Origin of the sequence: Microbacterium sediminis (genome assembly GCF_004564075.1) — a bacterium.
In the GTDB taxonomy this organism is placed as follows: domain Bacteria; phylum Actinomycetota; class Actinomycetes; order Actinomycetales; family Microbacteriaceae; genus Microbacterium; species Microbacterium sediminis.
The window spans coordinates 2,264,623-2,375,052 of the sequence record NZ_CP038256.1; the positions used below are offsets into that span (position 1 = coordinate 2,264,623).

A 110,430-nucleotide genomic window follows, 5' to 3' on the forward strand; every position below is an offset into this window, starting at 1 on the left:
TCGCGACGAACGCCCCGGCGCTCGGCGTGGAGCCGCTGCTCGATGCGTGGGGCGTGCGCGCACGGATCGACGCGCTGCACTACGACACCGGCAAGCCCGCCGGCCTGACCCCGATCATCCGCGACGCCCTCGCGCTCGGCCCGGTGTTGTCCGTCGGCGACATCGTCGAGAACGACCTCGCCCCCGCCGCGGCGCTCGGCGCCGACACCGCGCTCGTGGGCGCCACGGCGGCCGAATCGGCGGCGGCGGTCACGATGCGCGCGGCGACGCTCGCGGAGCTCGCTCCCCAGATCCTCGCGTGGGCCCACCGGGCCGACGCGCTGACCCCCGTGCTGCCCGGCACGGGCCACCCCCTCGAAAGGTGAACCCTCCCATGCGCAAGACCCTGATCGCGTCGGGTGCCGTCGCGATGCTCGCCCTCGGACTCGCCGGCTGCGCGTCCTCCGACGACGCGGCCGATGCCGCCGGCGCCACCGAGTGGCCCGAGTCGATCACCCTCTCGCTCGTCCCCTCGGTCGAGGGCGAGGACCTGGCCGAAGCGCTCGGCCCGCTCACCGACTACCTCTCGGAGGGCCTCGGCATCGAGGTCGAGGGCGTCGTCGCCACCAACTACGCCGCCACGGTCGAGGCGCTCGGCGCCGACCAGGCCCAGGTCGTCATCACCGACGCCGGCTCGCTCTACAACGCGATCGAGCAGTACGACGCCAAGCTGATCGCGCGCGACGTGCGCTTCGGCGCCACCTCGTACGCCGCGGTCGCCTACACGAACAACCCCGACAAGTACTGCGACGACGAGCCGGTCATGGCCACCTACGACGCCAGCGGCATCGAGCTGTCGTACTGCAACGGCCTGGAGGAGGCCGGCGCATCGGCCACGGGCCAGGGCCCGAAGGGCGTCGAGGCGTTCGAGAAGCTCGCGGGCGCGAAGGTCGCGCTGCAGGCCGCCACCTCGCCGGCCGGCTACCAGTACCCCGTCGTGGCCATGCGCGACGCCGGCATCGACACCGACGCCGACATCGAGCAGATCCCGGTCGAGGGCAACAACAACGCCGTGCTGGCCGTCGCCAACGGCGACGCCGAGGTCGGCTTCGGCTACTGGGACGCCCGCACCACGGTGACCTCGGAGGTCCCCGACATCGCCGAGAAGGCCGTGGCCTTCGCCTACACCGAGATGATCCCCAACGGCGGCGTCGCGGTCGCGAACTCGCTGCCCGCCGACCTCGTCGAGGAGCTGGCGACGCTGCTCGACGAGTACGCCGACTCGTCGGAGGAGGCCGCCACGGTCATGTTCGACCTCGTGGGCCTGAGCGACTGGACCACCGACACGGCCGAGGACGAGATCACCCGCTACGGCGAGATCCTCGCGCAGTTCCAGGGCTGACCCCCTCCGGGAGACGCAGCGCATGACATCCGGCGCGCACACCGCGGAGGCCGGGCTCGTCCCGGCCTCCGCCTCCTGGCCGATCCGCCTCGAGCGGGTCTCGGTCACGTACCCCAACGGCACGGCCGCCCTGCGCGACGTGTCGCTCACGATCGCCCCGGGCGAGATGGTCTCGATCGTCGGGCTGTCCGGATCGGGCAAGTCGACGCTGATCCGCACGATCAACGGCCTGGTGCCCGTCACCGGCGGCACCGTCGAGGTCGGCCCCTACACGGTCTCGGGCCTCGCCGGCCGGCGCCTGCGCGAGCTGCGCGGTCACGTCGGCATGATCTTCCAGGGCTTCAACCTCGCCGAGCGCGTCGACGTGTACCGCAACACGCTCGTCGGCCGGTTCGCCCGCGCCGGCGCGCTCCGCTCGCTGCTGGGCATCCCCACGCCGGAGGACCGCGAGATCGCCCTGCGCGCGCTCGATGCCGTCGGCATGCTCGACAAGGTGTGGACGCGCGCCGGATCGCTCTCGGGCGGCCAGAAGCAGCGCGTGGCGATCGCCCGCGCGCTGTCGCAGGAGCCGCAGGTGATGCTCGCCGACGAGCCCGTCGCGAGTCTCGATCCGCCCACCGCGCACGCCGTGATGGCCGAGCTGGAGCGCATCGGCGTGGAGCGGGGGCTCACCGTGCTGGTGAACCTGCACCTCATGGACCTCGCCCGCGACTACACCACCCGCATGATCGGCCTGCGCGCCGGCGAGCTCGTGTACGACGGCCCCGCCGCCGACGCCACCGACGCGGACTTCGAGCAGATCTACGGGCGCCGCATCCAGCCGCAGGACCGCCTCGGGGCGACGTCGTGACGATCGCCGTGCCGCCGCGGCCCCGGACGTGGCCGCGCACGCTGCTCGTCGTCGCGGGGTTCGCGGCGTTCACCGTACTCACCTGCCTGCCCGCGATCGGCGGCGTCGAGATCGACCTCGCCGCGATCGCGAAGAACTGGCGCAACGGCGCCAACAAGATGCTGCAGCTGCTGCAGCCCGACCTCGGCTTCCTGCCCCGCACCGTCCAGCCGATGCTCGAGACGCTGCAGATGGCGGTCGTGGGAGCCGCCGCCGCGGCGATCGTCTCGGTGCCGCTCACGCTCTGGGCCGCGCGGCCGACCAACCCGAACGGCATCGCGCGCGGGATCGTGCGGGCGGCGATCAACATCGTCCGCTCGGTGCCCGACCTCGTCTACGCCACCATCCTCGTCGCGCTCGTCGGCGTGGGCGCCCTGCCGGGCCTGCTCACGCTGTTCCTGTTCGATCTCGGCATCGTCGTCAAGCTCGTCTCCGAGGCGATCGACTCCGCCGATCACCCCTACCTCGAGGCCGGCCACGCCGCCGGGGCGCGGCAGGGTCAGCTCAACCGCGCGCTCGCGCTGCCGCAGAGCCTGCCGCTGTTCGCCAATCAGTGGCTGTACGCGCTCGAGCTCAACGTGCGCATCTCGGCCATCCTCGGCATCGTCGGCGCGGGCGGCATCGGCCGGCTGCTCGACGAGCGATTCGGCTTCTACGCCTACGACGACGTCTCGGTGATCATCCTCGAGATCCTCGTCGTAGTGATCCTCATCGAGCTCGTCTCGAACCAGCTCCGCCGGAGGCTCACATGACCGCCACGCTGACGCCGGCCCCGCCGGTGCTCGACCTGCCCCGACCGCCCTCGCGCCGCCGCGAGACGATCGCCGCGATCGTGGCCGGCGCCGTCATCCTCGTCTCGGCCGCCACGCTCGACGCCGGGTGGGCCCGCCTGCTGGACCTCCCGCGCGCCTCGTGGGAGTACGCGGTGCTGATGTTCCAGAACCCGGACTGGTCGAAGCTGTGGCGCGCGCTGTTCGAGATGTGGCGGTCGATCTCGATGGCCTGGCTCGGCGCGCTGCTGTGCGTGGTGCTGTCGGTGCCGCTGGGCATGTTCGCCGCCCACGGCGTCGGCCCCGCCTGGCTGCGGCACGGACTGCGTGCGGTGTTCGCCGTGATCCGCGCGGTGCCCGAGGTGATCATCGCGCTCATCCTGCTCACCGTCACGGGCCTGACGCCGTTCACGGGCGCGCTGGCGCTCGGCATCGCCGGTATCGGCACGCAGGGCAAGTGGGTGTACGAGACGATCGAGTCCCTGCACGACGGCGCGGCGGAGGCGGTGCGAGCCTCGGGGGGAGGGCGCATCGCCGTCGCGCGCTGGGCGCTGTGGCCGGCGGCGCTGCCGTCGCTGATGTCGTTCGCGCTGTACCGCTTCGAGATCAACATCCGCACCTCGGCGGTGCTGGGTCTCGTCGGCGCGGGCGGCATCGGCTCGATGCTGTCGAACTACACCAACTACCGTGAGTGGAGCACGGTGGGCATGCTGCTCATCGTGGTGGTCATCGCGACGATGCTGATCGACGCGGCCTCCGGCGCGCTGCGCCGACGGATCATGGAAGGAGCGAGGGCACGTGGCGTGGACCGGATCCGCTGACGCTCCCCTGACCGCGCGCATCACCGCGCTCGCGCCGTCGCTGCACCCCGGCGAGCGCCGGGTGGCCGAGGCGATCGCGAACGACCTGAGCACGGCCGTGGAGCGCACGGCGCAGGAGGCGGCCGAGGCGATCGGCGTGGGCCGCGCGACCGTCGTGCGCACGGCGCAGGCGCTGGGCTACGAGGGCTACCCGCAGCTGCGCGTCGCCGCCGCCCGCGACCTGGCGCTGCGCACCACCGACGCGTCGCTGCTGGCCGACGGCACAATCCTCGGCTCGCTGCGGGCCTCCTCGGAGCGCTTCGCGTCGCGCCTCGGTCACACGCTGTCGGGCCTGACCGAGGAGGGCCTGCAGGCCTTTGTCGGCGCGCTCGACGAGGCCGCGCGGGTGCTCGTCATCGCCAACGGGCTGTCCTCTCCCCTGGGCCTCGACCTGGCCCTGCGGCTCAACGCGGCGGGCCGGCCGGCCGAGCACCTCTCCGACGCGCTCGCGCAGCGCATCGCCGCCCGCCAGCTGGGCGCCGACGCGGTGTGCCTGGTCGTCTCGGGATCGGGCGCCAACGAGACCACGCTCGCGGCGATGACGTCGGCGCAGGCGAGCGGGTGCCGCGTGCTCGCGATCACCTCGTTCGCGCAGTCGGCCGTGACCGACCTGGCCGACACCGCCCTCATCGTGCCGGCCGTCAACGACACCTTCCAGGACGAGCTGCTGCACACCTCGCGCGCGGCGCTCATGCTCGTCACCGAGGCGCTCGTCGACGCCCTGCTCACCCGCCGCGGCGACCGGGGCCGCGACGCCCGGGCCTCCGTGCTCGAGGTGCTGGGCTCCTCGATCCGGGAGTCCTGAGGCGCCGGAGGCTCACTCCTCCTCGTCGCCGCCGGGGCGGACCGGGGCGTCGTCGCGGATGTCGACGCGGGTGACGCCGTCGCGCTCGGTCACCTCGATCCGCGGCGCCGCGTCGGACTCGACGGCGTCGGGTGCGGCCAGGAGCTGATCGCGGCGCTTCTCGTCGGGCGTCATGCCCGTCTCATCGGGCTCGTTCGGCTCTGTCGTGGTCATGTCGCCGACGCTACGGCGCGGCCGGGCGCCCCGTCATCCCCTTGACACGATGCCGTCGACCCACCGCGCCAGGCGGGCGTAGGCCTCCTGGCGCGCCTCGCGGCGCGAGAGGAACACGTCGTGCAGCGCCCCGTCGATCCGCTCGATCGTCACCGACGGCCCGAGACGGAGCGCGGCGCGGGCGATCTCGTCGACCACGAGCACGGTGTCCACTCGGGTGAGCGCCTCCGACCAGCGCGTGGGCGGCATGCTGCGCGCCGAGAGCAGCACGCAGATCGGCGCCGGGATGCCCAGACCCTTGGCCACCGTGGCATGCCCCACGAGGATCGCGTCGAGCCAGCCGTTCTGCACGGGCGGCGACACGTCCGGCCGCCACCGCGCGTTGGGGCTCAGCGGATCGTCGGGATCGGCGACCTCCCGCTGCGCGCGCGAGTAGAAGCCGAGGTCGACCTGCGGGATGGCGTTGCGGGGCCGGAAGCGCGCGCCGAGGTCGATCGCGGCCGCGAGGGCCGCCCGGCCCGCCGCGCCGAGCTGGAACTCCAGCCACGGCGCGTTCAGCACGAGCGCCGCGGCGGCGCGGGGATGGCGGGCCGCCCACAGGCTCAGGATGAGCCCGCCCGTGGAGTGCCCGAAGAGCACGAGCCGCCGCCCGCGCCGATCCCCCATCGCCTCGAGCGCCGCCGCGATGTCCTCGTCGTAGGTGGCGAGATCGGTGATGAAGCCGGGCGTCTGCCCCGCCCGGAGGCTGCGCCCGTACTTGCGCAGGTCCAGCGCGTAGAACCGCGCCCCGCGATCCGTCCAGAACCGCGCGATGCCGGGCTGGAAGAAGTAGTCCGACCAGCCGTGCACGTAGAGCACGTCGACGTCGCGCAGCGCGCGATCGCGGAACAGGCCGCGCGGCAGGTGCCGCACGAGCGTCGCGACGACCTCGCCCTCGTCGTCGGCCCCGAGCGGAAGGGTGAGCTGCTCGAATCCCCGGCCGAGGATGTCCGGCGCCCACTCCCCGCTCATGCCGCCAGCCTACGGGCGGCGTCCCTCCCCGGCCGCCATGCGCTCGCGCACCTCGCGGCGCAGCACCTTGCCCACGAGCGATCGGGGCAGCTCGTCCATCTGCACGATCCGGCGGGGCACCTTGTAGTCGGCCAGGTGCGTACGGGCGTAGTCGCGCAGCGCCCCGGCGTCGAACGTGCGGCCCTCACGCAGCTGCACGGCGGCCGCGACCTGCTCGCTGCCGTCGGGTCGGCGCAGCCCCACCACGGCGGCGGCGTCCACGTCGGGATGCGCCTCGAGGGTTTCCTCCACCTCGTGCGGCGCGACGTTGTAGCCGCCGGTGATGATGAGCTCCTTGATCCGATCGACCACCGTGACGAACCCGTCCTCGGCGACCGTGACGATGTCGCCGGTGCGCACCCAGCCGCCCGGGAGCAGGGATTCCGCGGTCGCTTCGGGCCGCCGCCAGTAGCCGGCGAACACCTGCGGGCCGCGCAGGAGCAGCTCGCCGCGCTCCCCGGCCGGCACATCGACCGAGGGATCGTCGGGCGAGGTCACGCGGATGTCGGTGCCGGGGAAGGGCACGCCGACCGTCCCGGGCCGCCGGGTCGGCCCCATCGGATTGCCCAGCGCCACGGGCGACGTCTCGGTCATGCCGTACCCCTCCACGAGCAGGCCGCCCGTGGCCTCCTCCCACCGCCGCACGGTGGCCAGCGGCAGGCTCATGGCGCCGGAGATCGCGAAGCGGATCGTCGACAGGTCGATCACGCCCTGCCCCGCCGCCCGCGCGAGGGCGTCGTAGATCGGCGGCACGGCGGGCAGGAACGTCGGCGGGTCCTTCTTGGCGGCATCGGCGACGAGCCCCGCGTCGAAGGTGGGGAACAGCACGAGCGTGGCACCCATGCTCATCGCGAACGTGAGGCACAACGTGAGCCCGTAGGCGTGGAACAGGGGCAGCACGCCGTAGAACGTCTCGCGCCCCTCGCGCAGACCGGGCACCCACGCGCGGCCCTGCATCGCGTTGGCCCGGAGGTTGCGGTGCGTCAGGATCACGCCCTTGGGATCGCCCGTGGTGCCGCTGGTGTACTGCAGCAGCGCCACGTCGTCCACGGCCGGGCGCGGGTGGCGCCGCGGCAACGGGCGGGCGCCGAGCAGCCGGCGCCACGGGATCAGCCCGCGCGCCGCGGGGCGGCCGGTGAGCTTCGCGCGCGACTCGCGGGCCCTCTTGATCGGCAGGCGCAGGGCGAGGCGCGTCCGGAACGGCATCTCGTCCGTCAGATCCACCGCCACGATGTGCGTCGGGCGCGCGTCGCTGGGGAGCCCGGCCACCGCATCGGCGGTCTTGTCCCACACGATTGCGACGTCGGCCTCGTGGTCCTCGAACTGGTGGCGCAGCTCCCGCGGCGTGTAGAGCGGGTTGTGCTCGACGACGATGGCGCCCAGGCTCAGTACCGCATAGAAGGCGATGACGTGCTGCGGGCAGTTGGGCAGCACGAGGGCCACGCGGTCGCCCTTGCGCACGCCGAGCCGGCGCAGCCCGCCGGCGGCCCGCGCGATCCGCTCGCCCAGCTCGCGGTAGTCGATCGTCGCGCCGAAGAACACCAGCGCCGGCTTGCGGCGGCACGTCCGCACGCTCCGCTCCATCATGTCGACGAGCGACTCGGTCACCTCGCCGATGTCGGCGGGCACGCCCGGCGCGTACTGGGCCGTCCACGGCCTCGTCTCCCACGGGTTCGATGCGCTCACGGCGCCTCCTTCCCGGGCCCTCGGCCCTCGTCGCGGCGTCGGCGCGCGTGCGTCCATGCTCGCACCGGCGCCTCGCCGTCTCCTGGACGTGGCCAGACTCGGCGGCGCCGCACCCGCACGTCAACCCCTTGCGGGACGAGCGAGGAGTCGTCAGCCGATCACTTCACGGCGCCCGCGGTGAGGCCTCCCACGATGTACTTCTGCAGGAAGAGGAACAGCGCCACCACCGGCAGCGCCGACATGACGGCGCCCGCCGAGAACGCGCTCCAGTCGGCGTACCGCGGGTTGGAGACGAGCTTGGTCAGGCCCACCGCGAGCGTCTGCTGCTCCGTGTCGATCAGGACCACCGAGGCGACGACGAACTCGTTCACGGTCGAGATGAACGACAGCAGCGCCACCACGGCCAGGATCGGCGCGACCAGGCGCAGGATGATCGTGAAGAACACCCGCGCGTGCCCGGCGCCGTCGATCCGCGCCGCCTCGTCGATCGACTGCGGCACGGTGTTGAAGAAGCCGTACATGAGGTAGGTGTTCACGCCGAGCGCGCCGCCCAGGTAGACGAGGATGAGGCCGATGCGGCTGTTGAGGCCGAGCGCCGGGAACCAGTCGCCGATCGTGCTCAGCAGCAGGAAGATCGCCACGACCGCCAGCAGCTGCGGGAACATCTGCACCACGACGATCGTGATGAGCCCGAAGCGCCGCCCCGTGAACCGCATCCGCGAGAACGCGTAGGCGGCGAGCGCGCCGAGGAACACGGTGGCCAGCGCCGTGATGCCGGCGATGATGAGCGTATTGGCGAACCAGGCGGGGAACGGCACCTTCGGGTCGGTGAGGATGCGCACGTAGCTGTCGATGCCGATCCGCGAGAACAGGGCGTTCGACCCGGTGAGCGTGCCGTTGGGGTTGAGCGAGCTCGACAGCACGAACACGATCGGCAGCAGCGAGAACGCCACCACGACGACGCCGACGACGTGACGCCATCCGGTGTCGGCGAACCAGCGCCCGAACGAGCGGCGCCTCACGGGTGTCTCCACGATCGCGCTCATCAGTTCAGCTCCTCGAGCGACTTGGTGCGGCGGAACGCGATGACCGAGATGACCGCCACGACGATGAAGATGATGATCGAGTAGGCGCTGGCCAGACCGTAGTCGCGGGTCTGGCCGGTGAAGGCCACCTTGTAGACCATCGAGATGAGGATGTCGGTGTAGCCCACCGGGATCGGGGCGGCCGAGTCGCGCGGACCGCCGTCGGTGAGCATGTAGACGACGTTGAAGTTGTTGAAGTTGAACGCGAACGAGGCGATCAGCAGCGGCGCCACGCTCACGAGCAGCAGCGGCAGCTTGATCAACCGGAACACCGCCCAGGGTTTCGCTCCGTCGACCGTCGCGGCCTCCTGCAGCTCGTCGGGGATGGACTGCAGCGCCCCCGTGCACACGAGGAACATGTAGGGGAAGCCGAGCCACAGGTTCACGATGAGGATCGACACCTTCGCCATGACCGGATCCGTCAGCCACGGGATCGACGCCCCGCCGAAGATCACCTGGTTCAGGAACCCGAAGCTCTCGTTCATCATGCCCGCCCACACCAGCGCCGACAGGAACGACGGGATCGCGTAGGGCAAGATCATCAGCACGCGGTAGACCTGGCGCCCGCGCATGCGCGCGTGGTTGAAGGCGATCGCCAGGAACAGGCCGAGGAAGAATGTCGAGGCGACCGAGATCAGCGCGAACGCGAAGGTCCACAGCGTCACGTAGACGAGCGGCCCCGCCAGCCGCTGATCGGTCACCGCCCGGACGAAGTTGTCGAAGCCGACGGTGATCTGCCACCCCGGCATCAGCTGGGTGCCGTCGTCGGCGGTGAACGCGCCCACGCCGGTGTCGCGGTAGACGGTGCCCGATTCCGTGTCGGTGAGGGTGCCGGCGGCCTCGTCGTAGGCCAGCGACGACGTGTAGCGGTAGCCGCTGGATCCGTCGGGCGTGCGGATCGCGCCGTCGTTCGGATCGTCGGAGTACGGCACCGCGAGGTCGGTCACCTCGCCCTGCCGCTGCAGCACCTCGGCGAACTGCAGGCTCGTCCAGCCCGGCGCGGCCACGGCCCGGTCGCCCTCGAACTCCGCATCGTCGACGGGCTGCAACGGCTGCTCGGCCGTGCCCACGAGCGCCTCGCCGTCGGGGGTGGTGACGAGCAGGCCGAGCGCTCCGCCCTGCTCCACCACGGTGATCGGATAGGTGGGCGAATCGGGCACCCGCTCGAGCGCCGACGCCATGAGCGAGGCCACGGCCTGCTCCTTGGTGCCGTTGTGGCCGGTGCCGTAGTTCGTGAAGGCGACGTAGCCCGTGTAGACGAGCACGAACACCTGGAACAGCACGAGGAAGATGACGCCCGGCGTGAGGTACTTGGCCGGCAGGGCCCGCCGCGAGAAGTACACCCAGTTCACGAAGCCCGCCACGGCCACGACCACGCCGATCACGACCCACTGCTCGAATCCGATGAGCACGAGGACGGCGTACACGGCGATCGCGTCGACGATGCCGAGCAGCAGGAGCTTGAGGATGATCGCCCGCGTGCCGCCGCTGGCGCGCTCCGCGATGTTGTCGGCCTGCCGTCGGCGCCGCGCGCGGCGCGGATCGGCGACGGGCGCCGCGGTCTGGGTGTCGGTCATGACCCTCCGTCTGGTCGTGTCGCGGGCGGGCGTCTTCTCGCGCGCCCGCGCGGTGGCGTGCTGGGGCCGCTCGCGTGGCGAGCGGGGCCGGCCGGGGCGGGGAGCGCCGCTCACCCACCCCGGCCGGTCGTCCGGGCGGCCGTCAGCCGATCGCGGCCTGCACGTCGGAGACGAGCTTCTGCCACGTGGCGGCGGGGTCGGCGCCGTTGATGATCTCGGCCTCCGCGATGCCCCAGTACTGCCACACGGCGCCCATCGCCGGGATCGCCGGCATCGGCACGGCCTCGGCGCCGACCTCGGCGAAGCCGCCGATGATCGGGTCGGACGAGGCGCTCTCGGCCGCCGCCGACAGGGCGGGCAGGATGTTGCCGGCCTCGAACAGCGCCATCTGCGCGTCCTCGGTGCCGAGGTAGTTGACGAGGAAGTCGTTGGCGGCGACCTTGTTGTCCGACTCCGACGAGAGGAAGAAGCCCTTCACGCCGGCGAACGGCGAGGCCGGCTGATCCGTGGGGCTCGGGACGGTGTCGATCTCGACGTCGATGCCCGCATCGATCGCCGCGCCCACGTTCCACGGTCCGGTGAGCCAGAAGGCGGCCGTGCCGTCGAGGAAGGCCTGCTTGGCGATGTCGCCGTCGACGTCGGTGTTGAACACGCCCGTGCCGTTCTTGCCCTGACCGGCCAGCCAGGTGGCGAACTGCTCGCCGCCGGCGCTGCCGAGCTGGAGGTCGGTCGGGTCGTAGCCCTGCTCGTTGGTGCCGAACACCGGCGCCCCGAACGCGGTCTGGAACGGGTAGAGGTGGTACGGGTTGCCCTCGGCGCCCTGCTCGACGACGAACGGCTGGTCGAGCCCGGCCGCCTTGCCCTTGGCGATCATGTCGTCGAAGCTCGTGGCGGCCTCGGGGACGAGCTCCGCGTTGCGCAACACGGCGATGTTCTCGACCGCGTACGGGAGCATGTAGACGGTGCCCTCGTAGGTCGACGCCTCGAGCGCGACCGGGAGGAAGTCATCGGCGGCATCGCCGAGCTCCAGCGGGGCGACCACGCCGTTGGTGGCGAGCTCGCCGAGCCAGTCGTGCGCGCCCATCGTGATGTCGGGGCCCTCGCCCGTGGGCACCTGCTGGATGAAGTCGTCCTTGATGTCGGCGTTGTCCTTGCCGACGAGCTCGACCTCGACGCCGGTCTGCTCGGTGTAGGCGTCGGCCGCCGCCTGCAGGGCGTCGACGCGCTCGGCGTCGACCCAGACCGTCAGGGTCGAGGCCGGTTCCCCGCCGCCGTCGGCGGGCGCGTCACCCGACGGTCCGCTCGAGCAGCCCGCGAGACCGAGAGTCGCCGCGACCGCGAACACCGCGATGACGCGGCCCTTGCTGTTCACCTTCATTGGTGTGCCCTTCTGGTTCGAGCCGGCGACGTCGCCGGATTCTGCAAGCGGTTACAGGGTGACACGCGGCAGGGCGATCCGCAAACGACTCTGTGGGCGATATCCAGGTCGATATGGATCCGTGATGCGGCGGACGGTGGGCATCGTGCATGCAAGCGCTTCCAGAAGTCGCGCGTCTCGCCTAGAGTGCACGCATGACTTCCGAATGGTGGCGCACCGCCGTGATCTACCAGATCTACCCCCGCTCCTTCGCCGACGCGAACGGCGACGGCATCGGCGATCTGCCCGGTGTCACCGGTCGGCTCGACGCGCTGGCCGAGCTCGGCGTCGACGCGATCTGGCTCTCGCCGTTCATGACGTCGCCGCAGAAGGACGCCGGCTACGACGTGGCCGACTACTGCGACGTCGACCCGCTGTTCGGCACGCTGGCCGACTTCGACGAGATGCTCGCCGCGGCGCACGACCGCGGGATCCGGGTGATCGTCGACCTCGTGCCCAACCACTCCTCCGACCAGCACCCGTGGTTCCAGGAGGCCCTCGCGGCGGCTCCGGGCAGCGCCGAGCGGGCGCGCTACATGTTCCGCGACGGCAAGGGCGAGCGCGGCCAGCTGCCGCCGAACAACTGGCAGTCGGTGTTCGGCGGCCCCGCGTGGACGCGCGTGACCGAGGCCGACGGCACGCCGGGCCAGTGGTATCTGCACCTGTTCGACTCGTCGCAGCCCGACTTCGACTGGGCCAACCCCGAGGTGCAGGAGGAGTTCCGCCGCATCCTGCGCTTCTGGCTCGACCGCGGCGTCGACGGCTTCCGTGTGGACGTGGCGCACGGCCTCGTCAAGCACGACGAGCTGCCCGACTACATGCCCCCGGAGGACTCCGACTCGATGGGCGGCGCGGAGCCCGTCCCGTACTGGGGGCAGGAGGGCGTGCACGAGATCTACCGCGACTGGCACCGCATCCTCGCCGAGTACGACGGCGATCGCGCGCTGTGCGCCGAGGCCTGGCTGCCCACGGCCGAGGAGACCGCCAAGTGGGTGCGGCCGGACGAGATGCACCAGGCGTTCAACTTCCCGTACCTCTCGGCGCCGTGGGACGCGAGCGAGCTGCGCGGCGTGATCGATCAGTCCTTCGCCGCGTTCGGCGGCGTGGGTGCCCCGACCACGTGGGTGCTGTCGAACCACGACGTCGTGCGTCACGCGACGCGCCTCGCGCTCGGCGCGGACACGCCGCAGGGGCACGGCGTCGGCCCCGACTCGCCCGGCAAGCCGGAGTACGGGTTCGGCCTGCGCCGCGGCCGCGCGGCCACGACGATCATGCTCGCGCTGCCCGGCTCGGCCTACCTGTACCAGGGCGAGGAACTCGGCCTGCCCGAGGCGACCGAGATCCCCGACGAGGCCCGCCAGGACCCGACGTGGTTCCGCACCGGCGGCGAGCGGTACGGCCGCGACGGCTGCCGCGTGCCGATCCCGTGGGAGGCCGCCGGTCCCGCCTACGGCTTCAGCGAGAGCGGTCGGTCGTGGCTGCCGCAGCCGCCCGAGTGGGCGCAGCTGGCGCGCGACGTGGAGGCCTCCGACCCGACGTCGACGCTCAACCTGTACCGCGAGCTGCTGCGCCAGCGCCGCGAGCAGGGCCTCGCGACGGGCCAGTTCGACTGGGTCGAGGGCGCGCCCGACGACACCGTGTGGTTCCGGGTCGCGGGCGTCGAGGTGATCGCCAACCTCGGCTCCGAGCCGGTGCCGCTGCCGGAGGGCACGCGCGTGCTCGTGGCGAGCTCGCCCGTGGCCGACGCGGTGCCGACCGACACCGCCGTCTGGCTCGTCCGGCCGTGATGCCGGCCGGCACCGGCGGCGCGTCGTGAGCATCGCGGAGGTCGCGCGACTGGCCGGCGTCTCGACGGCGACCGTGTCGCGCGCCCTCTCAGGCCGCGGGCACGTCTCGGCCGCCGCGCGGGAGCGCGTGGTGGCCGCGGCGCGCGAGCTCGGCTACGTCGTGTCGCAGGCGGCGTCGAGCCTCGCGAGCGGCCGCACGCGCAACGTCGGCATCGTGCTGCCGTTCCTCGGCCGCTGGTACTTCTCCTCGGTGCTGGAGGGGGCCCAGCGGCGCCTCATGCACGTGGGCTACGACGTGACGCTCTACAACCTCGCGGGGCAGGACGGCGAGCGCGCGATCGTGTTCGAGGACTTCCTGCTGCGCCAGCGCGTCGACGCCGTGATCGCCGTCGCCCTCGAGCTCACCGAGGCCGAGCGGACGAGCCTGCAGGCGATCGGCAAGCCGATCGTCGGGGTGGGCGGTCCGATCGAGGGCGTGCGCACGCTCATGATCGACGACGTGGCCGTCGCGCGCCTGGCGACCGAGCACCTCATCGGGCTCGATCACCACCGCATCGGGCTGATCGGGGGCGACCAGGCGTCCGACGCCGACTTCCACATGCCCGCCAAGCGCCTGCGGGGGTGGCAGGCGGCGATGCGCGAGGCCGGGATCGAGCCGGACCCGCGGCTCATGGCACAGGCGGACTTCACGCTGCAGGGCGGCTACGCCGCGGCCAAGCAGCTCTTCGGCGCCCCGCGCGCCGAGCGGCCGACGGCGGTGTTCGCCGCCTCGGACGAGATGGCGTTCGGCGCGATCCTCGCCGCGCGCGACCTGGGCCTGAGCGTCCCCGACGACATCTCGATCGTGGGGATCGACGATCACGACATGGCGGAGTTCTTCGGGCTCACCACGGTGGCGCAGTTCCCGCGGGAGCAGGGCGCGCGGGCCGTGGACGTGCTCATGGCGCAGCTGCAGCCCGGTGGCGACACCGCCGAGGACACCCCGCTGCCGTTCGAGCTGCGCGTGCGCCGCTCGACCGCCCGGCCGCGCGGCTAGGGCGTGTCTCCCATATGGAGAGTGAGGCTCGCGGCAGTCTGGTCGGGTGAGGTCGACGGGTTCGCGGTATCGGGTATTCACGGATGAGCAGTGGGAGCGGATCGAGCCGTTGCTGCCGTCGAACGAGGGGCGTCGCGGTCACCCGTTCGGCGACAACCGTCGGGTCGTGGAGGGCATCGCGTACCGGTTTCGCACGGGGATCCCGTGGCGTGATCTGCCTCGCGATGAGTTCGGGCCGTGGCAGACGGTGTGGAAGCGGCACCGCCGTTATGCGGGGGACGGCACCTGGGACCGTGTGCTGACGCGGATTCTCGCGGAGGCGGACGCGGCGGGGAAGATCGACTGGGCGGTGTCGGTGGACGCGACGATCGCGCGTGCGCATCAGCACGCGACGAACACCACCCGCCCGGAGCAGGACACAGGGGGCGGGATCGAATCACAAGAATCTGCCCTGGCACGAGATTGAGCCGCCCGGTCACGGCATCGGCCGCTCCCGCGGCGGGCTGACGACGAAGATCCATCAGGCCGTCGACGGGCACGGCCGACCGTTGGCGATGATCGTCACCGGCGGGCAGCGTAACGACGGCGCCATGCTCGCCGAGGTGCTCGCTCAGATCCACGTCCCCCGGCACGGGAGAGGCAGGCCGCGCACCCGGCCCGAGGCGGTGATCGCGGACCGCGCCTACGCGACCGGCGTGATCCGCACCGAACTGCGCCGCCGCGGGATCAAGGCCGTCATCCCCGACAAGCGCGACCAGGCCGCCGCCCGGAAACGGCGCGGCAGCAAGGGTGGCAGGCCACCCGGGCTCGACGCCGCCGCCTACAAGGGCCGCAACGTCGTCGAGCGGTTCTTCGCCCTCGCCAAGCAGTGGCGCGGCATCGCGACGCGCTACGACAAGCTCGCGATCACCTACCGTGCCGGCGTCACCCTCTGCGCGATCCTCACCTGGCAACGCCTATTGGGAGACACGCCCTAGGCGGCGGCCGCGCCGGCTCCCAGGCGGGAACTGCTAGGGTCGAGGAAGCGCCCGATTCTGTGGCGCCTCGTCGTGCCTTCATCGAGCGCCTCTCGCGCTCAGCGACTGCCGCGGCGAACGGACCGGCTTCCGCCGCGTTCGCCATCCCTCCGCCGCCAGCTCGCGCCGCCCGACCCGGACGTCCGCCCCGCTGTGCCGTGCGGATGATCCGAAAGAGAATCCATGACCTCTGCGACCACGCAGACCCCCACCTTCGCCGACCTCGGCGTTCCCGCCTCGCTCGTCGACGTCCTCGTCGCCGAGGGGCGCCCCACCCCGTTCCCGATCCAGGAGGCCACCCTCCCCTCGACGCTCGCGGGCCGCGACGTGCTCGGCCGCGGCAAGACCGGCTCGGGCAAGACCCTCGCCTTCGCGATCCCGCTCGTCGCGCGCCTGGCCGCCCTCGGCGCCGAGCGCCGCGCCGGCGCGCCCACCGGCCTCGTCCTGGCGCCCACCCGTGAGCTCGCCACGCAGATCACCCGCGTGATCGAGCCGCTCGCGGCCGCGTCCGGCATGAAGGTCACCACGATCTTCGGCGGCGTCTCCCAGCGCCCGCAGGAGACCGCCCTGCGCGCCGGCGTCGACATCGTCGTGGCGTGCCCCGGCCGCCTCGAGGACCTCATCGGCCAGAAGATCGTGCGCCTCGATCGCGTCGCCATCACGGTGCTCGACGAGGCCGATCACATGGCCGACCTCGGCTTCCTGCCGGGCGTGACGCGCCTGCTCTCGCAGACGCCGGCCGGCGGGCAGCGCCTGTTCTTCTCGGCGACGCTCGACAACGGCATCGACAAGCTGGTCAAGCGCTTCCTCAACGACCCGGTGCACCACTCGATCGATCCCGCCGAGTCGCCCGTCGCGGCCATGACGCACCACGTGTTCGAGATCGACGCCGACGCGAAGAACGACCTCGTGTTCGCCCTCGCCTCGGGCGCCGCCCGCCGCCTGCTCTTCACGCGCACCAAGCACCAGGCCAAGAAGCTCGCCCGCCAGCTGACCGCCAAGGGCATCCCGGCCGTCGACCTGCACGGCAACCTGTCGCAGAACGCGCGCGACCGCAACCTGGCCGACTTCGCCTCGGGCGCCGTCAAGGTCCTCGTCGCCACCGACGTCGCCGCCCGCGGCGTGCACGTCGACGGCATCGAGCTCGTCGTCCACGTCGATCCGCCCGCCGAGCACAAGGCGTACCTGCACCGTTCGGGCCGCACCGCCCGCGCCGGCTCGTCGGGCGACGTCGTCACGATCATGCTGCCCGCGCAGCGCCGCGACACGAAGGACCTCCTGCGCCGCGCCGCGATCGCGGTGACGCCCCAGGTCGTCACCGCGTCGCACCCCGCGGTCGTCGCGCTGATCGGCGAGGTCGCGCCGCGCGTGGCCCCGGGCCCCGGCCTGCCGGGCGCCGGCAACCCGCCGGCACCGGGCGCCACGGGCGGCGGCCAGTCGCAGGGCGCCAACGCCCGCCGCAAGCGCGCCGTGCGCGAGGGCGTCGCCGAGGCGCCGCGCGAGGGCTCGGGCCGTTCCGGCGGCTCGCGCCGCCGCGGCGGCCAGGGCGGTCAGGGCCGCGCGGGCCAGGCGGCCACGGGGCAGCGCCGCACCGGGCAGTCCCAGGGTGGCCGCTCCGGCCAGCGCTCGGGCGGCTCGTCGGCCGTGTACAGCACGTCGTCCGGATCGTCCGCGCCCCGCACCCCGCGCCGCGCCCAGGGCTGATCCCCCGCACACGAACGGCCCCTCCCTTTCCGGGAGGGGCCGTTCGGCGTTTCGGGGTGCGGCGGATTGCGGCCGCTTCGGCTCCCGGTGAAACAGCATCCTCACGCCGAAACAGCATGTGCGCGCCGAAACAGCAGACGTTGCACGCTGTCTCGGCGCAAACATGCAGTCTCGCGGCCAAGGGGCGCCGACCCCGGCGTCAGATCACTCGCCGCGCGAGATCCGCACCATCTCGTCGCGCGGGACGACCTTGATGCGCGCGCGTCCGTGCGGGGCGCCGAGGGAGACCTCGTGCTCGTCGAGACGGTGCCAGCCCTCGAGATCGGTCCACGACACGCCACGCTCCGCGAGCAGCGCGGGGATGGCCTCCTCGGACGGGTCCTCCGGCTGCCACCAGGAGCCCTGGTCGTTGACGAGGTGCTGGATGGTCTCCATCGCGTCGGACTTGGTGTGGCCGATGAGGCCGACCGGGCCGCGCTTGATCCAGCCCGTGGCGTACATGCCGGGGATGCGCTCGTTGGAGTCGGCGGCGAGCACCTGGCCCTCGTGGTTCGGGATCACGCCGTGGCGCTCGTCGAACGGGACGCCCGGCAGCGGCGATCCGAAGTAGCCGACCGCGCGGTACAGCTGGCCCATCGGGACCTCGCGCATCTCGCCGGTGCCGACGACGCCGCCGGATCCGTCGGGGCGCGTGCGCTCGTACACGAGGGCGGCCACGCGGCCAGCCTCGTCGGTGCGCACCTCGACCGGGCGGGCCCAGAAGTGCAGGTGCAGGCGGCGCGACGCCGATCCGCCGGCGTTGTTGGCCGACGGGCGCTGGCGCCACGACTGCAGCACGCGGTCGATCACCTTGACCTGTTTGTTGGACTCGATCGCCGCGAGCGAGGCCTCGTCGTAGTCGAAGTCCTCGTCGTAGACGACCATGTCGACGTTGCGCAGCTCACCGAGCTCGCGCAGCTCGAGCGGCGTGAACTTCACCTGGGCGGGGCCGCGGCGGCCGAACACGTGCACGTCGGTGACGGGCGAGGCCTCGAGGATCTCGTAGACGTTCTGCGGCACCTCGGTCGGCAGCAGGTCCTCGGCGTGCTTGGCGAGCATGCGGCTGATGTCGAGGGCGACGTTGCCGTTGCCGATCACGCCGACCGACGCCGCGGTCAGCGGCCAGGTGCGCGGCACGTCGGGGTGGCCGTCGAACCACGACACGAAGTCGGCGGCGCCGAACGAGCCCTCGGCGTCGATGCCGGGGATGTCCAGCGACGCGTCGCGGACGGCGCCCGTGGCGAAGATCACGGCGTGGTAGTGCCGCTTGAGGTCGTCGATCGTGATGTCGTCGCCGAAGCGGACGTTGCCGAAGATGCGGATGTCGCCGCGATCGAGCACCTCGCGCAGCGCATTGATGACGCCCTTGATGCGGGGATGATCCGGCGCGACGCCGTAGCGCACGAGCCCGTACGGGGCCGGCAGGTGCTCGAAGAGGTCGATGGAGACGTCGAACTTCCGCTCCGTCTTGAGCAGGATGTCGGCGGCATAGATGCCCGCGGGCCCCGCGCCGACGATGGCCAGCCTGAGCTTGGTCATTGGTGTCCCTTCATGCATGAAGCCCCAGTCTCCCGCGCGCGCCTGAGCGGATGCCCGGGCGGCCGGTCAGCTCGAGCGTTCGACGAGCGATTCGGCGAACCGGCTGAGCGCCTCGCGCACGCCGCCGCGCGGCAGCACGTCGAGCCCGGCGACCGCGTCGCGCGTCCACTCCAGCGCGAGGTCGCGGGTGCGGGCGGTGGCCTCGTGGTCGCGCAGGGCGGTGATCTCGTCGTCGAGGATCGATGGGTCGGCGCCCTCGCGGATGCGGGCGACGCCCGCGTCGATGCGGCCCTTCAGCGCGGGATCGAGCTCGTCGAGCAGCAGGTACGGCATGGTCGGCACGCCGGCCCGCAGGTCGGTTCCGGGCACCTTGCCGGTCTCCCCGGCGTCGGCCGACAGATCGATCACGTCGTCCATGAGCTGGAACGAGACGCCCACCTTCTCTCCGAACTGGCGCAGCGGCTCGTGGAAGCGGGCGTCGGCGCCGGAGAACAGCGCGCCGGCGTGCGCGGCGGCGGCGATGAGCGACCCGGTCTTGTCGGCGAGCACCTGGATGTAGAACGCGACCGGATCGTCGCCCGGCTGCGCGCCGATCGTCTCGTGCATCTGGCCCAGCACGAGGCGCTCGAAGGTCTCGGCCTGCATCTCGACCGCGCGCGTGCCGAGCGTGGCCATCATCACACTCGCGCGCGAGAAGAGCAGGTCGCCCGTGAGGATCGCGATGCTGTTGCCCCACACCTCGTGGGCGCTCGCGACGCCGCGGCGGCGATCCGCGCCGTCCATGACGTCGTCGTGGTAGAGCGATCCCAGGTGGGTCAGCTCGAGCGCCTTGGCGGCGGTGATCACGCCGTCGGTCGCACCCTCGCCCAGCTGCGCCGACAGCAGCGCCAGCATCGGGCGCACGCGCTTGCCGCCGGCCTCGTACAGGTAGCGGGAGGTGGCATCGACGAGCGCGTCGGTGGAGTGCAGCTCGTCCGACAGCTCCGTCTCGACCCGCTCGAGCCCGTCCTCGATGCGGGACACGAGTCGGCGGGCGGCGGGCGTCGCGAAAACGCGGTCGCTCAGACCGAAACGACTCGCGATGGGGCTCACCCTGCCAGCCTACAAGTCGCGCGAGCGCTCGATGACGCTCAGGCGGACGGCTTCGTGCCGCGGTGCAGGGCCACGATGCCGAACGTCAGGTTGCGGTAGGCGACGTCCGTCCACCCCGCCTCGCGGATCCACGCGGCGAGGGTGGGCTGATCCGGCCAGGCCTGGATCGACTCGTTGAGGTAGTCGTAGGCCTCGCCGTTGCTGCCCACCAGCCGGGCCACGCGCGGCAGCACCTGGTCGTTGTAGAACCGGTACAGGCCGCGGAAGACGGGGTTCGGCGGCGTCGAGAACTCGTTGATCACGAGGCGCCCGCCGGGCTTCGTCACGCGCAGCAGCTCGCCGATCGCCACGCGCGGAAGGTTCACGTTGCGCAGCCCGTACGACATCGTCACCGCGTCGAACTCGCCGTCGGCGAACGGCAGGTCCATGGCGTCGGCCTGCACGAACTCGAGGTTGCGGATGTCGCCGAAGTGCCGCTTGCCCTCGGCGAGCATGCCGGGCGAGAAGTCCGCCGCGACCACCTGGGCGCCGGTGCGCGTGAGCGACGCCGACGACTTGGCCGTGCCGGCCGCGAGATCGAGGATCCGCTCCCCCGGCTTCGGCGCGACGGCGCGGGTGGTGGCCTCGCGCCAGAGGGCATCGAGGCCGAAGGTCATCGCCATGTTGGTGAGGTCGTAGCGCGCGGCGACCTGATCGAACATGCGGCTGACGCGGCTCGGGTCCTTGCCGAGATCGGCGCGGTTGGGCTCGGTGCTCACCCGATCGAGTCTAGGCGGGCCGGCTGGGCGAGTCCGGGGTCCCACCGGGCGCTCGGGCGGCGCGGCGTAATCTTGCAGGGTGTCCGAACCGATCTCGCTGCCGCGGCTCGTTGCGACGACCCGGGAGATCGACCCGACCGACGATCCGCTCCTGTTCGCGTCGAGCGCCGATCCGATCGCCTGGCTGCGGCGCGGCGACGGGCTGATCGGCGCCGGCCCGGAGCTGCTGCGCCTCGACGTGGGCGAGGACGGCCGCCTCGACGCGCTGGCCGACATGTGGCGCGCGATCGCGCAGGCGACCGACGTCGACGACCCGATCGGCCTGCCCGGCACGGGCCTGGTGGGCTTCGGGGCGTTCGCCTTCGACGAGACCTCGACGCACCCCAGCACGCTGATCGTCCCCACGACCGTGATCGGCCGCCGCGGCGGGCGCGCCTGGGTCACGACGATCGGGCGCGCCGAGGGCACCGTCCCCGCACCGCAGCCGCACGATTACGGCGCGTACTGGTCGGCCACGCTCGGTCCCGGCGCGATGGACCCCGAGGCGCACGGTGCCGCCGTCCGCGCCGCGCTCGAGGCGATCCGCTCGGGCGAGCTGAGCAAGGTCGTCGTGGCCCGCGACATCGCGGGCACGATCCCGGCCGGCGCGGACCTGCGCCGGCTCGTGCGGGCGCTCGCCTCCGGCTACCCCGACACCTGGGTGTATGCCGTCGACGGCATCATCGGCGCGAGCCCCGAGACGCTGGTCACGGTGTCGGGCGGCACGGTCACGGCGCGCGTGCTGGCCGGCACCCGCCCGCGCGGCGCCGACGCCGACGAGGACGCCGCGATCACCGCCGAACTCGCGGCCAGCGAGAAGGACAACGCCGAGCACGACTACGCCGTGCAGAGCGTGCTGCGCTCGCTGCACCCGCACACCTCGGCGCTGGCCGCGGCCGAGCAGCCCTTCATGCTGCGCCTGCCGAACCTCTGGCACCTCGCCACCGATGTGGAGGGCACGCTCGAGAACGGATCGACCGCGCTCGACATGGTGCGGGCGCTGCACCCGACCGCCGCCGTCGCGGGCACGCCGACCGACGCGGCCGTCGCGGCGATCCGCCGGATCGAGCCGTTCGATCGCGGTCGCTACGCGGGACCGGTGGGCTGGATCGACGGCAACGGCGACGGCGAGTGGGCGATCGCCCTGCGCTGCGCCCAGTTCGGCCCGGTCGAGGGCGACACGCGCACCGTGGTCGCGCACGCCGGCGGCGGGATCGTCGAGGGCAGCGTCGCCGAGGCCGAGCTCCTCGAGACCCGCGTCAAGTTCCGCCCCATCGTCGACGCCCTGGCCTGACCGGCGTTCCTCGGTCTCGACTCGCTCCGCTCGCTCGACCCGTCTCCGCTCGCTTCGCTCGGTCGACGAGCCCGGCGGGTTCGGCGCAACAGCGCAGATCTGCGATTCCGCGCAGCCGATCCCCCGCCGCAATGCGCTGCAACGCAGATCTGCGCCGCAACGGCCGGGGCCCGATCCGCTCGCTTCGCTCGGTCGACGAGCCCGGCGGGTTCGGCGCAACAGCGCGGATCTGCGGTTCCGCGCAGCCGATCGCCCGCGCAATGCGCCGCAACGCAGATCTGCGCCGCAACGGCCGGTCTTCGCCTCGGCCGCCACACCGACGGGCTCGTCGACCGGAGCGCGAAGCGCGGAGCGGAGACGGGTCGAGCGCAGTGGCGCAGCCGCGGAGTCGAGACCCCGAACCGACGCGGCGGCCTGAGGTGGTCGCTTCATCTTCGTTCGCTTCGCTCTCTCCGTTCAGCAACCGGAAGGTGCATCCCCATCGGTTGCTGAACGGAGGCGCGAAGCGCCAAAGCTGAAGCGACCAGACGAAGCCGGCCGCGGGCGCCGCGGTCTCCGCTCGGTCGACGAGCCCGGCGGGTATCTGCACAACAGCGCAGATCTGCGATTCCGCGCACCCGATCCCCGCCGCAGTGCGCCGCAACGCAGATCTGCGCCGCAATGGCCAGGCCCCGGGGACGAGGCCGACCCAGCGTCAGAGCATCGCGCCCGCGGCCTCGATCCAGCGCTCGGGCTCGGTGAGCGCGGCCTCGGCGGAGCCCGCGAGGTCGGTGAGCGAGACGACGCGGGCGAACGCGGACATGTCGGCACCGGGCGCGATCCGGCCGGCCACGAGCGCCACCGGCACGCCGGCCTCCGCGGCGAGCGCCGCCACGACGCCGGGGGCCTTGCCCACCGCCGACTGCCCGTCAAACGCGCCCTCCCCCGTGACCACGAGGTCGGCACCGGCGATCGCCTCGCGCAGGCCCGTGAGCTCGGCGATGCGCGCCGCGCCCGGCACGAGCTCGGCGCCCCACGCGAGCAGCCCGTAGCCGGCGCCACCCGCGGCGCCCGCGCCCGGGGCCTCGGGATCGGCGTGGCGGGCGGCCGTCTCGGCGAGCGTCGCGCCCGGCAGGCGCCGCAGCGCGTCGACGAGTCGACCCAGCGCCGCGTCGGCGCGGGCGACGTCGTCGATCCCCTTCTGCGGTCCGAACACCGCCGCGGCCCCGGCAGACCCGAGCAGCGGGCTCGTCACATCGGTGAGCACCTGCACGCCGCCCTCCGGCAGTCCGCGCAGCCGCGACAGGTCGGCGATCGCGAGCTCCTCGAGCCCCGCCGCGCCCGGGGCGATCGAGACCTCGAACGCGTCGGTGAAGCGCGCGCCCAGGGCGGTGAGCAGCCCGGTGCCGCCGTCGGTCGACGCGCTCGAGCCGATGGCGAGCACGAGCCGCGAGACGCCGTGCGCGAGGGCCGCCGCGATGGCCTGGCCGAAGCCGAGCGTCGAGGCGTCCCACGGCCGGCGCTCGTCGCCGAGCAGCTCGATCCCCGAGGTCGACGCGAGCTCCACGACTCCCGTGCCCTGCGGCGCGTCGTCGGTCGGCGGCAGCCACAGCCATGCGGCATCCACGGGCAGCCCCCGCGGGCCGGTCACGCGCACGGGGGTGTGCCGGGCGCCCGGAACGGCGGCGGCGATCGCGCCCAGCGTCCCCTCCCCGCCGTCGGCCATGGGGCGCAGCACGGGATCCACCGCGCCGCTGCCGGCGGCGAGCGCGCGGGCGACGTCGGCCGCCGCACACGATCCCTTGAAGCTGTCGGGCGCGAAGACGATGCGGCGAGAGGTCATCCGTCCATTCTCGCCCGTGGCACCTCAGCCCTCGGACGTCATGGTCGCGCGCAGCCGTCGCTTCTCCGCCGCCACGTCGAACTCGGCGGCGGGCCAGCGCGGCCCGATCTCCTCCAGCGTCTCGAGCAGCAGCTCCTGCACCGCCAGCCGCGCGAACCACTTGCGGTTGGCCGGCACGACGAACCAGGGCGCCTCGTCGGTCGACGTGCGCTCGATCGCCGTCTGGTACGCCTCCTGGTACGCGCGCCAGTGCACGCGCTCGTCGACGTCGCCGGGGTTGTACTTCCAGTGCTTGTCGGGGCGCTCGAGCCGCTCCATGAGCCGCTCGCCCTGCTCCTCGTACGAGATGTGCAGCATCACCTTGACCACGCGGGTGCCGGCGTCGAGCAGACGCTTCTCGAACTCGACGATCGCGCCGTAGCGCCGCTCGATCTCCTCCGCCGGAGCCAGGCCGTGGACGCGGCCGATGAGCACGTCCTCGTAGTGCGAGCGGTCGAAGACGCCGATCATGCCGCGGCTGGGCACGCGCTTCTCGATGCGCCACAGGAAGTCGTGCGCGCGCTCCTCGTCGGTGGGGGCCTTGAAGGCGGCCAGCTGCACGCCCTGCGGATCGACGCCGCCCACGACGTGCCGCACGATGCCGCCCTTGCCGGCCGAGTCCATCGCCTGCAGCACGAGCAGCACCGAGTCGGTGGCGTCGCCGCCGCGGCTCGCCGCGAACAGGCGCTCCTGGTACTCGCCGAGCTGCGCGAGCCCCGCGGCCAGGTCGGCGACCGCGTCGGCCTTCTTGCCCGCGTACCCCGGCGTCGACTCGGGATCGAGCTCCGCCAGCCGGAACCCCTCGCCCGCGCGCAGCGCCTCGCGGGCGTCGGTGGTCCACTTCGCCTGGCTCTTCGCGATCATGGGGCCCATCCTGCCGGATGTGGCGCGCGCCGTCAGCGCTCGAGCGGGACCTCGATGATGCGCGGGGTCGTGACGGGCGCCAGGAGCGCCTGATCGAGCTCGGCGCGCGTGGTGACGCGGCGGTGCTCCCACCCGTAGGCCGCAGCGAGGGCGGCGAGATCGGCCTGCTGCGGCGTGTACTGCACGCGCGTCATCGCGTCGGGCGAGGCGGTGGCGGCCACCTCGAGGCCGTCGAAGATCGTCCCGCCGCCGTCGTTGCCGACGATCACCTGGATCCGCGGCGGGGTCTCGCCGTCCGGCAGGAGAAGCGCGCCGACGTCGTGCAGGAAGGCGAGGTCGCCGAGGAGCACGCGCGTGACGCCCTCGGCGCCGTCCGCCTGGCTGGCGAGAGCGATGCCGAGCGCGGTGGCGATCGTGCCGTCGATGCCCGCGAGCCCGCGGTTCGCGTGCACACGGACCTTCTTGCCGCCGAGCAGCTCGTCCGCCACGCGGACGAGCCGGCTCGATCCGAACATCAGCCGATCGTGCGGCCAGGTCGCCGCCCAGACGGCGGCGACGAGCTGCGCGCGGTCCACCGGCACGCGGACGGCGTCGAGCTCCGCGCGCACGGCCGCGAGCCGACGCTTCGGCTCGGTGGAGCGCAGCCCCTCCAGGTCGGGTGCCGCGGGCTCCAGATCGACGAGATGCGCTCGCGAGAAGCGCATCCACGCGCCCAGCCACTCGCGGTCGATCTCGCCGTCGGCCACATCGAGCGCGTCGACGTGATCCGTCCGCCCGTTCAGGTTCAGATCCTCCCCCGCCCCGCGCACCGCGATCACCTCGAGGTCGCGCCGCGAGAGGAGCCGCGCCACCTGGCGCGACAGCGTCGGGTGCCCGAGCACGAGCGCGCGCTCGATGCGCCCGCCCAGCTGCGGGCTGTCCAGCGCCGCGCGGTAGCCGTGCACGACGCCCCGGCCGAACCGCGAGCCGCTGACGATCTCGGCGATCAGCGGCCATCCTCCGCGGTGCGCGAGATCCTCGGCGGCGGGGCCGGCGCCCTCGCCCGCCACGACGACGGTACGGGGCCCGCGCTCGACGACATGCGGGATCGGGGCGTCGAGGGGCTCGGGCGCGCCCGGCTCCCGCACGGCGCGGAACCACTCCGGAAGCGGGCCGGCGAGCGGCTCGCGGTACGGCAGGTTCAGGTGGACGGGCCCCCGACGCCGCGACGGATCGATGTCGCGCAGCCAGTCGTGCTCCTCCCGCAGCCCGTCCTGCCAGGCGGAGGCGAAGCGGGGAGCGGGACCGATCGCCGTCGCGACGGCATGACGGGCGAGGAGGGGCATCCGCTGCCGATCCGGGATGCTTCCCTCGTCGCCGGGCGCGGGCGGCTCGGCGAAGAAGCGCACGAAGTCCCCGAAGAACTCCGTCTGGCGGGTCGCCTGATTCGCCCCGACGCCGCGCAGCTCGGGCGGACGATCCGCCGTGAGGAGGATCATCGGGACCGCGCCGTGGTGCGCCTCGAGGACGGCGGGCATCAGGTTGGCGACCGCCGTTCCCGAGGTGCAGATCACGGCGGCGGGCATCCCCGTCTCGCGACCGATCCCCACGGCGGTGAAGCCGGCCACCCGCTCGTCGATCCGCACGTGGAGGCGCACTCGGCCCTGCCGCTCCAGCTCCGCCGCCGCGAGGGCCAGCGCCTGGGAGCGCGAGCCGGGACTCACGACGACGTGACGCACCCCCGCGTCCACGAGGCCCTCGAGCAGCGCGCAGGCCGCGGTGATCGCGGTGTCGGCCGGATCGGGCAGCCACTCCGGCTCGTCGCGACAGCTCATCCGCGCGTGCCGCGGCCGCCGTCGGGGCGCTCGTCCCCCTCGGTGCCGTCCGGACCGTCGGGCGTGGTGCCGTCGTCGGGGGCGGGGGCCGGCCCGCCGGCGCCGAGCTCCTCGTCGAGCTTGGCGAGCTCCTCCTCCAGCTGGCGGATGCGCTCGTCCTGGTCGGCCACCGAGTCGAGGCTGCCGAGGAAGGCCGGATCGTCGTCCGGCGCGACCGGTCGCGCCTGCGAGCGCCGCGCCCGCCCGATGAGGAACCAGAGCAGGCCGCCGATGACGGGAACGCACGTGATGACGATCCACCAGCGCTTCGACACGCCGCGGTGACGCGTGGCGGGCTGCACGGCGCAGTCGATGATGCTGAACACCGTGAACACGACCGCGGCGATCACGAAGAGGACGATGAACCGGGCCATTCGCCCAGCCTAATCCGCGCCGCTGGACCGCGGCTGACGTCCAGGATCCGGTCCTTACGCTGGAGGCGTGAAGTTCGTCGTCTACGCCCTGCTGCGCCTGGCCTTCTTCCTCGTGCCGTTCGGGCTCATGATGCTGCTGCCGGTGTTCCAGCAGCTGTGGTGGCTGGCGGCGATCTTCGCGGCGATGATCGGCCTCAGCCTGTCGATCCTGCTGCTGCGCAAGCCGCTCGCCGAGGTGTCGTCCGACCTGTACGCCGCTCGCCAGGCCAAGCGCTCGGCGACCGCCCGCGAGCGGGAGGACGCGCTCGAGGACGAGGCGAACGAGGCCGCGATCCGCGACCAGCGCGAGGGCTGATCCCGGCGTTCAGCCGACGAAAGCCCAGAACAGGAACGCGCCGTACGCCAGCGATCCGAACGACGTCAGCGCCAGCGCGGTGATGAGCTCGCGCGGCGTGCGGTAGGTCCAGACGATGAGGATCGCCGGGCCGAGCAGGAGTACGACGAAGAACGTCAGCCAGGCGATCGGGTAGAAGATCGCCAGCCACGCGGCGATCGCCAGCGCCAGCACGATGAGGATCGTGTAGAGGATCTGGGTGCCGCGGCGGCCGATCAGCACGGTCAGCGTCCGCTTGCCCGCCGTGCGGTCCTGGTCGATGTCGCGCAGGTTGTTCACGAGCAGCACGCCGCACGCGAGGAAGCCGGCCGCGACGGCGCCCGCCCACGCCTCCTGCGGCAGCAGCAGCGCCTGCACCCACGTGGTGCCGAGCGTGGCGACGAGGCCGAAGAACACGAAGACGAACACCTCGCCGAGGGCGTTGTATCCGTAGGGGCGCTTGCCGCCCGTGTAGAACCAGGCGGCGACGATACACACCGCGCCCACGGCGATCATCCACCACTGCTGGGTGCGGATCACGATCGCCAGTCCCGCGATCGCCGCGAGGCCGAAGAACGTCAGCGCGACGAGCAACACGGTGCGCGGCTTCACGCGGCGGCTGGCCGTGAGCCGGGCGGGGCCGACGCGGTGATCGTCGGTGCCGCGCACGCCGTCGCTGTAGTCGTTGGCGAAGTTGACGCCGATCTGCAGCAGCACGGCCACGGCCAGGCACGCCAGCGCGATCACCCAGTGGAAGAGGTGGTTCGGGTCGCCGAGGATCGCGGCGCCCGTGCCGATGAGCACGGGCGTGACCGCGAGGGGCAGGGTCCGCAGGCGCGCGGCGCCGATCCAGTCGCCGAGCGTCACCGGCTTCGGCGGCGGCGCGACGGCGCTCCCCCGCTTGGCCGGGTTCCCGCTGACTCCACGCGTCTTCGTCTTCGCCACGAAGGGATTCTACGTTCCGGTTCCTTGACGCACGGGCCGCGGCCCCGGGAGGATCGCCGGGGAAGGAGGACGAGATGTCCTTTCAGGCATACCTCGACAACATCGAGGAGAAGACCGGCGTGACGCCGCGCGCGTTCGTCGCCCTCGCCGCGGAGAAGGGCTTCGGCCCCGGCACGAAGGCGACGCCGATCGTCGAGTGGCTCGCCGCCGACTACGGACTCGGCCGCGGCCACGCCATGGCACTCGTCCACGTGATCACCAAGGGCGACAAGATCTCGGACGCGCATGTGGGCACCGGCACCGCGCACAGCGACCCGAAGAACCGGCTGTGGCTCGACGGGAAGGCGACCAAGCCGGAGGGCTGGTGACCGCTACCCGCGCGTGACGAGCGCGGTGATCGCCCGGCGATCGGGCTTGCCGCTCGCCAGCCGCGGGACGGTCGCGAGCGGAACGATCCGGTCGGGGCGGGCCGGCTTGCCGAGCTCCGCCTCGACCGCGGCGCGCGCGGCGGCCAGCAGCGCCGCGTCGGCGGAGCCGGCGAGCGCGATCACGGGCGTCTGCCCCCACCGCTCGTGCGGTGCGCCGACCACGACGGCCACCTCGAGGCCCGGCACCGACTGGACGACGCGCTCGACGCGGTCGAGCGAGACGTTCACGCCGCCCGAGATGATCACGTTGTCGATCCGCCCGGTCACCGCGACGACGCCGTCGGTCACGGTGCCGGCGTCGCCGGTACGGTACCAGCGCACGCCGGCGGGGTCGGTCACGAAGGTCTGCGCGGTGCGATCCGGGTCGCCCAGGTACCCGTCGGCGAGGTTCGGTCCGGCGATGCGCAGTTCCCCGCCGGCCGCCTCGACGCGCACGCCGTCGAGCGGCACGCCGTCGTACACGCAGCCCCCGCTCGTCTCGGTCGAGCCGTAGGTGCGCACGATCCGCACACCCAGTTCGGCCGCCCGCTCCCGCACCGGCACCGGAAGCGCCTGTCCGCCGATGAGGATCGTCTCGAACGAGCGCAGCGCCCGCAGCACGTCGGGGTCGTCGGCCGCATCGAGCAGGGTCTGCAGCTGCGCGGGCACGAGCGAGGTGTAAGTCGGCACGCGCTCGCCGCCGGCCATCGAGTGCATGCCGCTGACCGCATGCGCGAAGGCGCGCGGCGTGAAGCGGCCCGCGAGGATCGCCGGGTCGCGGCCCGCCACGAGCGCCCGCACCATCACCTGCACGCCCGCCACGTACCCGCCGCTCAGCGACAGCAGCCAGTGCCCCTCGCCGATCCGGGCCGCGGTCGCCAGCGCCGACGAGGTGAGCGCCGAGCGCGACAGCACGACCGACTTCGGCACGCCGGTGGACCCCGAGGTCGTCAGGACGACCGCCGTGCCGGCCGGGACCTCGTCCGGGAGCGCCGGCGCCTCGCCCAGCGCGATCGCGGGACCGGCGCCGAGCACCGCCCCGCGCAGCGCCCGCAGCACGTCGCGCGGGTCGTCGGACGCCAGCGGCTCGAGCCTCATCCGCGTCCCCCTGCGGCGCGGCGCGAGGGCAATGCGCCCAGCCGCGGGCGATCCGCACGGATCCGCCCTCGGCTCGCGCGATCTGCCTCGGTTCGGAACATGGCGCGGATCAGTAGTGGTACGGGAAGGCCGACCAGTCGGGATCGCGCTTCTCGAGGAAGGCGTCGCGGCCCTCGACGGCCTCGTCGGTGCCGTAGGCCAGGCGGGTGGTCTCGCCGGCGAACAGCTGCAGGCCCACCATGCCGTCGTCGGCGGCGTTGAAGGCGTACTTCAGCATGCGGATCGCGGTGGGCGACTTCCCGAGGATCGTCCGGGCCATCGCGATGGCCTCGCGCTCCAGCTCCGCGTGCGGGACGACGCGGTTCACGGCGCCCATCTCGTACGCCCGCTGCGCGGAGTACTCCTCGGCGAGGAAGAACACCTCGCGGGCCAGCTTCTGCCCGATCTGCTTGGCGTAGTAGGCCGACCCGTAGCCGGCGTCGAACGATCCCACGTCCGCATCGGTCTGCTTGAAGCGACCGTGCTCGGCGGAGGCGATCGTCAGGTCGCACACGGCGTGTAGCGAGTGCCCGCCGCCGGCGGCCCATCCCGGCACCACGCAGATGACGACCTTGGGCATGAACCGGATGAGCCGCTGCACCTCGAGGATGTGCAGCCGGCCCGCCCGGGCGGGATCGGTGACCGCGGTCTCGTCGTCGCTGTACTTGTAGCCGTCGCGGCCGCGGATGCGTTGGTCGCCGCCCGAGCAGAACGCCCAGCCGCCGTCCTTCGGGCTGGGCCCGTTGCCGGTGAGCAGCACGACACCGATCCGGGGATCCGTGCGGGCGATCTCGAGCGCTCGGTACAGCTCGTCGACCGTGCCCGGGCGGAACGCGTTGCGCACCTCGGGGCGGTCGAACGCGATGCGCGCGATGCGGCCGTCCTTCGACACGTGCGCCGTGATGTCGCGGTACGCTTCGGCGCCCGGGGCCAGGTCCCAGACGTCCGGATCGAACAGGTCGGAGACGAAGGTGTCGGTCACCCCACCAGCCTACGCGCGGGTCAGTTCTTGCTGTCGCGCCAGTCGAGCCAGCGCTGCACGAGGTCGACGTCGATGTTGTCGCCCGAGATCCCGATCGTGAACAGGCGCGCGCCGGCCGCGTACGACGCGTCGGCGTCGGCGGTGTCCACGCGGCCGATCTCGCTCGAGACGACGATGCCGGAAACGTCGCGGCCCTCCTTCTCGCCCCAGCTCTCGAGCACGCCCAGCAGGCGGGTGAGCTCGGGCGCCGGCACGAAGCTGTGCCAGATGTCGGCGTGACGGGCGACGAGCCGCAGCGTCTTCTGCTCGCCCTTGCCGCCGATCAGCACCGGGATCTTGCGGGTGGGCGCGGGATTGAGCTTGGCCCAGCGCGCCTCGATGCGCGGCAGCGCGGCGGCGAGGTCGTCCAGGCGCGATCCGACGGTGCCGAACTCGTAGCCGTACTCGTCGTAGTCGCGCTGGAACCAGCCCGATCCCGTGCCGAAGATGAACCGGCCCACGCCGCCCTTGGCCGAGATGTGGTCGATCGTGCGGGCCATGTCGGCCTGCAGGTCGGGGTTGCGGTACGAGTTGCAGTTCACGAGGGCGCCGAACTCGACCCGCTCGGTGAGCTCGGCCCACGAGGCCAGTTCGGTCCACGACTCGTAGTGGGTGCCCTCGGGGTCGCCCGAGAGCGGGTAGAAGTGATCCCAGTTGAAGAGCACGTCCACACCCATGTCCTCGAAGCGGCGGACCGCGTCGCGGATCACCTGGTACGAGGCCTGGTGCTGGGGCTGGAGCTGGACGCCGATGCGGACGGGAGTATCGAGAAGAGGCATGGCGTCAGATTACCGACGACCGGGGCCGGGTCGGCCGTTGGGGAGGAGAACGGCGCCTTCGGAGGATCGAATCGACCGATCCGTCCTCCGAAGGCGCCATCGTCCGCCGCTGTGGATCAGCGCAGCGAGCGCGTACGGCGGTACGCGTCCCACGCGGCGTAGAGGCCCAGGAGCGCGATGCCGACGCCCAGCGCCACCTGGATCACCTGCACCGTGCCGGGGTCGGCGGCGCGGAACACGAGCGCGAACCACTCGGGGTTCAGCAGCCCGCCGGTCACGGCGAGCACGACGGCGGCCGCCGTGACCGCAAGGGCCAGGAGCGCCGCGGCGATGCCCATCCACGTGGCCCACTCGCCCCGGCGGTAGGCCAGGAGGGTGAGCACCGCGGTGACGAGCGTCGCGGTCAGCGCGAGGCCGAAGCCCCACGGCCACAGCCCCGGGTGCAGGAACGGCAGCGGATCGCCGCCCGTCTCGCGCAGGATCACGAAGCCGATGAGCTGGTCCCAGGCGATGACGATCGCGAACACCGCGACCGCGACGAACGCGAGCACGACCTCGCTGAAGCGGGTGCGACCCTCCGAGGTGAGCGGAAGGCGGTCCGGCGTCCACTCCCCGAGGCCCCGCGCCGGGCCCCCGAAGCGCTCCACGAGGGCGAACGCGAGCGTCACCCAGAAGCACACGTGCACGCCGACGGAGAGGGCGGTGGCGATCGCCCCGCCGACCGCGCCGCCGACGTTCCCGCTCACGACGGGGCCGATCATCCCCGCGAACGCGCCGATCGGCACCGTGATCCACAGCAGCAGCACGAGCAGCCGCTTCCAGTCAGAGTAGAAGGCGGGCCCGATCAGCTGCAGCTGCCGCCCGGCGTAGCCGGCCGCGAGCCGGGCGGGGTCGCCCAGCTCGGTGAGGACGGCGCGCTCGGCCTCGGCGGGGTCCTCGCCGTTGGCGACGCGGTCGTCGATCTGGTCGCGGATCGACGCGCGCAGCTCGTCGGCGTAGTCGTCGCGCTGGTCGGGGGCGAGCGATCGCGTCGCCGCCTCGACGTAGCGGTTGGTGTAGTCGTCCTTGGTGATGGCGTCCATTGCCACGTCCTCTCTCGGTCAGTCGGCGAGCGTGTCGAAGGCCAGCGCGAGCTCGCGCCAGTCGGAAGTCAGGGTGTCGGCGAGGCGGTCCCCCGCCTCGGACGTGCGGTAGAACTTGCGCGGTCGCGCCTCGTCGGTGTTCCACTCGCTCGTGAGGTAGCCCTGCTTCTCCAGCCGGCGCAGCAGGGGGTACAGCGTGTTGGCGTCGGTGTCGAAGCCGCGGCCAGCCAGCTCCTCGAGCAGGCCGTACCCGTATCCGGGCGTGCGTAGCAGGCGCAGGCAGGCCAGCACGATCGTGCCGCGCCTCAGCTCCTGCCGGTGGGTCTCGAATCCCTCATCCATGTCCGCAACATTACTGTGTGTCACACACTATTGCAATAGCCCATAGTGATGTTGGCTGCGCGAGCTCGATCGATCCACCCGCTCGGCCTGCGCGGGAGGCCGTCGCCGCGGGAGGATGGGGGCATGGAGCTTCCCGAGCTGGACGAGGTGCTCGCGCGGATGCGGGTGGTGTCGCTGCCGATGGCCACGCGCTTCCGGGGCGTGGATCATCGCGAGGCGGCGCTGATGGAGGGCCCGGAGGGATGGGCGGAGTTCTCGCCCTTCCTCGAGTACGACGACGCGGAGGCCGCCACCTGGCTCGCCGCCGCGCTCGACTTCGCCTGGAGCCCCCAGCCCGCGCCCCTCCGCGCCGCGATCCCGGTCAACGCCACCGTTCCCGCCGTCGCGGCGGATCGCGTGGCCGGGATCCTCGCCCGCTTCGACGGCTGCCGCACCGCGAAGGTCAAGGTGGCCGAGCGGGGCCAGACCCTCGCCGACGACATCGCCCGGGTCCGTGCCGTGCGCGCCGTCATGGGGCCGGAGGGCCGGATCCGCGTCGACGCGAACGCGGGCTGGAACGTCGACGAGGCCGAGCACGCCGCCCACGCGCTGGCCGAGTTCGACATCGAGTACGTCGAGCAGCCGTGCGCCACGATCGACGAGCTCGCCGAGATCCGCGCCCGCCTGCGCGACTGGGACATCCCGATCGCCGCGGACGAGTCCGTGCGCAAGGCCGACGATCCGCTCGCCGTGGCGCGCGCGGGGGCGGCCGACATCGTCATCGTCAAGGCGCAGCCGCTCGGCGGCGTCCGGCGCGCGCTCGCGATCGTGGCCGAGGCGGGGCTGCCGGCGGTGGTCTCCAGCGCGCTCGACACGTCGATCGGCCTCGCCCAGGGCGCCGCCCTCGCCGCCGCCCTGCCCGCGCTGGACTACGACTGCGGCCTCGGCACCGCGGCCCTGCTGGCCGCCGACGTCACCGCCCGGCCGCTGCTGCCGGAGGGCGGGGCGATCCCCGTGGAGCGGGTGCCGGCCGACGCGGGCCTGCTCGAGGCCCATCGCGCCTCCCCCGAGCGCACGGCCTGGTGGCGCGAGCGCGTCACCCGCTGCCACGCGCTCCTCACCGGCGCCTGAGGCGCCGCCCCCGCGGGCGACGCACCGCCGACGCGGCGGCCGGCGCCGCCCCGGCGTCAGAGCTTGACGATCGGCGCGACCTTGATGAGCAGCTTCTTGGATCCGGCGGAGTCGAACCGCACGTGCGCGATGCGCTTGGCGCCCTCGCCCGTGACCGCATCGACGCGGCCCTCGCCGAAGTCGTCGTGACGGATGCGGTCGCCGGCGGCGAGCTCGAGGTCGCCGTTGTCGCGCATCTTGTTCGTGACGAGCCCGGGGAAGCGATCCATGGCCGTCGACTTGGGCTTGAGCCCCCCGCCGGCCGGCAGCGGCTTGGCGCCCCATCGGTCGGAGCCGCCGGGCCGGCGCGCGTTGAGCGCGCGCGACTGGGTGCCGCCGCGGCCGTTGACATCGCCGGGCGACTGGCGCCAGTCGATCAGCTCGGCGGGGATCTCCTGCAGGAACCGGCTGGGCATGGCGACCGAGACCTCGCCGAACTGCGCGCGCGTCATGGCGAGCGAGAGGTACAGGCGCTTGCGGGCGCGCGTGATGCCCACGTAGAACAGGCGGCGCTCCTCCTGCGGCCCGCCGGGCTCGCCCGCCGAGATCCGGTGCGGGATGAGGTCCTCCTCCACGCCGGTGAGGAACACGTGGTCGAACTCGAGCCCCTTGGCGGTGTGCAGCGTCATGAGCGACACCGATCCGGACGCGTCGTCGAGATCGTCGCTGTCGGCCACGAGCGCGACCTCGGTGAGGAAGTCGAGCAGGGTCCCCTCGGGGTTGTTGCGCGCGAACTCGCGCGTGACGGCCACGAGCTCGTCGAGGTTCTCGACGCGCGCCTCGTCCTGCGGATCGCGCGAGGCCCGCAGCGCGTCGTAGTAGCCCGACTTGTTCAGCAGCACCTGCAGGCCCTCGGTCACCGACGTCGGCGGCGCGGCCTCGCCCGAGGCCGGCAGCATGATCTCCGACGCCTCCCGCAGCACGGCGTCCAGGTGCGCGATCGCGGCCTGCAGCTTGGGCCCCAGCCCGAGCTCGGCCGAGTTGGCGAGCGCGTCGCGGAACGTGATGTCGTGATCGGCCGCGAACTGGGCGATGCCCGTCTCGGTGACGGCGCCGATCCCCCGCTTGGGCTTGTTGAGGATGCGCCGCACCGCCATCTCGTCGGCGGGGTTGGCCACCGCCACGAGGTAGGCCAGAGCGTCCTTGATCTCGGCCCGCTCGTAGAACTTGGTGCCGCCCATGATCTTGTAGGGCACGGCGGAGCGGATCAGGATCTCCTCGAGCGCACGCGACTGCGAGTTGGTCCGGTAGAAGACCGCCATGTCGCCGTAGGCGGCGCCCGCGCGATGCAGCGCCTCGATCTCGTCGGCCACGAACTGCGCCTCGTCGTGCTGCGAGTAGCCGGTGTACCCGACGACGCGCTCGCCCCGGCCGGCGTCGGTCCACAGGTTCTTGGCCTTGCGGTCGAAGTTGTTCGAGATCACCGCGTTGGCGGCGTCGAGGATGTTCTGCGTCGAGCGGTAATTCTGCTCCAGCAACACGACCTTGGCGCCGGGAAAATCGCGCTCGAACTCGCTGATGTTGCGGATGTCGGCGCCGCGGAAGGCGTAGATCGACTGATCCGAGTCGCCGACCACCGTGAGCGAGGCGGCCTCGCCCTCGTCCATCAGCGCGAGCATGCCGCCGCCGACGTCCTCGGAGGACTGGATCGGCCGGGTCAGCTCGTGGATGAGCGCGTACTGCGCGTGGTTGGTGTCCTGGTACTCGTCGACGAGGATGTGCCGGAACCGCTTGCGGTACACGTCGGCCACCTGCGGGAAGGCGCGGAAGAGGTAGACCGTCTGCGCGATCAGGTCGTCGAAGTCGAAGGCGTTGGCCTTGCGCAGCTGGCGCTCGTAGTCGCGGAAGATCTCGATGAACACGCGCTCGGCGGGATCGTCGTGGCTGGCCGTGCGGGCGTACGCGTCGGAGTCGGACAGCTCGTTCTTGAGCTTCGAGATCTTCGACTGGACGGCGGCGGGCGTCAGCCCCAGCGCGTCGGCCTCGTGCTCCTTGACGAGCCGCTTGATGAGGGCGCGCGAGTCGCCCGAGTCGTAGATCGTGAACGCCTTGGTGAAGCCGAACTGCTCGGCCTCGCGGCGCAGGATGCGCACGCAGGCCGAGTGGAACGTCGAGATCCACATGCCGCGGGCGCTGTCGCCCACGAGCTGCTCGACGCGCTCGCGCATCTCCTGCGCGGCCTTGTTCGTGAACGTGATCGCGAGGATCTGCGACGGCCATGCCTCGCGCGCGCGCAGCAGCGAGGCGATGCGGCGGGTCAGCACGCTCGTCTTGCCCGATCCGGCGCCCGCGACGATGAGCAGGGCGGGCCCGCGGTATTCGACGGCCTCGCGCTGCTGCGGGTTCAGGCCGTCGAGAAGCGGATCGGCGGCGGGGCCGGAACCCTGGACGATGAGGGGCGAGGAGGCATCTGACATGTCCCCTCCAGTCTAGGTTCGGCCGCCGACACGGCAGCCGAGAGCCGGAAGCCGCCCTCGCCTCCGTCACCCGGTCCGACTAACGTTCTCCCATGCCCGGCTCCCATCTCACGCCGCTTCCGTTGACGGCCGCACGCCTGGCCGACGCCGTCTTCGACCGCATCGGCACCGCGATCGTCGACGGCACCCTCGCGGCGGGCGACCGCATCCGCGACGCGGAGATCGCCGACCAGCTCGGCGTCTCGCGCATGCCGGTCCGCGAGGCGCTGCAGCGGCTCGAACGGCTCGGCCTGGTCGAGATGGCCCCCAGCCGCTTCACGCGCGTGACCGAGGTGACCCCGGAGCTGGCGCGCGCGTCGTTCGAGCACTTCGGCTACCAGGTCAGCCTCGCCGCGCGCATGAGCGTGCCCCGCATGGACGAGGCCGCCCGTCGGAAGACCCTCGGGATGATCGACGAGCTCGTGACCCTCATCGACGATCCGGAGCCCTTCTACGAGGCGGCGGGGCGCTTCTTCCACCATCTGGCGGAGCACACGCGCAACCCGGTGTTCCTCACCGCGATCCGGGAGGGCTGGCTCGCCCTGCGCCGGAACCTGCGCGGCACCCACCCGATGTGGGGCACCGATGCCGAGATCGCGCAGCACTTCGCCGAGCTGCGCGAGGCCGTCCGGGCGGGCGACGGCGACGCCGCCGAGCGCACGATGCGGAGGCGACACTCCCTGGGTGAGTGACGTGTTGCATTCAGCCGCATGGGCCACGAGGATGACCCCGGGGGAAGGAACGTCATATGCCGGGAATCACGGGGCCGATCGAGCCCGCACCGCAGCGCCTCGGCGACACGGTGTACCAGCGCATCGGGCAGGCGATCATCGACCGCCGGCTGCCGCCGGGGGCGCGCATCCGAGACCTCGACATCGCCGCCGAGCTCGGGGTCTCGCGCATGCCGGTGCGCGAGGCGCTGCAGCGCCTGGAGCGCATCGGGCTGGTCGAGATGTCGGCCAGCCGCTTCACCCGGGTCACCGAGATCTCGGAGCGCGAGATCGAGGCCTCGCTCGAATACCTGGGCTACCAGGTCGGCATCGCGATGCGGATGGCGGCCGACCGCATGCCCGACGAGGAGCGGCGCCGCGCGATCGAGCTGACGCGCGCGGTCGTGGCGCGCTGCCGCGCCACGGAGCCCGCCGACTCCCTCGAGGTCGACGTCGAGCTCATCGTGCCGATCTACGAGGACCTGAACGAGCTCTACGCCTTCGCGGCGGCGGCGTGCGGGAACTCGGTGTTCCTGCGCTCGTATAACGAGGCGTGGTTCGGGCTGCGCCGGGCGCAGCGCGGCAAGCCGAACCTCATCCAGACCCCCGCCGCCATCGCGGACGCCTTCGAGCGGCTCGCCGAGGCGATCGCCGATCATGACGGGAAGGCCGCGGAGCGGATCATCCGCGCGATGTTCCTGCTCACCGAGGTCCGCACCGACCTGCTCTGAGCACCCGCGTCAGCGGAAGAACGCCACGCCCAGATCGGTGTGGTCGACGAAGACGCCGTCGACGCCGCTGCGCCGGATGATGTCCCACTCGCCCTCGTAGTCGCCCCGCGCCGCGGGCCCGCCCGCGCCCCGGAACTGCCCGATGAGGAAGCGGTTCTCGGGCCGGCAGGTCCACGTGTACACCTGCAGCCCGCGCTCGTGGGCGTCGGCGACGACGGGCGCCGGCCCCGTGGCGTGCCCGAGGCGGTCGGGGGCGAGGATCATGCGCTTGTCCACGCTGATGCCGTCGACGCGGCCGACGAGCCGATCGAGTCCGCGCGGGCGCGCCGTGGCGGCGTAGGTCGGGGCGTCGCCGCCCAGCGCCGCGACGAGATCGGCCGGGCGGCCCTTGGCCTCGAGCAGGTAGATGTAGCGCGCCGCCAGCCCCGCCTCGCGCAGCCGCGAGAGCACGGTCGACTCGAACGACTCGACGATCAGGGGCCACCGGCCGTCGTCCCAGCCCGTCTCGCGCAGGTCGCGCAGGATGAGCGGCACGAGGTCGAGCCCGATCGAGGCGAAGTAGGTGGCGTGCTTGATCTCGAGCACCACACCGATCTCGCGACCGTACTCGAGCGAGGCGTCGGCGACGAGGCGGAGCAGGTCGGTCAGGCGCAGGATCGGCTGGGCGCCGTCGAAGCTGGCGCTGCGGGGACGGATCTCGGGGATGCGCTCGCGGCACCGCAGCGTCGCCAGCTCGTCCCACGTGAAGTCCTCCGTGAACCAGCCGGTGAGCGTGACGCCGTCGACGACCTTGGAGGTGCGGCGATCGGCGAACTCGGGCCGGTCGGCGACGTCGGTCGTCCCCGAGATCTCGTTCTCGTGGCGCACGACGAGCACGCCGTCGCGCGAGGCGACGATGTCGGGCTCGACGGCATCGCACCCCATCTGGAACGCCAGCTCGTACGCCGAGGGCGAGTGCTCGGGGCGATAGCCGGAGGCGCCGCGGTGGGCGATGACGAGCGGGGGGCGTCGGGCCATGCCTCCACGGTAACGGCGGCGCACGGCGCGTCGGCCCCGCGCGCCGACCGGCCCGCGCGCCGACGGGGCAGAACTGCCCGTCGGGAAAACCCCCCAACCGGCCCCGCGGAGGCCCGAATGTCCTGGGAGAACGGCCGGTGCGGAGGGAACGTCGATAGTGTGGATGAAAGGCGCCGCGGCCGGCGCCGACCCAGACCTTGGAGTGTGACCGACATCATGGCCAGCCCCGGATTCAACAACCCCGTCTTCCAGGAGCCCCAGTCGCGCGGCGGCTACGGCACGTCGCTGCAGCCGCCCGTGCAGGGCGTCTCCGGTCAGCAGCCCCCCGCCGGTTTCGTGCAGGGCTCCCAGCTCGGCCACATGGGCGTCGACGCGGCGGCCCAGGCCCGCATGGAGGGCGCCTTCGCCGCCCCGCCCGCCGGATCGCTCGACACGGGCCGCATGACGGTCGAGGACACCGTCATCAAGACCCTCATGCTCTTCGGCGCGCTGCTCGTCTTCGCGGTGATCGGCTGGGTGTGGACCCTCGGCGGCACCGTGAGCCTCATGGAGGTGCAGCAGTACCCGAGCATGGTGCCGTGGCTCATCGGCGCGCTCGGCGGCTTCGTGCTGGGCCTCGTGAACTCGTTCAAGAAGGAGCCGAGCCCGGCGCTGATCTTCGCCTACGCGGCGTTCGAGGGCCTCTTCATCGGCTCGATCTCGGCGTTCTTCGAGTTCCAGTGGCAGGGCATCGTCGTGCAGGCCACGCTGGCGACCGTCTCGGTCATCGGCGTCACGCTCGCCCTCTTCGCCAGCGGCAAGATCCGCGCCTCGGCGAAGGCGACGAAGATCTTCATGATCGCGATGATCGGCTACCTGGTCTTCTCGCTGCTGAACCTCGTCCTCATGTGGACCGGCGTGAACGACGACCCGTGGGGCATGCGCTCGGCGACGATCATGGGCATCCCGCTGGGCCTGATCATCGGCGTGCTCGTCGTGATCATGGCCGCGTACTCGCTCGTGCTCGACTTCGACATGATCCAGCGCGGCGTGCGCAACGGCGCCCCCCGCAAGTACGGCTGGTCGGGTGCGTTCGGCATCATGGTCACCGTCGTGTGGCTCTACGTCGAGATCCTGCGCATCATCGCGATCCTCCGCGGCAACGACTGATCCCGTTCCGCGTCGCGAAGGCCGTCCCCTCGGGGGCGGCCTTCGTCGTCTGCGGGCGATCCGCCCAGGGCTGATCCGCCCCCGGCGGATTCGCGCCCGCGCGGGCGGCGCGCCCCGCACGCTGGGGGCATGGCAGAAGACACCAGGCTCCCCCAGTTCACCGCGGAGGCCCGCCGCGAGCTCTACCACCATCGCGTGCTCGTGCTGGACGGCCCGCTCGACGACGACAACGGCACGCTGCTGGCCACCCAGCTGCTCGCGCTGGCCGCCGAGGACCCGGCGAGCGACATCGCCCTGTGGATCCACTCGCCCGGCGGATCGGTGCCCTCGATGCTCGCCATCCGCGACATCATGCGGCTCGTGCCGTGCGACGTGTCGACCCTCGACCTCGGCATGGCCTACAGCGCCGGGCAGTTCCTGCTCTCGGCCGGCGCCCGGGGCAAGCGGCGCGCCCTCCCCCACGCCAAGGTGCTGCTGCACCAGGGCTCGTCGGGGATCGGCGGCACCGCCGTCGACGTGGAGGTGCAGGCCGACGACCTGCGCCAGATGCGCGACACCGTGCTCGGGCTGATCGCCGACGACACCGGCCAGCCCGTGGCGCGGGTCTTCGAGGACTCGCTGCACGACCACTGGTACTCGGCGCAGGAGGCGCTGGAGTACGGATTCATCGATGCGATCGTCACCGACTTCGACGAGATCATGCCGCGACGCCGCCGCCCCGTGGGGCTCGGCGCGAGCCCCGAGGAGCAGAAGTGAGCAGCTACACGATCCCCAACGTCATCACCCGCGACGCCCGCGGCGAGCGCATCATGGACGTGTACTCGCACCTGCTCAGCGAGCGCGTGGTCTACCTCGGCACCGCCATCGACGCCGGCGTCGCCAACGCGCTCATCGCGCAGCTGCTGCACCTCGAGGCCGACGCGCCCGATCGCGACATCCAGCTCTACATCAACTGCGAGGGCGGCGATCCCGCGGCGGCGCTGGGCATCTACGACACGATCCGCTACATCCGGCCCGACGTCGCCACGACGTGCGTGGGCCAGGCCGTGGGCGTCGGCGCGGTGCTGCTGGCGGCCGGGGCGCCGGGCAAGCGGGCGCTCCTGCCGCACGCCCGCGTCGTGCTGCATCAGCCGGCCGCGCAGAGCCGCGGCGCCGTGCCCGACCTCATCGTGCACGCCGACGAGCTCGTGCGCGTGCGCGGCGACCTGGAGCAGATCCTCGCCCGTCACACGGGGCGCGAGGCGGCGGTGCTGCGGCGCGACACCGATCACGACCGGGTCTTCACCGCGGCCGGCGCGGTGGAGTACGGGCTGGCCGACCGGGTGCTCGAGGCGCGCGAGTGAACGCGCGGGGGTGAGGGTGCGGGCGTGAGGCCGGCTCAGGCGGCGAGGGCGTACGCGGCGGGGCCGGCCGATCGCGCGGGCGCGGGCGCGGCGGCCGTCGCGCGGAGGTCCTCCGCGATGCCGCTGGTGAGCTCGAGCAGCGACGCGTCGAGGGCGCCCACGACCGCCGAGAGGATCTCGCTCGACGGCTCCTTGAGGCCGCGCTCGATCTCCGACAGGTACTGCACGGACACGCCGGCGCGCTCCGCCACGTCGGCGAGCGTCTCGCCTCGCTCGTGGCGGCGACGGCGCAGGTGCTCGCCGACGAGGTGCCGCCAGAGCGGATCGATCCGCCGCGCGCGGCGGAGGGCGGGATCGGGCAACGGGATGAGCTCGGCCATGACCACACGCTAGGCGCGGGGCCGCGGGATGCGCACCCCGTTCCGCTCACGGCAGAACGGATCAGCCGCGCGCGCCCAGGGCCGCCCGCACCGCGTCGCCGAAGGCGCGCAGCGACGGCTCGAACCCCTGCGCCTCGGCCGCGGCGTACGCCTGATCCCGCAGGCGGTCGCGGTCGGGTGCCGTCAGCACGCCCCGCAGCGCCTCGGCGAGGGCCGCGACGTCGCCGTCCGGCACGAGCACGCCCCCGCCGCCGGCGAGCATGTCGCGCGGACCGTAGGGGATGTCGTAGGCGACGACGGGCACGCCGTACGAGAGCGCCTCGACCACGACGAGGCCCTGGGCCTCGTTCACGCTCGTGAGCATCAGCGCCTTGGCCGCCTCCAGCGCCGGCAGCGGCTCGGGGTCGTAGCCGTGCCACGTCACCGCGTCGGCGATGCCCAGCCCGGCCGCGAGGGCCTCGAGCGCGGCACGCTCGGATCCGTCGCCGTGCACGTGCAGGTGCGCGTGGGGGACGTCCGCCCGCACGATCGCGAGGGCGCGGAGGGCGTGATCCACGCGCTTGCGCGGCGAGAGCGAGTTGAGCATCACCACGCGGCCGGGCACGCGCGGCCCGGCCACGCGGGTGACGGGCGGGGCCGGGTGCGGCGCCACGAACGATCGCGCCACGTCGGCCCCGAAGCGGCGCTCCACGTCGGCCCGCTGGGTCGCGGTCAGCCAGGTGACGGCGTCGTACCGATCGGCCGTGGCGAGCCAGCGCGTCCACGCCTCGGCCATCGGCGCGTCCCACGTGTGCGGCGCGAGGGTGTGGTTCGCGTGGGTCTCGTGAACGATCGGCAGCTCCGCCGGCAGCGGAAGGGGCGCATCGGCGACCAGCACCTCGCCGATCTGGCGCGCCTCGCACACGACCACCGGCTCGAGCGCCGTGGCCGCCGCGAGCTCACCGGCGACCCGCGCGATCCAGGTGCGGTACAGCGCGCCGAAGCCCGGCACCCAGCCGGCGGGCTCCCCGGAGGCGCCGTAGACGATGACGGGCGCCGCGCTGCGCATCCAGGCCGGGTCGCCCGTCACCACCGGCAGCGCCACGACGGGCGCGCCCGCGTCGTCGGCGACGACGTTGCACTCGTATCCGGACTCGGGCGCCGGCAGCGGCGAGGCCGCTTCGATCAGCCAGGAGCGGTCCGATCGCAGGTCGTCGTAGAGATTGCGGAAGGGCACGTCGAAGCCGCGGCGCGCCCACTCCGCGCGGGTGCGATCATTCTCGGACGTGGTGGCGACGTTGACCGTGAGCACCGCCGACTCCCCGCCCGCGCGCCGCAGGTCGCGGGCCCGCCGCATCACCGCCACGGCGAACCCCGCGTCCAGGCGCGGATCCACCCGGCTCGCGGCCAGCAGGTACACGGCGCGGGGAACGAGATCGGTCACCCGTCCATCGTCCCAGACGCGGCGAGACCGCCCAGCCGAACACGGAGGGCGGCCTCGAACCGACTCGGGGAGGTTTCACTCCCACTCGATGGTCCCCGGGGGCTTCGACGTGACGTCGAGCACCACGCGGTTGACCTCGCGGACCTCGTTGGTGATGCGGTTGGAGATCTTCGAGAGCACGTCGTAGGGCAGGCGCGTCCAGTCGGCCGTCATCGCGTCCTCGCTCGAGACGGGGCGCAGCACGATCGGGTGACCGTAGGTGCGGCCGTCGCCCTGCACGCCCACGCTGCGCACATCGGCCAGCAGCACGACGGGGCACTGCCAGATCTCGCCGTCGAGGCCCGCCTTCGTCAGCTCCTCGCGCGCGATCGCGTCGGCGTCGCGGAGGATCTCGAGGCGCTCGCGCGTGACCTCGCCGATGATGCGGATGCCGAGGCCCGGGCCGGGGAACGGCTGGCGGCCGACGATCGCCTCGGGGATGCCGAGCTCGCGGCCGATGGCGCGGACCTCGTCCTTGAACAGCGTGCGCAGCGGCTCGATGAGCTCGAAGTCGAGGTCGTCGGGGAGGCCGCCCACGTTGTGATGGCTCTTGATGTTGGCGGTGCCGGCCCCGCCGCCCGACTCCACGACGTCGGGGTACAGCGTGCCCTGCACGAGGAACTTGATCGGCTCGCCCTCGGCCTTGGCCTCGTCGACGAGCTCGCGCTGAACCTTCTCGAACGCGCGGATGAACTCGCGGCCGATGATCTTGCGCTTCTCCTCGGGGTCGGTCACGCCCGCGAGGTGGCCGAGGAACGTGTCGGCGGCGTCGACGGTGATCAGGCGCACGCCGGTCGACTCGACGTAGTCCTTCTCGACCTGCTCGCGCTCGCCCTGGCGCAGCAGGCCGTGGTCGACGAACACCGCCGTGAGCTGGTCGCCGACCGCGCGGTGCACGAGCGCGGTCGAGACCGCGGAGTCCACGCCGCCCGAGAGCGCCGAGATCACGCGCGCCGAGCCGACCTGCTCGCGGATGCGGGCGACCTGCTCCTCGATGACGTTGCCGCTGTTCCAGTCGGCGGGCAGGCCAGCGGCCTTGTGCAGGAAGTTCTCGATGATGCGCTGGCCGTAGTCGGAGTGCTTCACCTCGGGGTGCCACTGCACACCGTAGAAGCAGGCATCGGCGTTGCCGAACGCCGCCACGGGCGTGCCCGCCGTCGAGGCGAGCACCTGGTAGCCGTCGGGCGCCTTCACGACGGAGTCGCCGTGACTCATCCACACGTTCTGGTCGACCGGGGTGCCCTCCAGCAGCACGCCGCCGTCGCCGGCGACCGTCGCATCGGTGGCGCCGTACTCGCGGTTGCCGGTCTGCGCGACCTCGCCGCCGAGCGCCTGCGCCATCACCTGGAAGCCGTAGCAGATGCCGAGCGTCGGGATGCCGAGGTCGAAGATCGACGCGTCGAACTCCGGGGCGCCGTCGGCGTAGACCGACGACGGACCGCCCGAGAGGATCATCGCGACGGGGTTCTTCGCCTCGATCTCGGCCTTCGAGACCGAGTGGGGCACGAGCTCGCTGTACACGCCGGCCTCGCGCACGCGGCGCGCGATCAGCTGCGCGTACTGCGCGCCGAAGTCGACGACCAGGACCGGTCGCTGGGCGGTGTCGGCGCTCATCGGCCGGCCTCCTCGGGAGTTGCGGACGCGAGCGCGCCCTCGGTCGAGGCGGCGCGCTTGGCGGCCGCCTTGGCCTCGCGCTCGGCGAGGTAACGCTTCACGTCGCGGGCGACGATGCCCTCCATGACGAACGACAGGAACGGCACGATGCCGCCGCCGGCGAGCATCAGGAACCGGCCGAAGCCCCAGCGCATGAGGCTCCACAGGCGGAAGCACGCGAAGAGGTAGACGACGTAGAACCAGCCGTGCACGATGAGGATGCCCAGCGACAGGTTGACGCCGTCGCCGGTGGAGATCATCTCGCACGCCGTGGAGCCGGGCACGAACTGCGAGTACCACTGGCAGTCCTGCACGATCACGTCGGCGAACCACAGGAACCCGCCCGAGCCGCCGAGGAAGAGCTCCACGTGCAGCGGCGTGTACTTCAGCACCATCTCAGCGACGAGCAGCAGCAGCCCGACGCCGGTGATGATCGAGCAGATCTGGTAGAACCGGAGCGCGCCTCGGATCTTCGGGAACGAAGCGAGCTTGGGTTGCGCCATGCCCACCATTCTAGGCGGCGCGCGCCTGAGCCGACGCCGTGCGCGGGGTCAGGCCTCGTCGGGGTCGACGCCCGCGAGCTCCTCGAGCTCGCGCTCCCACGCGTCGCGCGCGAGGCGGTACCAGAGGTAGAAAGCGAAGCCCGCGAAGACCGCCCACTCGATCGCGTAGAAGATGTTGAGCCAGTTGATCGGGCTGCCGATCTCCGGCGCGGGCGACGAGATCTCGTCGAGGCCGGCGTCGGCGATCGCGCCGGTCGGGTCGAAGGCCGTGAGGTACGGGCGGTACACGTCGCCGGGCACCTCGCCCCACTGCCCCAGCAGCGCGGCGGGAGACATGCGCGTCATCTCGTACGGGTCATCGCCCCTCGGCACGGCGGGCCCCTCGTCGGAGATCACGCGGCCCGTGAGGGTGACGGCGGCGTCGGGGTCCGCGTCCGCCGCGAGCTCCGCGGCCGCGCGGTCGGCGGCCTCGCGCGTCGGCGCCCAGCCGACGGCCACCGCAAGCGAGGAGGCGTCCTCGAGCTGCAGGCGCCCGGTGACCCAGAACCCCTCCACGTCGTCGTTGAACCGCGACGACACGATCAGGAAGTCGTCGGGATCCCACGCCCCCGTGACCTCGACCTGCTGGCCGACGAGCGGCTCCTCGAGATACGCGCCGGGTGCCACGACCTCGTCGATCGGCAGCACCTCCTCGGTCGCGCCGGGCGCGGGCGGATCGGTGTCGATCGCGCTCGAGAGCTGCCACTGGCCGAGCCACGCGAACACGCCGGCCACGACGAGGCAGAGCGCAAGCATCGCGATCCACCGCGGTCGCAACATGACCTCGCGCAACGTCGGCGGGAAGTCCAGCGCTTCGCTCGAGGCAGCCTCGGGGGCGTCGGGGTCGGTCATCGGTGATCGTACGGCGCGACGACCACGTCGACGCGCTGGAACTCCTTGAGGTCGGAGTAGCCGGTGGTCGCCATGGACTTGCGCAGCGCGCCGATGAGGTTGGCCGTGCCATCGGCCACGGGTGCCGGGCCGTAGAGGATCTCCTCGAGCGCGGCGACGCGGTCGACCTTCACGCGGCGTCCGCGCGGGAGCTTGGGGTGGTGCGCCTCGGGGCCCCAGTGGAAGCCCTGGCCGGGCGCGTCGGTCGCGCGCGCGAGCGCGACGCCGAGCATCACCGCGTCGGCGCCCATCGCGAGCGCCTTGACGATGTCGCCGGAGGTGCCGACGCCGCCGTCGGCGATGACGTGCACGTAGCGTCCGCCCGACTCGTCGAGGTAGTCGCGTCGTGCGCCCGCGACGTCGGCGACGGCCGTGGCCATCGGCGCGTGGATGCCGAGCGTGGCGCGCGTGGTCGAGGCCGCTCCCCCGCCGAAGCCGACGAGCACGCCGGCCGCGCCCGTGCGCATGAGGTGCAGCGCGGCGGTGTACGTGCTCGCGCCGCCGACGATGACCGGCACGTCGAGGTCGTAGATGAACTTCTTGAGGTTCAGCGGCTCGGCCACGCTCGAGACGTGCTCGGCCGACACGGTGGTGCCGCGGATCACGAACAGGTCGACGCCGGCGGCGACGACCGTCTCGTACAGCTCCTGGGTGCGCTGCGGGGTGAGCGAGCCGGCGACGGTGACGCCCGCCGCGCGGATCTCCTCGAGGCGCTCGCGCACGAGCTCGGGCTTGATCGGCTCGGCGTACATCTGCTGCATGCGGCTCGTGGCCACCTGGTCGGGCAGCGACGCGATCTCGTCCAGCAGCGGCTGCGGGTCCTCGTACCGGGTCCACAGCCCCTCGAGGTCGAGCACGCCGAGGCCGCCGAGCTGGCCGAGCATGATCGCGGTGCGAGGGCTCACGACGGAGTCCATGGGGGCGCCGAGCACCGGGATGTCGAACTGGAAGGCGTCGATCGACCAGGCGGTCGAGACGTCCTCCGGATTGCGGGTGCGGCGCGACGGCACCACCGCGATGTCGTCGAACGCGTACGCGCGGCGCGCGCGCTTGGCGCGGCCCAGCTCGATCTCCATGCTCACCCGCCCAGCCTACCCGGCGCCCCTGTTGCCGCCCCGAGAATCACGCCGCCCGGTACCCCACGAACCACGTCGGCTCCAGGCGGTACATCCGGATGTCGTCGCCCCAGGTGGTCGGATCCGAGCCGTAGTGCGACGTCCAGTGCGCGATCGTCGGCTCGAACCAGCCGTCTCCGGGATGGAGCCGGACGGCGCGACCGTGGGCGAACAGCCCGAGCCGCTCGCCGTCGACGTGGGCGACGCTGATCGACGGACGCGCCGCGATGTGCCGCGCCTTGGCCGAGGCGCCGTCGGTGCCGAACGTCCACGTGCCGTGCAGGAAGTGGCCGTCGACGGCGCTCACGCGCGGCTCGCCGTGGGCGGTGACGGTGGCGAGCGAGAGCACCTTCATACCCTCGGTCGCCTCGACGATCTGTGCCGCCGACAAGCTGCGATCGCCCGAGATGATGTCGTTCAGGTGCGCGGTCGCCTTCGCGCGCGAGGCGTCGATGAGCCGCTGCAGCGCCTCGACCTGTTCGGGGGTCTCGTACATGGCGCTCACGCTACGGCGAGCCACCGACATCGGGTGCGGGCCCGTGCTCTCGACTCCGCTGCGCTCCGCTCGAGCCGTCTCCGCTCGCTGCGCTCGGTCGACGAGCCCGGGTGGTTCTGGCTCGTGATGAGCCGCAGGCACCACGGCTCGTCGACCGGAGGCGCGCAGCGCCGGAGCGGAGACGGGTCGAGCGCAGCCGCAAAGCGGCGGAGCCGAGACCAAGGCATTGAGCTCTCGACTCCGCTGCGCTCCGCTCGAGCCGTCTCCGCTCGCTTCGCTCGGTCGACGAGCCCGTAGTGATCACGGCTCGTCGACCGGAGGCGCGAAGCGCCGGAGCGGAGACGGGTCGAGCGCAGCGGCGCAGCCGCGGAGTCGAGACCAACGGCACAAGCCCCGCGCTCGACTCCGCTTCGCGCGTCGACCGGAGGCGCGGCCGCGGGTCAGCGCTTGTAGTTGGGGGCCTCGACGACGATCTGCACGTCGTGCGGGTGCGATTCCTTGAGGCCGGCGGGCGTGATGCGCACGAACTTGCCGCGCGCCTTGAGCTCGTCGATGGTGCGGGCGCCGACGTAGAACATCGACTGGCGCAGGCCGCCGACCAGCTGGTACGCGACCGCCTCGACGGGACCGCGGAAGGGCACCTGGCCCTCGATACCCTCGGGGATCAGCTTGTCGTCGCTGGGGACGTCGGCCTGGAAGTAGCGGTCCTTCGAGTACGAGGTCTTCTTGCCGCGGGTCTGCATGGCGCCGAGCGACCCCATGCCGCGGTACATCTTGAACTGCTTGCCGTTCTGGAAGACGAGCTCGCCCGGCGACTCCGAGGTGCCGGCCAGGAGCGATCCGAGCATCACCGTGTCGGCGCCCGCGACGAGGGCCTTGGCGATGTCGCCCGAGTACTGCAGGCCGCCGTCGGCGATCACCGGGACGCCGGCCGGACGCGCGGCGAGCGAGGCCTCGTACACGGCGGTGACCTGGGGCACGCCGACGCCCGCGACGACGCGCGTGGTGCAGATCGAGCCGGGGCCCACGCCGACCTTCACGGCGTCGACGCCCGCGTCGACGAGCGCCTGGGCGCCCTCGCGGGTGGCGACGTTGCCGCCGATGACGTCGATGTGCGCGAAGCTCGGGTCGGCCTTGAGCTTGCGGACGATGTCGATCACGCCCTGCGACTGGCCGTTGGCGGTGTCGACGACGATGACGTCGACACCCGCGTCGCGCAGCGCCTCGGCGCGCTGCCACGCGTCGCCGTAGAAGCCGATGCCGGCGCCGACGCGGAGGCGGCCCTGGTCGTCCTTGGTGGCGAGCGGGTACTTCTCGCTCTTGTCGAAGTCCTTGATCGTGATGAGGCCGGCGAGCGTGCCGTCGTCGTTCACGAGCGGCAGCTTCTCGACGCGGTGCTTGGCGAACAGCGCCACGACCTCCTCGGAGCTGATGCCCACGTGGCCGGTGACGAGGCCCTCGGTCGTCATGACGTCTTTGACGAGGGTCGTGGAGCGCTCGAAGTCCGACACGAAGCGCATGTCGCGGTTGGTCACGATGCCGACGAGCTTGTCGGCGTCGTCGATCACCGGCAGGCCCGAGACGCGGTACTTGGCGCAGAGCTCGTTGACCTCGGCGATCGTCGCGTCCGGCGTCGTCGTGATCGGGTCCGTGATCATGCCCGACTCGCTGCGCTTGACGCGGTCGACCGCGGCGGCCTGCTCCTCGATCGACATGTTGCGGTGCAGGATGCCGATGCCGCCCTGGCGCGCGAGGGCGATCGCCATGCGGGCCTCGGTCACGGTGTCCATCGCGGCCGAGACAAGCGGCACGTTGACCCGGATGCGCTTGGTGAGCTGCGACGACGTATCGGCCTCGCTCGGGATGACGTCGGTGTGCCCCGGCAGGAGCAGCACGTCGTCGTAGGTGAGTCCGACGAAGCCGAACGGGTCGTGATCGCTCATATCAGGTGCCTCCCGCGCATGTGCGGGATCCGGCCATCCCGCTGTACAGATTCTAAGGCTCGTGCCCGGGGACTTATTCCGTAACGGTTCGTCCCCGGTGGCGCGGCCGAAACACACAGGACACATTAAGGTTTTACGGTCAGTCACCGGCGTCCGACGATTCCCGAAGTCGGCTGCGCTGCCGGACCGGAGGATCCATGAACCACACGATCGCCCCCTCGCGACGATCCCGAGCCGGTGCCGTCATGGCGCTGGCCGGTGTTCTCATCGCGCTCCTCGCATGGCTGTTCGCGCCGACCCCCGCGCACGCCGCCGACGGAGACCCCTACACCGTGAGCGGCAACGTCCAGCTCGACGGCGAGCCGCTGGAGGGCGTCGCGCTGACGATCGACGGCCCCGGCGGTGAGCAGGAGGTCGAGACCGACGCCGACGGCCGATGGTCGGTGAAGGTGCCCGAGCGCGACGCCGAGTACACCGTCACCCTCGACGAGTCGACGCTGCCCGAGGGCATCGCGGTGATCGAGGACGCCGACGGCGACGGCGAGACGAACGTCACGACGTCGGAGATGGGCCAGGGCGGTCGCCTCACGGTGAACTTCTTCATCGGCGAGGGCGAGCGCAACGTGACGAGCTTCTTCGACCAGTTCGTGCAGCGTCTGTTCCTGGGCCTCAACTTCGGCCTCATGCTGGGCCTGGCCGCCGTGGGCCTCTCGCTCGTGTTCGGCACCACCGGCATCTCGAACTTCGCGCACGCCGAGATGGTCACCTTCGGCGCCGTCGCGGCGCTGCTGCTCGTCGGTCCCGCCAGCCTGGCACTGCCGGTGTGGGCGGGCATCCCGCTGGCGGTGATCCTCAGCGCGGTGCTGGGCTTCGTGCTCGATGCGATCATCTGGCGGCCGCTGCGTCGCCGCGGCGTCGGCGTGGTGCAGCTGATGATCCTCTCGATCGGCCTCTCGCTGGCGCTGCGGTACCTCTTCAACTACTTCATCGGCGGCGACACCCAGCAGCTGCCGCCGATGGTGCCCAACATCGCGATCCCGCTGTTCGGCGCCGTGACGACCTCGCTGAACGACCTCGTGTCGATGGCGATCTCGATCGTCGTGATCGTCGCCTTCGCCCTGTGGCTGACGCGGAGCCGGCTCGGCAAGGCCACCCGCGCGATCAGCGACAACCCCTCGCTCGCGGCGGCCTCCGGCATCGACGTGGACCACGTCGTGCGCATCGTGTGGATCATCTCCGGCGCGCTGGCCGGTCTCGCCGGCATCCTGTACGCCTACTACCGCCCCGGCATCCGCTGGGACATGGGCGCGCAGGTGCTGCTGCTCGTCTTCGCCGCCGTCACCCTCGGCGGACTGGGCACCGCCTACGGTGCCCTCATCGGCTCGATCGTGATCGGTCTGCTGACCGAGCTGTCGAGCCTCTGGATCCCGTCCGACCTGCGCTACGCGGGTGCGCTCGTGGTCCTCATCATCATCCTTCTGGTCCGGCCGCAGGGCATCCTGGGCCGACGCGAGCGAATCGGATAACGCGGCTCATGAACTGGTTGCAGATCTTCGACAACACCCTGTCGTCCATCCTGAGCCCCGCGACGATCGGCTACGCCCTCGCCGCCCTCGGGCTCGCCATGCACTTCGGCTACGGCGGCCTGCTCAACATGGGCGTCGCCGGCTTCATGGCCCTCGGTGCCTACGGCTACGCCATCTCGATCCTCACCTTCGGCTTCCCGTGGTGGCTCGCCGCGCTGGTGGGCCTGGCCGCCGCGGCGGTGTTCGCCCTCATCCTCGGCATCCCGACGCTGCGACTGCGCGGCGACTACCTCGCGATCGCCACGATCGCGGCCGCCGAGGTGCTGCGCCTGCTGTTCATGACGACGCAGTTCGAGGACGTGACGGGCTCGGCCGACGGCCTCGCCGGCTACCACGCCAGCTTCCGCGGCTCCAACCCGATCCCCGAGGGCACGTACGGCTTCGGGCCGTGGACGTACAACGAGACGGGCTGGTGGGTCCGCATCATGGGCCTGCTCACCCTCGCGTTCGCCGTGCTCGTGGTGTGGATGCTCACCCGCAGCCCGTGGGGCCGCGTCATGAAGGGCATCCGCGAGGACGAGGACGCGATCCGATCGCTCGGCAAGAACGTCTTCTCGTACAAGATGCAGTCGCTCGTCCTCGGCGGCGTCATCATGGCCGCCGGCGGCATCGTGTACGCGCTGCCCTCGTCGGTCGCCCCCGGCCTGTACGTGACGTCGCTGACGTTCTTCGTCTGGACCGCGCTGCTGCTCGGCGGCGCCGCGACGGTGTTCGGCCCGGTGCTCGGATCGCTCATCTTCTGGGTGATCCAGACGTTCCTCTCGAACGTGCTGCCCGCGCTGGTCGAGGCCGGCATCCTCCCCTTCATGAGCACGTCGCAGGCCGGCACCCTCCGGTTCATCCTCGTGGGCGTCGCGCTCATGCTGCTCGTGATCTTCATGCCGCAGGGCCTCCTGGGCGACAAGAAGGAGCTGACCTTTGTCCGCTGAGAACAGCCCCGCAGAGGGCGCGCCGATGACGGCCCCCGTGCCGCGGCCGAAGACCACCAACCTGCACATCGGCGAGATCGCGCCGGGCGTGCGCAAGACCGACCCGATCATCGTCGCCGACGGCGTCACGCGCACGTTCGGCGGCCTCAAGGCCGTCGACGTCGAACACCTCGAGATCCCGCGCGGCGCGATCACGGCCCTCATCGGCCCCAACGGCGCGGGCAAGACCACGCTGTTCAACCTCCTCACCGGCTTCGATCGCCCGAACACGGGATCGTGGTCGTTCGACGGCACCGATCTCGCGCGCGTGCCGGCGCACAAGGTCGCGCGGATGGGCCTGGTCCGCACGTTCCAGCTCACCAAGGCGCTGGGCCGCCTGAGCGTCATGGACAACATGAAGCTCGGCGCCACCGGCCAGGTGGGCGAGCGGTTCTGGCAGAGCCTGGTGCCCGCGCTGTGGCGCTCGCAGGACGAGGCGATCGAGAAGCGTGCCGAGGAGCTGCTGGTCAAGTTCAAGCTCGACGCGAAGAAGGACGATCTCGCCGCCGGCCTCTCGGGCGGCCAGAAGAAGCTGCTCGAGATGGCGCGCGCGCTCATGACCGATCCGGCCCTCGTCATGCTCGACGAGCCGATGGCGGGCGTGAACCCGGCGCTGACGCAGTCGCTGCTCGATCACATCCTCGATCTCAAGGACGAGGGCATGACCGTGCTGTTCGTCGAGCACGACATGCACATGGTCCGCCACATCGCCGACTGGGTGATCGTGATGGCCGAGGGCAAGGTCGTCGCCGAGGGCGCCCCCGACGAGGTCATGAAGAACCCCGCCGTCGTCGACGCCTACCTGGGCGCCCACCAGGAGGTCGACCTCGGCGTCGTCACCGGGCGCATCCCGGTGGTCGAGGCCGATCCGACCACCGACCCCGAGGCGTCCGCGCACGTCACCGCCGAGGACATCGAGGCCGAGGCCGAGCAGGAGGACCAGAAGTGACCGCAGAGCAGACCCCCGTCGTCTTCGTCGACGACGTGCACGCGGGCTACCTGCCCGGCGTGAACATCCTCAACGGCGCGACCCTCACCGCCTACCAGGGCGAGCTGATCGGCATCATCGGCCCCAACGGCGCCGGCAAGTCGACGCTGCTGAAGGCCATCTTCGGTCAGGTGAAGATCCGTGGCGGCAAGGTGTCGCTCGCGGGCGAGGACATCACCGGGCTCAAGGCCGACAAGCTCGTCGCCAAGGGCGTGGGCTTCATCCCGCAGACGAACAACGTGTTCCCCTCGCTCACGATCGAGGAGAACCTGCAGATGGGCGCGTACCAGAAGCCGAAGATGTTCGCCGAGCGGGTCGACTTCGTCATGAGCATCTTCCCCGACCTGGCCAAGGGCGCCGGCATCAAGAAGCGCGCCTCGGGCCTGTCGGGCGGCGAGCGGCAGATGGTCGCGATGGGCCGCGCGCTCATGATGGACCCGAAGGTGCTCCTGCTCGACGAGCCCTCGGCCGGACTGTCGCCCGTGCGCCAGGACGAGGCGTTCCTGCGCGTGAGCGAGATCAACAAGGCCGGGGTGACCTGCATCATGGTGGAGCAGAACGCCCGCCGCTGCCTGCAGATCTGCGACCGCGGCTACGTGCTCGACCAGGGCCGCGATGCCTACACCGGCACCGGCCGCGACCTGCTGCACGACCCGAAGGTCACCGAGCTCTACCTCGGCACGCTCGGCGCCTGATCCGACGCGAAAGGCCGGTCTCCCCGCGGGAGGCCGGCCTTTGTCGCGTTCGGGATGCCGCGAGACAGCTTCTTCGCGCCGAGACCCCGGCGTTTGCACACGCTGTCGGCGCGAAGATGCCGTCTCGGCGCGCGGATGCGGGTTCGCGCGCGAGGGGCGCGGATCAGCTCAGGCCGCTGTAGGCGTGCAGGCCGTCGAAGAACGTGTTGACGATCGTGAAGTTGAACAGCACGGCCGCGAAGCCGACGATCGACAGCCACGCCGACCGGGTGCCGCGCCAGCCGCGCGTCGCGCGGGCGTGGATGTAGCCGGCGTAGAGCACCCAGATGATGAAGGTCCAGACCTCCTTCACGTCGAAGCCCCAGTAGCGACCCCAGGCGTCCTGCGCCCAGATCGCCCCGGCGATCAGCGTGAAGGTCCAGAAGATGAAGCCGATGATCGCGAAGCGGTACGCGAGGCCCTCGAGCGCCTCCGACGACGGCAGCGTGCGCAGCATCGAGCGCTTGGTCGCGTGCTCCGCCGAGTCGATCGCCTTGCGCTCGCGCCGCGCCTGCATCAGCTGCAGCACGCTCAGGGCGAAGGCGAGGGCGAGGAACGCGGTGCCGAGCGAGGCGACGAAGACGTGGATGACCAGCCAGATCGACTTGAGCGGATCCATCAGCGGCACGATCTCGACGTAGAACGTCGTCGAGGCACCGAGCAGCACCACCACGAGCGCGGTCATGAACGTGCCGAGGAAGCGCAGGTCGCGCCAGAAGAGCACGCCCAGGTACACCGCCGTGATCAGCAGCGTGCCGGTCATGGCGAACTCCCACATGTTCGACCACGGCACGCGCTGGGCGGCGACACCGCGCAGCACCGTGCCGCCGAGGTGGAACAGGAAGGCCAGGGCCGTGAGCGAGGTGCCGATCCGCCCGAACACCCGGCGGGGCGCCGTCACCGTCGGGGCCTCCACCACGAGGGTCGAGCCGCCGGCCGAGGAGGCCACCGCGGCGTCCTTCCGCTCGATCGACGACTGCGATCGCTGGGCGAGATCCATCGCGTAGGCGATGAACGCGAGAGTGTAGATCGCGATGGCCGTCCAGATGAGGATGACGGAGATCGTGTCGAGCGCGGCGACATCGGGCATGCGCCCATCCTACGTTCGCGCCTTCCGTGCGAACCCTGGGACGGTGGATGGGTACTCCTGCCCACGCGGATCCGCAGCAGGAGTGGCGCCGCCGCCCTAATGTCGAGGCGAGAGCGGACCGATCGAGGGTCCGCCCCGAATCTCTGGGGGAACACCATGCGCATTCGTCGCGCTGCCGCCGCGGTCGCCATCGGCGCCGCCACCATCGCGCTCGCCTCGTGCGGGGCGCCGTCGTACGACGTCGAGGCGATCGACCTCGGCGAGCCGGGCGAGGTCACGGCCGCCGGCACCACGCTCGCGTTCGACGAGCCCGCCTGGATCGAGGCCGACGTGTACCGCGGCGAGCCCGGCGACGACCCGGTGACGGAGGTCGTGGGCTTCACCGTGCGCGACATCATCGAGCGCGAGCCGTCGGTGTGGGAGCAGTTCGGCAACTCCGAGGAGTTCGAGGGCGACGTGCCCTGGGCGATCATCGTCCAGCAGACCTTCACGGGCGAGCCGTTCGAGGCCGAGTCGTGGGTCGAGGGCGCCGACGTCGACACCGAGAGCGTGTGGCCGCTGCTGGAGAACGGCGACAGCGCCGAGCTGCTGTACATCGAGTTCCAGGACGACGACGCGATCCAGGAGGCCTGCGGCATCAGCTTCCCCTCCTACGACGCCGAGACGAACACCGCGATGCGCTGCCTGCTGGCCGCGGCTCCCGAGGGCCAGAAGGTGGTCGGCGCGCTCTACGACAGCACGAGCGCCGGGGGCCTGAGCGTGCCGACGCTGCCGGGCCAGGAGCCGGAGAACCCCTACCTGGAGCAGCCGCTCGTCTGGCAGTGATGCGGGCGCGGGCGCTCTCGACTCCGCTTCGCTGCGCTCGAGCCGTCTCCGCTCGCTTCGCTCGGTCGACGACCCCGGGTGGTCGCTGCTCGTCGACCGGGCACCCGGTCATCGGATCGATCGCGCGGGCGTCGCACCTTCGCACACGCGGTCGCCACACCCGCCCCACGGGACCACACCCGTCCCATCGGCAGAGGCGACTCGGCGCGCACTCCGACGCCCGCGCACCCGGTCGCTCCTCGTGATCGGAGAGCGCAGCCCCGCGGGCTCGTCGACCGGAGGCGCGCAGCGCCGGAGCGGAGACGGGCCGAGCGAGCGCAGCGAGTCGAGGCCGGCGGCCGTACCCGCCGACGCCTACCGCGGCAGGGCCGCGAGGTGCTTCTCTGCGAGCTGATCGACCGCCGCCCCGAGGGCGGGATCCTCGCCGCGCGCCAGGCCGGCGTACTCGAGCGTCACCGTGTCACCGATCGTGGTCGCCTTCACCCACACGCGGCGGCGCGGGATGAACAGCGCCGTCAGCAGCCCGAACAGGGCCAGCAGCGCGAACACGAGCACCCACACGGCCGAGGCGTCGTGATGGATCTGCAGCGAGGCGAAGCGCTTGACCGACTCGGTCGCGCCGAGGGCCGGATCGTGATCCGCGGGCGTCTCGTCGACGAACGTGATCGTGCCCCAGCCGTTGGGCAGCTCCTGCGACTCACCGGGCGCGAGCTCGATCGCCTCGGCCTCCGCCTCGCCCCCGGCGATCGGCTCCATGCCGGTCGGGTCGAGCGTGTAGACGTTGCGGGGCGTGCCGCCGTCGATGCCGAGGTCGCCCGCGTACACCTGCAGCGTGAGGTAGGGGTTGAGCAGGTCGGGGTACTGCGACGTGAGCGCGCCGGTGGTCAGCTCCGCGACCGTGGGATAGAAGAAGCCGACCATGCCGAGCTGCTCGGGCAGGCCGTCGGTGACCTTGACCACGCCCTGTGAGGTGAGGTTGTTGTCCTGCGGCAGGAACGCCACCGAGTCGTGGAAGACCACGTTGCCCTCGGCGTCGGTGACCTCGATCGTGGGGGCGTACCCGTTGCCGAGCAGGTAGATGCTGTCGCCGGCGATCCGGAGCGGGTTGTTCACGCGCACGGCGCCCGGCGTGGCCTCATCCTCGCCCGGATGGCGCACGAGCACGTTGGCGCTGAAGTCGCCGGCCTGCCCCTGGCCGTTGGTGCCGGGCGGCTGGTAGGTCACGTCGAACGACTCGAGCGTCATCGCGTAGGGCGTCAGCGCGTTCTCGCTCACCCAGCGGCCGCGGTTGATCGAGTTGTAGTCCAGCAGCGTGTTGACGAAGGTCGTGCCCTCCACGACCACGCGCTGACCGGTGTAGGCGAATCCGCCGCCCACGCCGACCGAGACGAGCACGCCCACGAGCGCGGCGTGGAACAGGAGGTTGCCCGTCTCGCGCAGGTAGCCGCGCTCGGCCGAGACCGAGCGCACGCCGCGACGCTCGTCGTCGAAGCGCTCGATGCGGTACCCGGCGGCCCTCAGCTGGCGTGCGGCGAGATCCACGGCCTCCCCCGCGTCGACGCCCTCGAGCGTCTCGGCGCGGTGGTCGGCCAGGCGCGACAGGCGCGCGGGCGTGCGCGGCGGCCGCGAGCGCAGCGCCTTCCAGTGATGCTTGGTGCGGGGCAGGATGCAGCCGATCAGGCTGACGAACAGCAGCAGGTAGATCGCCGAGAACCAGGCCGACGAGTACACGTCGAACAGCTGGATCGCGTCGAGGATCGGGAACAGGTCGGGGTTCTCCGCCTGCCACTGCACGACGCCGTTGGGGTCGGCGGACCGCTGCGGGAAGAGCGATCCGGGAACGGCGGCGATCGCCAGCAGGAGCAGCAGCACCAGCGCGGTGCGCATGCTCGTGAGCTGGCGCCACGCCCAGCGGACCCAGCCGACGAAGCCCAGCGCGGGCTGGGCGATGGCGGCGTCGCCGTCGACGTGGTCGGACGGACGCAGCGGATCGTTCTGCGTGTCAGATCGGGAGCTGGACACCCGAGATCACCCCCTGCAGGCGTGCCATGATCGTGGTCCACACGCCCGCGACCATGAGCACGCCGAGCGCGACGAGCATCACACCGCCGACGATGTTGACCACGCGGATGTGTCGGCGCAGGAACGCCAGCGAGCGCGTGGCCCAGCCGAAGCCGAGCGCGACGAGCAGGAACGGGATGCCCAGGCCGAGCGAGTAGGTCACGCCCAGCACCGCGGCGCGCCCCGCGTCGCCCGTCGTCCACGCGATCGACATGATGGCCGACAGCGTCGGGCCGATGCACGGCGCCCAGCCGAGGCCGAGGGCGATGCCCAGCAGCGGGGCGCCGAGCAGTCCGAGACCGCCGCGCACCTGCGGCTTGACGATCCGCTGCGCGAACCCGAACAGGCCGATGAAGACCAGGCCCATCGCGATGATCAGCACGCCGAGGATGCGGGTGATGAGGTCGCCCCACACCACGCTGAAGCGGGCCATCGCTCCCCCGGCGAGGCCGCCGAGCACGATGACGGCCACGAAGACGAGCGTGAAACCGGCGATGAACAGCAGCACGCCCCCGACGAGGCGGCCGCGGGGCGCACGGTCGGCGGGCGTGCGCGGCGAGACGGCACCGGCGACGAAGCCGAGGTAGCCGGGCACGAGCGGCAGCACGCACGGCGAGAGGAACGACACCAGCCCGGCCAGCAGCGCGATCGGCAGGGCGACCCACAGGGAGCCGTCGAAGACGAGGTTTCCGGGGTTCACGCGCGGGTCACGATTCCGCGAGCACGTCGCCGACGAGCGTCGACAGGATCGACGGGCTCTCCAGCTGGCCGATCACGAGCGCCGCGACCCGGCCCTCGCGGTCGAGCACGAGGGTCGTGGGCGTCGCCTGGATGGGCGTGGCGGCCGCGAAGGCGAGCTTCACGTCGCCGGAGTTGACGTCGATGATGCTCGGGTAGGTCACGCCGTTCTCGGCGGCGAAGGATCGGGCCGTGTCGGCCTGGTCGTAGGTGTTGACGCCGACGAACGAGACGTCCTCGTCCCGATACTCCTGCCAGACCGCTTCCAGGTCGGGGGCCTCGACGATGCACGGCCCGCACGAGGCGTACCAGAAGTTCACGACGACCACGTCGCCCGCGACATCGTCGCTCGACAGCTCGTCGCCGTTCTCGGTGACGCCCGCCCACGCGACGGGCTCGCCCCGCTGGTCGGCCGGGATCTCGTCGACGCGGAACTCGCTGGAGATGAAGCCCTTGTTCTCGCCGTTGAGGTAGTCCTCGGTGGCCTGATCCTGCGTGCATGCCGCGAGCGAGACGGCGGCGAGCAGCGTGGCCGCGGCGGCGGCGATCCGGCGGGGGCGTGGCACGCGTCCATCCTACGGACGCCGCTTCGAGCGGCCTGAGTGCCAGCCGAGCGCGATCAACCGGCTTCGGCTGGTCCCTTCATCTGCGCGGCTGCGCCGCTCCGTTCAGGAACCGACCCGGCTCGACCGGCCGGCCTATACCGCGCCGACGTCGACCGCGCCGTGGGTGGACGCGGGCTCGGCGTAGCCGACCTCGCGCCACACATCGCCCGCCCTCTCGAACGACGTCACGCTCGAGAGGGCGCAGCGGCGCGTGCGCGGATCGTGACGCAGCGGCAGGCCCGCGACCGAGAGGTGCGTGATCCAGATCGGCGCCTGGTGCGAGACGATCACGACGTCGTCGCTGCGCTCGTGCCACAGCTCGTCCATCGCCTCGCGCATGCGGGCGATGATCGACGCGTACGGCTCGCCCCAGCTGGGCAGCGACGGGCGGATGAGCAGGTGCCAGTTCCACGGCCGGAACACCGCCCGGCGCATCACCTTGCCCGCGAACGCGTTCCAGGGCTCGATCACGCGCTCGTCGGCCTGCGGCTCGAGGCCGAACAGCTCTGTGAACGGCTCGGCCGACTCGCGCGTGCGCTCCAGCGGGGAGCACACGAGCGTCGACACCGGGCGCTCGAGCGAGTGGACGTAGTGGGCGGCGGCCCGCGCCATGCGGCGGCCGTCCTCGCTCAGGCGGTAGCCCGGCATCCGCTCGTAGAGCACGCGCCCGGGGTTGTGCACCTCGCCGTGGCGCACGAGGTGGATCCGCGCAGCCGTCACGGTCTCAGTCTAGGAAGCGGGATCGACCCGGAACGTGCACCCGGTCGCCTCGGCGCTGATCGTCGCATCGATCGACGAGCGCGGCGATCCCGCGTACTTCCGCTCGATCTCCGCATCGATCGCCGCCTGCACCAGGTCGTCGGCCGGCACGGGCGTGAGGGTCACGGCCTCACGGGGCAGCGCGAGGGCGGCCTCGCGGTCGCTCTCCGCGACCGAGCCGTCGCCGCGCACGAACGCCACCGGGCGCCCCGCGACCACGTGCTTGTACCACCACGACCGGGTGCCGTAGGCGGAGCGCACGTAGGGCACCCCGTCGACGACCATCGACCAGATCGCGGTCGCCGCCGGCTCGCCGCTGCGCCGCGTCGTGACGATCGCCACGACCTGCTCCTCGTCCAGCACCTTCACGATGTCGTCATACGCCATACCGCGACGCTATCGCGGCTGCGGCCCAGCGGGGCCCGTTACCGTCGAGACATGACGCGTTTCCCCTGGCCCGCCGCCCTGGCGATCGACGCCGTGCTGGTGATCGCCTTCGCCGCCATCGGCATGGTGCAGCACCACGGCGGCTTCACCGCGGGCGGGCTGATCGGGACGGCCTGGCCGTTCCTGGCCGCCCTCGCGGTCGGGTGGCTCGTGGCGCTCGCGTGGCGCGCGCCCGCCCGGCCGCTGCGCACGGGGCTGCCGGTGTGGGCCGTGACGGTCGCGGGCGGGATGATCCTGCGCGCGGTGACCGGCGGCGGCACGGCCGTGGCGTTCGTCATCGTGGCCGCCGTGACGCTGCTGGTGTTCCTCGTCGGCTGGCGGCTGATCGCGGCGCTCGTGGCGCGCACCCGCCGCCGGGGCTGACCGCGGGGCTTCGCCCGCTGGTCTCGACTGCGCCGCTGCGCGGCTCCGCTCGGCCCGTCTCCGGTCGCTCCGCTCGGTCGACGGGCCCGAGTGGCTGCGGCTCGTCGACTGGAGCGAGGGGAGCGAGTCGAGACCTCCCCGCCACGACCTCGACCCCGGGTCAGCCGCCGGCGCGGAGGTCCACCTCGCCCGCCGCGACCCGCACATCGATCTGACGCGGGGCGCCGCTGTCCTCCTGCAGGTTGTTGAGGTGGAGCTCGCCGGCGCCGCTGTCGTCGCGCACCGCGTAGGGCACGTCGGGCAGCCGCAGGTCGAGCGATCCGGCGCTCACGCCGATGCCCACGCGCTCCGGCGCCTCGCCCGACAGCTGGCCCTGGAGGTGCCCCGCCGACAGGTCGATGTCGACCTCGCGCACGTCGGCGAGCTCGACGATGGCGTGACCGGCGCTGACGCTGCCGTCGAGGGTCTCGGCCGAGCCCTCGAGCTCGATCCCGCCGGCGCTCATCTCGAACGTCGTCGCACCGAACTCGCCCTCGGCGATCACCCGCCCGGCCGACAGATCGATGTCGAGATCGGCACCCTCGAGCGCGGCCGGCAGCGTAAGGGTGGCCGAGCGGTCGGCATCGTTCCAGAGCCAGTCGAATCCGAGATCGAACGGGTCGTCCGGGCTCGAGACCTCGATGCGGTCGCCGTCGCGCTCGAGCGTCCAGCCCGATTCGCCGGTCGAGACGAGCGTGACCTCGGAGCCGCTGAACTCGATGCGCAGATCGCCCGCCGAGACGTCGACGTCGATGCCCTGCACGCCCGAGACGCCGGAGACCGACTGGGCGACGGGATCGGGCGAGGTCGCCTGGCGCACGGTGCCGAACGCGGTGGCCAGGCCGCCGAGCACGAGGGCCCCGGCACCGAGCACGGCGATCGTGATCGACAGCGCCCGGGTGCCGGTGCGCGCGGTGTCGGTCTGCGGCGCGGGCGTCACCGTGGGCGTCGGCTGCGACACGGGAGGGGGTGTCAGCTGCGTGGTCATCGTTCCGTTCCTGTCTGTCCTCGTTCGGGCGCGGGGCCCACGGGACCGGGGGCGCCGGTCGCTTCGATGTGGGCCAGCACGGCCAGCACGCGGCGGTTGCCCTGCTCGTCCTGGTCGAGGTCGAGCTTCTGGAAGATCGAGGTGATGTGCTTCTCGACGGCGCCCGCGCTGATGAAGAGCAGGCGCGAGATCGCGGCGTTGTTGCGCCCCTCGGCGATGAGCGAGAGCACCTGGCGCTCGCGCTCGGTGAGGCGCTGCATCTTCTCGTCGCGGGCGCGGCGGGTCAGCAGCTGGGCGACGACCTCGGGGTCGAGGACGGTGGCGCCCTCGGCGATCCGATCCAGCGACTCGAGGAACTCGGCGACGTCGGTCACGCGGTCCTTGAGCAGGTAGCCGACGGCGCCGCCGGGCTGGGCGATGAGCTCGGACGCGTAGCGCTCCTCGACGTACTGCGAGAACACGAGCACCGCGAGCTTCGGGTCGCGCCGCCGCAGCTGGATCGCCGCGCGGATGCCCTCGTCGATGAAGGTGGGAGGCAGCCGCACGTCCAGGATGCACAGATCCGGTTCGGTGCGGTCGACCTCCTCCACCACGTCGCGGGCGTCGGGCAGGGCCGCGACCACCTCGTGGCCGGCGTCCTCGAGCAGACGCACGAGGCCCTCGCGCAGGAGGACGGAGTCCTCGACGATCAGGACGCGCATGGCACGCTCACCTCCAGGGACGTGGGGCCGCCCTGCGGGCTGTCGAGCCGCGCGGTGCCGCCGAGTGCGGTGATCCGGTTGCTGATGCCGTCGAGGCCGCCACCGGGGACGACGCGCGCGCCGCCGATGCCGTCGTCCTCGACGCGGGCCCACAGCACGCCCTCCTCGGGCCGCGAGCGCACGATCACCCGTGCGGTGGTGGCCCGGGAGTGCTTGGCCGCGTTGGTGAGGCTCTCGGCGATGGCGAAGTACACCGCCGCCTCCGCGTCGCGCCCGGCCCGGCCGTCCATGCGCACGTCGAGGTGCACGGGGATGTGCGAGCGGCCCGCCAGCGCCGACAGTGCCGCGTCGAGGCCGCGGTCGTCGAGCACCGACGCGTGGATGCCGCGGGCCAGCTGACGCAGCTCGGTGATGGCCGCCTTGGTCGAGGTGTGGGCCTCGGCGATGAGCTGCTTGGCCGACTCGGGATCGGTGTCGATCTTCTGCTGCGCCATGCCGAGCGTCATGCCCACCGACACGAGCCGCGGCTGAACGCCGTCGTGCAGGTCGCGCTCGATGCGGGTGCGCTCCAGCTCGCCGGCGCGGATGGCGCCCTGCCGCTGCGTGGCGGCATCGCGCGCCTGGGCGGTGAGCTGGGCCTCACGGATCGGCGCGATCAGCACGCGCGAGAGCACGCCGTGCAGCAGGGCCAGCCCGACGAGCGCGGCGAGCGCCAGCAGCGCCAGCAGGGTGCCCCAGACGGGGGCCCAGGTGACGTCGAAGAACCAGCGGCCGATCTCCACGGCGCCGTCGTCGACGTACAGCGGGGCGAACGCGCCGGTCGCGCCGCCGACGAGGATGCCGACGAGGAACCAGGCGATCCAGCCGAGGATCGTGGCGATGGCGAGGTGGGCGATCGTGCGCCACATGCCGCCGTCGATGAACTGCAGCCACACGGTGTGGAGGAAGCCGCCGAAGCCGCGACGCGGCGAGCGGCGCGGGGTGAGCATCGGCAGGCCGAAGCCGTAGAGGCCCTCCACGCGCGCCGTCTCGACGAAGGCCGCGCCGTAGAGCCCGTACACGAAGCCGAGCAGCAGCACGGCCCCGACGATGAGGACGAGCAGCCCGAGCCCGCCGGCGAGCAGCACCGAGAGGGCCGCGAAGACGGCGGCTCCGTAGAAGCCGAGGAACGCGAGGTGCGCGATGGCACCGAGGATCGCGAGCGGCGAGGCGAGGGAGCGGGGCGAGCGCGCGGGTGGCGCGGCCGCGGCCGGCGCGGACGCCGGCGGAGCTCCGGTGACGCCCGGTGCGGGCGTGGTGGTCGAGATCATGCCTCAAAGCTATGAGGCGCGAGGCGCCCGCACATCAGGGCGCACCGCCCGATCCCGCGGGGGAAATCCCCCGCGGGATCGCCTCACGTGTCCGGGGCCAGGTCGGCGTCGCTCGGCCCGCTCTCGACCCCTCCCGACAGCGCATACTCCTCCTCCGGCGAGAGCACGAGGCGATGGCGGTAGTAGATGCCGAAGCCGACGAGCAGGACCACGTAGACGATGATGATCGCGATGATCGACGGCAGATACGTCGGGTTGAAGAGGAACCCGATGAAGACCAGGAACGCGATCGCGGCCGCGACGATCGCTCCGGGCACACCCCACGGCGAGCGGTACGGGCGATCGGCATCCGGCAGCTTCCGCCGCAGGATGATGAACGACACCATCTGCAGGAAGTACGCGAGCACGGCGCCCCAGCAGGCGATGTTCAGCACCACGGCACCGCCGACACCCGCCGAGCCACCCGTCAGCTCGATGATCGCGAGCGCCGCGAAGCCGATGACGGCGCCGGCGATCAGCGCGACCCACGGGGTCTGGTTGCGGCCGGTGAGCGAGAGGAACCGCGGGTAGTACCCGGCACGCGAGAGCGAGTACATGTTCCGGCCGTAGGCGAACATGATGCCCTGCAGCGAGGCGAGGAGGCCGACGAGCGCGAAGAGCGCCAGCACGGCGGCGAGCTGATCGCCGACGATGGCGCGGAAACCGTCGAGCAGCGGCTCCCCCGCCACGCCCGTGGCCTCGGCGCCGAGCACGCCCGTGTTGAGGAACAGCACGAGCAGGCCGGTCACGATGAGCGTGAAGCGCGCCCAGAGGCCGGCGCGCGGGATGTCGCGCACGGGATTGTGCGACTCCTCGGCGGCGAGGGGCAGCTCCTCGATGCCGAGGAAGAACCACATCGCGAAGGGCAGGGCGAACAGGATCGGCAGCACGCCGTGCGGCAGGAACGCCGTCTGTCCCGGGTCGGGCACGATGTCCCACAGGCTCGCCCACTGGAAGGCGCCCGAGGCGAGCGCCATGGCCGAGAAGATCAGGATGACCGCGATCGAGATGATCGACACGACGATCGCGAACTTGAACGAGATGCTCGCGCCGGCCGCGTTGAGCGCCACGAACACCGCGTAGAGGATCGCCCACCACACGTACACCGGCAGCGAGAGTCCCAGCAGCGTGCTCGTGATCGAGTCGGCGTATCCGGCCGAGAAGTAGACGATCACCGCCGTGGTCGCGACGTACTCGATCGTCTCGGCCGCGCCGGTGACAAGACCGCCCCACGGTCCCATCGCGGAGCGCGCGAACGAGTAGGCGCCGCCCGTGTGCGGCATGGCGGCCGACATCTCCCCGATTGAGAAGATCAGGGCGTAGTACATGACGGTCAGGATCCCGAAGGCGATGAGCATCCCGCCGAAGCCGGCGAAGTCGATGCCGAAGTTCCAGCCGGAGAAGTCTCCGGAGATGACGGCGCCGACCGCGAGCCCCCACAGCCCGACGACACCGGCGGAGCGCCGCAATGTCCGTTTCGCGAAGTACTCCTGGCCTGCGGCGGTGTAGGTGGCACCGGACGCGGTCTTCACTGTGGGCTCGGGCATGGGTCCTCCGGAGGCGAGTTCGGGTGGTGCTCGTGACGTCGGGAAGGTGTGCGACGATTGTGGCGTTCAAAGGTCGACTTGTCTACCTTTGAATTCCCGATGTCCCCAGCGAAGCGAGGATCCATGCCCGGAAATCTCACGCTCGATGAGCTCGACGCCGCGATCCACGCCGGTGAGATCGACACGGTGATCATCGCGTTCCCCGACGCGCAGGGGCGCCTGATGGGCAAGCGCGTCTCCGCGCGACTGTGGCAGGACGAGGTGGCGCAGCACGGCGCCGAGGCCTGCAACTACCTGCTCAGCGTGGACGTCGACATGAACACGGTCGACGGCTACGCGATGTCGAGCTGGGAGACCGGCTACGGCGACATGATGCTCGCCCCCGACACCGACACCCTCCGGCGCATCCCCTGGATCCCGGGGACGGCGCTGGTCTTCGCCGAGCTGCAGTGGCAGGACGGCGAGCGCGTCGCGCAATCGCCGCGCGCGATCCTCGATCGGCAGCGCGAGCGGCTCGCCGAGCGCGGGCTGGTCGCGCTCGCCGGCACGGAGCTGGAGTTCATCGTGTTCGACGACTCGTACCGCGAGGCGTGGGCGAAGGGCTTCACCGGACTGCGGGCCTCGACCGACTACAACGTGGACTACAACCTCCTGGCCACCACGCGCCTCGAGCCACTGCTGCGCGACATCCGCCGCGGGATGGAGGGCGCGGGCCTGTACTGCGAGGGCGTCAAGGGCGAGTGCAACCTCGGCCAGCAGGAGATCGCGTTCCGCTACGCCGAGGTGCGGGAGACCTGCGACAACCACACGCTGTACAAGAACGGCGCCAAGGAGATCGCGGACGCCCACGGCAAGGCGCTCACGTTCATGGCGAAGTACGACCAGCGCGAGGGCAACAGCTGCCACGTCCATCTCTCGGTCCGCACGGAGGCGGGTGAGCCGGTGATGGCGGGCGACGGCCCGCACGGCTTCTCCCGGCTCATGGAGCACTGGATCGCGGGCATCCTGGCCACGATGCGGGAGTTCACCCTGCTGTACGCGCCCAACATCAACTCGTACAAGCGCTACGCGAAGGGCTCCTTCGCGCCCACCGGCATCGCCTGGGGGGTCGACAACCGCACGTGCGCGCTGCGGATCGTCGGACGGGGAGCATCGCTGCGCGTCGAGAACCGTGTGCCCGGCGGCGACGTCAACCCGTACCTCGCGTGCGCCGCGATCATCGCGGGCGGACTGCACGGCATCGAGCACGAGCTCGAGCTTCCCGACCCGCTGAGCGGCAACGCCTACGCCGCGGGCGTGGAGACGCTGCCGACCACGCTGCGCGAGGCCCGCGACCTGTTCGCCGGCTCGGAAGTCGCGCGCATGGCGTTCGGCAGCGATGTGGTGGATCACTACCTCAACCAGGCCCGCATCGAGCTCGACGCGTTCGATGCGGCCGTGACCGACTGGGAGCGAGTGCGTGGATTCGAACGCCTCTGACCGGATGCCGGTGATCGGCATCACGACCTACCGCGAGCGTGCGAAGCAGGGGGTGTGGGACGTGCGTGCCGCGTTCCTGCCCGAGCAGTACATGGATCGGGTGAGCGAGGCCGGCGGCGCGGTCGTCCTGCTCCCTCCGCAGCCGGACCCCGCCTCGGCCGCGGCGCGCGTCGTGCGCGGCCTCGACGGCCTGGTACTGACCGGCGGTCTCGACGTCCAGCCGGAGCTGTACGGCGCGCCGCGTCACGCCCTCACCGATCCCGCCCGCGCGGACCGCGACGACTGGGAGCTCGCGCTGCTGGCCGCCGCCCGGGAGGCGGGGATCCCCGTGCTCGGCATCTGCCGCGGGCTGCAGTTGATCAACGTGGCCTTCGGCGGGACGCTGGTCCAGCACCTGCCCGACCAGCCGGGCGGCGAGCGCTATCGGATCGGCGGGGGTGTGTTCGCGCAGCTCACGACGCAGGTCCTCGCCGGGACGCGTCTCGCGGCGATCCTCGGGCCGGGAGCCTTCGGCGTGCACGCCTACCACCACCAGGGTCTCGATCGCCTCGGCGAGGGCCTCGTGGCGAGCGCACGCATGGACGACGGGCTGGTGTACGCCGCCGAGGCGGCCGAGGGCTCCTGGCTCGTGGCGGTGCAGTGGCACCCCGAGGAGAACGCCGCCGACATCCGCCTGTTCGAGGCCCTGATCGCCCAGGCCGACGCCTTCGCGAAGGAGCACGCATGACGTTCACCGTGATCGATCCGACCACGGCGCTCCCGCTGGCCGAGGTCCCCCGCGCCACCCTCGACGAGGTCGACGCGGCGGTCGCGTCGGCGACCCGGGCACAGGCGGGCTGGGCGAGCCTCGCCCCCGTCGCGCGGGCGGACGCGCTCCGGGCCTTCGCCCGTGTCGTCGAGCAGCACGCCGAGGAGCTCGCGCAGCTCGAGGTGCGCAACTCGGGTCATCCGATCGGCTCCGCGAGGTGGGAGGCGGGCCACGTCGCCCAGGTGCTGAACTACTACGCCGGCGCGCCCGAGCGGCTGATGGGCCACCAGATCCCCGTGGCGGGCGGCATCGACATGACGTTCCACGAGCCGTACGGCGTGGTGGGCGTCATCGTGCCGTGGAACTTCCCCATGACGATCGCGTCGTGGGCGTTCGCGCCGGCGCTCGCGGCGGGCAACGCGGTGGTGCTGAAGCCGGCGGAGCTCACCCCGCTGACGGCGCTCCGCCTGGGCGAGCTCGCCCGCGAGGCCGGGCTTCCCGACGGCCTGTTCCAGGTGATCACGGGCTCCGGCTCGGTCGTCGGCCAGCGGTTCGTCACCCACCCCGGGGTCGGCAAGGTCGTGTTCACGGGGTCGACGGAGGTCGGAACGGAGGTGGCCGCCGGCTGCGCCCGCATGCTCAAGCCGGTCACCCTCGAGCTCGGCGGCAAGAGCGCCAACATCGTGTTCGGCGACGCGGACCTCGAGCGGGCCGCCGCATCCGCACCGGGCGCCGTCTTCGACAACGCCGGGCAGGACTGCTGCGCGCGCAGTCGCATCCTCGTGCAGCGCGGCGTGTACGACCGCTTCCTCGAGTTGCTGGAGCCGGCCGTCGCCGCCTGGCGCGTGGGCGATCCCTCGCACGAGAGCACGCAGATGGGTCCCCTCATCTCGGCGGCGCACCGCGACACCGTTGCGTCGTTCCTCGACGGCGCCGACGTCGCGTTCCGCGGCAGCGCCCCCGACGGCGACGGATTCTGGTTCGCACCGACGGTCGTCCTGGCCGATCCCGGTGACCGCATCGCGCGCGAGGAGATCTTCGGCCCCGTCGTCGCCGTGCTGCCGTTCGACGACGAGGCCGACGCCATCCGCCTCGCCAACGACACCATCTACGGTCTCGCGGGCTCGATCTGGACCGAGAACCTCGGCCGCGCCGCGCGGGTCAGCCGCGGCGTGAAGAGCGGCGTCCTGTCGGTCAACTCGCACTCGTCGGTGCGCTACGCGACCCCGTTCGGCGGCATGAAGGCATCCGGCCTCGGCCGCGAGCTCGGTCCTGATGCCGCCGAGCACTTCACCGAGACCAAGAACGTGTTCTTCGCGACCGAATGATCCCTGCACGAGACAACCCACACGGAGGAACCATGACCGTCGATCTCACTCAGCGCCTGCGGGACCGGGTCGCGATCATCACCGGCGGCGCGAGCGGCATCGGCCTGGCGACCGCTCGGCGCTTCGCCGCCGAGGGCGCCAAGGTCGTGATCGCCGACCTCGATCCCCGCACTGGCGAGGCCGCCGCCGCCGAGGTGAGTGGCGTGTTCCGCCCGGTCGACGTCGCGGACGAGGCGAAGGTCGACGCGCTGTTCGACGGCGTCGCGGACGAGTTCGGCCGCGTCGACATCGCCTTCAACAACGCCGGCATCAGCCCCGCAGACGACGACTCGATCGAGACCACGGAGCTTCCCGCCTGGGAGCGGGTGCAGGACGTCAATCTGAAGAGCGTCTACCTGTGCTCGCGCGCGGCGCTGCGGCACATGGTCCCGGCGGGCTCCGGCTCGATCATCAACACGGCGTCGTTCGTCGCGCTGCTGGGCTCGGCCACGTCCCAGATCAGCTACACCGCCTCGAAGGGCGGCGTGCTCGCGATGACGCGCGAACTCGGGGTGCAGTTCGCGCGTCAGGGCATCCGCGTCAACGCCCTGTGCCCCGGACCGGTGAACACCCCGCTGCTCCAGGAGCTGTTCGCCAAGGATCCCGAGCGGGCGCAGCGCCGGCTGGTGCATGTGCCGATGGGGCGGTTCGCCGAGCCGGAGGAGCTCGCCGCGGCGGTGGCGTTCCTCGCGAGCGACGACGCCTCGTTCATCACGGCGACGGCGTTCGTGGTGGACGGCGGCATCACGAACGCCTACGTCACCCCGCTCTGAGACGATGGACGGGATGGACGATCGTCGGCAGCCGGGCCTCGACACCGGCGTGCAGCGCACGGTCTTCCGTCCCGTCCGCGCGGGGCAGAAGCTCGAGGACACCGTGGCTCGCCTCGTGCAGGCCATCCGGTTGGGCGTCGTGCCGCCCGGCCAGGCACTCCCCCCGGAGCGCGAGCTCGCGAAGCAGCTCCGGGTGAGCCGCGACCTGCTCCGGGAGGCGATCCGCGAACTGTCCGCGGCGGGCGTGCTCGAGTCGCGCCGCGGTCGGTACGGCGGGACGTTCGTCCGCGATCACGCGCCGCAGTCCACCGGTCTTGCCGCCGTCGACGCCACCCAGCTCGATCACGTGCTCGGGTTGCGCCGCGTCCTCGAGGGCGGCGCCGCGCGGGAGGCCGCCGCCCGTTCCCTGCCGCCCGATCAGGCCGAGCGCCTGCAGCTCGCGCATCGCGCGGTGCGCGGGTCGCGCAACGACTACCGCCGCCTCGACACCCTGTTGCACCTGCAGATCGCGCAGGCCTCGGGCATGCCGGCGCTCGCGGGCGCCGTCGCCGAGAATCGCGCGCAGGTGAACGCCTGGCTGGACACGTTCCCGCTGCTGCCGGGCAACATCGACCACTCCGACGCGCAGCACGAGCGCATCATCGGCGCGATCATGGCGGGCCGCCCCGACGCGGCGCAGGACGCGATGCTCGAGCACCTCTCGGGCACCGAGGCCCTGCTGCGCGGCTTCCTGTCCTGACCGGGGGTCAGGCCTACGCGTCGGTGCCGTGGCCCTCGCGGCGCGCCTTGACCAGCTGGCGCACGCGGACGTACACGAACACCGCGATCGCGACGATGACCACGACGATCACGATGTTCTGGAACAGGTCCATGTACTGCTCGACGATGTGCCACGACTCGCCCAGGAACCAGCCGACGAGGATGAAGATCGTGTTCCAGATGAGGCTGCCGGAGGCGGTGTAGAGCAGGAACTTCCAGATCGGCATGCGGACGACGCCCGCGGGGATCGAGATGAGGCTGCGGAAGATCGGGATGAACCGGCCGAAGAACACCGCCACGGGGCCGTGCTTCTCGAACCACGCGACGGTGCGGTGCACGTCCTCGGGGTGCAGCAGCGGCACCTTGTCGGCGATCCACACCAGGCGCTTCACGCCGACGAGCGCGCCGATGCCGTAGAGCACCAGGGCGCCGACCACGGAGCCGATCGTGGCCCACAGCACCGCCTCCCACAGGGGGAAGGCGCCGCGGTTGGCGGCGATGCCCGCCAGCGGCAGGATCGCCTCGCTCGGGATGGGCGGGAAGAGGTTCTCGGCCGCGATCGCGATGCCGGCCCCGACCGGCCCGATCACGTCCATGAGCTCGACGAGCCACTGCACCAGCTGGGCCAGCCAGCCGTCTGAACCGGTGGTGGTCGTCTCGAGCGCGCGCATGCAGGGCCTTTCGTCCGGGTGGGCGGATCCGCCGCGTCGAGGCTATCGAGCGCGGGCGCCGGTTCCCTGGGGGCAGACCCGAAACCGGCCCCGGGGGCGAGCCTCAGACCGCGAGCTCGAACGGAGTGCCGCGGCGCGCGCACTCCTGCTGCAGGTGCACGATGAGCGGCTGCAGCACCGTCGCCTGGCGCAGCCCGAGCCCGGTGTGCAGGTAGCCGGCGGAGTCGAAGACCGCGAGCTTCTGCGAGGGCGTCGCCGCGCGCGCAGCCACCGCCTTCGCGTCGTGCACGTGGATGTTGACGGTGATGTTCGCGCCGCCGAGGTGCGTGAGCCCCTGCGCGATCTGCTGACCGGCGGCCTCGCCGATCGAGCGGCGCTCCGCCGGATCGGGCGCGCCGGTGGTGCGGACCACCTCGATCTTCGAGACCTCCTGCCACGGAGTGAACAGCCCGCCCTGGGTGAGGAACCCGCCCGGGAGCACGATGAGATCGATGAGGTCGTCGCCGGTGGCCCGGGAGGCCGCGCGGGCCCCGAAGAACATCGCACCCCAGATGAGCGAGCCGATCAGGCCGAGGACGGCGAAGATCAGGAACAGCCACCAGGCGTCCGGGATGAGCACCATCAGCACGATCGCCGCGATCGTCAGGGCCGCCGTGAACAGCAGCGTGAGGAGCGACTTGCGCATCACGCGGCGCTGCGCCGCGGGCTGCGTCACGTAGCGGAACAGCTCGCCGTCGCGGCGCGGCGGCTGCGGGACGTCGGGGTCGACGGTGTCGGGCGCGAAGGTCATGTGGCCAGTCTGGCGCGGGCGGGCGGCCAGGTCGAGGCCCGATCGCACCGTGCGGCGCCGCCTAGACTTGAGGGAATCCGTCGCACTACAGGAGGAACCTCCGTGCTCCGCACCCACACCGCCGGCTCCCTGCGAGCCGAGCACATCGGCCAGACCGTCACCCTCACCGGGTGGGTGGATCGCCGGCGCGATCACGGCGGGGTCGCCTTCATCGATCTGCGCGACGCCTCGGGCATCGCCCAGGTCGTCATCCGCGACGAGGAGGTCGCGCGTCCGCTGCGCAGCGAGTTCGTGCTGCAGGTCACCGGCGAGGTGTCCCAGCGCCCGGCGGGCAACGAGAACCCGAACCTGCCCACGGGCGAGGTCGAGCTCATCGCGAGCGACGTCGTCGTGCTCAACGAGTCCGCCCCGCTGCCGTTCCAGGTCTCGTCGGGCCTGGCCGACGCCGATCCGATCGGCGAGGAGGTGCGTCTCAAGTACCGCTACCTCGACCTGCGCCGCCAGGGGCCGGCCTCGCACCTCCGTCTGCGCTCGCAGGTGTACAAGGCCGTGCGCGACACGCTCCACGAGCGCGAGTTCGTGGAGGTCGAGACGCCCACGATGACGCGCTCGACCCCGGAGGGTGCCCGCGACTTCCTCGTGCCCGCGCGCCTGCACCCCGGCAGCTGGTACGCCCTTCCGCAGTCGCCGCAGCTGTTCAAGCAGCTGCTCATGGTCGGCGGCATGGAGAAGTACTTCCAGATGGCCCGCTGCTACCGCGACGAGGACTTCCGCGCCGACCGCCAGCCGGAGTTCACGCAGCTCGACATCGAGATGAGCTTCGTCGACCAGGAGGACGTCATCGAGATGACCGAGGCGGTCATCAAGGCGATGTGGGCGACGATCGGCGTGGACGTGCCGACACCGCTGCCCCGCATGACGTACGCCGACGCGATGGCGAAGTACGGCTCCGACAAGCCCGACCTGCGCTTCGGCCTGGAGCTGGTCGAGGCCACCGAGTACTTCGCCGAGACCCCGTTCCGCGTCTTCCAGGCGGAGTACGTCGGCGCGGTCGTCATGCCCGGCGGCGCGAGCCAGCCCCGCAAGACGCTCGACGCGTGGCAGGAGTGGGCCAAGCAGCGCGGCGCGAAGGGCCTCGCCTACGTGCTCTTCAACGAGGACGGCACCCTCGGCGGTCCCGTTGCCAAGAACCTGTCCGAGGCCGAGCAGGCCGGGCTCCGCGAGCTCGTCGGCGCCCAGCCGGGCGACTGCGCGTTCTTCGCCGCGGGCTCGACCAAGGCCTCCCGCGCCCTCCTTGGCGCCGCGCGCGTGGAGATCGGCAAGCGCCTGGGCCTCATGGACCCCGACACGTTCGCCTTCACGTGGGTGGTCGACGCCCCGATGTTCGAGCCGGCCGGCGACGCGGTCGCGGCGGGCGATGTCGCGGTCGGCGCGGGCGAGTGGACCGCCGTGCACCACGCGTTCACCGGCCCCAAGCCCGAGTTCGAGGACACCTTCGACACCGACCCGGGCTCGGCGCTCGCGTACGCCTACGACATCGTCTGCAACGGATCGGAGCTCGGCGGCGGATCGATCCGCATCCACCGCGCCGACGTCCAGGAGCGTGTGTTCAAGGTCATGGGCATCAGCCAGGAGCAGGCGCAGGAGAAGTTCGGCTTCCTGCTCGACGCCTTCGCGTTCGGCGCCCCGCCGCACGGCGGCATCGCGCTCGGCATGGACCGCATCCTGCAGCACCTGACGAAGACCGACTCCATCCGCGAGGTCATCGCCTTCCCCAAGTCGGGCGGCGGGTTCGACCCGCTCACCGAGGCGCCCGCTCCGATCACGCCGGAGCAGCGCAAGGAGGCCGGCGTCGACGCGGTCCCCGAGAAGGCCTGAGGCCGCCTCTCGGGTCGGGATCTCGACTCCGCTGCGCTCCGCTCGATCCGTCTCGGCTCCGCGCTTCGCGCTCCGCTCGACGACCGGAAGTCGCGGGTCGTCGAGCGAGCGGAGCGAGCCGAGACGGGTTGACACTTCGACTCGCTTCGCTCGCTCAGTGCGGGTCTCCGCCGCGAAGCGCCGGAGTCGAAACCCTTAGCGCCGGATAGGCTCGCCCCATGACGGTGGCGGTGATCGCGGGCGCGAGCGGGTTCATCGGCACCGCGCTGCGCGAGGCGCTCGAGGACGAGGGCTACGAGGTCCGCACGATCGGGCGATCCGGTCCCGCGCGCTGGGGCGACGCCGCGGCCATCCGCGACGCCGTCACCGGCGCCGAGCTCGTCGTGAACCTCGCCGGGAAGTCGGTCAACTGCCGCTACACCGACGACAACCGCGACGAGATCCTGCGCTCGCGCGTCGACACCACGCGCGAGCTGCGCGAGGCGATCGCCGCCTCCCCGCAGCCGCCGCGGGTCTGGTTCAACGCCAGCACCGGCACGATCTACCGCGACGCAACGGACCGCCCGCAGGGCGAGGACGACGGCGAGATCGGCTGGGGCTTCTCCTGCGACGTCGCCCGCAACTGGGAGCGCGCGTTCTTCGACGGCGAGCTGCCGGGCACCCGACGGATCGCGCTGCGCATCACGATCGTGCTGGGCGACGGCCCGGCGACGGCGATCTTCCTGCGCCTGGGCCGGCTGGGGCTGGGCGGCCCGCAGTTCGACGGCTGGTGGTTCCGCCACCGCCGCTACCGCGGCATCGGCCCCGATCCGAGCCGCGACGGCTTCGCCACCCTCCGCACCCGAGGCCGCCAGAAGTTCAGCTGGATCCACATCGACGACGTCATCGGCGCCATCCGCTTCCTGCGCGACCGCGACGACATCGAGGGCCCGATCAACCTCGCCACCCCGGAGGCCACCGACAACCGCGGCCTCATGGCGGCGGTCCGACGGGCGGTGCGGGCGCCCTTCGGGATCCCCGCCTGGCGCTTCATGATCGAGCCGGCGATGTGGGCGATGCGCACCGAGTCGGAGCTCGTCTTCAAGAGCCGCTGGGTCGCCCCGCGCCGCCTGCTCGACGCGGGCTACCGCTTCCGGCGTACCGACCTCGACGAGGTGCTGCGCGAGCTCGCCTCCCGCTGACCGCGCCACGGGCTCGAGCGCTCGACCGCTCGAGCCGAGGGAGATCGCGCGAGATGAGGTCGGAATGCCGGGGATCGCCCTCGCCTCGGGCGATTCCCCTCGCGTCGGGTCGGCGGGTCACCGCGCGCTGACGCGCACGGCGTGGCGGCCGGTGGCGCCGTCGGGCGCGGGAGGGGCCGTCGCCGCGGTCTGCACCTCGCCGTCGGCGCTCACGGCGCGGCAGCGGATCGTGTGCTCGCCCGGCCGCGCGTCGACCGTGACCGTCCATTGCACCCAGGTGTCGTCGGAGATCGCCCGCGCGAGGTCCGCCTCCCGCCACGGGCCGTCGTCGACCTGCACCTGCACCGCCGCGACGCCGGTGTGCGGGTGCCACGCCACGCCGGCGACGCGGAGCGGACCGGCGGCGACATCGCCCTGCCGCGGCACGTCGATCCGCGACTGCAGCTTGATCGGCCCGCGCTCGGACCAGCCGCGCCCGGTCCAGTACGCCCGGGCGCGGTCGAAGCGCGTCACCTCGAGGTCCACGACCCACTTCGTCGCCGAGACGTAGCCGTACAGGCCGGGCACCACCATCCGCACGGGGAAGCCGTGCTCGAGCGGCAGCGGCTCGCCGTTCATGCCGATCGCGAGGAGGGCGTCGCGATCGTCGGTGAGCGCCTCCAGCGGCGTGCCCGCGGTGAAGCCGTCCTGCGAGGTGGACAGCACCATGTCGGCCCCCGCCCGCGGCCGGGCGCGCGCGAGCAGCTCGCGGATCGGATGCCCGAGCCACACGGCGTTGCCCACCAGGTCGCCGCCGACGTAGTTCGAGACGCAGGCGAGCGTGATCGCCGACTCCCGCATCGGCAGCGCGAGCAGCTCGTCCCAGCCGAGCACGATCTCCTGCTCGACGAGCCCGTGGATCCGCAGCCGCCACTGCGCCGGGTCGATCTCGGGCACGACGAGCGCCGTGTCGATGCGGTAGAAGTCGGCGTTGGGCGTCACCACCGACGCGAGCCCCGGCACGCCGAGCTCGGCGGTCGGCGGGATGGTCGCGGTGCGCGCCGCGTTCGGCAGGGTCACGGCGTCGCGGATCGCCTGGATCGATCGCACGGTCGCCTGGCGCACGGTGGAGAACCCGGCCGCAGCCGCGCCCACCACGGCCGCGGCGACGCTCGCGACGAGGAACCCGCGGCGCGTGAGCCCAGGCGCCGCGGCCCCGGCTCGGGGGCGCAGGAGGAGCCTGACGGCGACGGCGGCCACCACCGCCGCGATCGCCGACGGCACCGGCGACAGCAGCCCGGCGTTCGCGCGGGTCGTGGCCGCGACCGCCCCGACGAGGCCGAGTCCCGCCAGCACGGCGGCTCCCCAGGGCGGCCGAGCGCGCTGCGCGATGCCGGCCAGGGCCGCGATCCCCGCCACCGCGAGGCCGATGAGCACCAGCAGCGCGACCTTGTCGGCGGTGCCGAACCACGCGATCGCCAGGTCCTTCGCCCACGTCGGCGCCAGGTCGATCACCGCCGCGCCCACCACCGCGAGCGGGCGCGAGGCGGGCGCGAACAGCGCCGCCGCGAGCTCCCCCGCCCCGACGCCGAGCAGCGCCGCGGCCACGCCGGCCCAGGCCGCCGCGCCGCGCCCGGGTCGGTCGGCGTTCGTCATGCCCCCATCATCCGCGCATTCCGGCGGCCGCGCGCCGGTCATTCGGCGCAGATCTGCGTTCCCGCGCACGCCGGGCCCCCGCCCGCTGCGCCGAATCGCCGATCTGCGCGGAATCGCAGGGCCCCCGCGGCACGAGCGCTCGCGAGCATGACGCTCGTGAACGACAGCGGAACTCAGCGCCCGGCGGATCCCGCGCGCGACTCGGCGCTGATCTTCGGCTGGATCGCCCTCCTGGGAGCGGGGATGCCCGTGGGCCTGATGCTGCTCATCCACTTCACCTCGGACGGGCCCGAGGCGATGGCGGGGCTCCTGCCGATGTTCTTCCTGCTGTTCACCGGGTGGATCTGGCTCATCCTGGCCGTCGTCGCGCTGACCAAGGCATCGCGGGCGCGGCGCCCGGTGTTCCCCAGCGTGCTCGGCTGGCTGACGATCTTCCTGCTGGCGATCGCGATCCTGCCGATGCTCGGCTCCTTCTGAGCCGGGCTCAGAGGTCGATGTCGATCGCGGCGCGGTCCACCTTGATCGTGCCGATGTACTCGAGCGCTTCGACGTGCGCCGGGTGGGTCTGGTAGTCCGCCAGGGCCCGCTCGTCGTCGAAGTCGGCCACGAGCACGAAGTCGGAGTTGCCGGGGGCGTCGACGACGTTGGCGAAGACGCTCATCTTGCGCAGGCCCGGCACGACGCCCACGAGGCCCTCGAGCATCGTCGCCGCCTTCAGCGTCTGCTGGTTCTTCTCATCCTGGGTCTGGCCGTTCACGGTGACCATGACGATGTGGCGGATCATGCGTGCTCCTTCGAAGCGGATTCCAGGGCGTTCCTGAGGCGATCGGGGGCGATGCGCCAATGGCCGTGCAGCCGCCCGTCGATGAGGACGACCGGGATCTTCTCCCACCACTGGGCGGAGAGCTCCTCGTCGTCGAGGATCGACAGCTCGGTGACCTCGACCGCGTCGGCGACCTCATCGGGCAGGGTCGCGAGCGTCTGCTCGACGACCTCGCGCGCCACGTCGCAGAGGTGGCAGTCGGGCTTGGAGATGAGGGTGAGAGCGGTCACGTGTTACCGCTCCACCTCGTATCCGGCCGAGACCCACGCCCCGGTGCCGCCCTGCACGTTGGTGACCTCATGCCCGAGCGGCTCCAGCGCCTCGCAGGCGCGCGCCGAGCGGACGCCGCCCTGGCAGATGATGTCGAAGGGCTCGGCCGGCAGCTCGTGCAGGCGCTCCCCCAGCTCGGAGAGCGGGATGTTCACCGCGCCCGGAACGTGTCCCGCCGCGAACTCGTCGATCTCGCGCACATCGATGAGCGGCTTGTCGCCGGCGGCATCGTGAAGCTCCTGAACCGTGATCTCCTTCATGGGTCCATCCTGTCAGGTGGCGCAGGCCTTCGGGTGCCGACGGGGCACACGGGCGCGGAGACCAGAAACGCCGACCCGTCCAGAGACGGAGCCGGCGCTCATGGCACGTGCCGCTTACTTCTTGTTGCGGCGCTGGTGGCGAGTCTTGCGAAGCAGCTTGCGGTGCTTCTTCTTCGCCATGCGCTTGCGGCGCTTCTTGATGACAGAACCCACGAATACCTCGCTATGTCAGTGGCTGGATGCACGGCACCACATGGTGCCGGCGCCCAAAGGGCACGGCAGAAAAGTGCCTTCGGAACATCCTAACGCATGGGGCGCGTGACGAATTCGGCTCGCATCCAGCCGGCGGCTCGCACCGGCCGGTGACTCAGCCGGCGTCGGCGATGCGCTGGTCGGCGACGAAGGGCTGCTCGAGGGCGGCGGTCACGGCCGTCTCGGGCACGCGGTAGCTGCGCCCGAAGCGCACGGCGGGGAGCTCGCCGGAGTGCACCAGGCGGTACACCGTCATCTTCGACACGCGCATGATGTCGGCGACCTCGGCCACCGTCAGAAAGCGCACATCAGGCAGCTGGGCCATGTCCGCGGGTCCCCCTCTTGTCTTTCGATCCCCTCACTTTAGGGGGAGGGAGCGATGCGTGTAAACCCGTGGGGTTGGTGTGACGTCAGCGCGCGCCGCGGGCCATCCGCTCGCGCGCCTCGGCGAGCGCCTGACGCTGGGCCTTGCGGGCCTGGCGCAGCGCCTTCTCGGCCTGCAGCAGCGCCTTGCGCGCCTCGGCCGATGCCTTGGCCGCCGCGCGATAGCGCTTGTCCTCGGCGACGTCGAGGTCGTCCGGCGCGGCCCAGTCGTCCCCGAGGCGGTGGGGCTCGCCGCGGTCGAGGCCGGCGATGTAGGCCTCGATGCCGTCGAGCGTGCGCTCGAAGCCCCAGCCGAACGGGTCGTACGGCGAGGTGAACACGCCGGCGTCGACCACGGCGCGCAGGTGCGGGTAGGCCTCGGCGGTGATCACGGCCTCGTAGAACGCCTGCTCTTGCGCCGCGACCTCGGCATCGCTGCGGCCCGAGCTGCGGGCGGTCTCGGCGTAGCCGGAGAGCACGATGCCGTTCCACCGCGCCTGACCGGTGACGGCGAGGACGGCGGCCATGCGCTCCTCGGGCAGCAGCGGCGTGCCGTCGAGGGCGGCAAGGCCCTCGTCGATCCAGGCCGAGCTGTTGGGTGTCACGGGCGATCCCGTGATCGGGATCGACAGCAGCCAGGGATGGCGTACGTAGATCCCCACTTGCTCGCGGAACAGCACCCGCAGCTTCTCGCGCCAGCCGTCGACCTCGCGGTGCGCACCGCTGGGCAGGCCGGTGCCCTCCTCCTGCATGAGCAGCAGCAGGTCGTCCTTGGCGCTGACGTAGCGGTAGAGCGACATCGGGGTGAAGCCCAGCTTCTTGGCGACCGCGGCCATCGACACGGCGCCGAGGCCCTCGGCGTCAGCGATCTCGACGGCCGCCTCGACGATCGACTCCACGCTCATCTCGCGCTTCGGGCCCCGCTGCGGGTTGGCCGCCACGCCCCAGGCGAGGGCCACGCCCCTCGGCAGCTCGACCGGCTCCTGATCCGTCACGGACGCCCCCTTCCGACCGCCGCGCGCGGTCCGTCGCCCAGTCTAGTTCTTGTTTACGCCGTAAACAGTGTGTTAGCGTCATAAACAGTTTCGCTCATACACAGAAGGGATGACCATGTCAGCAGTCATCGACGTCCGCGGGCTCCGCCAGGCCTTCGGCGCACAGACGGTGCTTGACGGCATCGACCTGCGCGTCGAGCACGGCGAGATCTTCGCGCTGCTCGGCCCCAACGGCGCCGGGAAGACCACCACCATCCAGATCCTCACCACCCTCACCCGCCCCGACGCCGGCTCGGTCCGCGTCGCGGGGCACGACGCGCTGGGCTCGCCCGGCGCCGTCACCCAGCGCATCGCGCTCACCGGCCAGTCGGCGGCCGTGGACGAGCGCCTGACCGCGCGCGAGAACCTCGTGATGTTCGGGCGCCTGTCGGGTCTGCGCCGCGCCGACGCGACGGCCCGCGCCGATGAGCTGCTGGCGCGGTTCGGGCTGGCCGAGGCCGCCCGCCGACGCGTCGCGACGTTCTCGGGCGGGATGCGCCGGCGCCTCGACCTGGCGCTGAGCTTCGTCGTCCAGCCGCAGGTGCTCTTCCTCGACGAGCCGACGACGGGGCTCGACATCCGCAGCCGGCGCGAGCTGTGGGACGTCATCCGCTCGCTGGCGGACTCCGGCACGACGGTGTTCCTCACCACGCAGTACCTCGAGGAGGCCGACGAACTCGCCGACCGCATCGCCGTGCTGCACGACGGCCGGATCGTCGCGCTCGGCACCGCCGCGGAGCTCAAGGCCCGCGTGGGCGGCGAGACCGTCGAGCTGCGCGACGCGGCGGGCGCCCTGCTGCGCGCGATCCCCACCGACGGCACGCTGCCCGGCCTGCGCACCGCGATCGATGCGCTCGACGCCGAGGGCGCGGATGGCCTGGTGACCCTGCGCCGCCCCACCCTCGACGACGTCTTCCTCTCCCTCACCGACCGACCGGCCGTCACCGCCCAGAAGGAGCACGCATGAGCACCGCCACCGCCACCGCCGTCCGTCCCCGCCTGCGCGGGCTCGCCGCCGAACGCATCTTCATCGGCCGGAGCCTTCGCCACTCGATGCGCGACGTCGAGTCGCTGCTCATGTCGATCATGCTGCCGGTCGTGCTCATGCTCATGCTCACGTACGTCTTCGGCGGCGCGATCGATCGCACGGGCGACTACGTCAACTACATCGTGCCGGGCACGATCCTCACCTGCGCGGGGTTCGGCGCCGCGACGACCGCGACCTTCGTCGCCCACGACATGCAGGGCGGGATCATCGATCGGTTCCGCACCATGCCGCTGCGCGCGGGCGCCGTGCTCACCGGGCACGTCGTGGCGAGCCTCGCGCGCAACCTCGTCGCCACCGGCGTGGTGATCGCCGTGGCCCTGCTCATCGGGTTCCGCCCCTCCGCCGGCATCGCCGGCTGGATCGGCGCCATCGCGATCGTCGCGCTGTGGATCCTCGCGATCACCTACCTGTTCGCCTCGATCGGCCTCGCGGCCGGCTCCGCCGAGGCCGCCAGCGGCTACGGCTTCATCCTGCTGTTCCTGCCGTACATCTCGAGCGCGTTCGTGCCGGTCGAGACGATGCCGGACTGGCTCCGGGTGGCCGCCGAGTGGTCGCCGGTCACCCCGGTGATCGAGTCGATCCGCGGGCTGCTGCACGGCACCGACGTGGGTCTGTACCCGCTGTGGGCCGTGGTGTGGTGCGTGGGCATCCTCGCCGTCGCCGCCGTCTGGGGCGCGTGGCTGTTCACGCGCCGCGGCGGCCGCCGCTGACCGACGCCCTGCTCAGCTCCCGAGAAGCGCGACCCACCACGCGTGGACCGTGGGGTTGAGCAGGGCGGCCACCCAGACGATCGGGATCGCGAGCACCGCCACCGTCGTGATCGTCACGAGCGCCGCCGGGGTCCGCGCGCGGCGCACGAACAGCGCCACGAGCGAGTACACCATCAGCCAGATGCCCGCCCCCGTCGCGTCCTCCCCGATGCCCAGCACGATGGCGATGTAGTAGATGACGATCGCCACGATGCTGAACACGATCGAGCGGGCGCGTCGCTCGACGGCGGCGAGGATCCACGCCAGCGCGGTCGCGAGGAACAGGAGCAGCCCGCGCGGGCTGCGGCCGAGCTCGATCACCTCGAGGAAGCGGTCGCCGGTGCCGTCGAGCGTGGCCGCGATCGCCGCGACGTCGAGCCCGCCGAACGCCCACATGAGGAACAGGAACGTCGAGAAGGCCCCCATGGTCGGGAACAGCGCCACGAGCATGCTCGCGCGGCGGCGCCCCGGCCGCTCGAGGTCGTCCGGCACGTAGAACAGGGCCGCGATGCCGGCCACGACGACGAACGCCAGCCCGAGCGGATCGGTCAGCGCCGACAGCATGAGCAGGTTCCCGGCCCGGAAGCCATCGCGCGTGGACGACCAGTACAGGAACCGCACGAGCTCCTGGGTGCCCAGCAGGAAGAACCCGATCGAGAGGAACAGCAGCGCGTCCTCGGTGACGAGCGCGAACGTGAACGGGTTGTAGGCGATGCCCACGAGGAACAGCAGGCGCGTGGTCCAGCGCAGCTCGCGCTGCGTGGTCGCCTCGAGGATCTTCTGCAGGAAGTAGCCCCCGGCGAGCGCGCCCAGCAACGACAGGCCGAGCTCGCCGAGCGGGATGACGCGCGTGACGAGCGTCGACACGAGCGTGCCGACCGGCGGGTACAGGTCGGCCACCCAGCCGACATCGGCGCGGGTCCAGTCGATCGCCGCGACGCGCTCCGCCTCGAGATCGTTGGGATGCCCGGCCGAGACACCCAGCGCCGACGTCACGAACGACGCGGCCACGTACGGCAGCGCGAGCAGGAGGCGCAGCAGCCACCGCAGCCACGGGGTGAACGGGAACGGGTCCACCCGCGTGCGGGTGCGCCGCGGGTCCTCCGGCAGCAGCCCCAGCGCCTCAGGGCGCGGAGACGTAGGCGGCTGTGCGGTCGACGTCGTCATCCGCCGCGCCTCCCTTCTGCGTGGTGAGGCCGTGATGCGTCTTCTCCCAGTAGTGCGGCCGGGTGATGAGCTGCCACAGCGCCTTGTAGGCGGCAATCGAATGCAGGATCCAGTACACGGGGTTCAGCAGCGCCCACGGCACCAGGTGGAACTGCCCGCGTTTGAAGGGTCCCATCATGTTGACGTAGACCATGAGGACGTTGCCGATGAGGAAGTTGAACAGCATCGTCCACATCACCCAGTACGGGATGAGCTCGGTGAGCGGGGCGTCGCGGATCCACACCGACACGATCGTCGCGAGGTACGACGGGATCACGCCCAGGAAGGTCAGCGGCGTGCCCGCGATCAGCAGCGCGAACGCGAGGAACGGGATCAGGCCCGCCTCGCGGATGAGCACCATGGGGTTGCGGGCATGCACGAGCGAGGTCTGCATGTAGCCCTTGATCCACCGGCTGCGCTGGCGGATGAAGTTGGGGATCGAGGTGTTGGCCTCCTCGAGCGTGACGGAGTCGATCACGCCCACGCGCCAGCCGAGCGCCGCGGCGCGGATCCCGAGGTCGGCGTCCTCGGTGACGTTGTAGGGATCCCAGCCGCCGAGCCGCTTCAGCCCGTCGACGCGGAAGTGGTTCGACGTGCCGCCCAGCGGCAGCGGCAGGCGCGAGGCGTCCAGCCCGGAGAGCATGTAGTCGAACCAGAAGCCGTACTCGAGCGTGAACATGCGCGTGAGCACGTTCTCGCTGTCGTTGAAGTAGTTCAGGGCGGCCTGCACGACGACGAGCTCCTCGCCGCCGTCCTGGAAGGCGACGACCGCCTTCTTGAGCTGATCGGGATCGGGGCGGTCCTCGGCGTCGTAGATGACGAGGTACTCGCCCGTGGCGACCTCCAGCCCCACGTTGCACGCGCGCGGCTTGGTCTGCGGCTGCCCCTTCGGGATGACGATCGTGTGGAAGTTGTGGGGCGGATCGGTGTCGAGGATCGCCTGCTGGGTCTCGTCGTCCTCCTCCTCGACGAGGATGAGCACCTCGAGCTTGTGCTTGGGGTAGTCGAGCCGGCCGAGGTTGCCCAGCAGCTGCCCGACGATGTTGGCCTCGCGGAACACCGGCACGAGCACGGTGTAGACGGGCAGGTCCTCGTCGGTGAGCGCGGCGACCTTCTCGGCGTCGATGCGCTCGACGAGGTCGGAGCCGCGCAGGCTGATGAAGAACTTGAACGCGGTGGCGAGCAGGAACGCCACCGACATCGCCCCGATCACCCACACGAGCACCGGGATCGGCCAGAGGAACAGGAGCACGACGAGGGCGACGAGGGCGATCCCGAAGCCGATCTTCTGCGGCATGCTCATGGTCGTCTGCGCCGAATGCAGCGGATCGGACCGGCCGAGCGAGTTCGCGGCGTCGTCGGCGACCGTGTCGGCGAACGTGCGCAGCACGGCCTGACGGAACCCCCATCGCGCCGTCGCCGCGAACGTGACATCGCTCGTGCCGAGCTCGGTCACGACCTCGGCGCGCAGCTCGTCGGTCGGGCGCACGAAGGTGGCCACGAGGATCGATCCGTCGTCCAGACGGCGCACCGGCAGCCAGCCGCGGCGGATGTACTCGCGCCACGCCCGCTGGCGCGACAGCGCGGGATCGATCCGCTCCGTGCGCAGGTTCTCGATGCAGGTGGTGCCCCACGCGGCGGCGCGGGCGCGGGCGACGTGCTCCTCGCGGATCACCTCGTCATTGAGGAGGATCGTGGCGGTGGTGGTGTGCTCCTCGGCGGCGCGGCGCTCGGCGTCGGCGAGCTGCTCCTCGGTGACGGCGCCGCTCGAGACCAGCCACGAGAAGTCGTCGTCGAGGGACGGGACGAAGCTCCGCGTCGTCACCCACCCGTCCGCCGTCGTCGTTCCATCCGCCATGCGGCCATTGTGTCAGCGGGCCGGGTACCCGCAACAGCGGCGCGCGTCCGCTCGACGAGCAGTGCCGACCACGGCCCGTCGACTGAGCGAAGCGAACGGAGACGGCGGGCCCCTGGAGGCGGAGGCTCCGCGCGTCGCGGATGCGACGCGTGGAGAGACGACAGGGCCGGAGCGAAGCGGAGTCGAGAGCAGGGACGCAGGCCGACGACCGGCGTCAGGCGCCGAGGCGCTTGAGGGCCGACTGCACGACGTTCTTGGCGGAGGCGGCGGCGCGACCCACGGCCTCGGCGGCGCGGGCGGCGGGCTCGGGCAGCGCGGGGGCGGAGAGGGAGGCGACCTCGTCGATCAGGTCGGCCTCGTCGACGAAGAACGGCACGAGCCAGTCGTCGACCTCCTCGAGCGGGGCCGTCGAGAGGCTGTAGTAGCGGTGCTGTCCCTCCTCGCGCACCGAGACGAGCTCCGCCTCGCGCAGCACCTTGAGGTGCTTCGACACGGTCGGCTGGCTCACCCCGAGCTCCACGACGATCTGCGACACGCTGGTGCCGTCCTCTCCGTCGGTCGCGCGGCGCAGCAGGAGCTGCAGGATGTCGCGCCTGGTGCCGTCCGCGATCACGTCGAAGATGTCCGCCATGTGGTCGAGAGTACCGGCAGCGGTGCGGGAGTACCATGAGGACGTTCGTCGCTCGGAGGGGGATCGGATGTCGCAGAGCGCTTACAGCGCCCGCGTCGATGCCGTCGAACGCATGAAGCGGATCCGCCGCGACGTCGGGCACTTCTTCCGGGAGTTCACGACGTCCTCCCCCGCGCGCTTCGCGATCCTCGTCTTCCTGCTGCTGATCACGCTGTGGACGACCCTGCTGACGCTGCCGATCTCGTCGGCGTCGCACTCGCGCACCTCGTTCGCCGACGCCCTGTTCACCGCCGTGTCGACGATCTGCGTGACGGGCCTGTCGACGGTCGACATGGCCACGCACTGGTCGCCGTTCGGCAACGCCGTGATCTACATCGGCGTCAATATCGGCGGCATGGGCGCCCTCACGCTGGCGTCGATGCTGGGCCTGATCATCTCGAAGCGGCTGGGCCTGCGGGCCAAGCTCATCGCGGCGGGCGACACGAACCCGCTGCGCGCCCACGGCGGCGCGGTGAGCGAGTCGCAGGCCGTGCGCCTGGGCGAGGTGGGTCAGCTGCTGCGCACGGTGGCGCTGTCGACCCTCATCATCGAGGCCACCACGGCCGCGCTCCTCTACCTGCCGATCGTCTCGGCCGGCTACTCGTGGCTCGAGGCGGCCTGGTACGCGCCGTACTACGCCGCGATGGCGTTCACGAACACCGGCTTCACGCCCAACCCCGGCGGCATCGCCGTGTTCGGGCACGACTACTTCTTCCTCACCGTGATCATGGTGGCCGTCTTCCTCGGCAGCATCGGCTTCCCCGTGATCTACGCCCTCTCGCGCGACCTGCTACGGCCGCGCCGGTGGTCGCTGCACGTCAAGCTCACGCTCGTCACCACGGTGATCCTGTTCTTCGCCGGCGCCGTGGCGTTCCTCGCGCTGGAGTACGGCAACCCCGGCACGTACGGCTCGATGAACGCCTCCGACACCGTGTTCCAGTCGTTCTTCATGTCGGCGATGACGCGATCCGGCGGCTTCGCGGTCGTCGACATCGGCGAGCTGTACGGGTCGAGCATGGTGGTCGGCTCGATGCTCATGTTCGTCGGCGGCGGCTCGGCGTCGACCGCGGGCGGCATCAAGGTCACCACCCTGGCCGTGCTCGCGCTGAGCGTGTGGTCCGAGGCCAAGGGGCGCCGCAGCGTCGAGGCGTTCGGCCGCCGCGTGCCCAGCGACGTGCAGCGCGTCGCCGTGGCCGTCCTCGCCTGGGGTGCGACGATCGTCGCGCTCGCCACCATCGTCATCGCCCAGATCACGCACGCGCCGATCGCCGAGGTGCTCTTCGACGTGATCTCCGGCTTCGCGACGGTGGGCCTGTCGACCGGGCTCACCGAGACGCTGCCCGACTCGGCCCTGTACGTGCTGGCGACGACGATCTTCATGGGCCGCGTTGGTACAGTCACTCTTGCCGCAGCGGTGGCGGCCACGTCCCGCTCCCAGCTCTACTCCCTCCCCGTCGAAAGGCCGATCGTTGGTTGAGCAGATCCGCAACGACGCTCCCGTCCTGGTGATCGGGCTCGGTCGCTTCGGCGCCGCGTGCGCCGGGGAGCTCGATCGCCTCGACCGCGACGTGCTCGCGATCGACGAGAACCTCGAGCTCGTGCAGAAGTGGTCGGAGCGGGTGACGCACGCCGTCCAGGCCGACGCGCGCAGCATCGACGCGCTCAAGCAGGTGGGCGCCGCCGACTTCCAGGTGGCGGTCGTGGCCGTGGGCTCGTCGATCGAGGCCTCGGTGCTCATCACCGCGAACCTCGTCGACCTGAAGGTGCCGCAGATCTGGGCCAAGGCCGTCTCGCAGTCGCACGGCAAGATCCTCGCCCGCGTCGGCGCGAACCACGTCATCTACCCCGAACGCGAGGCCGGCGAGCGCGTCGCGCACCTCGTGGGCGGGCGCATGCTCGACTTCATCCGCTTCGACGACGACTTCGTGCTGACCAAGATGTACCCGCCCAAGTTCATCCGCGGCATCGGCCTGAACGAGTCGGGCGTGCGCACCAAGTACAACGTCACGGTCGTCGGCGTGAAGAGCCCGGGCAAGCCGTTCCGCTATGCGGAGGCGAACACGGTCGTGACCAACCACGACCTCATCATCGTCTCGGGCACCGCCGAGGACGTGGAGCGCTTCGCCTCGCTCGACCGCTGATCCACGGCGCACGGGGGCCACACAGGGTACGACCGCGCGACCGCTTTCGCAACGGGGGTTCACCGCGCGCGACACCGCCGTAGCGTGGGCGGCATGAGTCAGGGAACGCAGGACGGCCGGGACCCGCGCGTCCCGCCCGAGGACCGGCGGGTGGCCGACGATCGGCTCGATCCCCGCTACGACGACCCCGACGCCACCCGCGCCGGTGTCGACGACCCCCGCACCGATGGCGCGCTTCGGCGCGACGCCGAGACCCGGCACGGCGCGGACGCCCGGGGCGATGCCGAGACCCGGGTGCTGCCGCGCGACGACGCGCGCGTGGCCGAGGACCGGCGCGTGGTCGACGACGACCGCCGGGTCGACGCCGTCGCCGACGATCGCAGCACGCTGCGCGAGGACGTCGTGGCGCGCGAGCGCGAGGAGTTCGGCGGCATGAAGTTCGGCTCGGCCTTCTTCGGCTGGCTGGCCGCCATGGGCACCGCGGTGCTCCTCACCGCCCTCGCGGCGGCCGTGGGCGCGGGCGTGAGCTTGGGCACCGGCACCTCGATGGGCGAGGCGACCGACGCGGCGGGCGAGAACCCCGCGGCCGTCGGCATCCTCGGCGCGATCGTGCTGGGCGTGCTGCTGCTCGTGTCGTACTTCGCGGGCGGCTACGTCGCCGGCCGCATGGCCCGCTTCAACGGCGCCAAGCAGGGCTTCGCCGTGTGGCTGTGGGCGATCGTCGTGGCCGTCGTCGTGGCCGTGGTGACCGCCATCGCCGGCAGCCAGTGGGACATCCTCGCGATGTTCAACGGCTTCCCGCGGATCCCCGTCACCCCGGAGACCGCGACGACCACCGGCATCCTCACCGCCGTGGGCGCCGCGATCGTCACGCTCGTCGGCGCCGTGCTCGGCGGCCTGGCGGGCATGCGCTACCACCGCCGGGTCGACCGCGTCGGCCTCGGCGCCTAGACCGACCCACCGGCGGCACACCACGCCGCCCCGACAGGAAGGAGCCCCACATGGGCATCGGAGACGACATCAAGCACAACGCGGAGGAGTTCGTGGGCAAGGCCAAGGAGGGCGCCGGCAAGGCGACCGACAACGAGGAGCTCGAGGCCGAGGGCAAGGGCGAGCAGCTCGGCGCCAAGGCCAAGAAGGTCGGCGACGACGTCAAGGACGCCTTCACCGACAAGTGACCCCCGCCGGCGACGGCCCGTGTGCGGCAGCGCGCACGGGCCGTCGTGCTGCGCGCGGGCGTCAGCGCAGCTGCGCGAAGGCCTCGACGTTGCGGGTGGGCCCGACCGCGACGACCGTGTCGCCCTCGTGCAGCACCGTCGCGTTGTCGGCGTACTGCCACTCCCCCGCGGCGCTGCGCCAGGCGGCGATCGTGACGCCCCGGCGCTGGCGCAGGTCCGTGTCGCCGAGCGCGACGCCGTGCAGCTCGGTGGGTGCGGCGGCCTTGACGAGGGCGTAGCCGGCCTCGATCTCGAGGTAGTCCTTGGCCGCCCCGCGCACGAGGTGGGCGACGCGACGCCCCATGTCGGACTCGGGGTAGACGACGTGGTGCACGCCGAGCTGCTCGAGGATGCGGCCGTGCTGCTCGTCGGTGGCCTTGGCCCACACCACGGGAACGCCGAGCTGCAGCAGCAGCGACGCGCACAGGATCGACGCCTTCAGGTCGCTGCTGACGGCGACGACCACGCGATCGAACTGGTGGACCGCGAGCTGACGGAGCACCTCGTCCTTGGTGGCGTCGGCCCGGACCACCTGGGTGAGCTGGCCGTTGAGCTCCTGCACGATGGTCTCGTCGGCGTCGATGCCGAGCACCTCGGTGCCTGACGCCATCAGCTCCAGGGCGAGCGAGCGCCCGAACCGACCCAGGCCGATCACGGCGACGGAGTCGGCCTCTGCGATGCGCCGCGCCTTCTCGCCGAACGACAGGAACGATCCCATGATGTGTCCTTTCCGCGCCGTCAGCCGATGACGGGGCGCTCCTTGGGGAGTTCGTAGGCGACGCGGCGCTCGCGCAGCGCGAGGGCCGAGCCGAGCGTGAGCGGGCCGATGCGGCCGAGGAACATGAGCGCCACGAGGATGAGCTGGGCCGCCGGCGGCAGCGTCGCGGTGATGCCGGTGGACAGGCCCACGGTGGCGAACGCCGAGACCGCCTCGAACAGCACGCGATCGAGATCGAGATCGGTCATTGTGAGGATCGCGACGGTCGCGCCCATCACCGCCGCGAGCGCCATGAGCACGACCGAGATCGCCTCGCGGTGCACCGATCGCGACAGCCGCTTGCCGAAGATGTTCACGGCGGTGCCGCCGCGCAGCTCGGTCCAGAGGATGAACAGCAGCACGGCGAAGGTCGTGATCTTGATGCCGCCCGCGGTGCCGGCGGGGCCGCCGCCGATGAACATGAGGATGTCCATGATGAGCCAGGTCTCGTCGTGCATCGCGCCGATGTCGAGCGAGTTGAAGCCCGCGGTGCGTGTCTGCACGGCGTGATAGAAGCCGGCGAGCACACGCGTCGCGGGGTCCTTGTCGCCCAGCGTGCCGGGGTTCTCCCACTCGATCACCGTGATCGCGAGCGAGCCGAGCACGAGGAGCACGATCGTCGCCGGCAGCACGATGCGCGTGTTCATCGACCAGTGCAGGGGCCGGCGCCATTCGCGCGCCAGCTCGCGCAGCACGGGGAAGCCGACGCCGCCGAGGATGATCGCCGCGCACATCGGCAGCGACACCCAGGGGTCGGCGACGAAGCCCATCATGTTGTCGGTGTACAGGGCGAAGCCGGCGTTGTTGAACGACGACACCGAGTGGAAGACGCCGTGCCAAAGAGCCTTGCCCGCGTCGTAGCCGTAGCCGCTGACGAACCGCACGAACAGCAGCGCCGCGACGACCGCCTCGATGGCGATCGAGGTGAGGAAGATGTTGCGGGCCAGCCGCCGCACGTCGGGCACCCCGAAGGCCTTCGCCTCGACGACCGTGTTGATCCGCGCCCGCACCGAGAGCTTGCGGGCCAGCACGAGGCCCACCAGGGCCGCGAAGAGCATGATCCCGAGCCCGCCGACCTGGATGAGCAGCAGGATGACGAGCTTGCCGAACGGCGTCCAGAACACCGCCGTGTCGACCACCGTCAGCCCCGTGACGCACAGCGCTGACGTGGCGGTGAAGAGCGCCTCGACGAAGGTCGCCGGCCGCTGCGTCGACGAGATCGGCAGCCACAGCAGGGTGGTGCCCACCAGCAGCGCCAGCCCGAAGCCGGTGACGATGGCCTGGGCGGGTGCGAGTCCGTGCCGCGCCAGCCCCTGGACCCGCGCGAGGCCCGCGCCCCGGGGCGCTCGATGGATCACGAGGGATGAGACTACGCCGATTGCGCGGCGGCGCAAACGACGCGCGAGGCGTCAGTCGGAGGACTTGAGGATGATGACCTCGGTCGCGGGGGTCGGGTTGACGCCCGCGAGCTCCTTGGCGCGCGCGTAGGCGGCGTCGGTGGCGTCGGCGAACACCTGATCGAGGTGCGCGTCCTGCAGCACGGCGATCGCGCGCTCGGTGGTGCCCTGCGGGCTCGTCACGCGGCGGCGGAGCTCAGCGGGCTCCTCGCCCTCGGCGTCGAGCAGCGCCGTCGCGCCGGCGAACGTGCCGCGGGCCAGCAGCAGGGCCTCGTCGTCGCCGAAGCCCTGGTGGCGGGCGGCCTCGGCCAGCTTCTCGATGAGCAGGAACACGTACGCCGGCCCGGATCCGGAGATCGTCGAGATCGCGTCGATGCCGTCGTCGCCGCGCACCTCGAGCACCTCGCCGACGGTCTCGAACAGGCGCCGGACGATCGCGAGATCCTCCGGGGTGGCGTGCGTGCCGGCGGCGATGCCGGTGACGCCCTTGCCGACGGTCGACGGGGTGTTCGGCATGGCCCGCACGACGGCCGCCCCCGGGAGCCCGGCCTCGTAGGTGGCCAGCGGCACCCCCGCCGCCAGGGTCACGACGATCGCGTCGTCGCGCACGTGCGGGGCGATGTCGTGGAGCAGCTCCGGCATGCGCTGCGGCTTGACGCCCAGCACCACCACGCGCGAGGCGGCGATGGCCTCGGCGTTGCCCTCGGGCCGCTCCTCGAGCGCGATGCTCTCCACGCCGTCGATCCCCGCGAGGGTCGCGGCGCGGGCGGCCGTCCGGTTGGTCACCCGGATGGGGCCGTCCACGGGCACGCCGCTCGCCGCGAGGCCGCGCACGATCGCGCCTCCCATCGATCCGGCACCGATGAACGCGATCGCAGGAAGGGTGTCGCTCATGACCCCATCGTAGGTCGTCGGCCCCGGCGGCCGAAGGGCATCGCCGGGCCGGATCGGATCAGCCGGCGGAGACGGCGTTCAGCTGCGTGATGATCCAGCCCACCCAGAACGACGCGCACGCCGCCCCGGCGATCCCCAGGCCCAGGCCCCACCACGCCGGCTCGCGCTGCTCCCACGTGCGGCGAAGGGCGATGATGGCGAGCACGGAGCCCAGGATCGACACCGGCATGGCCAAGGGCATCAGCCACGACAGCGTCAGGCCGAACACCGACGCGGTCAGCGAGGCCGCGGCCAGCGGGCGGCCGCGGCGACGGGCCGGGGGCGGGGCCGCGGCGGATTCGCGCGCGGGCAGCGGCGGCGGCGCGTCGTGGACGAGGTTCTCGATGAGCTCCACCGCGTCCGTCGCCACGCGTTCGTACGCCCGGCGGCGGGTCTGCACCGCGGGGTCGTCGGCGTCGCGGACGGCGTCGCTCACGACGAGCCGCTCCCGGCGAGGTGCGGCTGCGCCACGGCGGTCGGGCCGGACTCCGCCACCTGGATCTCGGTCACGGGCAGCGTCGAGTCGGCACCGAAAGCCAGCGTGGAGGCCGGGCGGCCCGAGGCGATGAGCTCGGCGGCGAGGCCGGCGATCATCGCGCCGTTGTCGGTGCACAGGCTCAGCGGCGGGATGCGCACGGTCACGCCCTGCGCGGCCGCGCGCTCGAGCGCCACCTCGCGCAGGCGGCGGTTGGCGATCACGCCGCCGCCGAGCAGCAGGCGCGGAACGCCGTGCGCCGCGCACGCGTCGAGCGCCTTGCTCACGAGCACGTCGACCACGGCCTCGCGGAAGCTCACCGCGACGTCGGCGAGCGGGATCTCCTCGCCGGCCGCCTCGCGCTGCTCGATCCAGCGCGCCACGGCGGTCTTCAGGCCCGAGAACGAGAAGTCCCAGCGGTGCTTCTCGCGATCGCTCGCCCGCGACAGCCCGCGCGGGAAGCGGATCGCGGTGGGATCGCCGCCCTGCGCGGCCCGGTCGATCTGCGGACCGCCCGGGTAGGGCAGGCCGAGGATCCGGGCGACCTTGTCGAAGGCCTCCCCCGCCGCGTCGTCGACGGTCTCGCCCAGCAGCTCGACGTCGGTGGTGAGATCGCGCACGAGCAGCAGCGACGTGTGTCCGCCGCTGACGAGCAGCGCGACGGTCGGGTACTCGAGCGGTTCGGAGTCGGCGGTGAGGATGTCGGCGGCGATGTGCCCGACGAGGTGGTTGACCGCGTAGAGCGGCTTGCCGAGCGAGACGGCGAGCGCTTTGGCGGCCCCGACGCCCACCATGAGCGCGCCGGCGAGGCCGGGGCCGCTCGTGACGGCGACGGCGTCGAGATCGGCCAGGCGGATGCCGGCCTCGGCCACGGCGCGCTCGATGGCCGGCTGCAGCGCCTCGAGGTGCGCGCGGGCGGCGACCTCGGGCACGACACCGCCGTAGCGGGCGTGCTCGTCCATGCTGCTGGCGATCGTGTTGCTCAGCAGCGTGCGACCCCGCACGATCCCGATGCCGGTCTCGTCGCAGCTGGTCTCGATGCCGAGCACGAGGGGTTCGACGCGGTTCATGTGCAGGCTCCCGCCTCGGCCGGGATGGCGGCGCGGGCCGCGTCCCAGGCGCGCACGTCGAGCTTCATGATGATCGCGTCCACGCCGTCGGGCTGGTAGTAGTTCGGGCGCACGCCGATCTCGGCGAACCCCTCGGAGGCGTACAGGCGCTGCGCCACGGGGTTGTCCGCCCGCACCTCGAGGAACAGCTCCCGCACGCGGCGCCGGGCGGCCTCGTCGATCACGTGCCGCAGCAGGGTGCGGCCCTGGCCGCGGCCGCGCGCCTCGGCGCTCAGCGCGATCGTCTGGATGTCGCCGTCGCTCGCGCCCGGGAGCGCGCGCAGGCCCGCGTAGCCGACGATGCGGCCGGCCTGCTCCACGACGACGTAGGCGCCGTAGGGGCTGCGCAGCTCCTCGGCCATCATCGCCTCGCTCCAGGCGTCGGTGGGAAACGACGCCCGCTCGATCGCCATGATCGCGGCGAGGTCGTCGATCGTGGCGGGCCGGATCGCGGCGGCGCTCATGCGCTCACCCGCTTGGGCGTGTGGCCCTCGACCACGTCGGGCGAGCGCAGGTACAGCGGCTCGGCCATCGGCTCGACGCGACCCGCCGCGATCATGCGCGCGGCGAGGGCGCCGAGCGCCCCGGCGGAGACGGCGGTGGTGAGCACGGGGACGTAGCCCTCGGTCCGGGCCGGCTCGAGCTCCGGTCCGCGCGTGCGAAGCGGGATGCCGTCGTCGTCGAGGGTGGTGTACGACGACACGGCCCATTCGCGGCGGCGCGCGTCGGTGACGATCGAGAACGTGGGGTCGGCGTCGGCGGGCACCATCGCGTGGCCCGCGGCCGCCTCGTCGTCGGCCCGGCGCAGCAGGTGGGCGAACGCGATCGCGTCGTGGCTGACGACGGGGATCACCGGCAGGCCCCGGCCCTGCGCGAAGGCGCGGGCGGCGGCGATGCCGATGCGCAGGCCGGTGAACGGGCCCGGCCCCATGCCGGCAGCGACGTGCGTGATGTCGCCGGGGGTCGCGCCCGCCTCGGCGAGCGCGCGCACGAGCAGATCGCCGATCACCTCGGCATGCCCGCGGGGGCTCTCGCTCGCGGCCGAACCGCGCACGGAGCCGTCGAGCCCGACCACCGCGACGGCCGAGCCCAGCGACGTATCGACGGCCAGGATCACCCCTCCAGGGTATCCGCGCGCGATCCGGGGATCGCTGAGGGTCAGCCCAGCAGCAGCAGCAGCGGCGAGATCAGGTCGACGAGACGGCTGAACACCAGCAGGGGCGCGAAGGGCAGGCTCACGAGGGCGCCGATCCCGAAGCTGCAGGTGCGGCGGATGCACGTCAGCACGAGACCGGCGGCGAGCAGGACGAGGAGCGTGTGCTCGGAGGAGAGGGGAAACCCCTCCTCGGTCCACAGCGACGCGTACTGGAACACGATCCCGCCCAGCCAGCCGATCGCCACCCCGACCCCGAACCAGATGCCGCCGATCTGCCGGGGCATCCACCCGCGGGGGACGACCTCGGCGGGAGGGAGCCCCGGCAGCAGGGCGGGCTCCGGCTCTGGCTCGGCTTCGGGCTCAGGCTCGGGCTCGGGCTCGGGCTCCGGCTCGGGCTCGGGCTCCGGTGGCGCGGGCAGCGGCGGCTCGGGCGGCACGATCAGCTCGTCCGCGTCGGCGCGCGCGCCCGGACCGGCCCCGGGCGCGCCCGGATCGGGCCAGGTCCCCGAGGTCGCGCTCGCCGTCATGCCGCCACGCTAACGACGCCCGCCCCGCCCGCGCGGGACTTATCCACAGGGCCGGGCGGGCGGTCAGACCCCCGAGAGGACCACGACGCAGGTGCCGAAGATGACGATCGGCATCGCCGCGACGCTGATCAGCACGCCGACGCCGAGGCTCCGGGTGGCGCGGAGGCAGACGAGGACGATGCCGGCGACGAACAGCAGCGCGATGAGGAGGAGACCGAAGAAGCCCGACGGGGTCATCAGGATCGTGATCGCGGCCACCTGCACGAGCACCGCGCCGAGGAGGCCGATCAGCACACCCCACCCGAAGGCGAGACCGCCGACCTGACGCGGCGGCGCCGCCGGGGCGGGGTAGGCGTACGGGTACGGCCCGGCGTACGGCTGCCCCGGCGCCGCGCCCGGGGGCCCGTACGGTGGCATCGCCCCCTGCGGCCCCGGTTGCGCATACGGCTGCGCGTGCGTCGGCGCGGGCGGGATCGGCGGCGCCTGCGGGGCGTCGCCGCCAGGCGGGGTCCACGCCGGCGGGTCGGCGGCGGGCTCGGGCGGCACGACGCGCTCGGGCTCCGAGGGCCCCTCGCCGGGCGGCACGGCGGGCTGGTCAGGCGGGTTGCTCATCCGGGACGGTCCTCTCTGTCGGGGCGGCGGCCGGGGCGGCGCGGAAGCGGCCGGTGCGGATCATCCAGGCGATCCGGGCGAACAGGAGCGGCATCGTCACGAGCAGGAACAGCTGCGGCCGGGTCAGCCCGAGCCACGCGATCTCGTTGCCGCGGACGAACTCCACGAGGAAGCGGAAGACGCCGTAGGCGGCGACGTAGAGCGTGAGGGTCTCGCCGGCGGCGATGGCGCGATGGCGCACCCAGAACCACAGCAGCGCGAAGGCCGCGAGGTGGAAGACGATCTCGTACACGAAGCTCGGGTGCAGCGGCACGCCCGCCACGCTGCCGGTGTACGCGGCGGCGGCCTCGTCGAGCACGATGCCCCAGGGTGCGTGCGTGGGGGTGCCGGGGTTCTCGGTGAGCAGGCAGCCGAACCGGCCCACGCCCATCGCGAGCGCGACGGCGGGCGCGAACAGGTCGCCGGAGCGATCGGGGTAGCGGACGATCCGCTTCGCGACGTGCACGCCGAGCCACGCCCCCACGAGCGCCGAGAGCATCGACGCGTTGCCGTACGACAGCTGCTCCACGAGGCTGAGGTTCTTCGAGGGGTCCAGGTGCTGGGCCCACGTGCCCAGCCGGGCCAGGATCGAGGCGCCCATCAGCGCACCGAGCAGGAGATACCAGACGCGGTAGTCGGTGATCCCGCGGCGCCGCTTCTCGACGACGAAGACGAGGGCGCCGAGCGTCACACCGAGGGCGACGAACGCGGAATGGGTGTCGAGCGGCGGCAGCCAGCCGGCGAGATCCTGCAGCGTGGGGAACACGGCCTCACCCGACCAGCCGGATCCAGAGCATCACCCACAGCGGGATCGCCGCCGCGGCGAGCGCCGCGATGACCGCGAGGTAGAGCAGCACGAGGCGAGTGTCGCCCAGCTTGCACCGCGAGCGGAGCAGTCCGGCGCGGCGCGCGCGGGCGTACCCGGCGATCGCGACGAGGGCGAACGCGAGCACCGCCACCGGTCCGAGCAGGCAGGCGAGCACCGCGACGGTCGTGTAGACGCAGAGCCGAAGCGGATCGAAGGCCGGCTTGGGGTCGCCGACCGTGGCGTCGTACTGGTTCAGGCCGTCGTAGGCGCTCATGTCGCCACCAGCGGCAGGGTCTTGCGCACCGGGCCGAGGCTCGGCTCGAGCCGCCGCGATCCCGTGGCCGTGGACAGGCGCGTGCGCGAGAGCGGCGCCCACGCCTGCACGGCGCAGAACGGGGCGCACTGGTGGGCGTCGGTGGTCTCGTTCACCGTCGCCACGTGCACGCAGCACTGCGTGAGGCGCTCCTCGATCATCGTGTTGATGTCCATGAAGGGCTTGATCGTGATGCGCTTGACGCGCGCGCCGAGCAGCTTGCGCAGCCGGCCGTGCTGGCCGGGCAGCTTCGAGGCGGCGAGGGTGGCGAGGGTGCCGATGCCCAGGTCGCAGGCCTGGCAGATGTCGCGCCAGATGTCGATCATCGACGGGTGCGACAGCGAGGACTGCTCGCTGAGCAGATCGAGCAGGGAGGCCTTGACGACCTCGCGGATCTTCTTGTTGACGTTCGAGTCGGCGATCCGGTTGGCGATGAGGTCGGGCTCGAGCTCGAGGAACTCCTTGAGCCGGTCGTGCCCGATGAGGCCCACGAGCGACTTCCACTCCCCCGCGTCGTCCTGCAGCAGGTAGCCCACCGAGCAGCAGTGCGGGTGGCTGCACGGCAGGGCCGTGAGATCGCGCCACGTCACGAGGTCGTCGGTCTGCGGGCCCAGGCGCGCCAGCACGCCGCCGTGGGTGAGCCGGTCGTCGGGGTCGATGCCGGCCGAGCGACCGGAGCCGAACACGGGCTGGATCGTGACGCCGCCGACGAACGGCGTCTCGAGCGCGCGCCGGATGACCGCGCCGATCTCGCCGTCGTTGACGCCGAGGGCCGCCGTCATCGTGAGGGTTGTGAACACCCCGGCGGCCGAGAGCCGCTCGAGCGCGCGCTCCTTGAACCGGCGGATGTCGGCGCCGCGGTGATAGGCCGACGCCTCCTTCGACTCGCCGTCGTACTGGAGGTAGATCTCCACGCGCTCGCGGTGGCGCTTGAGCACCTCGACGAACGCGTCGTCGTTGGCGATCCGCAGCCCGTTCGAGTTGATCAGGATGCGCACGATCGGGCGGGTCACGAGGTGCTCGAGCAGCTGCTCGAGCCACGGGTACAGCGTCGGCTCGCCGCCCGAGAGCATGAGCACGTCGATCCGGCCGTTCTCGCGTGCGAGCCGGGCATCGACCGAGGCGAGCACCTCGGCCAGCGGCGCGACGGCCGCCTGGGCCGGGCTGGACTCGGCGAAGCAGGTGGGGCAGCGCAGGTTGCAGTGATCGGTGATGTCCTCGAGCAGGATGCACGTGTGCTGCGTCTGCATCTGCGGCAGCCCATCCTCGTACGCCGACGGCACCGGTTTGAAGTTGCCGATCATGTCGGGCTCGTGCACCTTCGTCGGCGCCGTCCACTGCTCGAGGTACGTCAGGATCTCGGCCGACTCGTCGTACAGGGTGCGGATGAGGCCGTGATCGGGGCAGCCGCGCTCGAGCCAGATCCGCCCGTCGCGGTTGGCGAGCCAGCCCGACAGCCGCCGCACCTCGGCGAGCGGCCGATCGGGGTCCTCCTCGTGGCAGCGGGGACAGAACGCGTTGACGTAGCGATGGATGCGGTAGTCCCGCAGCGGCATTCCCGGTCCTGCCTGGCTCCCCGTCATGCGGTCAGGCTATCGGCACGCGCCCCGCGCACCGCGCTTATCCACAGATCAGGGCATGCGGGTGATCGTGACCACGCGGGGCGCGTCGGCGTCGAGCTCCTCGGCCGACCGCGTGACGTCGCAGCCGTCCATGCCGCGGCCGCCGACGGGGCGCTCGATCTCGATGTCCCACCACGTCTCGCGCAGGCCCTCGACCTTGCCGCGGCCCCACTCCATCACCACGACGGAGGCGTCGGCGTCGATGTCGAGGTCGTCGAGCTCCATCGCATCTCCCACGCGGTACGCGTCGGCGTGCACGAGCGGCGCGCCGCCGACGAGCGACGGGTGGGTGCGGGCGATGACGAACGTCGGGCTCTGGATCGGCCCGCGCACGCCCAGCCCGGCCGCGATCCCGCGCGTGAGGGTCGTCTTGCCGGCGCCGAGCGGGCCGGTGAGCACGAGGAGGTCGCCGGCGACGAGGCCGCGCCCGATCCGCTCGCCCAGCGCCTCCATGTCGGCGGCCGAGGCGATGTCGTGCCGCCCCAGCAGCTCATCGGGGATCATCTGTCCCACCTCCGACGGACTCGATTGGGTTCGCTTCGCTCACTCCGTTCGACCCGTCTCCGCTCCGCGGCTTCGCCGCTCCGGTCGACGAGCCCGAGACCCCGCGGCTCGTCGACGGAGCGAAGCGAGCGGAGACGGGTTGAGCGAGCGAAGCGAGTCGAAACCACCCCTACACCTCCGTCCGCACGACGCGGTTGCCGATGCGCGTGACGATCTCGTAGTTGATCGTGTCGGCGGCGGCCGCCCACTCCTCCACGGCGGGTGCCCCGGTCGCGGGATCGCCGAACAGCACCACCTCGTCGCCCACCGCGACGGGCGCGTCGCCCACGTCGACGACGAACTGGTCCATCGCGATCCGTCCGGCCACCGTGAAGCGTCGGCCTCCGATCGTCACCGGCCCGCGCCCCGACGCCTGCCGCGGGATGCCGTCGGCGTAGCCCAGGGGCACGAGCGCGAACGTGGTCTCGCGCTCCGCGCGGTGCAGGTAGCCGTACGAGGCGCCGTGGCCGGCGGCGACGCGCCGCACGGCGGCGACCCGCGTGCGCAGCGTCATCGCCGGGGTCAGCCGCAGGCCGGCGGAGGTGAGGTCGTGCAGGGGCGAGAGCCCGTAGAGCCCGATCCCCACGCGGACGGCGTCGAAGCGGGTCTCGGGCAGCGTGATCGCCGCGGCGGTCGCGGCGAGATGGCGGATCACCGGGCGCACGCCGCGCGCGGCGGCGCGGGCGATGCCGTGCTCGAACACCCGCACCTGCGCGCGGTCGTCGTCGGGCGAGGTGCCGCTGAGGTGGCTGAACAGGCCCTCCACGCGGATCGCGCCGCGCGCCTGGAGGTCGGCGGCGAGGTCGAACAGCGCCTCCCACTCGTCCGGCGCGGCGCCGTTGCGCCCCAGCCCGGTCTCGAGCTTGAGGTGCACGCCGACCTCGCGCCCCGCGGCCGCGACCCGCTGCAGCTGCGCGACGCTCGAGACGCCGAGCTCCACGCCGGCCGCCGCCGCGCGCGCGAAGTCCGCGTCGGGCCCGTGCAGCCAGGCGATGACCGGCGCGTCGATCCCCGCGCCGCGCAGCTCGTGCGCCTCGGCCAGGTCGGCGACGCCGAGCCGCGTCGCCCCGCCCGCGAGCGCCGCGCGGGCGGCCGTGACCGCCCCGTGCCCGTAGCCGTCGGCCTTGACCACCGCGATGAACTCGCGCGTGTGCGCCAGCCGCCGCAGCTCGCGGGTGTTGCGCTCGATCGCGCCGGCGTCGATCACCGCCTCGCGCAGCTCACTCATCGGCGGACTCCGTCGGTTCCGATGCAGGGAGCCGCTCGCCACCGGCTTCCCGCGTCGATGCGTCGTCGCCCTCGAGCACCGCGTACGCCACGGCGAGGCCGCCGTCGTGCGACAGCGACAGGTGCGTGCGCGTGATGCCGCGCGCGGCGAGGGTGGCTGCCGTGGCGCCCGTGAGCACGTAGGCGGGCGCGCGGCGCTCGCCCAGACGCGGCACCTCGATCTCCTGCCAGCTGACGCCGTCGGATCCGCCCAGCGCCTTGATCAGCGCCTCCTTGGCGGCGTAGCGGGCGGCGAGCGAGCGCAGCGGCAGCTCGCGCTCGTGCGCGCTGAACAGCCGCTCGGCCAGGCGCGGCGACCCCTCGATCTGCTTCTGGAAGCGATCGATGTCGACCACGTCCACGCCGATCCCGATGATCACGCGCGGGCCCCGCTCACTCGACCGTGACGGACTTCGCGAGGTTGCGGGGCTGATCCACGTCGAGGCCCTTGGCGTTGGCCAGGCCCATGGCGAAGATGTGCAGCGGCACGACCGCGAGGATCGGCTCGAAGATCGGGCCGGCCAGCGGGATGCGCAGCACCTCGTCAGCGAAAGGCAGCACGGCCACGTCGCCCTCCTCGGCGATCGCGATCACGCGGGCGCCGCGGGCGCGGATCTCCTCGATGTTCGAGACGACCTTGGCGTGCAGCGTCGCGGCGCCGCGGGGCGAGGGCACCATGACGAAGACCGGCTGGCCGGGCTCGATGAGGGCGATCGGGCCGTGCTTGAGCTCGCCGGCGGCGAAGCCCTCGGCGTGGATGTACGACAGCTCCTTGAGCTTGAGCGCGCCCTCGAGCGCGATCGGGAAGCCCACGTGGCGGCCGAGGAACAGCACCGAGCGGGTGTCGGCCATCCAGTGCGCGAGCTGCTCAATGTGCTCCTGCTCGTTCTCGAGGATCCAGCGGATCTTCTCGGGCAGGGCCTCGAGCTCGTGGATGCTGCGCGCCGCCTCGGCCGGCGAGACGGTGCCCCGAATGCGGCCCACGTGCAGCGCCAGCAGGTACAGCGCGGTGATCTGGGCGACGAAGGCCTTGGTCGACGCGACGGCGACCTCCGGACCGGCGTGCGTGTAGACGATCGCGTCGGATTCGCGCGGGATCGTCGCACCCTGGGTGTTGCAGATCGACAGCGTCTTGGCGCCGAGGCGGGCGGCCTCCTTGACGGCCATGAGCGTGTCCATGGTCTCGCCCGACTGGCTGATCGAGACGACGAGCGTCTCGGGGCCGACGATCGGGTCGCGGTAGCGGAACTCGTGCGCCAGCTCGACGTCCACGGGGATCCGGGCCCACTGCTCGATCGCGTACTTGCCGACCTGGCCGGCGTACGAGGCCGTGCCGCAGGCGACGATGATGATGCGCTGCACGCCCGCGAACAGCTCGTCCATGCCGTCGAGCTCGGGGATGACGACCTGGCCGTCCTTGACGCGGCCGAGGATCGTGTTGGCGACGGCCTCGGGCTCCTCGGCGACCTCCTTGGCCATGAAGCTCGACCAGCCGCCCTTCTCGGCGGCGGAGGCGTCCCACATCACCTCGAACGGCGAGGCCTCGACCTCGTTGCCGTCGAAGTCGGTGACGGTGACGGCGTCGGGGGTGATCGCGACGATCTGGTCCTGGCCGATGGCGAGCGCGCGACGGGTGTGCTCCACGAAGGCGGCGACGTCGGAGCCGAGGAAGTTCTCGCCCTCGCCGAGGCCGATCACCAGCGGCGAGTTGCGGCGGGCGCCGACGACGAGGCCGGGCAGGTCCTTGTGCATGGCCAGCAGCGTGAACGCGCCCTGCAGCCGCGAGGCCACGGACCGGAACGCCGCGACGAGGTCGCCGTCGTGCGCGCGGTACTCGCGCCCGAGCAGCACGGCCGCCACCTCGGTGTCGGTCTGGCTGCGGAAGGTGTAGCCCTGGGCGGTGAGCTCGGCGCGCAGCTCGGCGAAGTTCTCGATGATGCCGTTGTGGATCACGGCCAGGCGGTCGTCGTCGGCGAGGTGCGGGTGCGCGTTCTCGTCGGTCGGGCCGCCGTGGGTGGCCCAGCGGGTGTGGCCGATGCCCGTGGTGCCCGCGGGGATGGGCGCCAGATCGAGCTGCTCGCGCAGGCGGGCGAGCTTGCCGGCCTTCTTCGCGGCGTGCAGCTCGCCGTCGGCGTCGATCACCGCGATCCCCGCGGAGTCATACCCGCGGTACTCGAGACGGGCGAGGCCCGCGAGGAGGATGTCCTGGCTCTCGCGAGGACCGACATAGCCGACGATTCCACACATGCGAACGATTCTAGGTTCGCGCGCCTGGGAGCCGGCGCGGGGCGCGGTTGCGGCGCGCGGTGGGTTGCGGCTCGCGCTCTCGACTCCGCTGCGCTCCGCTCGAGCCGTCTCCGCTCGCTTCGCTCGGTCGACGAGCCCGCGGGGTCACACTCGCGATGCGCCGCAAGCACCACGGCTCGAGGTCCCGAGCTCTCGACTCGCTGCGCTCGCTCGAGCCGTCTCCGCTCGCTGCGCTCGGTCGACGAGCCCGCGGGGTCACACTCGTGATGCGCCGCAATCACCACGGCTCGTCGACCGGAGCGGCGCAGCCGCGGAGCGGAGACGGGTCGAGCGGAGCCGCGAAGCGGCGGAGTCGAGACCTTGAGGCCTTAAACCTTCCGCAGGAGCACCGACTCGACGCCGTGGTCGGCGCCCTTGCGCAGCACGAGGGTGGCGCGGTGCTTGGTGGGCAACACGTTCTCGATGAGGTTCGGCATGTTGATGTCGTTCCAGTAGCCGAGCGCGGTCTGCACGGCCTCCTCGTCGCTGAGGTTCGCGAAGACGTTGAAGTACGACGCCGGGTTCGAGAACGCGCCCTCGCGCAGGGCGAGGAAGCGGTTCACGTACCAGTTGGTGATGTGCTCGGTCTCGGCATCGACGTAGATGGAGAAGTCGAAGAAGTCGCTCACCGCCACCTCGTTGGGCGACGGCGGCGGCTGCAGCACGTTGAGCCCCTCGACGATCACGACATCGGGCCGGCGCACCGTCACCTGCGCGTCGGGAACGATGTCGTAGCGCACGTGCGAGTAGAACGGCGCGTGCACGACCTCCTCGCCGCTCTTGACCTTCGTGAGGAACTCCACGAGCGCCCGCCGGTCGTACGACTCGGGGAAGCCCTTGCGCGCCATCAGGCCCCGGCGCTCGAGCTCGGCGTTGGGATAGAGGAAGCCGTCGGTCGTGATCAGCTCCACGCGCGGCGTGGCCGACCAGCGGCTCATGAGCTCGCGCAGCAGGCGCGCGATCGTCGACTTGCCCACGGCGACCGATCCGGCCACGCCCACGACGAAGGGCGTGGTGGTGTCGTCCTCGCGGAGGAAGCCGCTCACGTCGCTGCCGATCGCGCGGTGCGCCTTGGCCCAGATGCTGAGCAGGCGGCTCAGCGGCAGGTACACGTCGCGGACCTCGGTGATGTCGAGGCGGTCGCCGATGCCGCGGATCTGCACGATCTCCTGCTCGGTGAGCGGCTGATCCATGCCGGCCGCGAGCCGCGCCCAATCGGCGCGCGCGATCTCCCGGTACCGGGAGTGCGGGAGGGATCCGTCTGCGGCGCTCATCCGCAACATCGTAGCCGCGCGGCCGGCGCCGGCCGCACGGGCGGTGCACCCCGGTCTCTGCGGATACCGTTGCCGTATGCGTCTGGGCGTCCTCGACATCGGATCGAACACCGTGCATCTGCTCGTGGCCGACGCCCGTCCCGGCGGGCGCCCCCTCGCCACCACGAGCGAGAAGAGCGTGCTGCGCCTCATGCGCTACCTCGACGACCGCGGCGCGATCACCGACGCCGGCGTGACGGCGATCCTGCGGGCCGTGCGCAAGGCCAAGCGCGTCGCGGCGCAGGAGGGTGTGGCCGAGCTCGTCGCCACGGCCACCTCCGCGGTGCGGGAGGCCCGCAACGGCCCCGAGGTGATCGCCCGCATCGAGGATGTGATCGGTCAGCCCCTGCAGGTGCTCGGCGGCGCGGACGAGGCGCGGCTGACGTTCCTGGCCGTGCGCCGCTGGTTCGGGTGGTCGGCCGGGCGGATCCTGCTGTTCGACATCGGTGGCGGCTCGCTCGAGATCGCCGGCGGCAGCGAGGAGCTGCCGCAGGCCGCGGAGTCGGTGCCGTTGGGCGCCGGACGGATGACGATCGGCTTCCTGCCGAAGGATCCGCCGGGAGAACGGGCGCTCGAGCGCCTGCGCGAGCACGCCGCCGAGGTGCTGCGGCCCGTGGCGAAGCGGTTCGCGAAGCTGCCGCGTCCGGATCACGTGGTCGGCTCGTCGAAGACGATCCGTTCGCTCGCCCGGCTGGCGGGGCACCGCCGCCCGGGCTGGTCGGAGATGGAGCGGTGGATGCTGCCGCGCGAGTCGTTGGCGTCGTGGATCCCGGTGCTCGCCCGCATCCCGGCGACCGCGCGTCAGGAGCTGCCGGGCATCACGGCCGACCGCACGTTCCAGATCACGGCCGGGGCCGTGGTGCTGCACGAGGCGATGGCCTCACTCGGCGTCGAGGAACTCGAGGTCAGCCCGTGGGCGCTGCGCGAGGGCGTCATGCTGCGGCGCATCGAGGAGCTCGAGATCCGCGGCTGACGCGTCGACCGATCGGGTTGCCCTTACAGCGCGAGACGCTCCCGGACGACCTCGGCGAGGGCGTCGGCGTGGCGGTGCGCGGTCGCCTCGTCGGCGGCCTCCACCATCACGCGGACGAGCTGCTCCGTGCCCGACGCGCGCAGCAGCACGCGCCCGGTCTCGCCGAGCTCCGCCGTGACGGCCGCCACGGCGTCCTGCACGACGGGGTCGGAGACGCGCTCGCGATCGACGTCCTTCACGTTCACGAGCACCTGCGGGTAGACCGTCATGATCGAGGCGAGCTCGGCCAGCGACTTGCCGGTGCGCGCCATCTCGGCCACGAGGTGCAGGCCTGTCAGCACGCCGTCGCCGGTCGTGGCGAACTCGCTCATGATGACGTGCCCGGACTGCTCGCCGCCGAGGGAATGGCCGCCCTCGGTCATCGCCTCGAGCACGTAGCGGTCGCCGACCGCGGTCTGCACCACGTCGATGCCGCGCTCGCGCATGGCCCGGTGCAGGCCGAGGTTGCTCATCACGGTGGCGACGAGGGTGTCGTTCGCGAGGTGGCCGCGCTCGTGCATCGAGGCGGCGAGGATCGCCATGATCTGGTCGCCGTCGACGACGCGTCCGTTCGCGTCCACGGCGAGGCAGCGATCGGCGTCGCCGTCGTGCGCGATGCCCACGTCGGCGCCCAGCCGCACGACCGCCTCGGCGAGGTGGTCGAGGTGCGTGGATCCGACGCCGTCGTTGATGTTGATGCCGTCGGGATCGGCGCCGATCACCGTCACGCGCGCGCCGGCGTCGCGGAACGCGTCGGGCGAGACGCCGGACGCCGCGCCGTGGGCGCAGTCGAGCACCACGTGGATGCCGTCGAGGCGGTTGGGCAGCGACGCGAGCAGGTGGATCAGGTAGCGGTCCTCGGCGTCGCTGAAGCGGCGGATGCGGCCGACGTCGGCGCCGGTGGGCAGCAGGTCGGGGCCGCCGAGGTTGGCCTCGATGCGGCGCTCGACCACGTCGGGCAGCTTGACCCCGCCGCGCGCGAACACCTTGATCCCGTTGTCGGGAGCCGGGTTGTGCGAGGCCGAGATCATGATCCCGAAGTCGGCCTCGAAGTCGCCGATGAGGAACGCCAGGGCCGGCGTGGGGATGACGCCGGCGTCGTAGACGTCGACGCCCGACGAGGCCAGGCCGGCCGAGACGGCGGCGGCGAGGAACTCACCCGAGATGCGGGGATCCCGGGCGATGACGGCGCGAGCGCGACGGCCCTGGGCGCGTCGCTGCTCGGCGGAACGGCCCTGGCCCAGGACGACGGCGGTCGCCTGGGCCAGGGACAGAGCAAGGTCGGCGGTGAGGGTGCCGTTGGCAAGCCCTCGCACGCCGTCCGTGCCGAAAAGCGGCATCGGAGGAGGCTCCGATTAACGCTTCGAGAACTGCGAGGCCTTGCGGGCCTTCTTGAGACCGGCCTTCTTGCGCTCGATGACGCGGGCGTCACGCGTGAGGAAGCCGGCCTTCTTCAGGGTCGGACGGTTGTTCTCGCGGTCGATCTCGTTCAGCGCACGGGCGATGGCGAGGCGCAGGGCGCCGGCCTGGCCCGAGGGGCCGCCACCCGAGATGCGCGCGATCACGTCGTACGCACCGGTCAGGTTGAGGACCGTGAACGGGTCGGTGATGAGCTGCTGGTGCAGCTTGTTCGGGAAGTAGTCCTCGAACGTGCGGCCGTTGACCGTGATGGTGCCGGAGCCCGGGACCAGGCGCACGCGGGCGATGGCCTCCTTGCGGCGACCCACGGCGGCGCCGGGGACGCTCACGACGGGACGGACGGTCTCGACCGCGGCCTCAGCGGGCGTCTCGGTCGAGTAGTTCTGCGGGAAGTCGGTGGTGTCGTTCGCCACGATGAATCCTTAGCTGCGGATCGGCGCTTACTGCGCGACCTGGTCGAGGGTGTACGTCTTGGGCTGCTGCGCGGCGTGCGGGTGCTCGGCACCGGCGTACACCTTCAGCTTCGAGAGCTGCTGACGACCAAGGGAGTTCTTGGGCAGCATGCCGCGGATCGCCTTCTCGACGGCGCGGACGGGGTTCTTCTCCAGGAGCTCCGCGTAGGAGACCGACTTCAGGCCGCCCGGGTAGCCCGAGTGACGGTAGGCCATCTTCTTCTGCAGCTTCTGACCGGTGAGCGCGACCTTGTCGGCGTTCACGACGATCACGAAGTCGCCCATGTCCATGTGGGGGGCGAAGGTCGCCTTGTGCTTGCCACGCAGGAGAGCGGCGGCGTGCGAGGCCAGGCGGCCGAGGACCACGTCGGTGGCGTCGATCACGAGCCACTCGCGCTGGGCCTCACCGGCCTTCGGGGTGTAAGTGCGCGTCACAGTAGTGCTGCTTTCTTTTCGAACGGAGACGTTCGTGAATCCCACTCCGGGGCCGTTCTCCCGACGATCTCGGGCCAACGTGCCGGTGGAGGGCTCACGTTCGCGGTGCCCGCAGTGGACACCAAAGAGCAATCCTAGCACGGCGCGACACGCCCGGTCACACCGTGCGGATCGACTCCGTCGGCGTCGTGCGGTATCCGGCGGTCACGAGGATCGGCAGATGGTCGCTCGAGCCCTGGGGCAGCGTGACGACCTCGCCGATCGAGAGCCCCTTCGAGGTGACGAAGTCGTAGTGGCCGCGGAAGAAGCGGTAGCGCATGTAGGTGCGCGAGTCGCTGAGGGTGAGGTCGTAGCCGCGGCGGCGGATCCGCTCCCCCAGGCTCTCCTTGAACACCGGGTAGTTGTAGTCGCCCACCATGAGCGTGGGCGTGCCGGGGCCGAGCACCTCGAGCGCCTCGAGCGCCGACTTGATCTGGCTGCGACGGAGGGAGTTCAGCGCGGTGAGGGGCGCGGCGTGGAACGAGGCGATCGTCACCTCTCGGCCGGCGTCGATGTCGTGCAGCTGCACCCCCAGCACGCGCTCGTGCGCGGGCTTGAGCACGATGTCGTGCAGCGACTTCTTCAGGCCCAGCGACACGCTCTCCTTGAGCCGGAACGTGTTCTCGCGGTAGTACACCGCCAGCCCCAGCCGGTTGCGGTCGGTCGCCGCGGCGAGGCGCATGTCGTCGACCCGATCGGGCAGGGCCGACACGTCCGCCTCCTGCAGGCACATCACATCGGGCTCGTAGCGGTCCTCGAGCTCCTCGAGCTCGGTCGCCGCCCGGTGCTTGCGCAGGTTGTACGAGAGCACCTTCATGCGGCCCACGCTACGCCCGGCGCCTTGGCGCCCGGTACGGGTTGACTCCGGGCTCGCTCCGAATCCCTATTCGAGGTCGCGGCGGTTGCGGGTGCGCTCGGCGCGGGCCGCGAGCTGGTCGTCGGCGGGGTAGCCGACGGCGGTGAGCGTGAGCCCGCGCGCCTCGAGCACCTTGAACGCGCTCGTGCGCTCGCGGGCATCGCGCAGCACCTCGAGATCGGCCGGCCGCAGCTTGCCCTCCCCCACCGCCACGCACGCGCCCACGAGCGCGCGCACCATGCTGTGGCAGAACGCGTCGGCCTTGACGTTGGCCACGAGCACGCCGCGCTCGTCGCGCCGCCAGTCGAACTCCAGCAGGGTGCGGATCGTGGTGGCCTCGGGCCGCGGCTTGCAGTAGGCGGCGAAGTCGTGCAGGCCGATCAGGCTGCGGGCCGCCTCGTCCATCGCGCCGACGTCGAGGTCGGCGCGCACGCGGGTGGTGCGGTGGCGCTGCAGCGGGTCGTAGCCGGACCGGTCGTCGGCGATCCGGTACTCGTAGCGGCGCCACGCCGCCGAGAAGCGCGCGTCGAAGCCCGCAGGGGCGGTGCTGACGCGGTGAATCGCGACATCCGAGTACGGGCCGAGCACGCCGGTCGCGCGGCGGGCGATCGCGGCGGCGGGATCGGCGGGGCGCGGCTCGTTGCGGCGGCGGTGGGTCATGCGCGCCCACTGCTCCTCGGTGAGGTCGGCGTGCGCCACCTGACCCGTGGCGTGCACGCCCGCGTCGGTCCGCCCGGCCACGACGAGCAGCACGGGCGATCCGGCGATCCGGCTGAGCGCCGCCTCGAGCGTGCCCTGCACGGTGCGCAGCCGCGGCTGGCGCGCCCAGCCCTTAAACCCCGACCCGTCGTAGGCGAGGTCGAGGCGGATCCGGTGGGCGGGCTTCGCCGGTTCGCGAGGGGATCCCGCGTCGCGAGGATCGATCGCGGCCGATTCCTCCTCGCCGGCCGGGATCGACTCGGCAGCTGGGGTCTCCGCCGGGATCGCCTCGTCAGGCGAGGCCCCGGCCGCGTCGGCGGTCACAGGCGCCCCAGCGCGGCGATGACCACGCGGGCGGAGCGCTCCGCGGCGTCGTCGACGTGCGTCTCGAACTGGCTGGCGTCGGGGGCGCACAGATCGCTCACCCCGCGGGCGACGGCGAAGCGGGCGCCGTGGTTCCCGGCGGTCTGCGCGACCGCGGCGGTCTCCATGTCGATCGACAGCAGCGCGGGGAACAGCTCGCGCAGCCGGTGCGCGAGGTCGACCGTGACGAACTTGTCGCCCGCGCCGGCGGAGCCGACTCGCACCGAGACCCCCTCGGCGCCCGCGGCGAGCGCCGCGCGCAGCCGCTCGTCGGCGGGGTAGCTCGCGGGCATGCCGGGCGTCTGCCCGAGCACGTAGCCGAACGCGCGCGCGTCGGCCTCGACGTTCACGGCGGCCTCGCCCACGATCACGTCGCCCACCGCGACCTCGGCCGCGAGCCCGCCCGCGGTGCCGGCGCTGATGATCGCGACGTCGGGGCCGTAGCGGTGGATCGCGCCGGCCGCGGCGTCGGCGGCGTTCACCATGCCGATTCCCGAGACCACGAGCACGACCGTGCGGCCGTCGATCACGATGCCGCGATGCTCGGCGCGGCCGATGCGCAGCGGCTCGCTGGCCTCGCTCGCGGCGGCCAGGAACGGCTGCGCCTCCTCGGGCATGGCGACCTGGATCACGAACGCTGTCACACCACGAGCGTAGGCGACCGCGCCGGGGCGGATCAGCGCCCGGCGGCCGCCAGGTCGGCCTCGACGGCCGCCGCACACGCGCGCAGCGCCGGCAGGAACGTCAGCAGCTCGTCGCGCTCCTGCTCGCGCGATCGGCCGATCCCCGTGCGCATCGAGATGTTCAGTGCCGCGGCCACGCTGCCGTCCGGCCGCCGCGCCGGCATCGCGAGCGCCTTGAGCCCCGGGTCGAGCTCCTGCACGATCACCGCGTAGCCGTCGGCGCGGGCGCGGCGCACGGCCTCGC

At 72.1% G+C, this 110,430-nt stretch carries 115 protein-coding genes (2 of these 115 cut by a window edge); 40 read left to right on the top strand and 75 right to left on the bottom strand.

The window, feature by feature from the left end:
* The 6 genes in view from E3O41_RS10810 to E3O41_RS10835 are tightly spaced (at most 22 nt apart) and all read left to right on the top strand, a layout consistent with a single transcriptional unit that may run on beyond the window.
* Positions 1 to 365: the 3' portion of an HAD family hydrolase gene (locus tag E3O41_RS10810; protein ID WP_067027687.1), read on the top strand. Its footprint begins 340 nt before the window's first position; only the last 365 of its 705 coding nucleotides appear in the window; its start codon lies off the left edge, out of view; the stop codon is at positions 363 to 365.
* An 8-nt stretch (positions 366 to 373) separates the two neighbouring features.
* Positions 374 to 1,381, top strand: coding sequence for a PhnD/SsuA/transferrin family substrate-binding protein (locus E3O41_RS10815; protein ID WP_067027685.1), 1,008 nt, complete (start codon positions 374 to 376; stop codon positions 1,379 to 1,381).
* Between the two features lie 22 nt (positions 1,382 to 1,403).
* Positions 1,404 to 2,231, top strand: a complete 828-nt coding sequence (gene phnC / locus E3O41_RS10820; protein WP_067027683.1) for a phosphonate ABC transporter ATP-binding protein — start codon at positions 1,404 to 1,406, stop codon at positions 2,229 to 2,231.
* Positions 2,228 to 3,022, top strand: a complete 795-nt coding sequence (gene phnE / locus E3O41_RS10825; RefSeq protein WP_067027681.1) for a phosphonate ABC transporter, permease protein PhnE — start codon at positions 2,228 to 2,230, stop codon at positions 3,020 to 3,022. The genes phnC and phnE (E3O41_RS10825) overlap by 4 nt, the downstream gene beginning before the upstream one ends.
* Positions 3,019 to 3,861, top strand: a complete 843-nt coding sequence (gene phnE, locus E3O41_RS10830) for a phosphonate ABC transporter, permease protein PhnE (RefSeq protein WP_067027679.1) — start codon at positions 3,019 to 3,021, stop codon at positions 3,859 to 3,861. The genes phnE (E3O41_RS10825) and phnE (E3O41_RS10830) overlap by 4 nt, the downstream gene beginning before the upstream one ends.
* Positions 3,839 to 4,705, top strand: coding sequence for a MurR/RpiR family transcriptional regulator (locus tag E3O41_RS10835; RefSeq protein WP_067027677.1), 867 nt, complete (start codon positions 3,839 to 3,841; stop codon positions 4,703 to 4,705). Before phnE (E3O41_RS10830) ends, E3O41_RS10835 begins: the two co-directional genes overlap by 23 nt.
* A gap of 12 nt (positions 4,706 to 4,717) precedes the next feature.
* Here the strand turns inward: E3O41_RS10835 and E3O41_RS10840 are convergent, their stop codons facing one another.
* The 6 genes from E3O41_RS10840 to E3O41_RS10865 form a co-directional block, all read right to left on the bottom strand.
* On the bottom strand, positions 4,718 to 4,918 hold the full coding sequence (locus E3O41_RS10840) for a hypothetical protein (RefSeq protein ID WP_067027675.1): 201 nt from the start codon (positions 4,916 to 4,918) through the stop codon (positions 4,718 to 4,720).
* 33 nt (positions 4,919 to 4,951) lie between these two features.
* Entirely contained in the window at positions 4,952 to 5,929 is a 978-nt protein-coding gene (locus E3O41_RS10845; protein ID WP_067027673.1) for an alpha/beta hydrolase, read from the bottom strand.
* Between the two features lie 9 nt (positions 5,930 to 5,938).
* Positions 5,939 to 7,711 carry a long-chain-fatty-acid--CoA ligase gene (locus tag E3O41_RS10850; RefSeq protein WP_099566325.1) on the bottom strand — a complete coding sequence of 591 codons (1,773 nt, stop codon included), beginning with the start codon at positions 7,709 to 7,711 and terminating at the stop codon, positions 5,939 to 5,941.
* Between the two features lie 101 nt (positions 7,712 to 7,812).
* Entirely contained in the window at positions 7,813 to 8,700 is an 888-nt protein-coding gene (locus E3O41_RS10855) for a sugar ABC transporter permease (RefSeq protein WP_067027670.1), read from the bottom strand.
* The gene (locus tag E3O41_RS10860; RefSeq protein ID WP_067027668.1) at positions 8,700 to 10,316 is read right to left on the bottom strand and encodes an ABC transporter permease subunit; all 1,617 of its coding nucleotides are present in this window, start codon (positions 10,314 to 10,316) and stop codon (positions 8,700 to 8,702) included. The genes E3O41_RS10855 and E3O41_RS10860 overlap by 1 nt, the downstream gene beginning before the upstream one ends.
* A 142-nt stretch (positions 10,317 to 10,458) precedes the next feature.
* The gene (locus E3O41_RS10865) at positions 10,459 to 11,694 is read right to left on the bottom strand and encodes a sugar ABC transporter substrate-binding protein (protein WP_067027666.1); all 1,236 of its coding nucleotides are present in this window, start codon (positions 11,692 to 11,694) and stop codon (positions 10,459 to 10,461) included.
* Between the two features lie 194 nt (positions 11,695 to 11,888).
* On the opposite strand from E3O41_RS10865, the gene E3O41_RS10870 reads away from it, so the two are divergent.
* From E3O41_RS10870 to E3O41_RS10885, 4 genes are all read left to right on the top strand, one after another.
* A complete protein-coding gene (locus E3O41_RS10870; protein WP_067027664.1) occupies positions 11,889 to 13,520 on the top strand; it encodes a glycoside hydrolase family 13 protein in 1,632 nt (543 codons plus the stop codon).
* 25 nt (positions 13,521 to 13,545) lie between these two features.
* Positions 13,546 to 14,556: a LacI family DNA-binding transcriptional regulator gene (locus E3O41_RS10875; protein ID WP_067027662.1), complete on the top strand. Its 1,011-nt coding sequence runs from the start codon at positions 13,546 to 13,548 to the stop codon at positions 14,554 to 14,556.
* Positions 14,557 to 14,602: 46 nt separating this feature from the next.
* Positions 14,603 to 15,533 (top strand): IS5 family transposase gene (locus tag E3O41_RS10880; RefSeq protein WP_416375843.1). Its coding sequence is split into 2 segments (ribosomal slippage): positions 14,603 to 14,977 and positions 14,979 to 15,533, totalling 930 coding nucleotides; the frame shifts between segments, so codons are not numbered across the junction.
* Positions 15,534 to 15,755: 222 nt separating this feature from the next.
* Positions 15,756 to 17,276, top strand: a complete 1,521-nt coding sequence (locus E3O41_RS10885) for a DEAD/DEAH box helicase (RefSeq protein WP_067024346.1) — start codon at positions 15,756 to 15,758, stop codon at positions 17,274 to 17,276.
* A 204-nt stretch (positions 17,277 to 17,480) separates the two neighbouring features.
* Here the strand turns inward: E3O41_RS10885 and E3O41_RS10890 are convergent, their stop codons facing one another.
* The 3 genes from E3O41_RS10890 to E3O41_RS10900 form a co-directional block, all read right to left on the bottom strand.
* On the bottom strand, positions 17,481 to 18,854 hold the full coding sequence (locus E3O41_RS10890) for an FAD-dependent oxidoreductase (RefSeq protein ID WP_067024349.1): 1,374 nt from the start codon (positions 18,852 to 18,854) through the stop codon (positions 17,481 to 17,483).
* Positions 18,855 to 18,920: 66 nt separating this feature from the next.
* On the bottom strand, positions 18,921 to 19,946 hold the full coding sequence (locus E3O41_RS10895; protein WP_067024352.1) for a polyprenyl synthetase family protein: 1,026 nt from the start codon (positions 19,944 to 19,946) through the stop codon (positions 18,921 to 18,923).
* Positions 19,947 to 19,984: 38 nt separating this feature from the next.
* Positions 19,985 to 20,647, bottom strand: a complete 663-nt coding sequence (locus E3O41_RS10900; protein ID WP_083990875.1) for a class I SAM-dependent methyltransferase — start codon at positions 20,645 to 20,647, stop codon at positions 19,985 to 19,987.
* Between the two features lie 136 nt (positions 20,648 to 20,783).
* Here E3O41_RS10900 and E3O41_RS10905 point away from each other — a divergent pair, with 136 nt between their 5' ends.
* Positions 20,784 to 22,037 carry an isochorismate synthase gene (locus tag E3O41_RS10905; protein ID WP_067024356.1) on the top strand — a complete coding sequence of 418 codons (1,254 nt, stop codon included), beginning with the start codon at positions 20,784 to 20,786 and terminating at the stop codon, positions 22,035 to 22,037.
* 694 nt (positions 22,038 to 22,731) lie between these two features.
* Here E3O41_RS10905 and E3O41_RS10910 read toward each other — a convergent pair.
* The 4 genes from E3O41_RS10910 to E3O41_RS10925 are packed head-to-tail and all read right to left on the bottom strand — an operon-like array spanning position 22,732 to position 26,989.
* Positions 22,732 to 23,859, bottom strand: coding sequence for a glycerate kinase (locus E3O41_RS10910; protein ID WP_067024359.1), 1,128 nt, complete (start codon positions 23,857 to 23,859; stop codon positions 22,732 to 22,734).
* A 24-nt stretch (positions 23,860 to 23,883) separates the two neighbouring features.
* Positions 23,884 to 24,762, bottom strand: a complete 879-nt coding sequence (locus E3O41_RS10915; RefSeq protein WP_067024362.1) for a PPK2 family polyphosphate kinase — start codon at positions 24,760 to 24,762, stop codon at positions 23,884 to 23,886.
* A gap of 32 nt (positions 24,763 to 24,794) precedes the next feature.
* Complete coding sequence (gene menD / locus E3O41_RS10920) at positions 24,795 to 26,576, bottom strand: 2-succinyl-5-enolpyruvyl-6-hydroxy-3-cyclohexene-1-carboxylic-acid synthase (RefSeq protein WP_067024364.1); 1,782 nt, start codon at positions 26,574 to 26,576, stop codon at positions 24,795 to 24,797.
* On the bottom strand, positions 26,573 to 26,989 hold the full coding sequence (locus tag E3O41_RS10925; protein WP_067024367.1) for a PLDc N-terminal domain-containing protein: 417 nt from the start codon (positions 26,987 to 26,989) through the stop codon (positions 26,573 to 26,575). The genes menD and E3O41_RS10925 overlap by 4 nt, the downstream gene beginning before the upstream one ends.
* A 67-nt stretch (positions 26,990 to 27,056) precedes the next feature.
* On the opposite strand from E3O41_RS10925, the gene E3O41_RS10930 reads away from it, so the two are divergent.
* Positions 27,057 to 27,344, top strand: coding sequence for a DUF4229 domain-containing protein (locus tag E3O41_RS10930; RefSeq protein ID WP_067024369.1), 288 nt, complete (start codon positions 27,057 to 27,059; stop codon positions 27,342 to 27,344).
* Positions 27,345 to 27,353: 9 nt separating this feature from the next.
* On the opposite strand, the gene E3O41_RS10935 is transcribed toward E3O41_RS10930, so the two are convergent.
* On the bottom strand, positions 27,354 to 28,307 hold the full coding sequence (locus E3O41_RS10935) for a 1,4-dihydroxy-2-naphthoate polyprenyltransferase (protein WP_135012397.1): 954 nt from the start codon (positions 28,305 to 28,307) through the stop codon (positions 27,354 to 27,356).
* 74 nt (positions 28,308 to 28,381) lie between these two features.
* Here E3O41_RS10935 and E3O41_RS10940 point away from each other — a divergent pair, with 74 nt between their 5' ends.
* The gene (locus E3O41_RS10940) at positions 28,382 to 28,675 is read left to right on the top strand and encodes a DUF4287 domain-containing protein (protein ID WP_067024380.1); all 294 of its coding nucleotides are present in this window, start codon (positions 28,382 to 28,384) and stop codon (positions 28,673 to 28,675) included.
* A gap of 3 nt (positions 28,676 to 28,678) precedes the next feature.
* Here the strand turns inward: E3O41_RS10940 and E3O41_RS10945 are convergent, their stop codons facing one another.
* The 5 genes from E3O41_RS10945 to E3O41_RS10965 all read right to left on the bottom strand — a co-directional run bounded on the left by E3O41_RS10945 (position 28,679) and on the right by E3O41_RS10965 (position 33,075).
* On the bottom strand, positions 28,679 to 29,812 hold the full coding sequence (locus E3O41_RS10945; protein ID WP_067024383.1) for an AMP-binding protein: 1,134 nt from the start codon (positions 29,810 to 29,812) through the stop codon (positions 28,679 to 28,681).
* Positions 29,813 to 29,921: 109 nt separating this feature from the next.
* Positions 29,922 to 30,833 (bottom strand): 1,4-dihydroxy-2-naphthoyl-CoA synthase, encoded by a 912-nt coding sequence (locus E3O41_RS10950; RefSeq protein ID WP_067024385.1) that lies wholly within the window; start codon positions 30,831 to 30,833, stop codon positions 29,922 to 29,924.
* 20 nt (positions 30,834 to 30,853) lie between these two features.
* Positions 30,854 to 31,651, bottom strand: coding sequence for an LLM class F420-dependent oxidoreductase (locus E3O41_RS10955; RefSeq protein WP_067024388.1), 798 nt, complete (start codon positions 31,649 to 31,651; stop codon positions 30,854 to 30,856).
* Positions 31,652 to 31,767: 116 nt separating this feature from the next.
* Complete coding sequence (locus tag E3O41_RS10960; RefSeq protein WP_067024391.1) at positions 31,768 to 32,733, bottom strand: permease prefix domain 1-containing protein; 966 nt, start codon at positions 32,731 to 32,733, stop codon at positions 31,768 to 31,770.
* Between the two features lie 18 nt (positions 32,734 to 32,751).
* Positions 32,752 to 33,075: a PadR family transcriptional regulator gene (locus E3O41_RS10965; RefSeq protein ID WP_067024393.1), complete on the bottom strand. Its 324-nt coding sequence runs from the start codon at positions 33,073 to 33,075 to the stop codon at positions 32,752 to 32,754.
* A gap of 123 nt (positions 33,076 to 33,198) precedes the next feature.
* Between E3O41_RS10965 and E3O41_RS10970 the strand changes: the two genes are divergently transcribed.
* Positions 33,199 to 34,185, top strand: a complete 987-nt coding sequence (locus E3O41_RS10970) for an o-succinylbenzoate synthase (RefSeq protein ID WP_067024396.1) — start codon at positions 33,199 to 33,201, stop codon at positions 34,183 to 34,185.
* 56 nt (positions 34,186 to 34,241) lie between these two features.
* On the opposite strand, the gene E3O41_RS10975 is transcribed toward E3O41_RS10970, so the two are convergent.
* Positions 34,242 to 36,641 (bottom strand): ATP-dependent helicase, encoded by a 2,400-nt coding sequence (locus E3O41_RS10975; protein ID WP_067024398.1) that lies wholly within the window; start codon positions 36,639 to 36,641, stop codon positions 34,242 to 34,244.
* Positions 36,642 to 36,733: 92 nt separating this feature from the next.
* Here E3O41_RS10975 and E3O41_RS10980 point away from each other — a divergent pair, with 92 nt between their 5' ends.
* Both E3O41_RS10980 and E3O41_RS14155 read left to right on the top strand, forming a co-directional pair.
* On the top strand, positions 36,734 to 37,372 hold the full coding sequence (locus tag E3O41_RS10980; protein WP_135012399.1) for a GntR family transcriptional regulator: 639 nt from the start codon (positions 36,734 to 36,736) through the stop codon (positions 37,370 to 37,372).
* 56 nt (positions 37,373 to 37,428) lie between these two features.
* Entirely contained in the window at positions 37,429 to 38,121 is a 693-nt protein-coding gene (locus E3O41_RS14155) for a GntR family transcriptional regulator (RefSeq protein WP_067024404.1), read from the top strand.
* Between the two features lie 9 nt (positions 38,122 to 38,130).
* Here E3O41_RS14155 and E3O41_RS10990 read toward each other — a convergent pair whose 3' ends face one another.
* Positions 38,131 to 39,138 (bottom strand): glycerophosphodiester phosphodiesterase family protein, encoded by a 1,008-nt coding sequence (locus tag E3O41_RS10990; RefSeq protein ID WP_067024408.1) that lies wholly within the window; start codon positions 39,136 to 39,138, stop codon positions 38,131 to 38,133.
* Positions 39,139 to 39,354: 216 nt separating this feature from the next.
* Here E3O41_RS10990 and E3O41_RS10995 point away from each other — a divergent pair, with 216 nt between their 5' ends.
* The 3 genes from E3O41_RS10995 (at position 39,355) to E3O41_RS11005 (ending at position 41,630) form a co-directional block, all read left to right on the top strand.
* Positions 39,355 to 40,287 carry a Bax inhibitor-1/YccA family protein gene (locus tag E3O41_RS10995; protein WP_067025286.1) on the top strand — a complete coding sequence of 311 codons (933 nt, stop codon included), beginning with the start codon at positions 39,355 to 39,357 and terminating at the stop codon, positions 40,285 to 40,287.
* A 129-nt stretch (positions 40,288 to 40,416) separates the two neighbouring features.
* Positions 40,417 to 41,043 (top strand): ClpP family protease, encoded by a 627-nt coding sequence (locus E3O41_RS11000; RefSeq protein WP_067024412.1) that lies wholly within the window; start codon positions 40,417 to 40,419, stop codon positions 41,041 to 41,043.
* Positions 41,040 to 41,630 (top strand): ClpP family protease, encoded by a 591-nt coding sequence (locus E3O41_RS11005; protein WP_067024415.1) that lies wholly within the window; start codon positions 41,040 to 41,042, stop codon positions 41,628 to 41,630. Before E3O41_RS11000 ends, E3O41_RS11005 begins: the two co-directional genes overlap by 4 nt.
* A gap of 35 nt (positions 41,631 to 41,665) precedes the next feature.
* On the opposite strand, the gene E3O41_RS11010 is transcribed toward E3O41_RS11005, so the two are convergent.
* From E3O41_RS11010 to guaB, 8 genes are all read right to left on the bottom strand, one after another.
* Complete coding sequence (locus E3O41_RS11010; protein ID WP_067024418.1) at positions 41,666 to 42,010, bottom strand: helix-turn-helix domain-containing protein; 345 nt, start codon at positions 42,008 to 42,010, stop codon at positions 41,666 to 41,668.
* A gap of 61 nt (positions 42,011 to 42,071) precedes the next feature.
* Complete coding sequence (locus E3O41_RS11015) at positions 42,072 to 43,433, bottom strand: glycosyltransferase (protein WP_067024421.1); 1,362 nt, start codon at positions 43,431 to 43,433, stop codon at positions 42,072 to 42,074.
* A gap of 75 nt (positions 43,434 to 43,508) precedes the next feature.
* Positions 43,509 to 45,086, bottom strand: a complete 1,578-nt coding sequence (gene guaA, locus E3O41_RS11020; RefSeq protein WP_067024424.1) for a glutamine-hydrolyzing GMP synthase — start codon at positions 45,084 to 45,086, stop codon at positions 43,509 to 43,511.
* Positions 45,083 to 45,628 carry a DUF3817 domain-containing protein gene (locus tag E3O41_RS11025; RefSeq protein WP_067024427.1) on the bottom strand — a complete coding sequence of 182 codons (546 nt, stop codon included), beginning with the start codon at positions 45,626 to 45,628 and terminating at the stop codon, positions 45,083 to 45,085. Before E3O41_RS11025 ends, guaA begins: the two co-directional genes overlap by 4 nt.
* Positions 45,629 to 45,676: 48 nt before the next feature.
* Positions 45,677 to 46,519, bottom strand: coding sequence for an SURF1 family protein (locus E3O41_RS11030; protein WP_067024430.1), 843 nt, complete (start codon positions 46,517 to 46,519; stop codon positions 45,677 to 45,679).
* Positions 46,516 to 47,634: a GuaB3 family IMP dehydrogenase-related protein gene (locus E3O41_RS11035; RefSeq protein WP_067024433.1), complete on the bottom strand. Its 1,119-nt coding sequence runs from the start codon at positions 47,632 to 47,634 to the stop codon at positions 46,516 to 46,518. Before E3O41_RS11035 ends, E3O41_RS11030 begins: the two co-directional genes overlap by 4 nt.
* Positions 47,635 to 47,680: 46 nt before the next feature.
* Positions 47,681 to 48,169: a pyridoxamine 5'-phosphate oxidase family protein gene (locus E3O41_RS11040; RefSeq protein WP_067024436.1), complete on the bottom strand. Its 489-nt coding sequence runs from the start codon at positions 48,167 to 48,169 to the stop codon at positions 47,681 to 47,683.
* Between the two features lie 440 nt (positions 48,170 to 48,609).
* Positions 48,610 to 50,112 carry an IMP dehydrogenase gene (gene guaB, locus E3O41_RS11045; RefSeq protein ID WP_067024439.1) on the bottom strand — a complete coding sequence of 501 codons (1,503 nt, stop codon included), beginning with the start codon at positions 50,110 to 50,112 and terminating at the stop codon, positions 48,610 to 48,612.
* A 197-nt stretch (positions 50,113 to 50,309) separates the two neighbouring features.
* On the opposite strand from guaB, the gene E3O41_RS11050 reads away from it, so the two are divergent.
* The 4 genes from E3O41_RS11050 to E3O41_RS11065 are packed head-to-tail and all read left to right on the top strand — an operon-like array spanning position 50,310 to position 54,349.
* Positions 50,310 to 51,638 carry a branched-chain amino acid ABC transporter permease gene (locus E3O41_RS11050; protein ID WP_067024442.1) on the top strand — a complete coding sequence of 443 codons (1,329 nt, stop codon included), beginning with the start codon at positions 50,310 to 50,312 and terminating at the stop codon, positions 51,636 to 51,638.
* 8 nt (positions 51,639 to 51,646) lie between these two features.
* The gene (locus E3O41_RS11055) at positions 51,647 to 52,627 is read left to right on the top strand and encodes a branched-chain amino acid ABC transporter permease (RefSeq protein WP_067024445.1); all 981 of its coding nucleotides are present in this window, start codon (positions 51,647 to 51,649) and stop codon (positions 52,625 to 52,627) included.
* Between the two features lie 25 nt (positions 52,628 to 52,652).
* Positions 52,653 to 53,615: an ABC transporter ATP-binding protein gene (locus tag E3O41_RS11060; protein ID WP_067024456.1), complete on the top strand. Its 963-nt coding sequence runs from the start codon at positions 52,653 to 52,655 to the stop codon at positions 53,613 to 53,615.
* On the top strand, positions 53,612 to 54,349 hold the full coding sequence (locus E3O41_RS11065) for an ABC transporter ATP-binding protein (protein WP_067024459.1): 738 nt from the start codon (positions 53,612 to 53,614) through the stop codon (positions 54,347 to 54,349). The genes E3O41_RS11060 and E3O41_RS11065 overlap by 4 nt, the downstream gene beginning before the upstream one ends.
* 163 nt (positions 54,350 to 54,512) lie before the next feature.
* On the opposite strand, the gene ccsB is transcribed toward E3O41_RS11065, so the two are convergent.
* Entirely contained in the window at positions 54,513 to 55,478 is a 966-nt protein-coding gene (gene ccsB, locus E3O41_RS11070; RefSeq protein WP_067024462.1) for a c-type cytochrome biogenesis protein CcsB, read from the bottom strand.
* A 156-nt stretch (positions 55,479 to 55,634) separates the two neighbouring features.
* On the opposite strand from ccsB, the gene E3O41_RS11075 reads away from it, so the two are divergent.
* Positions 55,635 to 56,303, top strand: coding sequence for a hypothetical protein (locus E3O41_RS11075; RefSeq protein ID WP_135012402.1), 669 nt, complete (start codon positions 55,635 to 55,637; stop codon positions 56,301 to 56,303).
* A gap of 354 nt (positions 56,304 to 56,657) precedes the next feature.
* Here E3O41_RS11075 and resB read toward each other — a convergent pair whose 3' ends face one another.
* From resB to E3O41_RS11100, 5 genes are all read right to left on the bottom strand, one after another.
* Positions 56,658 to 58,325 (bottom strand): cytochrome c biogenesis protein ResB, encoded by a 1,668-nt coding sequence (resB, locus tag E3O41_RS11080; protein WP_179954878.1) that lies wholly within the window; start codon positions 58,323 to 58,325, stop codon positions 56,658 to 56,660.
* Positions 58,306 to 59,064, bottom strand: a complete 759-nt coding sequence (locus E3O41_RS11085) for a cytochrome c biogenesis CcdA family protein (RefSeq protein ID WP_067024471.1) — start codon at positions 59,062 to 59,064, stop codon at positions 58,306 to 58,308. Before E3O41_RS11085 ends, resB begins: the two co-directional genes overlap by 20 nt.
* A 7-nt stretch (positions 59,065 to 59,071) precedes the next feature.
* Positions 59,072 to 59,668: a TlpA family protein disulfide reductase gene (locus E3O41_RS11090; RefSeq protein ID WP_067024475.1), complete on the bottom strand. Its 597-nt coding sequence runs from the start codon at positions 59,666 to 59,668 to the stop codon at positions 59,072 to 59,074.
* Positions 59,669 to 59,800: 132 nt separating this feature from the next.
* Positions 59,801 to 60,427: a histidine phosphatase family protein gene (locus E3O41_RS11095; protein ID WP_067024479.1), complete on the bottom strand. Its 627-nt coding sequence runs from the start codon at positions 60,425 to 60,427 to the stop codon at positions 59,801 to 59,803.
* A 9-nt stretch (positions 60,428 to 60,436) separates the two neighbouring features.
* Positions 60,437 to 60,853 carry a DUF2255 family protein gene (locus tag E3O41_RS11100; RefSeq protein WP_067024482.1) on the bottom strand — a complete coding sequence of 139 codons (417 nt, stop codon included), beginning with the start codon at positions 60,851 to 60,853 and terminating at the stop codon, positions 60,437 to 60,439.
* Between the two features lie 51 nt (positions 60,854 to 60,904).
* On the opposite strand from E3O41_RS11100, the gene E3O41_RS11105 reads away from it, so the two are divergent.
* Entirely contained in the window at positions 60,905 to 61,276 is a 372-nt protein-coding gene (locus E3O41_RS11105; RefSeq protein ID WP_067024485.1) for a DUF3054 domain-containing protein, read from the top strand.
* Positions 61,277 to 61,436: 160 nt separating this feature from the next.
* Here E3O41_RS11105 and E3O41_RS11110 read toward each other — a convergent pair whose 3' ends face one another.
* The 4 genes from E3O41_RS11110 to E3O41_RS11125 all read right to left on the bottom strand — a co-directional run bounded on the left by E3O41_RS11110 (position 61,437) and on the right by E3O41_RS11125 (position 65,900).
* Positions 61,437 to 62,303 (bottom strand): DUF4097 family beta strand repeat-containing protein, encoded by an 867-nt coding sequence (locus E3O41_RS11110; protein ID WP_135012404.1) that lies wholly within the window; start codon positions 62,301 to 62,303, stop codon positions 61,437 to 61,439.
* Entirely contained in the window at positions 62,300 to 63,004 is a 705-nt protein-coding gene (locus E3O41_RS11115) for a response regulator (protein WP_135012406.1), read from the bottom strand. The genes E3O41_RS11110 and E3O41_RS11115 overlap by 4 nt, the downstream gene beginning before the upstream one ends.
* Complete coding sequence (locus tag E3O41_RS11120; RefSeq protein WP_083990848.1) at positions 62,992 to 64,314, bottom strand: sensor histidine kinase; 1,323 nt, start codon at positions 64,312 to 64,314, stop codon at positions 62,992 to 62,994. Before E3O41_RS11120 ends, E3O41_RS11115 begins: the two co-directional genes overlap by 13 nt.
* A gap of 83 nt (positions 64,315 to 64,397) precedes the next feature.
* Positions 64,398 to 65,900, bottom strand: coding sequence for an amino acid permease (locus E3O41_RS11125; RefSeq protein ID WP_067024493.1), 1,503 nt, complete (start codon positions 65,898 to 65,900; stop codon positions 64,398 to 64,400).
* 123 nt (positions 65,901 to 66,023) lie between these two features.
* Here E3O41_RS11125 and E3O41_RS11130 point away from each other — a divergent pair, with 123 nt between their 5' ends.
* Genes E3O41_RS11130 through E3O41_RS11150 form a run of 5 tightly spaced genes read left to right on the top strand, consistent with a single transcriptional unit; the run spans position 66,024 to position 71,006 of the window.
* The gene (locus E3O41_RS11130) at positions 66,024 to 67,379 is read left to right on the top strand and encodes a glutamine synthetase family protein (RefSeq protein WP_135012408.1); all 1,356 of its coding nucleotides are present in this window, start codon (positions 66,024 to 66,026) and stop codon (positions 67,377 to 67,379) included.
* Positions 67,360 to 68,106, top strand: a complete 747-nt coding sequence (locus E3O41_RS11135) for a gamma-glutamyl-gamma-aminobutyrate hydrolase family protein (protein ID WP_067024506.1) — start codon at positions 67,360 to 67,362, stop codon at positions 68,104 to 68,106. Before E3O41_RS11130 ends, E3O41_RS11135 begins: the two co-directional genes overlap by 20 nt.
* Positions 68,103 to 69,455, top strand: coding sequence for an aldehyde dehydrogenase family protein (locus E3O41_RS11140; protein WP_067024509.1), 1,353 nt, complete (start codon positions 68,103 to 68,105; stop codon positions 69,453 to 69,455). Before E3O41_RS11135 ends, E3O41_RS11140 begins: the two co-directional genes overlap by 4 nt.
* A gap of 32 nt (positions 69,456 to 69,487) precedes the next feature.
* Positions 69,488 to 70,267, top strand: a complete 780-nt coding sequence (locus E3O41_RS11145; protein WP_067024512.1) for a 3-oxoacyl-ACP reductase — start codon at positions 69,488 to 69,490, stop codon at positions 70,265 to 70,267.
* A gap of 13 nt (positions 70,268 to 70,280) precedes the next feature.
* Entirely contained in the window at positions 70,281 to 71,006 is a 726-nt protein-coding gene (locus E3O41_RS11150) for a FadR/GntR family transcriptional regulator (protein WP_067024515.1), read from the top strand.
* 13 nt (positions 71,007 to 71,019) lie between these two features.
* Here the strand turns inward: E3O41_RS11150 and E3O41_RS11155 are convergent, their stop codons facing one another.
* Together E3O41_RS11155 and E3O41_RS11160 are read right to left on the bottom strand one after the other, a co-directional pair.
* Positions 71,020 to 71,697 carry a DedA family protein gene (locus E3O41_RS11155; protein ID WP_067024519.1) on the bottom strand — a complete coding sequence of 226 codons (678 nt, stop codon included), beginning with the start codon at positions 71,695 to 71,697 and terminating at the stop codon, positions 71,020 to 71,022.
* A 103-nt stretch (positions 71,698 to 71,800) separates the two neighbouring features.
* Complete coding sequence (locus tag E3O41_RS11160) at positions 71,801 to 72,487, bottom strand: hypothetical protein (RefSeq protein ID WP_067024522.1); 687 nt, start codon at positions 72,485 to 72,487, stop codon at positions 71,801 to 71,803.
* A 102-nt stretch (positions 72,488 to 72,589) separates the two neighbouring features.
* Between E3O41_RS11160 and aspS the strand changes: the two genes are divergently transcribed.
* Complete coding sequence (aspS, locus tag E3O41_RS11165; protein WP_135012410.1) at positions 72,590 to 74,365, top strand: aspartate--tRNA ligase; 1,776 nt, start codon at positions 72,590 to 72,592, stop codon at positions 74,363 to 74,365.
* Between the two features lie 218 nt (positions 74,366 to 74,583).
* Positions 74,584 to 75,546, top strand: coding sequence for an epimerase (locus E3O41_RS11170; protein WP_067024528.1), 963 nt, complete (start codon positions 74,584 to 74,586; stop codon positions 75,544 to 75,546).
* Positions 75,547 to 75,663: 117 nt separating this feature from the next.
* Here E3O41_RS11170 and E3O41_RS11175 read toward each other — a convergent pair whose 3' ends face one another.
* Positions 75,664 to 77,181 carry a molybdopterin-dependent oxidoreductase gene (locus E3O41_RS11175; protein ID WP_067024545.1) on the bottom strand — a complete coding sequence of 506 codons (1,518 nt, stop codon included), beginning with the start codon at positions 77,179 to 77,181 and terminating at the stop codon, positions 75,664 to 75,666.
* A 156-nt stretch (positions 77,182 to 77,337) separates the two neighbouring features.
* On the opposite strand from E3O41_RS11175, the gene E3O41_RS11180 reads away from it, so the two are divergent.
* Positions 77,338 to 77,658, top strand: coding sequence for a hypothetical protein (locus tag E3O41_RS11180; protein ID WP_067024555.1), 321 nt, complete (start codon positions 77,338 to 77,340; stop codon positions 77,656 to 77,658).
* A 7-nt stretch (positions 77,659 to 77,665) separates the two neighbouring features.
* Here the strand turns inward: E3O41_RS11180 and E3O41_RS11185 are convergent, their stop codons facing one another.
* The 6 genes from E3O41_RS11185 to E3O41_RS11210 all read right to left on the bottom strand — a co-directional run bounded on the left by E3O41_RS11185 (position 77,666) and on the right by E3O41_RS11210 (position 80,144).
* A complete protein-coding gene (locus E3O41_RS11185) occupies positions 77,666 to 77,965 on the bottom strand; it encodes a Dabb family protein (RefSeq protein ID WP_067024574.1) in 300 nt (99 codons plus the stop codon).
* Positions 77,962 to 78,234 (bottom strand): glutaredoxin family protein, encoded by a 273-nt coding sequence (locus E3O41_RS11190; protein WP_067024587.1) that lies wholly within the window; start codon positions 78,232 to 78,234, stop codon positions 77,962 to 77,964. The genes E3O41_RS11185 and E3O41_RS11190 overlap by 4 nt, the downstream gene beginning before the upstream one ends.
* Before the next feature lie 3 nt (positions 78,235 to 78,237).
* Entirely contained in the window at positions 78,238 to 78,534 is a 297-nt protein-coding gene (locus tag E3O41_RS11195; RefSeq protein ID WP_067024590.1) for a rhodanese-like domain-containing protein, read from the bottom strand.
* A gap of 114 nt (positions 78,535 to 78,648) precedes the next feature.
* Positions 78,649 to 78,747: a 30S ribosomal protein bS22 gene (locus tag E3O41_RS11200; RefSeq protein WP_003792170.1), complete on the bottom strand. Its 99-nt coding sequence runs from the start codon at positions 78,745 to 78,747 to the stop codon at positions 78,649 to 78,651.
* A 154-nt stretch (positions 78,748 to 78,901) separates the two neighbouring features.
* Positions 78,902 to 79,111, bottom strand: a complete 210-nt coding sequence (locus E3O41_RS11205) for a helix-turn-helix domain-containing protein (RefSeq protein ID WP_135012412.1) — start codon at positions 79,109 to 79,111, stop codon at positions 78,902 to 78,904.
* Between the two features lie 85 nt (positions 79,112 to 79,196).
* Positions 79,197 to 80,144, bottom strand: a complete 948-nt coding sequence (locus E3O41_RS11210; protein ID WP_067024595.1) for a TetR/AcrR family transcriptional regulator — start codon at positions 80,142 to 80,144, stop codon at positions 79,197 to 79,199.
* Positions 80,145 to 80,259: 115 nt separating this feature from the next.
* On the opposite strand from E3O41_RS11210, the gene E3O41_RS11215 reads away from it, so the two are divergent.
* Positions 80,260 to 81,150 carry an ATP-binding cassette domain-containing protein gene (locus E3O41_RS11215; RefSeq protein ID WP_067025291.1) on the top strand — a complete coding sequence of 297 codons (891 nt, stop codon included), beginning with the start codon at positions 80,260 to 80,262 and terminating at the stop codon, positions 81,148 to 81,150.
* A complete protein-coding gene (locus tag E3O41_RS11220; RefSeq protein ID WP_067024598.1) occupies positions 81,147 to 81,941 on the top strand; it encodes an ABC transporter permease in 795 nt (264 codons plus the stop codon). The genes E3O41_RS11215 and E3O41_RS11220 overlap by 4 nt, the downstream gene beginning before the upstream one ends.
* A 12-nt stretch (positions 81,942 to 81,953) precedes the next feature.
* Here E3O41_RS11220 and E3O41_RS11225 read toward each other — a convergent pair whose 3' ends face one another.
* The 3 genes from E3O41_RS11225 to E3O41_RS11235 form a co-directional block, all read right to left on the bottom strand.
* On the bottom strand, positions 81,954 to 83,147 hold the full coding sequence (locus tag E3O41_RS11225) for a hypothetical protein (protein WP_067024600.1): 1,194 nt from the start codon (positions 83,145 to 83,147) through the stop codon (positions 81,954 to 81,956).
* On the bottom strand, positions 83,104 to 85,044 hold the full coding sequence (locus E3O41_RS11230; protein ID WP_083990849.1) for a glycosyltransferase family 2 protein: 1,941 nt from the start codon (positions 85,042 to 85,044) through the stop codon (positions 83,104 to 83,106). Before E3O41_RS11230 ends, E3O41_RS11225 begins: the two co-directional genes overlap by 44 nt.
* Positions 85,045 to 85,258: 214 nt before the next feature.
* Positions 85,259 to 85,675 (bottom strand): ArsR/SmtB family transcription factor, encoded by a 417-nt coding sequence (locus E3O41_RS11235; protein WP_067024603.1) that lies wholly within the window; start codon positions 85,673 to 85,675, stop codon positions 85,259 to 85,261.
* Between the two features lie 112 nt (positions 85,676 to 85,787).
* On the opposite strand from E3O41_RS11235, the gene E3O41_RS11240 reads away from it, so the two are divergent.
* From E3O41_RS11240 to E3O41_RS11255, 4 genes are all read left to right on the top strand, one after another.
* Positions 85,788 to 87,191, top strand: coding sequence for a TrkH family potassium uptake protein (locus E3O41_RS11240; protein WP_135012693.1), 1,404 nt, complete (start codon positions 85,788 to 85,790; stop codon positions 87,189 to 87,191).
* Complete coding sequence (locus E3O41_RS11245; protein WP_067024606.1) at positions 87,184 to 87,855, top strand: potassium channel family protein; 672 nt, start codon at positions 87,184 to 87,186, stop codon at positions 87,853 to 87,855. The genes E3O41_RS11240 and E3O41_RS11245 overlap by 8 nt, the downstream gene beginning before the upstream one ends.
* A 93-nt stretch (positions 87,856 to 87,948) precedes the next feature.
* Positions 87,949 to 88,806 carry a hypothetical protein gene (locus E3O41_RS11250; protein WP_240482297.1) on the top strand — a complete coding sequence of 286 codons (858 nt, stop codon included), beginning with the start codon at positions 87,949 to 87,951 and terminating at the stop codon, positions 88,804 to 88,806.
* 50 nt (positions 88,807 to 88,856) lie between these two features.
* Entirely contained in the window at positions 88,857 to 89,033 is a 177-nt protein-coding gene (locus tag E3O41_RS11255) for a CsbD family protein (RefSeq protein WP_067024610.1), read from the top strand.
* 61 nt (positions 89,034 to 89,094) lie between these two features.
* Here E3O41_RS11255 and E3O41_RS11260 read toward each other — a convergent pair whose 3' ends face one another.
* From E3O41_RS11260 to coaA, 17 genes are all read right to left on the bottom strand, one after another.
* The gene (locus tag E3O41_RS11260; RefSeq protein ID WP_173849894.1) at positions 89,095 to 89,790 is read right to left on the bottom strand and encodes a potassium channel family protein; all 696 of its coding nucleotides are present in this window, start codon (positions 89,788 to 89,790) and stop codon (positions 89,095 to 89,097) included.
* Positions 89,791 to 89,810: 20 nt separating this feature from the next.
* Positions 89,811 to 91,184, bottom strand: a complete 1,374-nt coding sequence (locus tag E3O41_RS11265; RefSeq protein WP_244927278.1) for a TrkH family potassium uptake protein — start codon at positions 91,182 to 91,184, stop codon at positions 89,811 to 89,813.
* Positions 91,185 to 91,238: 54 nt separating this feature from the next.
* Complete coding sequence (gene proC, locus E3O41_RS11270) at positions 91,239 to 92,120, bottom strand: pyrroline-5-carboxylate reductase (RefSeq protein ID WP_067024613.1); 882 nt, start codon at positions 92,118 to 92,120, stop codon at positions 91,239 to 91,241.
* Positions 92,121 to 92,178: 58 nt separating this feature from the next.
* Positions 92,179 to 92,595, bottom strand: coding sequence for a hypothetical protein (locus E3O41_RS11275; RefSeq protein WP_067024616.1), 417 nt, complete (start codon positions 92,593 to 92,595; stop codon positions 92,179 to 92,181).
* Positions 92,592 to 93,704 carry a tRNA (adenosine(37)-N6)-threonylcarbamoyltransferase complex transferase subunit TsaD gene (gene tsaD / locus E3O41_RS11280; RefSeq protein ID WP_135012414.1) on the bottom strand — a complete coding sequence of 371 codons (1,113 nt, stop codon included), beginning with the start codon at positions 93,702 to 93,704 and terminating at the stop codon, positions 92,592 to 92,594. The genes E3O41_RS11275 and tsaD overlap by 4 nt, the downstream gene beginning before the upstream one ends.
* Entirely contained in the window at positions 93,701 to 94,207 is a 507-nt protein-coding gene (gene rimI / locus E3O41_RS11285) for a ribosomal protein S18-alanine N-acetyltransferase (protein ID WP_067024622.1), read from the bottom strand. The genes tsaD and rimI overlap by 4 nt, the downstream gene beginning before the upstream one ends.
* The gene (tsaB, locus tag E3O41_RS11290; RefSeq protein WP_067024625.1) at positions 94,204 to 94,860 is read right to left on the bottom strand and encodes a tRNA (adenosine(37)-N6)-threonylcarbamoyltransferase complex dimerization subunit type 1 TsaB; all 657 of its coding nucleotides are present in this window, start codon (positions 94,858 to 94,860) and stop codon (positions 94,204 to 94,206) included. Before tsaB ends, rimI begins: the two co-directional genes overlap by 4 nt.
* Positions 94,861 to 94,901: 41 nt before the next feature.
* The gene (locus E3O41_RS14275) at positions 94,902 to 95,426 is read right to left on the bottom strand and encodes a hypothetical protein (protein ID WP_067024628.1); all 525 of its coding nucleotides are present in this window, start codon (positions 95,424 to 95,426) and stop codon (positions 94,902 to 94,904) included.
* Between the two features lie 63 nt (positions 95,427 to 95,489).
* Positions 95,490 to 96,038, bottom strand: coding sequence for a hypothetical protein (locus E3O41_RS11305; protein WP_067024631.1), 549 nt, complete (start codon positions 96,036 to 96,038; stop codon positions 95,490 to 95,492).
* A complete protein-coding gene (locus E3O41_RS11310) occupies positions 96,022 to 96,843 on the bottom strand; it encodes a prolipoprotein diacylglyceryl transferase (protein WP_083990851.1) in 822 nt (273 codons plus the stop codon). The genes E3O41_RS11305 and E3O41_RS11310 overlap by 17 nt, the downstream gene beginning before the upstream one ends.
* A 4-nt stretch (positions 96,844 to 96,847) precedes the next feature.
* Positions 96,848 to 97,159, bottom strand: coding sequence for a hypothetical protein (locus tag E3O41_RS11315; protein ID WP_067024634.1), 312 nt, complete (start codon positions 97,157 to 97,159; stop codon positions 96,848 to 96,850).
* Complete coding sequence (locus E3O41_RS11320; protein ID WP_244927246.1) at positions 97,156 to 98,781, bottom strand: radical SAM protein; 1,626 nt, start codon at positions 98,779 to 98,781, stop codon at positions 97,156 to 97,158. Before E3O41_RS11320 ends, E3O41_RS11315 begins: the two co-directional genes overlap by 4 nt.
* A 48-nt stretch (positions 98,782 to 98,829) precedes the next feature.
* A complete protein-coding gene (gene tsaE, locus E3O41_RS11325) occupies positions 98,830 to 99,324 on the bottom strand; it encodes a tRNA (adenosine(37)-N6)-threonylcarbamoyltransferase complex ATPase subunit type 1 TsaE (protein ID WP_067024640.1) in 495 nt (164 codons plus the stop codon).
* A 169-nt stretch (positions 99,325 to 99,493) separates the two neighbouring features.
* Entirely contained in the window at positions 99,494 to 100,591 is a 1,098-nt protein-coding gene (gene alr / locus E3O41_RS11330) for an alanine racemase (protein WP_067024642.1), read from the bottom strand.
* Entirely contained in the window at positions 100,584 to 101,009 is a 426-nt protein-coding gene (locus tag E3O41_RS11335) for a holo-ACP synthase (protein WP_067024644.1), read from the bottom strand. The genes alr and E3O41_RS11335 overlap by 8 nt, the downstream gene beginning before the upstream one ends.
* A gap of 13 nt (positions 101,010 to 101,022) precedes the next feature.
* Positions 101,023 to 102,876 (bottom strand): glutamine--fructose-6-phosphate transaminase (isomerizing), encoded by a 1,854-nt coding sequence (gene glmS / locus E3O41_RS11340; protein ID WP_067024647.1) that lies wholly within the window; start codon positions 102,874 to 102,876, stop codon positions 101,023 to 101,025.
* Between the two features lie 368 nt (positions 102,877 to 103,244).
* On the bottom strand, positions 103,245 to 104,189 hold the full coding sequence (gene coaA / locus E3O41_RS11345; RefSeq protein ID WP_067024651.1) for a type I pantothenate kinase: 945 nt from the start codon (positions 104,187 to 104,189) through the stop codon (positions 103,245 to 103,247).
* Between the two features lie 76 nt (positions 104,190 to 104,265).
* Here coaA and E3O41_RS11350 point away from each other — a divergent pair, with 76 nt between their 5' ends.
* Positions 104,266 to 105,201, top strand: coding sequence for a Ppx/GppA phosphatase family protein (locus tag E3O41_RS11350; RefSeq protein WP_135012416.1), 936 nt, complete (start codon positions 104,266 to 104,268; stop codon positions 105,199 to 105,201).
* Positions 105,202 to 105,224: 23 nt separating this feature from the next.
* Here the strand turns inward: E3O41_RS11350 and glmM are convergent, their stop codons facing one another.
* The 7 genes from glmM to E3O41_RS11385 form a co-directional block, all read right to left on the bottom strand.
* Entirely contained in the window at positions 105,225 to 106,580 is a 1,356-nt protein-coding gene (gene glmM / locus E3O41_RS11355; protein WP_067024658.1) for a phosphoglucosamine mutase, read from the bottom strand.
* Between the two features lie 15 nt (positions 106,581 to 106,595).
* Positions 106,596 to 107,072, bottom strand: coding sequence for a 30S ribosomal protein S9 (gene rpsI / locus E3O41_RS11360; RefSeq protein ID WP_083990852.1), 477 nt, complete (start codon positions 107,070 to 107,072; stop codon positions 106,596 to 106,598).
* 27 nt (positions 107,073 to 107,099) lie between these two features.
* Positions 107,100 to 107,546 carry a 50S ribosomal protein L13 gene (gene rplM / locus E3O41_RS11365; RefSeq protein WP_067024661.1) on the bottom strand — a complete coding sequence of 149 codons (447 nt, stop codon included), beginning with the start codon at positions 107,544 to 107,546 and terminating at the stop codon, positions 107,100 to 107,102.
* A gap of 157 nt (positions 107,547 to 107,703) precedes the next feature.
* A complete protein-coding gene (locus tag E3O41_RS11370) occupies positions 107,704 to 108,402 on the bottom strand; it encodes an endonuclease/exonuclease/phosphatase family protein (RefSeq protein WP_135012418.1) in 699 nt (232 codons plus the stop codon).
* Positions 108,403 to 108,468: 66 nt separating this feature from the next.
* The gene (truA, locus tag E3O41_RS11375; protein ID WP_067025317.1) at positions 108,469 to 109,365 is read right to left on the bottom strand and encodes a tRNA pseudouridine(38-40) synthase TruA; all 897 of its coding nucleotides are present in this window, start codon (positions 109,363 to 109,365) and stop codon (positions 108,469 to 108,471) included.
* A gap of 95 nt (positions 109,366 to 109,460) precedes the next feature.
* Positions 109,461 to 110,147: a 5'-methylthioadenosine/S-adenosylhomocysteine nucleosidase gene (gene mtnN / locus E3O41_RS11380; protein ID WP_240482302.1), complete on the bottom strand. Its 687-nt coding sequence runs from the start codon at positions 110,145 to 110,147 to the stop codon at positions 109,461 to 109,463.
* Positions 110,148 to 110,179: 32 nt separating this feature from the next.
* On the bottom strand, positions 110,180 to 110,430 hold the final stretch of the coding sequence (locus E3O41_RS11385; protein ID WP_135012420.1) for an IclR family transcriptional regulator domain-containing protein. The gene runs 544 nt beyond the window's last position; the window shows 251 of its 795 coding nt (coding positions 545-795); the start codon falls outside the window, past its right edge; it ends in the stop codon at positions 110,180 to 110,182.

Bases quoted from the DNA above. Each gene is read 5' to 3' on its own strand.
- E3O41_RS10815 (WP_067027685.1), top strand. From the start codon at position 374: ATGCGCAAGACCCTGATCGCGTCGGGTGCCGTCGCGATGCTCGCCCTC.
- phnC (WP_067027683.1), top strand. From the start codon at position 1,404: ATGACATCCGGCGCGCACACCGCGGAGGCCGGGCTCGTCCCGGCCTCC.
- phnE (WP_067027679.1), top strand. From the start codon at position 3,019: ATGACCGCCACGCTGACGCCGGCCCCGCCGGTGCTCGACCTGCCCCGA.
- E3O41_RS10840 (WP_067027675.1), bottom strand. From the start codon at position 4,918: ATGACCACGACAGAGCCGAACGAGCCCGATGAGACGGGCATGACGCCC.
- E3O41_RS10845 (WP_067027673.1), bottom strand. From the start codon at position 5,929: ATGAGCGGGGAGTGGGCGCCGGACATCCTCGGCCGGGGATTCGAGCAG.
- E3O41_RS10850 (WP_099566325.1), bottom strand. From the start codon at position 7,711: ATGGACGCACGCGCGCCGACGCCGCGACGAGGGCCGAGGGCCCGGGAA.
- E3O41_RS10855 (WP_067027670.1), bottom strand. From the start codon at position 8,700: ATGAGCGCGATCGTGGAGACACCCGTGAGGCGCCGCTCGTTCGGGCGC.
- E3O41_RS10860 (WP_067027668.1), bottom strand. From the start codon at position 10,316: ATGACCGACACCCAGACCGCGGCGCCCGTCGCCGATCCGCGCCGCGCG.
- E3O41_RS10865 (WP_067027666.1), bottom strand. From the start codon at position 11,694: ATGAAGGTGAACAGCAAGGGCCGCGTCATCGCGGTGTTCGCGGTCGCG.
- E3O41_RS10870 (WP_067027664.1), top strand. From the start codon at position 11,889: ATGACTTCCGAATGGTGGCGCACCGCCGTGATCTACCAGATCTACCCC.
- E3O41_RS10885 (WP_067024346.1), top strand. From the start codon at position 15,756: ATGACCTCTGCGACCACGCAGACCCCCACCTTCGCCGACCTCGGCGTT.
- E3O41_RS10890 (WP_067024349.1), bottom strand. From the start codon at position 18,854: ATGACCAAGCTCAGGCTGGCCATCGTCGGCGCGGGGCCCGCGGGCATC.
- E3O41_RS10900 (WP_083990875.1), bottom strand. From the start codon at position 20,647: ATGTTCGATCAGGTCGCCGCGCGCTACGACCTCACCAACATGGCGATG.
- E3O41_RS10910 (WP_067024359.1), bottom strand. From the start codon at position 23,859: ATGACCTCTCGCCGCATCGTCTTCGCGCCCGACAGCTTCAAGGGATCG.
- E3O41_RS10915 (WP_067024362.1), bottom strand. From the start codon at position 24,762: ATGATCGCGAAGAGCCAGGCGAAGTGGACCACCGACGCCCGCGAGGCG.
- menD (WP_067024364.1), bottom strand. From the start codon at position 26,576: ATGAGCTGTCGCGACGAGCCGGAGTGGCTGCCCGATCCGGCCGACACC.
- E3O41_RS10925 (WP_067024367.1), bottom strand. From the start codon at position 26,989: ATGGCCCGGTTCATCGTCCTCTTCGTGATCGCCGCGGTCGTGTTCACG.
- E3O41_RS10940 (WP_067024380.1), top strand. From the start codon at position 28,382: ATGTCCTTTCAGGCATACCTCGACAACATCGAGGAGAAGACCGGCGTG.
- E3O41_RS10945 (WP_067024383.1), bottom strand. From the start codon at position 29,812: ATGAGGCTCGAGCCGCTGGCGTCCGACGACCCGCGCGACGTGCTGCGG.
- E3O41_RS10955 (WP_067024388.1), bottom strand. From the start codon at position 31,651: ATGCCTCTTCTCGATACTCCCGTCCGCATCGGCGTCCAGCTCCAGCCC.
- E3O41_RS10960 (WP_067024391.1), bottom strand. From the start codon at position 32,733: ATGGACGCCATCACCAAGGACGACTACACCAACCGCTACGTCGAGGCG.
- E3O41_RS10965 (WP_067024393.1), bottom strand. From the start codon at position 33,075: ATGGATGAGGGATTCGAGACCCACCGGCAGGAGCTGAGGCGCGGCACG.
- E3O41_RS10970 (WP_067024396.1), top strand. From the start codon at position 33,199: ATGGAGCTTCCCGAGCTGGACGAGGTGCTCGCGCGGATGCGGGTGGTG.
- E3O41_RS10975 (WP_067024398.1), bottom strand. From the start codon at position 36,641: ATGTCAGATGCCTCCTCGCCCCTCATCGTCCAGGGTTCCGGCCCCGCC.
- E3O41_RS10980 (WP_135012399.1), top strand. From the start codon at position 36,734: ATGCCCGGCTCCCATCTCACGCCGCTTCCGTTGACGGCCGCACGCCTG.
- E3O41_RS14155 (WP_067024404.1), top strand. From the start codon at position 37,429: ATGCCGGGAATCACGGGGCCGATCGAGCCCGCACCGCAGCGCCTCGGC.
- E3O41_RS10990 (WP_067024408.1), bottom strand. From the start codon at position 39,138: ATGGCCCGACGCCCCCCGCTCGTCATCGCCCACCGCGGCGCCTCCGGC.
- E3O41_RS10995 (WP_067025286.1), top strand. From the start codon at position 39,355: ATGGCCAGCCCCGGATTCAACAACCCCGTCTTCCAGGAGCCCCAGTCG.
- E3O41_RS11000 (WP_067024412.1), top strand. From the start codon at position 40,417: ATGGCAGAAGACACCAGGCTCCCCCAGTTCACCGCGGAGGCCCGCCGC.
- E3O41_RS11010 (WP_067024418.1), bottom strand. From the start codon at position 42,010: ATGGCCGAGCTCATCCCGTTGCCCGATCCCGCCCTCCGCCGCGCGCGG.
- guaA (WP_067024424.1), bottom strand. From the start codon at position 45,086: ATGAGCGCCGACACCGCCCAGCGACCGGTCCTGGTCGTCGACTTCGGC.
- E3O41_RS11025 (WP_067024427.1), bottom strand. From the start codon at position 45,628: ATGGCGCAACCCAAGCTCGCTTCGTTCCCGAAGATCCGAGGCGCGCTC.
- E3O41_RS11030 (WP_067024430.1), bottom strand. From the start codon at position 46,519: ATGACCGACCCCGACGCCCCCGAGGCTGCCTCGAGCGAAGCGCTGGAC.
- E3O41_RS11035 (WP_067024433.1), bottom strand. From the start codon at position 47,634: ATGGAGATCGAGCTGGGCCGCGCCAAGCGCGCGCGCCGCGCGTACGCG.
- E3O41_RS11040 (WP_067024436.1), bottom strand. From the start codon at position 48,169: ATGTACGAGACCCCCGAACAGGTCGAGGCGCTGCAGCGGCTCATCGAC.
- guaB (WP_067024439.1), bottom strand. From the start codon at position 50,112: ATGAGCGATCACGACCCGTTCGGCTTCGTCGGACTCACCTACGACGAC.
- E3O41_RS11050 (WP_067024442.1), top strand. From the start codon at position 50,310: ATGAACCACACGATCGCCCCCTCGCGACGATCCCGAGCCGGTGCCGTC.
- E3O41_RS11055 (WP_067024445.1), top strand. From the start codon at position 51,647: ATGAACTGGTTGCAGATCTTCGACAACACCCTGTCGTCCATCCTGAGC.
- E3O41_RS11060 (WP_067024456.1), top strand. From the start codon at position 52,653: ATGACGGCCCCCGTGCCGCGGCCGAAGACCACCAACCTGCACATCGGC.
- ccsB (WP_067024462.1), bottom strand. From the start codon at position 55,478: ATGCCCGATGTCGCCGCGCTCGACACGATCTCCGTCATCCTCATCTGG.
- E3O41_RS11075 (WP_135012402.1), top strand. From the start codon at position 55,635: ATGCGCATTCGTCGCGCTGCCGCCGCGGTCGCCATCGGCGCCGCCACC.
- E3O41_RS11100 (WP_067024482.1), bottom strand. From the start codon at position 60,853: ATGGCGTATGACGACATCGTGAAGGTGCTGGACGAGGAGCAGGTCGTG.
- E3O41_RS11105 (WP_067024485.1), top strand. From the start codon at position 60,905: ATGACGCGTTTCCCCTGGCCCGCCGCCCTGGCGATCGACGCCGTGCTG.
- E3O41_RS11110 (WP_135012404.1), bottom strand. From the start codon at position 62,303: ATGACCACGCAGCTGACACCCCCTCCCGTGTCGCAGCCGACGCCCACG.
- E3O41_RS11115 (WP_135012406.1), bottom strand. From the start codon at position 63,004: ATGCGCGTCCTGATCGTCGAGGACTCCGTCCTCCTGCGCGAGGGCCTC.
- E3O41_RS11120 (WP_083990848.1), bottom strand. From the start codon at position 64,314: ATGATCTCGACCACCACGCCCGCACCGGGCGTCACCGGAGCTCCGCCG.
- E3O41_RS11125 (WP_067024493.1), bottom strand. From the start codon at position 65,900: ATGCCCGAGCCCACAGTGAAGACCGCGTCCGGTGCCACCTACACCGCC.
- E3O41_RS11130 (WP_135012408.1), top strand. From the start codon at position 66,024: ATGCCCGGAAATCTCACGCTCGATGAGCTCGACGCCGCGATCCACGCC.
- E3O41_RS11140 (WP_067024509.1), top strand. From the start codon at position 68,103: ATGACGTTCACCGTGATCGATCCGACCACGGCGCTCCCGCTGGCCGAG.
- E3O41_RS11145 (WP_067024512.1), top strand. From the start codon at position 69,488: ATGACCGTCGATCTCACTCAGCGCCTGCGGGACCGGGTCGCGATCATC.
- E3O41_RS11150 (WP_067024515.1), top strand. From the start codon at position 70,281: ATGGACGATCGTCGGCAGCCGGGCCTCGACACCGGCGTGCAGCGCACG.
- E3O41_RS11155 (WP_067024519.1), bottom strand. From the start codon at position 71,697: ATGCGCGCGCTCGAGACGACCACCACCGGTTCAGACGGCTGGCTGGCC.
- E3O41_RS11160 (WP_067024522.1), bottom strand. From the start codon at position 72,487: ATGACCTTCGCGCCCGACACCGTCGACCCCGACGTCCCGCAGCCGCCG.
- E3O41_RS11170 (WP_067024528.1), top strand. From the start codon at position 74,584: ATGACGGTGGCGGTGATCGCGGGCGCGAGCGGGTTCATCGGCACCGCG.
- E3O41_RS11175 (WP_067024545.1), bottom strand. From the start codon at position 77,181: ATGACGAACGCCGACCGACCCGGGCGCGGCGCGGCGGCCTGGGCCGGC.
- E3O41_RS11185 (WP_067024574.1), bottom strand. From the start codon at position 77,965: ATGATCCGCCACATCGTCATGGTCACCGTGAACGGCCAGACCCAGGAT.
- E3O41_RS11195 (WP_067024590.1), bottom strand. From the start codon at position 78,534: ATGAAGGAGATCACGGTTCAGGAGCTTCACGATGCCGCCGGCGACAAG.
- E3O41_RS11205 (WP_135012412.1), bottom strand. From the start codon at position 79,111: ATGGCCCAGCTGCCTGATGTGCGCTTTCTGACGGTGGCCGAGGTCGCC.
- E3O41_RS11215 (WP_067025291.1), top strand. From the start codon at position 80,260: ATGTCAGCAGTCATCGACGTCCGCGGGCTCCGCCAGGCCTTCGGCGCA.
- E3O41_RS11220 (WP_067024598.1), top strand. From the start codon at position 81,147: ATGAGCACCGCCACCGCCACCGCCGTCCGTCCCCGCCTGCGCGGGCTC.
- E3O41_RS11225 (WP_067024600.1), bottom strand. From the start codon at position 83,147: ATGACGACGTCGACCGCACAGCCGCCTACGTCTCCGCGCCCTGAGGCG.
- E3O41_RS11230 (WP_083990849.1), bottom strand. From the start codon at position 85,044: ATGGCGGATGGAACGACGACGGCGGACGGGTGGGTGACGACGCGGAGC.
- E3O41_RS11235 (WP_067024603.1), bottom strand. From the start codon at position 85,675: ATGGCGGACATCTTCGACGTGATCGCGGACGGCACCAGGCGCGACATC.
- E3O41_RS11240 (WP_135012693.1), top strand. From the start codon at position 85,788: ATGAAGCGGATCCGCCGCGACGTCGGGCACTTCTTCCGGGAGTTCACG.
- E3O41_RS11250 (WP_240482297.1), top strand. From the start codon at position 87,949: ATGAGTCAGGGAACGCAGGACGGCCGGGACCCGCGCGTCCCGCCCGAG.
- E3O41_RS11255 (WP_067024610.1), top strand. From the start codon at position 88,857: ATGGGCATCGGAGACGACATCAAGCACAACGCGGAGGAGTTCGTGGGC.
- E3O41_RS11260 (WP_173849894.1), bottom strand. From the start codon at position 89,790: ATGGGATCGTTCCTGTCGTTCGGCGAGAAGGCGCGGCGCATCGCAGAG.
- proC (WP_067024613.1), bottom strand. From the start codon at position 92,120: ATGAGCGACACCCTTCCTGCGATCGCGTTCATCGGTGCCGGATCGATG.
- tsaD (WP_135012414.1), bottom strand. From the start codon at position 93,704: ATGAACCGCGTCGAACCCCTCGTGCTCGGCATCGAGACCAGCTGCGAC.
- rimI (WP_067024622.1), bottom strand. From the start codon at position 94,207: ATGAGCGCCGCCGCGATCCGGCCCGCCACGATCGACGACCTCGCCGCG.
- E3O41_RS14275 (WP_067024628.1), bottom strand. From the start codon at position 95,426: ATGACGGCGAGCGCGACCTCGGGGACCTGGCCCGATCCGGGCGCGCCC.
- E3O41_RS11305 (WP_067024631.1), bottom strand. From the start codon at position 96,038: ATGAGCAACCCGCCTGACCAGCCCGCCGTGCCGCCCGGCGAGGGGCCC.
- E3O41_RS11315 (WP_067024634.1), bottom strand. From the start codon at position 97,159: ATGAGCGCCTACGACGGCCTGAACCAGTACGACGCCACGGTCGGCGAC.
- E3O41_RS11320 (WP_244927246.1), bottom strand. From the start codon at position 98,781: ATGACGGGGAGCCAGGCAGGACCGGGAATGCCGCTGCGGGACTACCGC.
- tsaE (WP_067024640.1), bottom strand. From the start codon at position 99,324: ATGATCCCCGATGAGCTGCTGGGGCGGCACGACATCGCCTCGGCCGCC.
- alr (WP_067024642.1), bottom strand. From the start codon at position 100,591: ATGAGTGAGCTGCGCGAGGCGGTGATCGACGCCGGCGCGATCGAGCGC.
- glmS (WP_067024647.1), bottom strand. From the start codon at position 102,876: ATGTGTGGAATCGTCGGCTATGTCGGTCCTCGCGAGAGCCAGGACATC.
- coaA (WP_067024651.1), bottom strand. From the start codon at position 104,189: ATGAGCGCCGCAGACGGATCCCTCCCGCACTCCCGGTACCGGGAGATC.
- E3O41_RS11350 (WP_135012416.1), top strand. From the start codon at position 104,266: ATGCGTCTGGGCGTCCTCGACATCGGATCGAACACCGTGCATCTGCTC.
- glmM (WP_067024658.1), bottom strand. From the start codon at position 106,580: ATGCCGCTTTTCGGCACGGACGGCGTGCGAGGGCTTGCCAACGGCACC.
- E3O41_RS11370 (WP_135012418.1), bottom strand. From the start codon at position 108,402: ATGAAGGTGCTCTCGTACAACCTGCGCAAGCACCGGGCGGCGACCGAG.